We start from the raw sequence: 112754 nt of genomic DNA on the forward strand, positions 1-112754 counted from the left end.
TGGTTCATGTAGTCGCGCCACAGGACTTCGGCGATGTCCGCCATGCCCATAGGTGCGCCCGGATGGCCGGAATTTGCTTTTTGTACGGCGTCCATGCTGAGTGCGCGGATGGCGTTGGCGAGTTGCTTACGAGAGGACATTCATAACTCCAAAATAATTACAGTTCAGCGGCCAGCATGTCTTCCAGCTTCTGCTGGTCGACGGCGAACAGACGGATGCCTTCGGCCAATTTCTCGACCGCCATGGCGTCTTGATTATGCAGCCAGCGGAATTCGGCTTCGGCAAGCGGGGCGGGCTGATAGAAACCTTCGGTGGACGGCGTCAGTTTACGCTCGACCGGTTGCTCGCTGTGCTTGAGCTGTTCCAGCAGGTTCGGCGCTATGGTCAGGCGATCGCAGCCGGCCAGGGCCAGGATCTGCTCTACCTTACGGAAGCTGGCACCCATGATCACCGTCTGGTAACGGTGCTGTTTGTAGTATTCATAAATGGTGCGCACCGATTTCACGCCCGGATCCTGCTCTGCGTCGTACTCGGCGGCAGGCTGCTTGGCCTGGTACCAGTCATAGATGCGGCCGACGAAAGGTGAAATCAGGAACACGCCGGCTTCGGCACAGGCGCGGGCCTGGGCGAAGGAGAACAGCAGCGTCAGATTGGTGTTGATGCCTTCTTTTTCCAGTTCCTCGGCGGCTTTGATGCCTTCCCAGGTTGAGGCCAGTTTGATCAGGATGCGGGACTTGTCGATGCCCTGTTCCTGGTACAGGCCAATCAGTTTGCGTGCTTTGGCTACGCACATGCCGCGATCGAACGACAAACGGGCATCGACTTCGGTGGAGATGCGGCCCGGCACGCTTTTCAGGATCTCGACGCCAATGTTGACCGCCAGTTTGTCGCCGGCGTTAATCAGCTGGGTTTCCTTGCTGCCGCCCTGTTGGCGGGCATAGTTCAGCGCTTCGACGATCAGTGGCTTATATTGCGGCAGCGCCGCGGCTTTCAGGATCAGCGAAGGGTTGGTGGTGGCGTCCTGGGGTTCGAACTGGCGGATGGATTCAATATCGCCGCTGTCGGCCACAACCGTCGTCAGCTGCTTGAGTGCATCTAATTGGTTCATTTATACGCTCCTTGATCAGTGCCAAACATGTAGGGAAATGAGAACCTTTTTCATCATAGGGTGAACACACTGCATCATAAGCCTGATGAATAAAATGCGCTTTTTCTGATTGTTGCGATGGATAAGAACAATGGATCCCGTTTCGAACCAGGCGGGCTGCGGGTTGCACCTGCGGCAATGCGGTTTTGGCGTGGGGGGAGACGGCGAGAAGAAGAGGGGGCAACGGCAATAAAAAAGGGTTCAGCCCGGCTGAACCCCAGGGGACTTCCTCCGATTATTTACTCAAATTCACGTCAATCGCCTGATAGAAGGCATTGGTGGTGTCTGCTACATCCCACACGGCGAGGATCACATGCGAACCGCTGCGGTCTGCCGGTATGTTGCACTGGTGGGTGACCTGCGCGGCTGGGATCGCGCCGCCGTCGTTGTATTGGCAGAACGGCGTCAGGTCAAAGGAAGCGCGGGTCAGCGGCTGCGACGCATCCCAGTTTGGCTTGGTAATGAAATAACGCCAGCCGGTGGTGCTGTGACGGGCGGTCAGCCTCCAGGTAAAGGAGTTGGCGCCGGTGTGCAGATTGATCTTGTTCCAGCGGGTTGGCGTTTGCTGGTCCAGCTCGAAGAAGGTGCTCTTGTCGGCGCTGGCGATATGGCCGTCCACCGGACCGTTTTGCGGGAAGCCTTTCAGTCCTTCGACGCTTTGCGGCTCATACTGCACGCTGCCGCACTGGGTATTGAGTTGCAGCTTGCACTGGTAAGAACGGCTGGCCGGTGTTTCGACATAGCCGTGGGCGTTAGCCTGTTGGGATACGCCAAACAGGGCGGCGCTCAGCAAACCAAGGGACAGAAGGGTACGAGAAGTATTGTTCATAAGTCACTCCGGACAGAAGTTATATTGTAAGTTGAATGTATTTTCGCCACTTAAATGAGAGGTCATTAACGAAATTAAAAAACATCATTATTGATGGCTTGTTTTATTTTTATCATTCGTGGCATGGATGGGGATGGAATGTTTTATAGGCTATTAACTAAAATTATTATGATGAATGTCTTTTATTCGTTGATTGAATTTATTTAAAAGCTGCTGTCTAAAAACGCAGCATCATGATGAATTTTACTTAATGGATTGATGAATACTCTTTCAGATGACGCTCTCCGATATGGAGTATATTGCTTGTGGTTTTGTTTGCTCTTGTTTGACTTGAACGTTTTTTACGCGCCAGTTGCCTGGGAATTTAGTGTCAATTTTTCTTATTTTATGTCAAAGAGGAATTAGTATGACTAGATTATCCCTGGATGCGATTAAAATAATCAGCACCATAAAAAGTACCGGCTCTTTCTCTATGGCGGCGGAGGCGCTGCATAAAACGCCTTCGGCGATATCCTACCGGGTTTCCAATATTGAAAGTAAACTCTGCGTGAAACTATTTCATCGCAATGGCCCGATGATTACCCTAACGGATGAAGGGGAATTCCTGCTGCAAGAGGGCAGTTGGATTTTAAATGCGGTGCAGGATCTCGAGAGCCGTGTGAGGAATATCCCGAAACTCGATAATAATATCCGCATCGTCGTCGACAAGTTCTTTCCGTTGGAAACTATCACCCAGGATATACGTGACTATATTCAGCACAGCCCGAACGCCAACATTTCGGTGCAGCGGGAAGCGCTGAACGGCACCTGGGATGCGCTGAAGAACAACCGGGCGGATTTGATTATCGCCATCGGCCAGATCCCGGACAGCGTGCAGGCCAAGACGCTGATGCTCGGCAAGCTGAATTTCGTGCTGTGCGTTTCGCCTTCGCATCCCTTTGCGGCGCAGAAAAAACCGGTGGATAAAAATCAGCGGTTGAATGACATCGTGGTAGTGATTGCCGACAGCAGCCACGAACTGCCAAAGCGCAACCACGGCACTATGCCGTTGCAGCGCCAATTGGTGGTTTGCGACGTCGAGAGCAAGCTGGCGTTGTTGAAGCGCGGTATCGGCCACGGTTTTTTGCCGCCTTCGCTGATCGAAAAAGAGCTGGCGAGCGGCGAGCTGGTGACGGTTCCCGTCGATATGCAAAAAGGTGACGAAATGATTTGGCTGGCCTGGCACCCGGCCAGCAAGGGGACAGGTTTTACCTGGTGGCATGAACGCCTGACGCGTAAAAGCGACGTTTTCAGCCTGATGGGGCGCGAAGTGATTCGCGATGGGGGTTACCCTTGGTGCAATAACTGAGGGCAGCGATACGCTAACGGCAAAGGAATGCGATCATTAAACGGTTAACAGAGTAAGAAACCCCGCAGCATCAGGCTACGGGGTTTTTTTATGCCGTTAAGCGACGCGGCCCACTTTCAGCCAGGCGCTGTCGGAGCCTGGTACGGAAGTGATAAAGCCCCACTTGGTCTGCCAGACGTAGCCCTGATAAGACACCAGCGCGCCCTGCGGATAGGTGGTACCCGCCACGTACGCCGGCGCGCTCATGATCGGCAGATTGCCGGGGCCGACACCGGTATAGCGCAGGCCGGTGCCCATATCTAACTGGCTGTCGTCATAGTCGGCAGCGTTGAAATAGCGGTCCAGCGAGGCCAGCAGATCGCCGTTGCGGTTGTCCTGCCCCAGGTGCCAGAACATCACGCCGCCCAGTTGCTGCTGCTTGATGTACTTCGCCTTGTACTTGAAGCTTTCGACGTCGTCATAGGTAACGAACAGGCCGTTGGCCGCGTGGTACAGGTACGGCGTTTTGGTTTTGTCGTTCCACAGGCGCTGATAGCCGTAGTTGCCGAGCAGCATCTGTTCCAGTTGGCGGTAAGAGGCGATGCGCGGGTCCTTGTCGCGGATGCACTCTTCGCAACCCACCAGCCAGTAATCGGTACCCGGGAACGGATCTTCCCCCGGCGTGCTGTGGCTGCTGTATTGGCCGCCGTTGCTGCCGCTGACGCCCTTGAACGCACGGCCGTAGAAGGGCACGCCCATGACGATTTTGCTGCTTGGCACGCCTTCCAGCATCAGGTGTTGCTGTACGGCGGCGTCCACCGTCAGGCTGAACGGGCTCGGGAAGGCGCGGGTCAGCTCTTCCCAGCTCCAGCCCAGATTGGCTTCGCGCAGCGCGTTATAGAAGGTCGGCCCGGCGCTGTCGCCAAACAGCGCAGCCTGGTGGTTGGTGATTTTTTCCCACGGACCGGCCAGATCGTAAGTCATCAGGTTGATGTAATCGAGCGAGGCGACGATCTGCGGCAGCTTGCTGTAGTAGCGCGACAGGAAGAACGCACCGCCGGCGCCGGCAATGGTCAGTTGGTAAGGCAGCGCCTGGCGCCCGTCGGTCTGGGTCTGCTGATTCAGCAAAGCGCGGATCTCCTGCAGCGCGGCGACAAAACCGTCCACCTCGCTGCTCTGCGGGTATTCCCAGTCGATATCTACGCCGTCAAAGCCATAGTCTTTCATGATGCGCACGCAGGATTGCGCGAATTTGGTTCGCGCCGCCGGGGTTTTCACCGCATTCACGTAATTGGCGTGGGACACGCCCAAATCGTTGGAGTAATACCAGCCACCGATGGAGAACATGATGCGCAGGCTGGGGTTGTGCGCTTTTAGCGCGGTCAACCGACCGACCACGTCGCGTGCCTTGGCATCTATCGTTGCCGGATCCCAGGCGCACTCCAGATTGCTGTTAATGTCCAGGAACGAGAAGTTAATGTGGGTCAGCTGTTTGGCCTTGGCCGGCGTGATATTGGACACCGGGAAAGGCACGATTGAAGTATCGGTTTCGGTATAGTTATTAATTTGGTTGGTCGGAATAAAATAATAACCAATCACCGCTTTGCGTGCAGACATAGTATTTCTCCAGAGTTAAGGTTTTGTTATCGAGAGCGGTTCTCTCGCCGCTATTAAATGTTTATTTTCCTGGCAAAGAAAAGTCGAAATAAATCACAGTAAAGATGAATTTTTCATTCGGTGTCGGCCATTGTTTCAGAAGGCTGTTGTGCCAGGGGTGAGTGTGAATGAATTTGACCATAGACGCTGTTTTTATTCATTTGCTTTGTTATAGCATCCTTAACTAGATTCTGACTGTACCGATACCCTGCCGGCCGTGATTGGCATTTAATTAAAATTAAAAATAGGAGAGTAGCTATGTCCAGCATAGAGCCAGACGCTGTTGGCTTAATTATTCAGCGAGCGTGTGAATACCTTCAGCCGGCAATGAATGCCATTTTGGCCGGCATTATGGCGCTTTTGCATGGCGCCTATCGCAACGTCGGGATGCGACGTCGGTTATTAAATGCAGGCATGTGCGCGTTATTGGCCTGGACGGTGCGTGATGCATTGGCGCTGGCGGGCCTGGAATTAAAATGGGCGAATCTTGCCAGCGTGCTGATTGGCTTTCTGGGCGCTGATTATATTAGCGCATTAATTAAAAAAATCATTGGCAAGAAGACGGGGCTAAAAAATGTTAAATGAAATTCAGGAAATGCGCTTTACCGCACGCAGTGAGGACAACTTAATTGGCGTGCATCCGGATCTGGTGCGGGTGATGCGGTTGGCGTTGAATTATTCGCTGGTGCCTTTTTCCATCAGCGAAGGGGTGCGCAGCATGGCGCGGCAGCGTGACATGTTGCGCACCGGCAAAAGCCAGACGCTGAGGAGCCGGCATCTGACCGGTCACGCGGTGGACGTGGTGGCGATGCCGGCGGGCGTGGTGTCCTGGGAGTGGGATTACTACGCGCAAATTGCCGTGGCGGTGCGCCGCGCGGCGCGTGAATGCTCAGTCAGCGTCGAGTGGGGCGGAGAGTGGCGCACGCTGAAGGACGGGCCGCATTTCCAGCTCTCTTTCAAGGATTACCCGGCATGAGCGGTTGGCTGAATAAGCTGATACAGGGCGGGTTGCTGCTGCTGTTGGCGGTGGCGATTTGCCTCGGCGGTTACAGCTCGCTGCTGTCGCACCGGCTGGCGCTGGCGCGGCAGCAGGCGGCCGAACAGCAAAAGACCTTGGCGCAGCAGGCCGGGCTGATTGCTACGCTGCAAACCCAGGATGCGCAGAACCGTGCGCTGATGGCCGCTCAGCAGCAACAGGAACAGCAGTTGCGCCGGCAAAGCGACGTTTACCAGAGGAAATACCGTGAAGCGATTAAAAATGATGCCTGCGCTGGGCAGCCTATGCCTGGCGCTGTGCTTGAGCTCCTGCGCCCAACCGCCGACGGTACCGACGCCCGTGGTGCTGCTGCCCCCTGAACCCGTATTTACGCCCTGCGAACAGCCTCTGTTGCCGGGCGACACCTGGGGCGATGCCGTCAGCTATACGCTGGCATTGCAGACCGCGTTGCAAATTTGCGCGGGTCGGGTGGCAACGCTCAACGCCTGGCGAGCAAAACTGCCGTTGCCTTGACGGCGGTTTTGTTATTTCCCGTCCAGAGGGCCTGTTTTTTTGCTTTTATAAAACTATTTCGATCAAGGTTATGGCCCGCTTCAAAGTTTGTGACGTTTCTCTCACTATACTGGTCTAGCCTAAAAGCCTTACCTCAACATAAAAGCAAAAAGCAAAGGAACCCATAATGGACGAACAGCTCAAACAGAGTGCCCTTGATTTCCATCAGTTTCCGGTCCCAGGGAAGATCCAGGTCTCTCCAACCAAACCCCTGGCAACGCAACGCGATCTGGCGTTGGCCTATTCACCGGGCGTTGCTGCCCCTTGCCTGGAAATTGCCGCCGATCCGCTGGCGGCCTACAAATACACCGCCCGTGGTAACCTGGTCGCGGTGATATCCAACGGCACGGCGGTACTGGGGTTGGGCAATATCGGCGCATTGGCCGGTAAGCCGGTAATGGAAGGCAAAGGCGTTTTGTTCAAGAAGTTTTCCGGTATCGACGTGTTCGATATCGAAGTGGATGAACTTAACCCGGACAAGCTGATCGACATCATCGCTTCCCTCGAGCCGACCTTTGGCGGCATCAACCTGGAAGACATCAAGGCGCCGGAGTGTTTCTACATCGAGCAAAAACTGCGTGAGCGCATGAAGATCCCGGTGTTCCATGACGATCAGCACGGCACCGCCATTATTACCACCGCCGCAGTGCTGAACGGCCTGCGGGTAGTGAAAAAGAATATCTCCGACGTGCGCCTGGTGGTGTCCGGTGCCGGTGCGGCGTCGATAGCCTGTCTGAACCTGTTGGTGGCGCTGGGTCTACGTCAGCAAAATATCACCGTTTGCGATTCCAAAGGGGTGATCTACAAGGGCCGCGACGCCAACATGGAGCAAACCAAGGCGGCCTATGCCATCGAAGATAACGGCCAGCGCACGCTGGGGGATGCGATCCCCAATGCCGATATTTTCCTCGGCTGTTCCGGCCCAGGCGTGCTGACCCAGGACATGGTGAAAACCATGGCCAGGGATCCGTTGATCATGGCGTTGGCCAACCCGGAACCGGAAATTCTGCCGCCGCTGGCGAAAGCCGTGCGGCCGGACGCCATTATCTGTACCGGCCGTTCCGACTACCCGAACCAGGTGAACAACGTGCTGTGCTTCCCGTTCATCTTCCGCGGGGCGCTGGACGTGGGCGCCACCACCATTAACGAAGAGATGAAGCTGGCCTGCGTGCATGCGATTGCCGATCTGGCGTTGGCGGAACAGAACGACGTGGTGGCTTCCGCCTATGGCGATCAGGACCTGTCGTTTGGCCCTGAATACATCATTCCGAAACCTTTCGACCCGCGCCTGATCGTTAAAATTGCCCCGGCGGTGGCCAGAGCGGCGATGGAGTCCGGCGTGGCGACGCGTCCGATCGAAGACTTCGACGCCTACGTCGAGAAACTGTCCGAGTTCGTTTACAAAACCAACCTGTTCATGAAGCCGATCTTTGCCCTGGCGAAGAAAGAAATGAAGCGTGTGGTGCTGGCGGAAGGCGAAGAGGAAAGGGTGCTGCATGCGACTCAAGAGCTGGTGTCGCAGGGCCTGGCCTATCCGATCCTGGTCGGCCGCCCAAGCGTGATTGAAATGCGATTGCAAAAACTCGGCCTGCAACTGACGCCGGGCAAAGATTTTGAAGTGGTGAACAATGAGTCCGACCCGCGTTTCAACGAATACTGGGGCGAGTATTACCAGATCATGAAGCGTCGCGGCGTTTCGCAAGAGCAGGCGCGCCGTGCGGTAATTGGCAACCCGACGCTGATTGCCGCCATCATGCTGCATCGCGGCGAGGCGGACGCGATGATCTGCGGCACCATCGGCAGCTACCATGAGCACTATGACGTCGTGAAAAACGTGTTCGGCTTCCGCGAAGGCGCGCACGTCGCCGGGGCGATGAATGCGCTGCTGCTGCCAAGCGGCAACACCTTTATTGCCGACACCTATGTCAACGACGATCCGACGCCGGAACAGCTGGCGGAAATCACCCTGATGGCGGCGGAAACCGTGCGCCGCTTCGGTATTGAGCCGAAAGTCGCGCTGCTGTCCCACTCCAGCTTCGGTTCCTCCGACTGCCCGGCGGCGCGCAAAATGCGCAAAACGCTGGAACTGGTGAACCAGATGGCGCCAGAACTGGAGATTGACGGCGAGATGCACGGCGACGCTGCGCTGGTTGAGAGTATTCGTCACGATCTGATGCCGGACAGCCCGCTGAAAGGCGCGGCCAACGTGTTGATCATGCCGAATATGGAAGCGGCGCGCATCAGTTACAACCTGCTGCGCGTATCCTCTTCGGAAGGGGTGACCGTGGGGCCGGTGCTGATGGGGGTATCGAAACCGGTACACATTCTGACGCCAATCGCCTCGGTGCGCCGCATCGTCAACATGGTGGCGTTGGCGGTGGTGGAAGCGCAGACCGAACCGCTATAAGTCTTGAGTGACGACAAGCCCCCTGCGTCTGGCGCAGGGGGCTTTTTTTATGCCTTGCAGCGTGCGGCGATCTGGCGGATATCCTGCGGCGTAGTGCGGCAGCAGCCGCCAATCAGCCGGGCGCCGATGTTTTGCCATTCCCCAATCTGCTCGATCAGGCTGCCACTTCCGCCCCCGCAGGCATGCCAGGTTTTGCTCACCGCGTCGTAATGCTCGCCGGAGTTCGGATAGACCAGCAGCGGTTTGTCGGCCAGTGTGGCCAACTGCCGCAACGCCGGGGTGACGTTTTCCAGCGCAATGCAGTTGATGCCAATCGCCAATACCTGCGGATTGCCGCGCAGTGCTGCCAGCACCTGCGTCAGCGGCGTACCGTCGCTGAGATGTTGGCTGTCACGCAGGGTAAAGGCGAACCAGGCGCCGAGCGTCGGGAACTCCTGCAACAATGCCAGCAACGCTTGCAGCTCGCTGAACGACGGCAGCGTCTCGCAGGCCAGCAGATCGACCCCGGCCTCGGCCAGCGCGGCAATGCGCGGGCGATGGAAAGCGATCATCTCTTCTTGCGGCAACGAGTAATCGCCGCGGTATTCGGAACCGTCGGCAAGGTAGGCGCCATACGGCCCCACAGAACCTGCGATCAACAAAGGTGCGGCCTGCGGATGCTGCGCCAGATAGTCGCTGCGCGCCTGTTGCGCCAGTTGCACGCTTTTGGCGATCAGCGCCAGCGATTGCTGTTGGTTCAGACCGCGGCGCAGGAAGCCCAGCGGCGTAGCCTGGTAACTGGCGGTGATGGCGCATTGCGCCCCGGCGTTGAAATAGTCGAGGTGAACCTGATAAATCAGCTCGGGATTTTCAATCAGCACTTTTGCCGACCACAGCGGATCGCTGAGGTCGCAGCCGCGCGCCTCCAGTTCGGTGGCCAGCGCACCGTCTAAAATCAGGGTGCGGTTAGCGGCCAATAAGGCGGCGACGGTATTGTTAACGGACATGATTCTCTCCCAACGAAGATTTTTGCCCGGCGCGGCGGGTCAGATAATAGACGACGTAGCACAGTGCGACAAACGGCAACCCGCAGTAAAGCGCGATGCGCTGTGCCGGATCGAAAGCCAACCCTACGCAGGCCAGCAGGCACAGGGCAAAGCCGAGGATCGGCGTCAAGGGGTAACCCGGCGCACGGTATTTCAGGCCCTCGATCGGCTGACCGCTGCGCAGATAATGGCGGCGGAAGGCGTAATGCGCCGCGCAGATGCTCAGCCAGACCGCCACCACCGCAAAGCCGGAAATGGCCGACAGGGCGACAAACACCGTGTCCGGCGCGATAACGCTGGTCAGCAGCGCCAGCACGCCGCCGAGCATGCTGAAGGTCAAGGCATTGACCGGGATGCCGCGTTTATTTACGCGTGAAAAATAGGCCGGCAGGGTGCGCTGATTGGCCAGCGACCACAACATGCGCCCCGAGGCGTACAGACCCGAATTGGCGGCCGACAAGATGGCGGTCAGGATCACGAAGTTAAAGATATCGGCGGCATAAGGTATGCCAATGCGTTCAAACACCAGCACGAACGGACTTTTCACAATCCCGGCCTGATCCATCGGGATCAGCGCCGCCAGAATAAATACCGTGCCGATAAAGAACAGCATCAGGCGGATCACCGTGGTGCGTATCGCCCAGGGCACCACTTTTTCCGGGTTTTCGGTTTCGCCGGCGGCAATGCCGATAAGCTCGGTGCCGGAGAAAGCGAAGTTTACCGCCACCATGGTCATCAGGATCGGCAGCGTTCCGTTCGGCAGCCAGCCGGAGGCGGTCAGGTTATGCAGGAAGGGCGCAGGCGTGCCGTCTTTCATCGGCAGCAGGCCGAACATCGCAGCACCGCCCAGAATGATAAAAGCCAGAATGGTGACGACCTTGATCAGCGAGAACCAGAATTCGCTTTCGGCAAAGAAGCGGGTAGTGATCACGTTGAGCAGGAAAATCGCCGCGCAGAAGATCAAACACCACAGCCACACCGGCGACTGCGGGAACCAGTACTGCATGCAAAAACCGGCGGCGGTCAGGCTGGAGCCCAGCGCCACCGTCCAGGTCAGCCAATACAGCCAGGCGACGGTATAGCCGGTAGCCGGGCCAAGATAACGTGAAGCATAGACGTGGAAAGCGCCGGTTTCCGGCATCGCGACGGCCAGTTCACCCAGGCACAGCATCACCAGATAAACCACCAATGCGCCGATCAGATAGGCCAGCAGGGTGCCCAGTGCGCCGGTAGTAGAAATGATATAGCCGGTGTTGAAGAACAGCCCGGTACCGATCACGCCACCCAGCGACAGCATCACCAGATGCCGGGCTTTCATGGTGCGTTTGAAGTGCCCTTCGGCGGGTTCAGGTGAGTGCATGATATTTCATCCGTATAGACGTCTAAGCAGCTAAATGGCTATTGGTTATACCCGTAATATTTCATGAAATCAATGTAAGACCAGGCGTCATAAACTAAAAAATAGTTAGCGGTGTCTCGGGGTGGGGGGATATCAATATGCAAATGATAATTATTATCTATAATGTCGCTACTTTTCTTGCAGGGTAATGTCATGAGATTACTTGTTTTACTGGCCACCTTGGTGCTCGGTGCCTGTAGCCAGGCCCCGGTTTCCGTACCGAAAAACACCCTTGACGGCCTGGGGAAAATTACCGACTTACGCAGCGGCCAAACCCTGTCACCTGACCAGCTTCTTGCCCGTCTGGCCGCCCAGCCAAGAGTGATGGTCGGGGAAAAGCACGACAATCCCTATCATCATCAGATCGAACTGTGGCTGATGCAAAACCTGCCGCAACGGCGGCCGCAGGGCAGCGTGCTGATGGAAATGCTGACCCCGAATCAGCAGGCCAACGTGGATAAGGTCAAGCAGGCACTGCGGGGGGATTCTGCCATACGTGATGAGCGCGTGGTGCAGTGGATTGACTGGCAGAAAGGCTGGAAATGGTCGCTGTACGGCGAGGTGGTGATGGCGGCGATGCGAGCGCCGTATCCGCTTTGGTCGGCCAATCTGGATCGCGAGGAGATCATGGCGTTTTACCGGCAGCCGATGTTTCCGAAGGGGCAATTGTCGGTACGTCCGGCAGTGCAGAAGGCGCTGGAAGACACCATTCGCACTTCGCACGGCGGAAAAATCGAACCCCAACAGCTTCACGCGATGCTGGCAATCCAACAACAGCGCGATCGGCGCATGGCCGAACGCCTGCTGGCTGCCCCAACGCCGGCGCTGTTGATTGCCGGTGGTTATCACGCCTCAAAATGGGTGGGTGTGCCGCTGCATGTGCAGGATCTGCAACCGGGCGCGCAGCCGACGGTGTTGATGCTGGCGGAGCAGGGGGCGCAGGTTGATGGCCAGATGGCGGATTACCTGTGGGTCACGCCGCCGGTAAAATGACGGCGCCGCCAGCGGAAAGCGGCGCGGTTACTGCGCCCGCTTCGCCTGCTGCAGCCATTTGTCCAGCTCGTTGGCGAACTGCTGACGGTCGCGCTGGTTCAGGGTATTCGGGCCGCCGGTCTGGATCCCGCTGGAGCGCAGGGTATCCATAAAATCGCGCATGTTCAGGCGTTCGCGGATGGTGTCCGGCGTGTAGCGTTCGCCGCGTGGGTTGAGGGCCACTGCGCCTTTTTCTATCACTTCGGCCGCCAGCGGAATATCGGCGGTGATCACCAGATCGCCTTTTTCGCAGCGGCGGACGATTTCGTTATCCGCCACGTCAAAACCGGCCGCCACCTGCAGGGTGTGGATGTGTTTTGACGGCGGCGTTCTCAGCGGTTGGTTGGCCACCAGCGTCACCGACATGGCGGTGCGCTCGGCGGCGCGGAACAGCACTTCTTTGATCACGTTCGGACAGGCGTCCGCATCGACCCAAATCTGCATTACTCAGGCTCCTTCAGCCAGTCGCGCACCGGCAGGAAATCACGGTACAACGCCGCCTCCGGGCTGCCCTCTGCCGGTTGATAGTTGTATTCCCAGCGCACCAGCGGCGGCATAGACATCAGAATGGATTCGGTGCGGCCACCGGTTTGCAGGCCGAACAATGTGCCCCGATCCCACACCAGGTTGAATTCGACATAGCGGCCGCGGCGATAGAGCTGGAACTGGCGTTCGTTGTCGCCCCAGCTCAGCGCTTTGCGTTTTTCCACGATCGGCAGGTAGGCGTCGAGGAAACCTTCGCCCACCGCGCGGGTGAAAGCGAAACAGCTGTCAAAGTCCGGGGTATTGAGATCGTCAAAAAACAGGCCGCCGATGCCGCGCGCCTCGTTGCGGTGCTTGATAAAGAAGTAGTCGTCGCACCACTTTTTGTATTTGGGGTAGACCTCGTCACCGAAGGGCGCACACAGCCGCTCGGCGGTGCGGTGCCAGTGAACGGCGTCTTCTTCGAAACCGTAAAACGGCGTCAGATCAAAGCCGCCGCCAAACCACCATACAGGTTTTTCGCCCGGTTTTTCCGCAATGAAAAAACGCACGTTGGCGTGGCTGGTGGGGATATAAGGGCTGTGCGGGTGGATCACCAGCGACACGCCCATCGCCTGGAAGCTGCGGCCGGCCAGCTCGGGGCGGTGTGCGGTCGCGGAAGCGGGCAGGGTGGCGCCGGAGACGTGCGAGAAGTTCACGCCCGCCTGTTCAAACACTGAACCCTGGGTCAATACGCGGCTGCGGCCACCGCCACCTTCTTCGCGCGTCCAGCGGTCCTCGTTGAAAACGGCGCCGCCGTCGGCCTGGGCCAGTTGCGCGCAGATACTGTCCTGCAGCGACAGCAGGAAAGATTTTACTTCTGCGATGGTCGGTAAGCTCATACGGATAATTTACGCGTCTGACGAAACAAGGCGCAAAGTATACCCGTATTCGCTACCGCTTATCAGCCGGTTTTTCGTTGGTGCGCGTCGTAGTAGCTGAAGAAACTGATCACGCCGTCGGCGATGGCACGGGCGATTTTCTCGCGAAACGCGGTGGTGCCGAGCAGGCGTTCTTCCGCCGGGTTGGTGATGAATGAGGTTTCTACCAGCACCGAAGGAATGGACGGGGATTTGAGCACCGCAAACGCCGCCTGCTCGGTGCTGTCGCTGTGCAGGTGATGCACCGGGCGGATCTGGCCGAGCACGTGGCGGCCGAGCGTCAGGCTGTTGTTGATGGTATCGGTCTGTACCAGATCGAACAGCACCTGCTGCAGATAGTTATCCTGATTTTTATATTTGCCGCCGGCAACGTCATCGGCGGCGTTCTCGCGGTTGGAGAGATAGCGCGCCATGGCGCTGCTGGCGCCGCGGTTGGACAGGGCGAACACCGAAGCGCCGGAGGCTTCGGGGCTGGTAAAACCGTCGGCGTGAATCGAAATAAACAGGTCGGCCTGATGCTGGTGGGCAATTTCGACCCGCTGGAACAGCGGGATAAACTCGTCTTCTTCCCGCGTCAGACGGGCTTCGACGTGATCGTGTTCATGCAGCATGCGCCGCACGTGGTTGGCGATCTCCAGCACCACGTGTTTCTCCTGCGAACCTTCGCTGCCGACCGCGCCGGAATCGATGCCGCCGTGGCCGGGATCGATCATCACCAGCCGTTTGCTGCCGGTCGGTTTTGCCGCAGGTTTGGCGTGCTGGTTGCGCAGCATGCCGCCGGACTCCGCTTTGGCCGGTTGGCTTTTGCAGCCGACCAGCGCCAGCGCCAGGCCGGAGAGCAGTAACTGACGTCGCGTGGGGGAGGTGGAGAGCGGTTTAAAATTGAGGAATTGTTTAACCTGCTTTTTCATAACGCGACGCTCCATCGATAAATTCTATTTTGCGACGTTATATCGTATTGATAATCATTAATCGAACGGTTAACTATGTCCATTTATTACGCCAGTTACCGCAGTTTTCTGCCTGATTGGCGTGGGAAATCGCAGTTTGATATTGCTTAAGTGAATAATCCCGCGATAATCAGATAAACACCTTAATTAACAGCGGCGAACATCGATGGAAATTCGCGTATTTCGACAAGACGACTTTGAAGAAGTCATTACCCTGTGGGAGCGCTGCGATCTGCTGCGGCCGTGGAACGATCCCGAGATGGATATTGAGCGCAAACTGAATCACGATCCGGATCTGTTTCTGGTGGCGGAAGTGGGCGGGGAAGTGGTCGGCTCGGTGATGGGCGGCTATGACGGCCACCGTGGTTCGGCGTATTACCTGGGCGTGCACCCGGATTATCGCGGGCGCGGCATCGCCAATGCGTTGATTAGCCGTCTGGAGAAAAAGTTGGTCGCGCGCGGTTGCCCGAAGATCCAACTGATGGTGCGTGAAGACAACGACACGGTGATCGAGATGTACGAAAAACTCGGTTACGAAATCCAGAACATCACCAGCCTGGGTAAGCGGCTGATCGAAGACCAGGAGTATTGAGTCAATAAGGCGGTGAACCTTCACCGCCCGTTGCTGAGCGTTACGGCAGCTTTTTGATGTTCTTCACATCGACTTCCACGCTGCTCCAGTCTTTATCCACTTTCCCTTCCAACTGCACTTTATCTTTCGGGGTGATGGTTTGGCCGTTCCAGCGCTTTTTGTCGATCTCCACCGTCAGGGTGCCGCTGGCGTCGCGGAAGGTATAGGTATCGTCGCCGACGCGCTGCTCGATGTTGCCCTGCAGCATCACCCAGGTGTCGTCGCTCATCGATTTCACCTTATCCACCGTAGTCAGTGCGGCGCTGGGGCCGGAGAAGCCGCCCTGCGGAGCGGTTTGCGTCTGGGGTGCGGAAGGGTCCAGGAACCCGCCTTGTTGTGCCAGAACCGGTGCGCTGCACAGCGCGATCAAAGCGGCCAGGGTATATTTTTTCATTTGAAGCTTCCTTATCTCAATCGAGAATCAAAGCCCTGCCAATCAGGACTGCTGTGTTGATGAAGCAAGTAAAACATAAAGATCTTAAGAGCTTCTTAAGCGGGCGGATTGAAAACAATCATTACGGCTCCCATTTGAAGAAGTAATGATAAAACAGGCAAGGAACCGACGTTGAAGCCACACCCACACCGATTTTCCCCCGACGATTACGATCATCACGGCGTGCTGCGTCTGCCGTTGTGGTTTTGGGGCGTACTGGTTTTGCAGGCTCGCACCTGGCTCCTGTTTGTGATGGCCGGCGTTTCGCAGCAACAGGGGGAAGGGCTGCTGCAACTGTTTTACCCGGATACCCAAAGATTTTGGTACGGCATCCTGCTGGGGTTGCCGGCCGCACTGGCATTTTTGATTGCCCCGCGCAGGCATCTGTGGCCAAGGTTGTGGCGAGCCTGGCGTTGGGTGCTCGGCGCCTCGGTGCTGGCGGCGCTGGGCGGCTCCCTGTTCAGCCTGTGGCAGCAGGACGGCAATCTGCCGGCGCTGGATGGGGTTTTAGCGCTGCTGGATGCTTTGGCACTGGCCTACCTGCTGTTGAACGCGCGGCTGAAGGCCTGTTTCACCGCACAGGAAGAGGTCGCTTAAATGCCGAACGCTGCGGCACTTTTCTCATTTTCCGCACTCCAATCTCGCAACCCATGGCGTCGCGAGGGCAGTTGTGAGAGGCTGGCACGCGGCCTGACTGAGCCATGCCTTTGATGTTAAGGAGCTATAAATGAATATTCGCCCACTGCTGTTAGGGCTCCCGCTGTTACTGAGCGGCTGTTCGACGATGTCCAACTTCTCCTGGTCGAGCCTGTCACCGTTTAACTGGTTCGGCAGCAGCCTTGAGGTCAGCGCCAAGGGCGTTGGCGATCTCAACGCCGGCACCCCGATGTCGGAAAGCGCGATCAACGACGGGCTGAACGGCGATTATCGCCTGCGCGGCGGCATGGCCACCGACAAGGGCCAGATTGTTTCTTACTACCAGGCGATGGACGGCAATGACGTGAAGCTGGTGATCACCGGCGAGCCCAAGGGCAACGTACAGCGTGTGGCCGTGATGGACAGCAAAGTGGCAACCGAGTGGGGCAATAAGCTCGGCACGCCGTTCAGCGACATGTACGGCAAGGCGTTTGGCGCTTGCAAACCGGCCGACGGCGACGACGCGGGCAAGGTGGAGTGCGTGGCGGAGCAGAGCAAGTACGTCACCTACATCTTCAGCGGCAAATGGGCCGGCCCGCAGGACATCATCCCGCCGGACGATACGCTGAAAAGCTGGACGGTCAGCAAGATCATCTGGCACGCCAAACCGCAGTAAGCCTGACACAGTGTTCGGGGCGAATATATTCGCTCCGACCCTCACCGGGCGCAGTCGGCCACGCCGCAGCTTGAAAAGCGACGAGTAACCCTATTTTCTTTGCGTTCCGTTAAGGCAATCTTGCACGCATGCGTTATTATATCGCGCATTTGTAACAGGAAACCCAAGCCTGTTACCCGATCGCGATACTGAGGATAACGACATGACACAGGTTCAGAGCGGCATTTTGCTGGAGCACTGCCGTTTCGCCATTTTTATGGAAGCTACCGTACAGGGCGAATTCGCTGATTTGCGTCAGGGCTGCAAGCAGTTTTGCCAGCGGCTTATTGAGCTGCAGCAGCAGTTCCCGGATGCGCATTTGGGGGCGGTCATCGCCTTTGGCTACGACGTCTGGCACGATCTGTCCAGCGGCCAGGGGGCAAAAGAGCTGAAGCCGTTTACTCCACTGGGCAAAGGGCTGGCGCCGGCCACCCAGCGCGATTTGTTGATCCATATCCAATCCCTGCGTCATGACGTTAACTTCTCGCTGGCGCAGGCGGCGCTGGCTGCGTTCGGCAACGCCATCAAGATTGAAGAGGAAACCCACGGCTTCCGTTGGGTGGAAGAGCGCGATCTGAGCGGCTTTATCGACGGTACCGAAAACCCGCAGGGCGACCAACGCCCGGAAGTGGCGGTGATTGCCGAAGGCGAAGAAGACGCGGGCGGCAGCTACGTGCTGGTGCAGCGTTACGAACACAATCTGCGTCAGTGGCAGCGCTTCACCACCGAGCAACAAGAACAGATTATCGGCCGCACCAAGCACGACAGCGAAGAGCTGCCGTCGGATCAGCGGCCAGAGACGTCGCACGTCAGCCGGGTTGATCTGAAAGAAGACGGCAAGGGCCTGAAAATTCTGCGCCAAAGCCTGCCTTACGGCACCGCCAGCGGCAAGCATGGGCTCTATTTTATCGCCTACTGCGCGCGTCTGCATAATATCGAAAAACAACTGCTGAGCATGTTTGGCGATCTGGACGGCAAACGCGATGCGATGCTGCGCTTTAGCCGTGCGGTGACCGGCAGTTATTACTTTGCCCCTTCGTTGACGCGCCTGTTGTCACTTTGAGGCCCTCGTCGGGGTCGGCCATGTCGGCCCCGGTACGCTTTTCCCGCCCCAGCGAAACCGCTCCGCTCCTGCCTTATAGCGTTTGATGCTTGAAAATCACTAAACGGTATATAAAAGCGTTACAGCTCCGCGCCTAGTTATAAATACACTGGTCATCAATAAGGCGAAAGCCTGAAAGATTGACTCAGTGAGCTAAGGTGCAGAATGAAACAAATCCGGGTTAAAAATATCGTGCTGAAAGGATGGTTGGCAGCGGCTCTGTTAGCCAGCGGCACCGTCTCGGCAACTGAATTGCTGAACAGCTCTTATGACGTTTCCCGTGAATTGTTTTCCGCACTGAACCCTGGCTTTGAACAGCAGTGGAACCAGCAGCATCCGGGCGACAAGCTGACCATCAAGCAGTCCCACGCCGGTTCTTCCAAGCAGGCGCTGGCTATCCTGCAAGGGTTACGCGCCGACGTGGTGACTTACAACCAGGTGACCGACGTGCAAATCCTGCATGAACGCGGCCAACTGATCCCGGCCGACTGGCAGGCCCGTTTACCGAACAACAGCTCACCGTTCTATTCCACCATGGCTTTCCTGGTGCGCAAGGACAACCCAAAAGGTATCCACAGCTGGAACGATCTGGTCCGTGACGACGTGAAGCTGGTGTTCCCGAACCCGAAAACCTCCGGCAATGGCCGTTATACCTATTTGGCCGCCTGGGGCGCCGCCAGCCAGGCCGACGGCAACGATCAGGCCAAAACCCGCGCCTTCATGACCCGTTTCCTGAAAAACGTGCTGGTGTTTGACACCGGCGGCCGCGGCGCGACCACCTCCTTTGTGGAACGTGGCCTGGGCGACGTGCTGATCAGCTTTGAGTCGGAAGTAAACAACATCCGCAAGCAGTACGGTGAAGACAAATACCAGGTCATAGTTCCGCCGGTCGATATTCTGGCGGAGTTCCCGGTGGCCTGGGTGGACAAAAACGTGGAAAAGAACGGCACCGAACAGGCAGCCAAAGACTACCTCAATTATCTCTACAGCCCGGCGGCCCAACAGGTGATCACCAGCTTCTACTATCGCGTTTACGACAAAAAGGCGATGGAAGCGGCGAAGAGCCAGTTCCCGGACACCAAGTTGTTCCGGGTGGAAGATCAGTTTGGCGGCTGGCCGCAGGTGATGAAAACGCATTTCTCCACCGGCGGCGAGTTGGATCAACTGTTAGCGGCAGGGCATAAGTAATGTTGTCGTTGTCCAGTAAACGGGTTTTGCCCGGATTCGGCCTCAGTCTGGGGAGCAGCCTGTTTTACACCTGCCTGGTTTTATTGCTGCCGCTCAGCGCGCTGGTCATGCAATTGGCGCAGATGAGCCTGGCGCAATACTGGGAAGTGATTTCCAATCCGCAGGTGGTGGCGGCCTATAAGGTGACGCTGTTGTCGGCGGGCGTCGCCAGCCTGTTTAACGCGGTGTTCGGCATGCTGATGGCCTGGATCCTGACCCGCTACCGTTTTCCCGGCCGTACGCTGTTGGACGGCCTGATCGATCTGCCGTTCGCGCTGCCGACGGCGGTGGCCGGCCTGACGCTGGCGGGGCTGTTCTCCACCACCGGTTGGTATGGCCAATGGCTGGCGCATTTCGACATCAAGGTGACCTTTACCTGGCTTGGGATCGCGGTGGCGATGGCGTTTACCAGCCTGCCGTTCGTGGTGCGCACCGTTCAACCGGTGCTGGAAGAGCTAGGGCCGGAATATGAAGAAGCGGCCGAAACCCTGGGCGCTACCCGCTGGCAGAGTTTCCGCCGCGTGGTGATCCCTGAGCTTGCGCCGGCGCTGCTGGCCGGCACGGCGATTTCCTTTACCCGTAGCCTGGGGGAGTTTGGCGCGGTGATCTTTATCGCCGGCAATATCGCCTGGAAGACCGAAGTGACGTCGCTGATGATTTTTGTGCGTTTGCAGGAGTTCGACTATCCGGCGGCCAGCGCGATTGCTTCGGTGATCCTGGCGGCGTCGCTGCTGTTGCTGTTTAGCATTAACGTTCTGCAGAGCCGCTTCGGCCGACGCATCGGGGGGCACTGATGGCTGATATCTCTGAGTTCAATGGCGTCGAACGCCCACGCGTCAACTGGGGAAAATGGACGCTGATCGGCATCGGCGTGCTGTTCTCGGTGCTGCTGCTGGTGGTGCCGATAATGTCGATTTTCGCCGAGGCCTTTTCCAAAGGCGTTGGCGCGATGTGGAGTAACCTGGTCGATCGCGACATGCTGCACGCCATTTGGCTGACGGTGTTGATCGCGTTGATCACCGTGCCGTTCAACCTGATTTTCGGCACGCTGCTGGCGTGGCTGGTGACGCGTTTCACCTTCCCGGGCCGCCAGTTGCTGCTGACGTTGGTCGACATTCCGTTCGCCGTTTCACCGGTGGTGGCGGGGCTGATTTATCTGCTGTTTTACGGCAGCAATGGCCTGTTGGGCGGTTGGCTGGATGCACACAATATCCAGGTGATGTTCTCCTGGCCGGGCATGGTGCTGGTGACCATTTTCGTGACCTGTCCGTTCGTGGTGCGCGAACTGGTGCCGATGATGCTCAGCCAGGGCAGCCAGGAAGACGAGGCCGCCATTTTGCTGGGCGCGTCCGGCTGGCAGATGTTCCGCCGCGTTACCTTGCCTAACATCCGCTGGGCGCTGTTGTACGGCGTGGTGCTGACCAACGCGCGCGCCATCGGCGAGTTCGGTGCGGTGTCTGTGGTGTCCGGTTCTATTCGCGGCGAAACCTTCAGCCTGCCGCTGCAGGTGGAGTTGCTGCAACAGGATTACAACACCGTCGGCGCCTTTACCGCCGCCGGGCTGTTGACCCTGATGGCGATCATTACCCTATTTTTGAAGAGTGGCCTGCAATGGCGTCTGGAACGCCAAAATGCGCGCCTCGAGCGGGAGGAAAATCATGAGCATTGAGATTAGCGGTATCAACAAATTTTTCGGTCGTACCAAGGTATTGAACGATATCTCGCTCGATATTTCCTCCGGTGAGATGGTGGCGCTGCTGGGGCCTTCCGGCTCCGGGAAAACCACGCTGCTGCGCATTATCGCCGGGCTGGAAAGCCAGAGCGGCGGCAAGCTGGGCTTCCACGGCACCGACGTCAGCCATGTGCATGCACGCGATCGCCGCGTGGGCTTCGTGTTCCAGCATTACGCGCTGTTCCGCCATATGACGGTGTTCGACAATATCGCCTTTGGTCTGAGCGTGCTGCCGCGCCGTGAGCGCCCGAACGCTGCGGCGATTAAACAGAAAGTGACCCAACTGCTGGAAATGGTGCAGCTTGGTCATTTGGCCAACCGTTACCCGTCGCAGCTTTCCGGCGGCCAGAAGCAGCGTGTGGCGTTGGCGCGTGCGCTGGCGGTAGAGCCGCAAATCCTGCTGCTGGACGAACCCTTCGGCGCGCTGGACGCGCAGGTGCGCAAAGAACTGCGCCGCTGGTTGCGTCAGTTGCACGAAGAGCTGAAATTCACCAGCGTGTTCGTGACCCACGATCAGGAAGAGGCGATGGAAGTGGCCGATCGCATCGTGGTGATGAGCCAGGGCAATATTGAACAGGTGGGCTCACCGAACGAAATCATGCGTGAACCGGCCAGCCGCTTCGTGTTGGAGTTCATGGGCGAAGTGAACCGCCTGAGTGGCGAAATCCGCGGTTCGCAGCTGTTTGTCGGCGCGCACCAGTGGCCGCTGTCGTTCCAGCCGATGCATCAGGGCAGTGTCGATCTGTTCCTGCGGCCGTGGGAAATGGAAGTGGGAACCGAGAGCAGCGAGCGCTGCCCGTTGCCGGTGCAGGTGCTGGAAGCCAGCCCGCGCGGCCACTTCTGGCAGTTGACCGTACAGCCGATCGGCTGGCATCAGGAGCCGATCAGCGTGGTGCTGCCAGAGGGCAACCAACCCCCGGTGCGCGGCGGCCGTTACTATGTTGGCAGCCTGAATGCGCGTCTGTACGCCGGCGATCAACTGCTACAACCTGTTGCGTTAGCCAAAAGCGCCTGATAGTTTTTAGCGGCCAATATTATTTTAAAGGCAACCCCAGGGTTGCCTTTTTACATTACGCACTTCAACACACAGGCAAAGATCGTGACAACGCTCGAACAATGCATCGGCAATACCCCGCTGGTAAAGGTACAACGTCTGGCCGCAGGACTGGGCAGCGAGGTTTGGCTCAAACTGGAAGGCAACAACCCGGCGGGTTCGGTAAAGGATCGCGCCGCGCTGGCGATGATCCAACAGGCGGAACTGCGCGGCGAAATACAACCCGGCGACAAGCTGATCGAAGCCACCAGCGGCAACACCGGCATTGCGCTGGCCATGATCGCGGCGCTGAAAGGCTATTCCCTTAAGCTGCTGATGCCGGAAAACATGAGCCAGGAGCGCCAGGCGGCGATGCGCGCCTATGGCGCCGAACTGATTCTGGTCAGCCGTGAACTGGGGATGGAAGGCGCGCGCGATCTGGCGCTGGAAATGCAGCGTGAAGGGCAGGGCAAGGTGCTGGATCAATTCAATAATCTGGATAACCCTTACGCCCATTTCACCACCACCGGCCCGGAAATCTGGCAACAGACCCAGCAGCGCATTACGCACTTCGTCTCCAGCATGGGCACCACCGGCACCATTACCGGCGTAGGCGGTTACCTCAAGAGCCAAAACCCGCAGGTGCAAATCATTGGCCTGCAGCCGGCGGAAGGCAGCAGCATCCCCGGCATCCGCCGTTGGTCACCGGCTTATCTGCCGGGCATATTCCGCCCGGAGCTGGTGGATCAGGTTCTGGATATCCAGCAAACCGATGCCGAGCAGACCATGCGCCAGTTGGCTCAACGCGAAGGCATTTTCTGCGGCGTCAGTTCCGGCGGCGCGGTGGCCGGCGCATTGCGCATTGCTGCGGCGAACCCAGGCAGCGTGATTGTGGCGATTATCTGCGATCGCGGCGATCGTTATCTTTCCACCGGCGTTTTTGACTGAAGGTTATTCCCTTTCCAACGCATGTATCGGATCCATCCCGGCGGCGCGTTTCGCCGGGAAAAAGCCGAAAATCACCCCAATCAGCGTCGAACAGACAAACGCGGCGACGATCGAGGCTCCGGAATAGATCATGGTGAAGTTACTGCTGAATTGGCTGAACAGCACGCCGATCCCCAGTGACAGCAGCACCCCCAATGCGCCGCCCAGCAAGCACACCAGCACCGCCTCGATTAAAAACTGTTGCATGATATCCCCGGCGCGAGCGCCTACCGCCATGCGCACGCCGATTTCGCGCGTGCGCTCGGTGACCGACACCAGCATGATATTCATCACCCCAATGCCGCCCACCACCAGCGAGATCAGCGCGATCATCGACACCAACAGCGTCAGGGTGGCCGTGGTTTTCTCAATGGTTTGGCGGATGCTGTCGGTGTTCATGACGAAGAAATCCTTGGTGCCGTGGCGTTGGCTCAGCAAACGGGTGACGCCGTCTTCGGCGCTGCCGAGATCGACATCGTCGTTGACCCGCACGGTGATGCTCTTCAGGTAACTTTGGCCCAGCATGCGTTTCATGACGGTGGTGTAGGGGATCCAGACGTTCAGGTTTTCATCGCTGTCGAAACCGCTCTGTTTTTTGGCGGCCACGCCGATAATCCGGCACGGCAGCGAACCGAGCAGGATCACTTCGCCGATCGGGTTGGCCCCGTTGGGGAACAGCTTATTGCGGGTATTCTCGTCGATCACCGCTTCCTGCATCAGGTTGTCGACGCTGTGACGGTTAAACGCCATGCCGCTGTCGATGTTGTAGCCGCGCACCAGAAAATATTGCTCGCCTACGCCATTGACCGTACCGCTGACCGACTGATTGCCATAGCGAAAAGTGGTGCTGCTGGACAGCGTCGGCGTCACGCTGTGGACGTATCCCTGCTGTGCCAGCGCGTCGGCGTCGGTGGCGCGCAGCGTCTGGATCGCCGCAGAGCGCATATCGCCGAAATCCTTGCCCGGGTAGATTTCCAGCGTGCTGGTGCCCATGGCATTGATGTTCGCCAGCACCTGTTGCTGCGAACCTTTGCCCAGCGCCACCACCGATACCACCGAAGCGATGCCGATGATAATGCCGAGCATGGTCAGCAGAGTACGCAGGCGTTGTGACGCCATCGCCAACACCGCCATTTTGAAGGCTTCGTAAAAGCGGTCGCGCTGTGATTGCCAGCGGCTGCCGACGCTCTCCGGCGCCTTCGGCAGCAGTGCGCTGGTCTGGGCGGTTTTTTGCCGATCGGCGACAACTTCGCCGTCGCGCAGCTCAATGATGCGCTGGGCATGTTCGGCGATCTGCATGTCATGGGTGACGATCACCACCGTGTGGCCACGCGCATGCAGGTCTTTCAGAATGTTGAGCACTTCTTGTCCGCTGTGGCTGTCCAGCGCGCCGGTCGGTTCGTCCGCCAGGATCACTTCCCCGCCGTTCATCAGCGCCCGGGCGATACTGACGCGTTGCTGCTGGCCGCCGGAGAGCTGGCTGGGTCGGTAGTTCAGACGGTCCGCCAGCCCGAGCCGCTGCAACAGATCGGCGGCACGCTGGCGGCGTGCGGCGCGCTGACGCCCGGCGTAGACCGCCGGCACCTCGACGTTGTCTTGCGCGGTGAGTTCCGCCAGCAGGTGGTAGCGCTGGAAGATAAAACCGAAATGCTCGCGGCGCAGTTCGGCCAGGCTGTCGCGATCCAACCGCTCGGTACTGCGTCCGGCAACCTGGTAATCCCCTTCGCTGGGGCGATCGAGGCAGCCAAGAAGGTTCATCAGCGTCGATTTACCGGAGCCTGAAGCACCGACGATCGCCACCATTTCGCCCTGGCCGATGGTGAGATTGATATTGTTCAGCACCGTCATGCGTTGTTCGCCGGCCTGAAAATGGCGGCTGATGCCGCACAGTTGCAGCAGAGGTGTTGGGTTCATCAATCACATCCCCATCGGCGGCGGGCCCATGCGCCGCGTGCTGCTTTGCGTCGCTGCGTTGACCTGGCTGACAATCACTTTTTCGCCGGCCAGCACACCGCTGATGATTTGCGCATCGACGTTGTTATTGATGCCGACCTTCACCGGGCGGCGGGCGATATTGCCCTGTTCGTCCACCACCTGCACCCAGTCGCCCTGTAACGCGGTGGCGGGGATCACGACTGCGCCTTTCGCCTTGGCCAGCACGATATACACCTGCGCGGTCATGGAAATGCGCAGCGCGCCGTCGGGGTTCGCCACGTCGAACAGGCCGTTATAGTAAATCGCGGTGCTGGAGGTGGAAGAACTGCTGGAACTGCTGCTGGAGCTCGACGTGGTGGTCTCGTCATTGATCGAGTCGGGGGCGGGCTCTATCGCCCGCAGCGTGGCGCGGTAGTGTTTGCCCGGTTCGCCGAGAATGGTGAAATAGACCGGCATGCCGGTTTTCACCTTCACCACGTCGGCCTCGGAAATCTGCGCTTCGATGGTCATGGTGTCCAGTCGGGCGACTTTGACGAGGGTCGGGGCGCTTTGCACTGCATTCACCGTCTGGCCTTCTTCAACCGGCAGCGCGACGATGGTGCCGTCGATCGGTGAAGTGATTTTGGTATAGCCGAGGTTGACCTGCGCAGTATTCACCGCGATCTGCGCCTGCACGATCTGCGCGTCCAGTGCGTTGATGTCGGCGCGGGTGGCCTCCAGCGTGGCTTTGGCGCTGTCAAAATCCGCCTGCACGCCGACGCCGCGCGCCACTATGGCCTGTTGGCGCTGATAGGCGAGCTGATTGTTGCGCAGCGCCGCCAGTTTTGAGGCACGCTGCGCCTGTACGTTCTTCAATGCCGCTTCTGCGTCCCTCAGCGAGTTCTGCTGGGTTAAATCGTCTATCTCGGCCACCAGTTGCCCTTTATGCACCTTATCGCCCAGCGCCACGCGCAGGGCCTTTATCTGGCCGGAGACCTGCGCGCCGACGCTGACCTGTTTTTGCGCTTCAATGGTGCCATCGGCCAGCACGGTTTGTTCCAGATCGCGCGTTTGCGCTACCGCAGTGATATAACGGGGCGTTTCGGCGGTGCCTTGCGCTCTGAAGTAGAGAAATAAGGCGATAACAGCCACAATAACAGTGGGCAACAGATAGCGTTTTGAGCGTTGAAACGATGGCATGACGAAGAGGTTCCCTGGCATAAAAGCGCGGCAAAAATCTATTTGCACTAATTTAGCGCGCCGTCGGCCAGGCTGCGGTTAAGTGGCGTTCAGGAATGTGTAAGGATTGAGTAAAACCGGCTGCGAAGCAGGCAAATAGGCGTAAAAATGACGAAAATCCGCGAAGGAGCAAGGCATGAAAATTTTATTGGTCGATGACGACCTGGAGCTCGGCACCATGCTGAGCGAATACCTGACCGGCGAAGGGTTTAACGCCACGTTGGTGCTGACCGGCAAGGCCGGGGTGGAAGGCGCGTTGTCGGGCGAGTATACCGCGATGATCCTCGACATCATGCTGCCGGACATGAGTGGTATTGATGTGCTGCGCGACGTGCGTAAAAAAAGCCGTATGCCGATCATCATGTTGACGGCCAAAGGCGACAATATCGATCGGGTTATCGGCCTGGAGATGGGCGCCGATGACTACATGCCCAAGCCGTGCTATCCGCGTGAACTGGTGGCTCGCCTGCGCGCAGTGTTGCGCCGTTTCGACGAGCGTCCGGAGGAGGTGGATGACGAGATAGCCATCAGCTTCGGTGAATTGACGCTCAACCCTTCCACCCGCAGCAGCGAATGGCGCGGCAAGGCGTTTGATCTGACCGCTTCGGAGTTCAACCTGCTGGAACTGCTGTTGCGCGCGCCGGAGCGTGTGGTGTCCAAGGACGAGCTGTCGGAAAAAGGATTGGGGCGCCCGCGTGAAGCCTATGACCGCAGCGTTGACGTTCATATCAGCAACATCCGCCAGAAACTGGGCGCACTGACGGACAACATGCTCAGCATTGAAACGGTGCGCAGCATCGGCTACCGCATCAGGTAATGCCCATGCGCGGAAGACTATTCTGGAAAATTCTGCTGGGTTTCTGGCTCACGTTTATCATCATGACCCAGGCGCTGTGGGTCGCTTTTTCCCTGTACGGCGATCGCTATGAACCCCCGGAAAATGCCGTGGCCCGGCGGCTTATCAATCTGCAGTTGGCAACGGCCGGCACTTTGCTGCGCAGCGGCGGCGAGCCTGCCCTGGAAGCCATAATGCAAGACTGGTCGGACGATGACCGGCGTTTTTTGTCGGTAACCCCGATGGCGCATCCGCCTGCGACGGTGGAGGGGCCTTTCGAGGTTCGCCGCATGCCGGAAAATATCACGGCATGGGTGCAAACGGGGAACAATAGCGGCTATCTGTTGAATTATGACGTGCGCACTCTGCGCGAACAATACCGTCCTAGCAAGCGTTCGCATTTCTTCAATATTCCGGCGCCGATGCTGTGGGTGGGTGGACTGGGTGGGCTGCTGTTCAGCGCCGTGCTGGCCTGGAACCTGACCCGGCCAATGCGCAAATTGAGCGCCGGTTTTGATCGCGTGGCGCAGGGGGATTTGTCCGTGCGGCTGTTCCCGGCGATGCGCCGGCGGCATGATGAGCTTTCTGAAGTGGCGCGCGATTTCGACACTATGGCCGAAAGGCTGGAACTGCTGGTCAGCGCTCGCGAGCAGTTACTGCACGATGTTTCGCACGAACTGCGCTCACCGCTTGCCCGGCTGCAGTTGGCCATCGGGCTGGCGCGGCAGAATGACGGCAACGTTGAGAGCTCGTTGCAGCGTATAGAGCACGAAGCGGGGCGGTTGGACAAGATGATTGGCGAGTTGCTGGCGCTGTCGCGCGCCGAGAGCAACAGCCTGCCGGACGAGGAGTATTTCGATCTTTACGGGCTGGTGGATGCGGTGGTCAACGACGCACGCTACGAAGCGCAGATCCCGGGAGTCGAGATCGTGTTGCAGGCCAGTTCTGACGTGGAGTACACCGTCAAAGGCAATGCCGAACTGATGCGGCGCGCGGTGGACAACATCGTGCGTAACGCATTGCGTTTCTCCAGCCAGGGGCAGCGGGTCACAGTGGTGCTGACGCGTATCGACCAACTGTTCCAGATCGAGGTCAGCGATCAGGGGCCTGGGGTGGAAGAGGCAAAGCTTTCCAGTATTTTTGATCCGTTCGTTCGGGTGAAATCGGCGATGTCGGGCAAGGGTTATGGGCTGGGGCTGGCGATCACCCGCAAGGTGGTGCTGGCGCACGGCGGCCAGGTTGATGCGCGTAACGGCGAACAGGAAGGACTGGTGATTACTCTGCGCATTCCACGTTGGAGTTGAGTAACGGATCCCTGGGGCGCCGCATGCGGCGCCCGCTTGTACGACAGACATAAAAAAACGGCGCCAAGGGCGCCGTTTGTCTTTCACATTCGCAATTACTTCTTGATGCGGATGATCGGGGTTTCACCAACGATTACGGTACCGGACAGTTTGATCAGCTCTTTGATCTCGTCCATGTTGGAGATAACAACCGGCGTCAGGATAGACTTGGCTTTCTCTTCCAGCAGTGCCAGGTTGAACTCGATAACCACGTCGCCTTTCTTGACGCGCTGGCCTTCTTCAGCGATGCGTTTGAAGCCTTCGCCTTTCAGTTCAACGGTGTCGATACCGAAGTGGACAAACAGCTCGATGCCGCTGTCGGATTCGATAGAGAAAGCATGGTTGGTTTCGAAAATTTTACCGATAGTGCCGTCAACCGGGGCAACCATTTTGTTGCCTGTCGGTTTGATGGCAATACCGTCGCCAACGATTTTTTCAGCGAAAACTACGTCAGGTACATCTTCGATGTTAACGATTTCGCCAGAAAGTGGAGCTACGATCTCGATAGTGCCCGTGTCTTTCTTGTCATCAGAAACCAGAGATTTCAGTTTATCGAACAAACCCATGATCTTCTCCTAAGCATTAAATTGGGCGGCGTTCCAGTGTCGTGGAAGTTTAGCAGAGCGTTTTTTCTTCGATGAATTTATTCACGCAATTCATCAGGTCTTGCGCCGTTGGCTGTGCCAAGGCTTGCGCTGCCAACGCCTTCACATCTTCGAAATTCGTATTACGAATAATTTTCTTGATGCGCGGGATTGAAATCGCACTCATGCTGAACTCATCCAGCCCCATGCCCAATAACAACAGTGTAGCACGCTCATCGCCAGCCAGTTCACCGCACATGCCGGTCCACTTGCCTTCTGCGTGAGATGCATCAATGACCTGTTTGATCAGGCCAAGCACTGATGGGGACATCGGGTTATAGAGATGAGAAATCAGCTCGTTGCCGCGATCTACCGCCAGAGTATACTGGGTTAGATCGTTTGTCCCAATACTAAAGAAGTCGACTTCTTTCGCCAGATGGTGGGCAATCACCGCCGCAGCCGGTGTTTCCACCATTACGCCCACTTCAATTGTTTCGTCGAACGCCTTGCCTTCTTCACGCAGCTGCGCTTTCAGCGTCTCGAGTTCGCCTTTCAGATCGCGCACTTCTTCGACGGAAATGATCATCGGGAACATGATGCGCAGCTTGCCGAACGCGGAGGCGCGCAAAATGGCGCGCAGCTGGGCGTGCAGGATTTCTCTGCGGTCCATGGCGATACGAATGGCGCGCCAGCCGAGGAACGGGTTCTCTTCTTTCGGCAGGTTCATGTACGGCAGGTCTTTGTCGCCGCCGATGTCCATGGTGCGGACGATCACGGCTTGTGCGCCCACGGCTTCCGCAACGGCTTTATAGGCCTGGAACTGCTCGTCTTCGGTTGGCAGCGAGTCGCGGTCCATGAACAGGAATTCGGTACGATACAGGCCGACACCTTCAGCGCCATTGCGCTCTGCACCCGCGACGTCGCGCACGGTGCCGATGTTGGCGCAGACTTCAACCTGATGACCGTCCAGCGTAATCGCCGGCAGATCTTTCAGCTTGGCCAGATCGTTTTTCTCGGTAACGTACTGGGTCTGTGCGGCTTTCAGCTGATCGATAACGTCAGCGGTTGGGTTAACGTAAATTTTATTGTTAACCGCGTCCAGAATCAGGTAATCGTCGTTCTTCACCTGCTTGGTGACGTCGCTGGTGCCTACGATTGCCGGCAGTTCCAGGGAGCGCGCCATGATAGAGGTGTGCGAAGTACGGCCGCCGAGATCGGTGATGAAGCCCAGTACTTTGTCCAGGTTCAACTGTGCGGTCTCAGACGGGGTCAGATCGGTTGCAACCAGGATCACTTCGTCCTGGATGGAGCTCAAATCGACGATAGCCAGGCCCAGAATGTTCTGCAGCAGGCGTTTACCGATGTCGCGTACGTCAGCCGCACGTTCTTTCAGGTATTCATCGTCCAGCTCTTCCAGCGCTTTCGCCTGGCCTTCAATGATGGTGTAGGCTGCCGCATCGGCAGAAGCCAGATCGTCTTTGATAAGGGCTATGATTTCCTGCTCAAGCTCTTCGTCTTCCAGCAGCATGATGTGGCCTTCGAAGATTGCTTCTTTTTCTTCGCCGAAGGTTTCGCCAGCTTTGGTCTTGATCGCTTCCAGCTGTTCGGACGCTTTGGCACGGCCAGCCAGAAAACGCGAGACTTCCTGCTCTACATGGTCTGCAGAGATTTTCTTCCGGTTGATGACAATTTCATCTTCTTTCAGTAGGAGAGCCTTACCAAAAGCGATACCCGGTGATACTAAAATGCCTGAAATCATAACCCTACCTTACTCTTGACTGGTTTTAACTAAAAAGACGGGCCGATTACTCAAGCTCTGCCATCAGTTTTACCAAGTGCTCAACGGCTTTCTGGTCGTCTTCACCTTCAGCAGAGATGGTCACTACGGTCCCTTGGGTCAGCCCCAGAGTTTGCAGTTTGAACAGGCTCTTGGCGCTGGCGCTTTTACCGTTGGAAGTCACGGTGATGTCAGATGTGAAGCCTTTGGCTTCTTTAACGAACTGAGCGGCAGGGCGAGTGTGCAGACCATTCGGAGCGGTAATAGTAACTTCTTGCTGGAACATTGATGTTTCCCCAACTTATTGGTGTGTTGTGGAGCTAAAGTTTAGCCCAAGGGTATTACTTTAGCTTGTCTGGTTAGCGCCTGACTATGGTACAGGGGCGAGTATGGATGCAACAGAAAACGACGAATTTGGCCCTTCAGATCAAAAAAATTTGGCTTCTGCCGTCGTTTCAATCAGCTCTCCATTATGCCGTGTTTAACGCAGCTGCGACAAACGAGTAAATCGATTCAGCTTAAACAAGGGACGGAGGGTGATTAATTTTGCGCATCGAAATAATGCACCGTTAAATACTAAAGCTGGCGGGTAAAATCAATCTTCAACTGCTATAAACTTTGATCCAGTCCACAAAAAAGCACCCCGGAAGGTGCTTTTTTAGCTATTTGTGCACAGCTGGCACTACTGTTGCAATTCTTGCTCGGTGAACAAATCGGCAAACAGCGCAGTACTCAGGTAGCGTTCGCCGGAGGACGGCAGAATCACAACGATGGTTTTGTCGGCGAAGTCGGCTTCTTCAGCGATTTTCACCGCTGCCGCCACGGCCGCACCGGAGGAAATGCCCGCCAGAATGCCTTCTTCGTCCATCAGACGGCGCGCCATGCTGATGGCTTCGTCGTTGGTGATCTGTTCTACGCGGTCAACCAGGTCGAGATCCAGGTTACCGGGGATAAAGCCGGCGCCGATGCCTTGAATCTTGTGCGGGCCCGGTTTGATTTCTTCACCGGCCAACGCCTGAGTGATCACCGGGGAATCGGTAGGCTCTACCGCCACGGTGGTGATCGCTTTGCCTTTGGTGTTTTTGATATAGCGGCTGACGCCGGTCAGCGTACCGCCGGTGCCGACGCCGGAGATGAAAACGTCGACCTCGCCGTCGGTGTCTTCCCAGATTTCCGGGCCGGTGGTTTTCTCATGGATGGCGGGGTTAGCCGGGTTGCTGAACTGCTGCAAAATGAGGTAACGCTCCGGATCGGTAGCGACAATTTCTTCCGCCTTGGCGATGGCGCCTTTCATGCCTTTTGCGCCTTCGGTCAGCACCAGGTTGGCCCCCAGCGCTTTAAGCAGCTTGCGACGCTCGATGCTCATGGTTTCCGGCATGGTCAGCGTCAGTTTGTAGCCGCGTGCGGCGGCGACGAAGGCCAGAGCGATGCCGGTATTGCCGCTGGTCGGTTCTACCAGTTCTTTGCCGGCGACCAGGATGCCGCGTTTTTCTGCGTCCCAAATCATATTGGCACCGATGCGGCATTTAACGCTGAAGCTTGGGTTGCGTGATTCAACCTTGGCCAAAATGCGTCCGTTGCCGATACGGTTCAGACGAACCAGCGGCGTATGGCCGATCGTTAATGAGTTGTCTTCGTATATCTTGCTCATAGCCCGTCCTTTAACTCTATGAAAATGTGGGGAACATCGAAAGCATACGCTAACAGTACCGGCAGGGAAGTAAAGAATTGGTATATCGATATGTTATTAGGAAATAAGTTTTAAGCACAACGATAAGGGCGCAAATTGCGCGCCCTGTCGAAGAATTAATCGTAATGCGGGGAATGAAATGGCTCAGTAACGAACGAATTGTGTACGATAACGGTCGACCCACATGGCGGTGGCGCCGCAAACCGCGACCGGCAGGATCACCAGATTAAGGATGGGGATCATGGTGAACAGGCTGACCATAGCGCCAAACTGCAGGTTGTCGGTTTTATGCTGACGCAGCGCACGACGCATGTCGGCAAAGCTCACCTTATGGTTATCGAAAGGGTAGTCGCAATACTGGATCGCCAGCATCCAGGCGCTGAACAGAAACCACAGCACCGGCGCCACCGTTTGGCCGATCCCCGGAATGAAATAGAGTATCAGCAACAGCAAAGCACGCGGCAGGTAGTACGCCAGTTTGCGCCATTCACGCGCCATGATGCGCGGCAGGTCCTTCACAATGCCGAAGATGCCGGTGTCCGGCAGCGGCTTGCCGGTCAGGCTGCCCTCCAGATGTTCGGCCAGCAGGCCGCAGAACGGTGCGGCAATCAGGTTGGTGAGGGTACTGAACAAATAGCTGAATACCAGCAGGACGGAAATGACCGCCAGCGGCCACAGCAGATAGCTCAGCCACTGCAGCCAGTTGGGCACGTGGCTCATCATGCTGGGGATCCAATCGCCCAGTTGGCTGAACAGCCACCAGAAAGCGGAGCCCATCAGCAGCACGTTGACCAGCAACGGCAGGACGACATAGCGTTTAATCCCCGGGTGCGAAATCAGGCGCCAACCTTCGGCAAAATAATGAAAGCCGCTGGTGGAGTGAGAAGGTGACTGCGTATAGGACATATCTTAAGTTATCTCGTTGTCTGAACAGGCATCGCTATCATATCGGGATGATTTTCTACTGGCTAGGGTGTCATTGGCTGAAAAAACAGCAAAAAAAGGCAGTATAATCATCTTTATTGGCATAAAGTTCAGCACGGACTTGCACTTGTGTGCTCGGGCAAATAGAGTTAAAGAGTGAATGTTTGCCGCGGTGGCAATGTATTGGAACAACAGAGATAGCAATGATGCAGGATTTGCGTCTGATATTAATCGTTGTTGGCGCGATCGCCATAATAGCGTTGTTATTGCACGGTCTGTGGACCAGTCGCAAAGAACGCTCGTCGCTTTTCCGCGATCGCCCAGCCAAGCGTTCTAAAAAAGAACGTGAACAATCCCCGATCGACGATCTCGATGAAGGCGTGGGAGAGGTGCGTGTACGCGCCGTCAACCCGCACGATGAGCCGTCGTTTGGTCATTTTGATGCCGCACGCGAAGAACCCGTGGTTGCGCCGAAGCCTGCTCCGGCGGCCGAGCCAACGCCACGTGCCGTTCAACCGGCTGCTCATCAGTCTCCGCCACCGCTGTCTCAGCGGCCGGATTATGATGACATCCTGCTGGACAACTACGCGCAGGACGCAGACGACGAGCCGCAGCAGCCTGCGCCGCGCCGTGAACCGCGCGTTGACGATCTGCCGCCTGTGGCGACTGCAGCAGAGCCGGCGTTCCGCGCCGAACCTGCGCATCAGCCGCAGCCGGAAGTGAAACCAGCGGCGGTGGAACCTCAGCCTGCTCCGGCAGCCATTAAACCGGCAAAACTGAAAGAAACCGTACTGGTGCTGCACGTTACCGCACATCAGGGTGGCGTGATCGGCGGCGAAGTTCTGCTGCAGAGCGTGCTGCAAGCGGGCTTCCAGTTTGGCGCAATGGGGATTTTCCATCGCCATATCAGCCCGGCAGGCAGCGGCCCGGTGCTGTTCAGCCTGGCGAATATGGTCAAGCCGGGTTCTTTTGATCCCGACATGATGTCCGATTTCTCCACGCCGGGCGTGTCGATGTTCATGATGGTGCCGTCTTATGGCGACGCTAATCAGAACTTCAAGCTGATGCTGCAGTCGGCACAGCGAATCGCCGACGACGTGGGCGGTGTGGTGCTGGACGATGAGCGCCGCATGATGACCCCGCAGAAGCTGGAAACCTACAAAGCGCGCATCCGCGAAGTGTTGGAAAGCAACGCCTGACCGGTAGCGACGCGCACTGAATATCCGTAACAACAAAGCCCCCGCTTGCCGGGGGTTTTTTATCTTTGATGGTGAGCCATGGAATCGATAATCCAACAAATCAATCAACTACGAACCTCACTGCGCCATCACGAATACCAATATCATGTACTTGATGCGCCGGAAGTGCCGGATGCGGAATACGATCGTCTGATGAATGAGCTGCGTGAGTTGGAAAACGCGCACCCGGAGCTGATCACCGCCGATTCGCCGACCCAGCGCGTGGGTGCCGCTCCGCTGGCGGCGTTCGATCAGGTGCGGCATGAAGTGCCGATGCTGTCGCTGGATAACGTATTCGACGAAGAAAGCTTTCTGGCGTTCTACAAACGCGTGCAGGATCGCCTGAAGAGCAGCGAACCGCTCACTTTCTGTTGCGAGCTGAAACTGGACGGTCTGGCGGTCAGCCTGCTGTACGAAGACGGCGAACTGGTGCGTGCGGCCACGCGCGGCGACGGCACCACCGGTGAGAACATTACCTCCAACGTGCGTACCATCCGCGCCATCCCGCTGCGTCTGAGCGGCGACAATATCCCGCGTCGGCTGGAAGTGCGCGGCGAAGTGTTTATGCCGCAGGCCGGCTTTGAACAGATGAACGAAGAGGCGCGTCGCAAGGACGGCAAGATATTTGCCAACCCGCGCAACGCCGCCGCCGGTTCTATCCGCCAGCTCGATCCGCGCATTACCGCCAAACGCCCACTGACCTTTTTCTGCTATGGCGTTGGCCTGCTGGAAGGCGGCGAGCTGCCGCGCAGTCACTGGCAGCGCCTGATGCAGTTTAAAAACTGGGGCTTACCGGTCAGCGATCGCGCCAAATGCTGCACCGGCAGCGACGAAGTATTGGCTTTCTACCGCCAGGTGGAGCAGGACCGCGCGCAGCTCGGATTCGATATCGACGGCGTGGTGGTCAAAATTGATGATATCGATCTGCAGGAAACGCTTGGCTTTGTGGCGCGTGCGCCGCGCTGGGCGACGGCCTTCAAGTTCCCGGCGCAGGAACAAATTACCGTGGTGCGCGAAGTGGAATTCCAGGTCGGGCGTACCGGGGCGATAACGCCGGTCGCGCGACTGGAACCGGTGCAGGTTGCCGGCGTGATCGTCAGCAACGCCACGCTGCACAATGCCGACGAGATCGAACGTTTGGGCCTGCGCATCGGCGATACGGTGATCGTGCGCCGTGCCGGTGACGTGATCCCGAAGGTGGTCGGAGTGATTGAGGATCGCCGTCCGCAGGACGCGCGTGAAATAGTGTTCCCACTGCATTGTCCGGTCTGTGGTTCCGATGTGGAACGGGTTGAAGGCGAGGCGGTAACGCGTTGCACCGGTGGGCTGATCTGCGCCGCGCAGCGTAAAGAAGCGCTGAAGCACTTTGTTTCCCGGCGCGCGATGGACGTCGACGGCATGGGCGACAAGATCATCGAGCAACTGGTAGAAAAAGAATATGTGAAGAATCCGGCCGATTTATTCCGCCTGTCCGCAGGTATTCTGACCGGGTTGGATCGCATGGGGCCGAAGTCGGCGCAGAATCTGGTCAACGCGCTGGAGAAATCCAAGCGGACCACCTTTGCCCGTTTCCTGTACGCGCTCGGCATCCGTGAAGTGGGCGAGGCCACGGCGGCCAACCTGGCGGCGCACTTCGGTGAGCTTCCAAAGCTGTATGCCGCCGATATCGACGCGTTGAAACAAGTTCCGGACGTCGGTGAGGTGGTGGCGAAGCATGTGCGTCATTTCCTCGACGAAGAGCTTAACCAGAAGGTGATCGACGAACTGATTGGCGCCGAAATTGGCATCAACTGGCCGGAAGTGGTGGTAGTAGCGGCGGAAGAGATCGACAGCCCGTTTGCCGGTAAAACCGTGGTGTTGACCGGTTCGTTGAGCCAACTTTCACGCGATGAGGCTAAAGATCGTCTGACGGCGCTGGGCGCCAAGGTCAGCGGCAGCGTCTCGAAAAAGACCGATCTGGTGATTGCCGGCGAAGCGGCCGGCTCCAAGTTGGTGAAGGCGCAGGAGTTGGGTATTGCAGTGATCGATGAAGCGGAGATGATCCGCCTGCTGGGTGTCTGATGGAAAAAGAGAATCTGATCGAGATCGCCAATACCCTGATGCCGTTTGGCAAGTACCAAGGGCGGGCGCTGATTGACCTGCCTGAAGAGTATCTGCTGTGGTTCGCCCGCAAAGGCGAGTTCCCCAACGGCAAACTCGGCATGCTGATGGAAATGACGCTGGCGATTAAAATCGAAGGGCTTGACCACCTGGTCAAGCCGTTAAAAAAGAGTTGAACAGACAAACGGGCGAAAGCCCGTTTTGTTTACCCGCGCGACGCCTCTGCGTTCAGCGCCCCCTGTTTTTCCTGCTGTTTCTTCTGATAACGTCTCGCCAACACTGCGCAAGTCATTAATTGCACCTGATGGAACATCATCAGTGGCAAAACCATAATCCCCACGGTTGAAGCCGGGAACAGGATATTGGCCATCGGGATACCGTTCGCCAGGCTTTTCTTCGAGCCGCAGAACACGATGGTGATTTCGTCGGCTTTGCTAAAGCCCATCCAGCGCGCCATGTAAGTGTTCACCACCAGCACGATCGTCAGCAGGACGATGCTGCCCGCCACGATAAACACCAGCGAACCCATGCCCACCTGATGCCAGATACCGTGCGTGACCGCCTCGCTGAAGGCGGCATAGACCACCAGCAGAATCGAGGTCTGGTCGGTTTTACCGATAAGTTTGCGTTTGCGTTCGATCCACTTGCCGATCAGCGGCCGTGACAAATGGCCGGCGACGAAGGGCACCAACAGTTGCAGCACAATAGATCCGACCTGTTGCAGGCTGCCGGTTTCACCGTGGACGTTCATCAGCAGCCCGACCAACAGCGGAGAGACGAAGATCCCCAGCAGGCTGGAGGCCGACGCGCTGCACACCGCGGCGGCGACATTACCCCCCGCCAGCGAGGTAAAGGCGATGGCCGATTGCACGGTGGCGGGCAGAATGCACAGGTAGATAAAGCCGGAATACAGCTCGGGGCTGACGTCGATCGGCGACCACCATTTAAACAGCACGCCGAGCGCCGGAAAAATGATAAAGGTGCTGAACATCACCCACAGATGCAGCCGCCAGTTGTTGCTGCCGGCCAGAATGGCTTCGCGCGACAGCTTGGCGCCGTGCATAAAAAACAGCAAGGCGATGGCGGCGATGGTCAGCACGTTTAGCCAGCCGACAAATTCGCCCCGCGCAGGCAGGAACGACGCCAGCAATACGGTGGCGAGCAGCGTCAGGGTAAAGCGGTCGGGCAGGAATCTCATGGTGGCGTACTCGAATAAAAATGATGCGCTTATTGTGGCGCTGCGGGATATAATAATTAAATTGATTTATTTAATTTATTTATGAAAAAAATACATGAATTATTCCATCAAGCAGCTCAGAGTTTTTGTCGCCATTGCCCGGCATCGCAGCTTCAGCCGGGCCGGTGAGGCTATTGGCCTGACCCAGTCGGCGGTCAGCCACAGCGTGAAAGAACTGGAAGCGGAGATCGGTGTGCGCCTGCTGGACCGAACCACGCGTGAAGTGGTGCTGACCGACGCCGGGCAGCGGCTGGCCAACCGCGTGGAACGGCTGCTGGATGAATTGCAAACCTCGTTGCTGGATGCACGCAGCTTTGGCGTGCAACGCAGCGGCACGGTGCGCGTGGCTTCCAGCCAGACCATCTCCGCCCACCTGATGCCGCAATGCATCGCCGCCGGGGAGCAGCAGTATCCGGATATTCGCATCATGCTGCGTGACCAGGCGCAACAGCAGGTGCTGCACAGCATCCGTAACGCCGAGGTGGATTTTGGCATCGTGGTGGATCCGGTCCAGGCGGTGGATCTGGACTGCGAGCCGATTCTGCATGAACCCTTCTTGCTGCTGTGCCGCCGCGATCACCCGTTCACCGCATTGCCCGAGGTGCACTGGTCGGCACTGAACGGCAGCCGTTTGGTGTTGCAGGATTATGCTTCCGGCAGTCGGCCATTGATTGACAGCGCTTTGCGTCAGCAGGGAGTGGAGGCGCCGGTGGTGCAGGAAATCGGTCACCCGGCGACGCTGTTTCCCATGGTGGCGGCGGGTATCGGCATCAGCATTTTCCCGGCGCTGGCGTTACCGTTACCGGAAGGCGGGCAATTGAAAGTGTGTCGGCTGGTGCCGGAAATTAATCGTGCGCTGATGCTGGTGCGGCGTAAAAACCGCTCGTTGACGCCGGCTGCGGAGGTGATTTGGCAGGTAGTGGGGCAGCAGGCGGCGTTGTTGCAACAGCAACGCCGCCAACAGGTGGATTATTGAATCAGATATACACATCCACGGCATTCAGCGCGGTGGGGCGATTGACGCCATCGCCTTTGACCGGGGCGCTGCCGGAGGCGGCTTTCGCCATCTGTTCCTGCTGCTGCTTTTCCATTTCTTCTTTCTGAATACGTTCGATTTCGGCCTGCAGCATTTTGATCTGCGCCTGGATCAGCTGTTTTTGTTTTTCGATCTCTTTGGCATCGCCGCCCGAGTCTTTGAGATCAACCAGTTTTTGTTGCAGATCCTGGATCTGTTTGTTCAGCGCCTTGATGCGTGCCGAAGCGCTGCTGTCCGAGATATTGACCTGTTCCTCGCTGCCGGCGCCTTCGGTTTCTTTGGGTTTACCGCCTTCGGGCTGCTGATTGACAGGTTTGGCCATCAGCACCTGGCCCTGCTTGCCGGGGGCGCTGAAGACGTTGCTGACGCCGGGTACGGTGTTTTTTACCGGCACGATCATGGTAATGCTGGTGGACATGATGCTCTCCCTGAGTCTTGATGTTTCTGCTCAAGGTATCGGCAGCGGCGGGTAAAACTTTACCCGCGAACTTGCCGCAGCCGCGGCCAGCGCTGCAGCCAGCCTTTGTCGGCCACCCTTTGCTCGAAGATGTGGATATCGCCGTTTTTGGCATTGAAGGTAATGGTGTTGTCGAACAGTCGCTCAAGGCCGAAAGGCGCTACCAGTTGGATGCCGTCATCGGCGTTCAGACGCGCGCCAACCGCCGTTTCAAGTTCGGTCCAAAAGCTGATGGCATCCTCGCTGTTGAGGTAGGGCGCCCGCCCGCTGCGCAGGTGCATGCGAGCCTGATTTTTCACCGACCACGGCTGCGGCAACCACTGTTGCAGCCGCGCCTCCAGCATCCTGTCGCGCTCGGCTTCCGCCCGTTGCGGATCAAAATGAATCACGTCGATGTCGTTGAGCGGTGTCGGGGAGGCATAACCGTGGAGCCGGTCCCACACCAGATTGCGTACAAATCCGGCGCCCAGACACCAGTCGTTCAGGCCGAGCCGCCGTACGGTGCGCAATACGGTCATTCTTTCGTTATCTTGCTGTAACCACTGGATAATTTGCTGCTGCCGGTTCATTACCTCTCCTTTGTTGCGGCTACTGTAACCCGAAGCGCTCGCCGGCGGAATGCAATGCATGATTTTAGTGCAGGCTCAGGTTGCCCGGAGCCTGGCGGTAAACGGCATTAACCGCATGATTTCCTGTAAAAAATAAATTCATCTGTCGACTGACTACACTTGGTACAGGGTTTGCAACTTTCGGTGATCATTCCGGGCAGAACAGGGGAGCGCTATGTATCAGGCAACGCTTAGCCGGCGCAGCTACCGTTTCAATGATTTACGCCAACTGATGGCAAAGGCGTCACCGGCCCGTTCCGGCGACTATCTGGCGGAGGTGGCGGCGGAGAGCGCGGAGGAACGCATGGCGGCGCGCCTTGCGCTGGCGGAGGTACCGCTGAAAACGTTTTTGCAGCAGGTGCTGGTGCCTTATGAAGAAGATGAGGTCACGCGGCTGATTATCGACAGCCATGATGCCGTGGCTTTTGCGCCGATCTCCCACCTGACGGTGGGGGATTTCCGCGACTGGTTACTGAGCGAGCAGGCGGACAGCGCAATGCTGGCGCAGGTCGCCGCCGGGATTACGCCTGAAATGGCGGCGGCGGTGAGCAAGCTTATGCGCAATCAGGATCTGATCCTGGTGGCGAAGAAGTGCCGGGTGGTGACGCGATTTCGCAATACTCTCGGCCTGCCAGGCCGCATCAGCGTGCGCTTGCAGCCCAATCATCCGACCGACAGCCTGCAGGGCATCGCCGCCAGCATGCTTGACGGCCTGTTGTACGGCAGCGGCGACGCGGTGGTCGGCATCAACCCGGCCAGCGACAGCCTGCCGCTGCTGGAAAAGCTCAATTACATGCTGGATGACGTGATCCAGCGTTTCGCCATTCCCACACAGTCTTGCGTGCTGACGCACGTCACCAACACGCTGCGGCTGATGGAACGCGGCGCGCCGGTGGATTTGGTGTTCCAGTCGATCGCCGGCACAGAAGCCGCCAACACCGGCTTCGGCATTAATCTGGCGCTGCTGGCGGAGGCGCAGCAGGCGGCGTTGAGCCTCAATCGCGGCACGCTGGGCAATAACGTGATGTATTTCGAAACCGGGCAGGGCAGTTGCCTGTCGGCCAATGCGCATCACGGCGTCGATCAGCAAACCTGCGAAGCGCGCGCCTATGCGGTAGCGCGCCGTTTCTCTCCGTTGTTGATCAATACCGTGGTCGGATTTATCGGCCCGGAATATCTGTATGACGGTAAACAGATTATTCGCGCCGGGTTGGAGGATCACTTCTGCGGCAAGCTGCTCGGCCTGCCGCTGGGGTGCGACGTGTGCTACACCAATCATGCGGAGGCGGATCAAGATGACATGGACACGTTGCTGACGCTGTTGGCCACCGCCGGATTAACCTTTTTGATTGGCGTGCCGGGAGCGGACGACATCATGCTCAATTATCAGAGCACCTCCTTCCACGACGCGTTGTATATCCGCGAACTGCTGGGGCTCAAACACGCACCGGAGTTTGCCGACTGGTTGGTGAAAATGCATATCACCGACGAACTGGGGCGGCTGCGTGACACTGCCGCCAATCACCCGCTGTTGTTGGCGCTGCAGGGAGAGAGTTGATGAATAAACCGGTTCACGTCAACAGTTGGGATGCGCTGCGCGCCTTTACCGATGCGCGTATCGCGTTGGGTCGCACCGGCGCGAGTCTGCCCACCGGCGAGCTGCTTAAATTCGGTCTGGCGCATGCGCAGGCGCGCGATGCGGTACACCAGCCGTTCGACAGCGATATGCTGGCCGGGGCGTTGCAGGAGAGTGGCTGGCAGACGCTGACGGTGCACAGTCAGGCCGCTGACCGCACCGCCTACCTGAGCCGGCCGGATCTGGGGCGGCGGTTGGCGGCGGACAGCCGCAGTCTGCTGCTGGGCCTGCCGGACAAGGCGGCCGATCTGCTGCTGGTGGTGGCGGACGGTCTGTCTTCCAAGGCGGTGCACCGTCAGGCGTTACCCTTGTTGCAGGCGCTGCGGCCTTATCTCGATCTGTTGGGGCTCTCCGTAGCGCCCGTGGTGCTGGCGCATCAGTCGCGGGTGGCGCTGGGGGATGATATCGGCGAGTGTCTGCGGGCAAAAGCGGTGGCGATATTGATTGGCGAGCGGCCGGGCCTGTCCTCGCCGGACAGCCTGGGCATTTACCTCACCTGGGGGCCGAACACCCGGCGGCGCGAGTCGGAGCGTAACTGTATCTCCAACGTTCGCCCGGAAGGGCTGGATTACCCGCAGGCGGCGTTCAAGCTGGCGTGGCTGCTGGAACAGGCGTTCCAGCGGGGTCTGACCGGGATTGAACTGAAAGACGAAAGCGATAACCCGGCGTTGTATGGCCGGGTATCGCCGCTTCATTCCCAACTGGGGGGCTGACCGATACTTTGCTGCAGCAGGGCGGTGAACGCGCTTAAGCGGGCGGAGATCTTGGCCACCGGCCGCAGCAGGTAGATGCCCTGTTGTTCCTGGCGCGGATCCTCCAGCACTTGATGCAAGCGGCCGGCCTGGATATCCGGGCCAACCACCCAGTTGGGTAAAAAGGTGATCCCCAGTCCAAGCAGCGCCGCCTGGCGCTGGGCGGTGAAGTCGTTGCAGCGCAGTACCATACTGCAGCGGTTCAGTAGCTGGCCACTGAGGATTTGCGTCCAGCAGGCCGGCTGCTGTTTATTATAACGGGCAATCAGCCGATGTTCCGGTAGCGCGTTCAGGTCCCCTGGGCAGCCATAGCGGGCGATATAGCCGGGGCTGGCACACATGACCCAGCGCTGAGTGGCTATTCGGCTGGCGTACAGCCCGCTGTCTTTCTGTTCGCCGATGCGGATGGCGGCGTCCAGTAATTCCTGCGTCGGATCGGTCTGGCGCTCGGTCAGATCCAGATCGACAAACAATTGCGGGTAGCGTTCAGCCAGCGTCGGCAACAGCGGCAGGATGTAGGTTTTGCCAAAAGTCGGCAGGCAACTGATGCGCAACGTTCCCTGGGGGACATCACTTAGCGAGGCCAGCTCTGCGCGGATGTCGGTGATGTCCGACAGCAGCGCCGCCGCCCGCGCCTTCAGCATTTCTCCGGCATCCGTCAGCATCAGGCCGCGCGTCGAGCGGATAAACAGCGTAGCGTCAAGAGCGCTTTCCAGCGCGTCTATGTGGCGAACCAGCGAAGAGGGCACCATACCCAGTTTGCGGGCGGCAGCGGAGAAGCTGCCCAGCAGGGCCACTTCGAGAAATATCGGCAGATGTTCAACATAGCGGGCGTCATTCATCTTTGCATTATATGCAAAAGCGTTTCTTATGAATACCAGGTTCTCTGCCCACCGCATTGCGGTTACTCTTTTTCTGGGGCTTACGGACGGTAAGAGCGAACCGGGATCCCGCCGCAAAGAGAAAAATAGATAAACCCAGCGGATTTTAGACCTTAAAACAACGCCATTCTCCCAGGCACCGCCATGCGCCTGCGACAGTGATTGCTGCTTCAATACCAGAGTAAACGTTCAATTTGACGCTGTGCCCGCCAACAATGATTAGTGAATCTAAACCGTTGTTGAGGTTGAGTGTCGCCGGCCTGCCGTGCCGGTTTTTTTGTCGCCGTTGGCTGAATCGTTCCACCTGAACGCGTCGTCGGCGACATCTTTGCTTACCTTTCAGGTGGGCATTTTTGAACGCGCGGGGGCATTTCGCACCGTGCTGGTGGAGGAGTACGTAATGAACGAAAAGCAGGGTTGTTCCTGTGCGCACCATTTGGTGCAGGGTTTCGCCAGGCAGTCAGTGATTGCCGGGGAGGGCGAAATCTATCAAATCTCGCTGATGAGCGCGTTAATCAGCGGCGTCTACGAAGGGGAAGTGACCATTGCCGAATTGCTTCGGCACGGCAACTTTGGCCTGGGCACCTTCAACCACCTCGATGGCGAATTGATCGCCTTTGATGATGAAATTCATCAACTGCGCGCCGACGGCAGCGCGCGACCGGCCAGGCATGATCAGAAAACCCCTTTTGCCGTTGTCACCTTTTTCCAACCAAGCGTTACCCAAAGCTTCGATCGTCCTATCACCAAAGCGCAACTGCACCAGTGCATTGATGAGCAGGTGGCTTCGCCGAACCTGTTCTGCGCGGTGCGCGTCGACGGTGAATTCAGCCACGTGGAAACCCGCACCGTGCCGCGTCAGGAGCGGCCCTATCGCCCGATGTTGGAGGCAATCGAGGAGCAACCGACCTTTGCCTTTCTCAAGCGGCAGGGAACCCTGGTTGGCTTCCGTTCGCCGGACTATATGCAGGGGGTCGGCGTAGCCGGTTATCACGAGCATTTTGTTACCGACGATCGCAGCGGCGGCGGCCACGTGCTGGATTATCAGCTCGACCACGGTCGCCTGCAATTTGGGGTGATCACCCGTCTCAATCTTCAATTGCCGCATGATGCGGATTTTCTGCGCGCCGACCTCTGTCCGGAGGATTTGGACCGCGCGATTCGTTCTGCCGAGGGTTAATTCCGCGACAGCCGTTGGTGTATTTTTCAGGAGGTGTGTTCCATGAACAAGGCAAAAACAGACAATAACTGGGCGTGTGGCGCAGATTTGGTGGTGAAAAATCTGGAAGCGCAGGGCGTCAAATACGTGTTCGGTATTCCGGGGGCGAAAATCGACCGGGTATTCGATTCGCTGGAAGACGCGCCGTCGATAGAAACGGTGGTAGTGCGGCACGAGGCCAACGCGGCGTTTATGGCGGCGGCGGTCGGGCGGTTGACCGGTAAGGCGGGGGTGGCGCTGGTTACCTCCGGGCCTGGCAGTTCCAACCTGATCACCGGGCTGGCGACCGCCACTTCGGAAGGGGATGCGGTGGTGGCGATCGGCGGTGCGGTGAAGCGCGCCGATAACCTCAAGCAGACCCACCAGAGCATGGATACCGTCAGCATGTTCCGGCCGGTGACCAAATATTGCGCCGAAGTGCATGCCGGCGTGGCGATTTCCGAAGTGATCGCCAATGCTTTCCGTCATGCCGAGTTTGGCCGGCCTGGGGCGTCGTTCATCAGCTTGCCGATGGACATCGTGAACGAACCTGTCAGTGCGCCGGTACTGGCGGGGGGCCGCCTGCCACGCATGGGGGCCGCCGCCGCCGATGACATTCGCACGGCGGTAAAATTGATCCAGCAGGCGAAGTGTCCGGTGATGCTGTTGGGTCTGCAGGCCAGCCGCCCGGAAAACAGCGAAGCGGTACGTCATCTGTTGCATCGCACCCATATGCCGGTGGTGGGCACCTATCAGGCAGCGGGGGTGATCGACGTCAATCATTTCGCCAGGTTTGCCGGCCGCGTCGGGTTGTTCAACAACCAGCCGGCCGATCAACTGTTGCAGAAAGCCGATCTGGTGGTCAGCGTCGGCTACGGCCCGATCGAATACGATCCCTGCATGTGGAACAGCCAGGGCAAACTGAAGCTGGTGCATATCGACGTGTTGCCGGCGGATATCGATACCTGTTACCGCCCGGACGTGGAGCTGGTGGGGAATATCAGCGCGACCCTGGATATGATGACCGAAGCCTTCAGCGCCGTGGTGAGCGTGCCGGCAGAGGTTGAACTGATCCTCAGCGATCTGGGGCGGCAGCGTACCGAACTGGCGGAACGCGCCGCACGCCGTGGCGGCATGCCGATCCATCCGCTGCGCATCGTGAAAGAGCTGCAGGATATTGTCAGCGACGACGTCACGCTGTGCGTGGATATGGGCAGTTTTCACATCTGGATCGCGCGTTATCTCTATAGCTTCCGTGCAAGACAACTGCTGATCTCCAACGGCCAGCAGACTATGGGGGTGGCGTTGCCGTGGGCGATTGGCGCAGCGCTGGTGCGCCCGGGGGACAAAGTGGTGTCAATCTCCGGCGACGGCGGTTTTATGCAGTCGAGCATGGAGCTGGAAACCGCGGTGCGGCTGAAAAATAACATCGTGCACGTGATTTGGGTGGATAACGCCTACAACATGGTGGAAATGCAGGAGGTGAGTAAATACCGACGCAAATCCGGCGTGGAATTTGGCCCGATCGATTTTAAAGCCTATGCGGAATCCTGCGGTGCGGTAGGGTTTGCCGTGCAGTCGGTAGATGACCTGCGACCGATGCTGCGCAAAGCGATGGACATTCAGGGGCCGGTGGTGGTGGCGATCCCGGTCGACTATGCCGACAACTACAAACTGATGGCGCAGATGAACTTCAGCCAGATGATTTAATTTCATTATGTCGGTTAACCACGGGGAGCGGCCTTTGCGGCGCACCCCGTTTTTTATGCTCGAAATTTGTGCTTTACAACCCTAACTGCATGATTTATTGGTATCCGTCGGGTCCGTTTTCTATACCTATGAATGTCGAGTTACGGCCAGGCGACGGGTATAACCACTGGGGATGGCAGGATGAAAAATAAAGCACTCACGATGACGCTGGGATTGTTGGCTCTGGCGATGATGGGCGGTGCGCACGCCCGCACGCTGGTTTATTGTTCCGAAAGCTCGCCTGAAGGGTTCAACCCGCAGTTGTTTACCTCGGGCCCCACCGTAGACGCCAGTTCTGCGACAATCTACAACCGGCTGGTGGATTTCAAGACCGGCACCGTCGAGCTGCAACCCAGCCTGGCGGAAAGTTGGGAAGTGAGCGAGGACGGCAAGCAGTACACTTTCCATCTGCGCAAGGGCGTGAAATTCCAGAGTAACAAGTATTTTACCCCAACCCGCGACTTCAACGCCGACGACGTGATTTTCTCCTTCATGCGGCAAAAAGACGCCAATAATCCGTATCACAAGGTCTCCAACGGCGCTTACACCAACTTCGAATCCATGGAGTTCGGCACGCTGATCGACAAGATTGTCAAAGTGGACGACAGCACCGTGCGCTTTGAGCTTTCGCGCGCCGAAGCGCCGTTCGTGGCCGATCTCGGCATGTATTTCGCCACCATTTTATCGGCGGAATATGCCGATGCGATGCTGAAGGCCGGCACGCCGCAGCGGGTCGATAACGACCCGATCGGCACCGGGCCGTTCCAACTGGTGCAGTATCAGAAAGACGCGAAGATCCTCTACAAAGCGTTCGACCACTATTGGGAGGGCAAACCTAAGATTGACCGTCTGGTGTTCTCGATAACCCCGGATGCCGCGGTGCGTTATGCCAAACTGCAAAAAAATGAATGCCAGGTGATGCCATTCCCCAACCCGGCGGATTTAGCGCGGATGCGGCAGGACCCGAACATTCAGGTGATGGAGAAATCCGGCTTGAATATCGGCTTCCTGGCGTTTAATACCCAGAAAAAACCGCTGGATAACGTCAAAGTGCGCCAGGCGCTGGCGATGGCGGTGAATAAACCGGCGATTATCGAAGCGGTGTTTCACGGTGCGGGCCAGCAGGCGAAAAACCTGCTGCCGCCGACCCAGTGGGGCAGCAACGACAAGATTGAGGATTATCCGTACGCGCCGGAGAAAGCCAGGCAATTGCTGAAGGATGCCGGTTTGGGCCAGGGTTTTGCGATTGACCTGTGGGCGATGCCGGTACAGCGGCCTTACAACCCGAACGCCAAACGCATGGCGGAGATGATCCAGTCCGATTGGGCGAAGATTGGCGTGAAGGCCAACATTGTCACTTTCGAGTGGGGCGAGTACTTGCAGCGGCTCAAAAATGGCGAACATCAGACTGCCTTGGTGGGGTGGACCACGGCCAACGGCGATCCGGATAACTTCTTCGGCCCGTTGTTTACCTGTGTTTCGGCCAATGGCGGTTCAAACTCGGCCAAATGGTGCTACCCGCCGTTTGATAAGCTGATCCTGCAGGCGCGTGAAGAGAACGATCATGCCAAGCGGGTGGCGCTGTATGAGCAGGCGCAGGTGATGATGCATGAGCAGATGCCGGCGTTGATGATCGCCCACTCGACCATTTTTGAGCCGGTGCGCAAGGAAGTGAAAGGTTACGAGATCGACCCGTTCGGCAAGCACATCTTCAAACAGGTATCGCTGGAGAAATAATAAAAAGGGGGCTGCGTGGGCAGCCCCCGATCTTTCTCGACAGGCATCAGAAATGCGTGTTGATGCTCATATAATAAGTGCGGCCCGGTTCGTTGTAGGTTGCAGCACCGGCTCCGGCGATGTTGATGGCGCCGGTGTTGGGATCGCCAACGTTTTGCGCGTTGCCGGCGCGGAACTGGCGTTTGTCGAACAGGTTGTCGATGCCGGCGGTGACGCTGACGTTTTTGGTGACGTCATAGGTGGCGCTGGCGCCGACGATGGCGTAAGGGCTGACCTCGCGGGTTTCGCTGCCGGTCGCCGGTTTACCCTGATAGTTGTACTTTTTCGGCTTCTGACGGCCGTACCAGGTCAGGGTCGATTGCATTGACAGTTCCTGGGTCGCCTGCCAGCTCAGCGTCGAGTTGATGGTGAATTTAGGGATCACCGACAGATAATCGCCGGTGCTCTTGTTCTTGTTCTCGATCATGTAGGTGGCGTTGTTGCTCCAGGATACGGTCTCGCTGACCGGTACGTTCAGCGTCCCCTCCAGGCCCTGTACGACCGCTTTCGGCACGTTTTCCCACTGATAAACCGCCGTACCTGTGCTGCTGGTGGCGATTTTGCTGTTGCCCGCCTCGATCTTGTTGCGGTAATCGTTGCGGAAGTAAGTCACCCCGGCCAGCCAGCCTCCATTATGGAACTCCAGCCCGATCTCTTTGTTGACGCTGGTTTCCGCCTTCAGATCGTCGTTGCCGAGCAGATAGCAGCCATTTTTGGTGTCGCTGGCCGCACAGCCTTGCCCCTTGCTGTACAGCAAATAGTTTTGGTTGGTCTGGAACAGCGTCGGCGCTTTGTAGGCGCGGGCGATGCCCATTTTCAGCGTGAAGTTGTCGCCCAACTCTTGCGACAGGTTTAGCGCTGGGCTCCAGTTATTGCCGGCCTCGGAATGGTGATCGTAACGCAGGCCGGGCGTCAGCATGGTGCTGTCGGTCAACTCGATATTGTCTTCGGCGAACAGCGAGAAGATATTCGCCGAAGCGTAAGGGCTACGAGTGCCGGTCTCTGTGTCAGGAATGGTGCCGCCCATCAGCGTTTGGCTGGTTGACGTGCCATCCTTCATGCGCTGCTGGTTCCACTCGGTGCCCAGCGTGGCGGTTTGCGTGACGCCCAATTCAAACGGCACGCTGACTTCGCTGTGCGCCAGAAAATCGTCCAGCTTGGTGGTGCCGAAGCCTTCATTTTTGGTGTCGAAAATACCCTCGGTGCCGCCGGCCAAACCTTCGTTCAGACGCGTATTACGCGTGCGCTCGAACCGAATGTAATTGTTGGTGCCGACGCCGTTGTCCCAGGCGCCGCGATGGTTGAGGCCGAAGGTTTCGCGGTAGATGCGGTTGGTCTCTTTGCCGTAGTTGCTTTGTACCAGCGCGTTGGTGTTGGTGTTTTGCGTATCGCCTGCGTACAGGTTGCCCTGGCGGCCATAGGAATATTCAAACTCCAGCGACTGCAAGCGGGCGAAGTCCCAGTGCAGCAGGGCGTCGATGTTTTTGTCGACCACCCCTTCACGCCCGGAGGGAATGCTGCTGGCATAAGCGCCTACGCGTTCGGATTTGTGCGATTCGTTGATATCCCAGGCGTCGGCCTGCGTTTTGCTGTAGCCGCCGAACAGGCGGAAGCTCAACTGGTCGCTCAGCGGGCCGGACAGGCTGAAGTCGGTGCGCTTGGTAGATCCTTCCTGCTTATGCTGCGGCACGTTGAAATAAGTGTTCAGCGAGCCGTGCAGATCTTTGGTGCTCTTTTTGGTGATGATATTGACCACGCCGCCGGCGGCGCCGTTGCCATAGCGTGCAGCGGCCGGGCCACGCAGCACTTCGATGCGTTCGATCATCTCCGGTGGCACCCAGGCGGTATCGCCGCGGCTGTCACGTTCGCCGCGCCACCCCTGGCGCACCGAGTTGCGGCTGCTGGCCGGAATACCGTCGATCAGAATCAGGGTGTTTTCCGGGCCCATGCCGCGAATATCGATCTGGCGGTTGTTGCCGCGCTGGCCGCTGGTGGAGTTGCCGGTCAGGTTAACGCCGGGCATGGTACGGATCAGTTCGCTGATATCGCGCGCCGGAGGGCGTTTTTTGATTTCGTCGGCGGTGATGGTGGACACCCCCGGAGCCTGCAGGTTTTGTCGGGCAGCGGTGACGACAATGGTGTCCTCGGCGGCGGCTTTTTTGCCTTTGGCGGCGGTATCGGTTTCTGCGGTGGTATCAGTTTGCTGTGCGGCGTGCGCAAAGGCGGACGCGCCTAACCCTAACCCGATGAGTGTGGCTAAAGAATAACGTGAAAGTTTGCGGTTCATTTGAGTGTTCCTACCTTGCTGCCTTTCCCGGGGCCGAAGACAGGCCTCCGGCAGAGAGAAGGGCGGTTGTAGTTTTTGTGATCGCGGAAATAAAAATCCAACAGACCGAGACGCAACGGCATTGGATTCGGCGCTAAAAAGCGGTATCCGTCCCTGTTGAAAAATACCTGCTCTGTTTACGAGCCTTAACACACTATTGCAAACGCAAATAATTATCAATAGTATTCGGTTTACCGTTTTTAGGCAGCGCCTCGCGCCGCGAATGTGCCGGCGTTCTTGAAGCTGCCAGCTAAAAGTGAATAGGCGTTTTGAAAACAAAATCCGAGTCAGAAAGCAGCAGATTATTATCGAGCAAGCACGCCGGGCGTCATGGATGGTGGCTGAATATCGCCAAACGCGGTACGCCGCTGGTGGAGCTGCAAGGAGATGGGCGAGGGAAGGTCACATTTTTATGGCGTGATCCTCAAGGATGTGAGCTCACTTCAGCCTATCAACGCGTCTGGATCCACATCAACTGCCTCACCGATCATCATCAGCCCTCGCCACCGCAGAGCTTGCAACGGCTTGAAGGGACCGACGTCTGGTATTGGCAAACCGAGCTGAACGCCGACTGGCGTGGCAGTTACTGCTTTATGCCCTGCATGGACGATCGGCCGCTGACGCTCAGCGATAACGATGCGCACGCCAATATGCATTCGGTCCGTCACTGGTGGCATCAGGTGTTCGCCAGCGCCACCCACGATCTGCTTAATCCTCATCACTCCTGGTTCGGCGCCAACGGCAACGTCTTGTCCGGCCTGCATATGCCGGCGGCGCTGCCGCAACCGGCCTGGCAGGATTTCGACCGTTATGCGTCGGCCTGCGGGCGCTGTACCCCGGCACCGCCCGCCAGGCTGCAACGCCACAGCTGGCACAGTGCGCGGCTGGGCAATACCCGTAACGTTTGGGTTTACACCACCGGCGACAGCAACCCGGCGCAACGGCCGTTGGCCCTGCTGCTGGACGGCCAGTTCTGGTCGAGCAACATGCCGGTCTGGGATCCGCTGATGCAACTGACTCGTGAAGGCAAACTGCCGGAGGCGGTGTATCTGTTGATCGATGCCATCGATCAAAAACAGCGTGCGCATGAGTTAGCCTGCAATGAAGATTTTTGGCTGGCGGTGCAGGAAGAACTGCTGCCGCAATTGGCTGAATGGGCACCCCACAGCGGCAACCCTGCAAGCACGCTGGTGTGTGGACAGAGCTTCGGCGGCCTGTCTTCGCTGTATGCCGGTCTCCACTGGCCGCAGCGCTTTGGCGGCGTGATTGCTCAGTCCGGCTCTTTCTGGTGGCCGCGTCGCGACATGTACCAGCAACCTGCCGTGCCGGCCGATGCCGGTTGGTTGCTGCGCCAGGCCGAACAGGGCGTTGGCCGCAAGGGCGGATTGAAGGTGTTCATGGAGGCCGGCACCCACGAACAGGTGGCGCGCAGGGTGAATGATCGGATGGCGGATGTGCTGCGTGATGCCGGCCATCAGGTGCAATACCGGGTGGTGGAAGGCGGGCACGACTCTCTGTGCTGGCGCGGTGGGTTGATCGACGGGCTGCAGGCGCTGTGGGCGGATCAGCCTGCGGCGCCATTCGCCAAGCTAACTTTCAACGTCCAAGGAGTCCGTGATGGAAACTCTGAACCCGTTCGATGATGAACAGCAAATCTGCCTGATTCTGCAAAACGATGAGCGGCAATACAGCCTGTGGCCTGATTTCAGCGCAGTACCGGCGGGGTGGACGCCGGTTTTCGGCCCGGCGGTACGCTCGCTGTGCGTGAGTTGGCTGGAACAGCATTGGCAGGATATGCGGCCCGCATCGCTGCGTAAGGCGTGATGGCGCCATTACCGTTAACAGGAGTCAGTCCCTTGTCAGACCCTATTTTATTACCGACCGAAGAGCAGCTTGCCACTGAATTGCCGCTGGTCGCCGCGCAACCTGGCATCTGGGTGGCCGATCAAATATCGCCTTACGCCAATGCCTATGCGGTTTCCCACTATATCGAACTCAGCGGCCCACTGAACGAAGAGCGGCTATTGCAGGCAATTGCGCAGGGGTTGTCCGAAGTCGATACCCTTCAGCTCCGTTTTGAAGAGCGGGACGGGGTGCCGGTACAGTGGCATGACGCCGACCTGGCGATCCTGCCGACGGAATATCTCGATCTGCGCGGCTCTCCCGATGCCCTGGCGGCGGCGCAGGCGATGATGCAGCTGGATATGTCCGGCGATTTGCGCATCGGCAGCGGCAAGGCGCTGTACCGCCATATGGTGATCCGCCTGTCGGATCGGCGTTGGTTCTGGTATCAACGCTACCACCATATTCTGGTCGATGGCTTCAGTTTTACCGCCATTGCCCGCAGAATCGCCCATATTTACAGCCGCATACTGAACGATGAACAGCCCGATCCGACGCCGTTTACCTCCTTCAGCGAGGTGGTGGCGGAATATCAGCGTTACCAGCAGTCGGCAACCTGCCAGCGCGATGCCGCTTTTTGGTTGAACAAAGCGCAGCAGTTGCCTGCGCCGGCCACGCTTTGCCCGCAGCCGCTGGCCGGGCAGACGCCAACCACCCGCATCCACCGGTTATCGCAGCTGTGCGATCGTCAAGATTTTACCCAACTGGTGAACGCCAGCTCGCAGCAGTTCAGCGTGGCGGATATGGCGTTGGCGCTGGTGGCGCTGTGGGTGTCTCGCCTGAGCGGCCACGGCAGTTTCAGCGCCGGTTTCATCTTTATGCGCCGCACCGGTTCTGCTGCGCTGTGCGCCAACGGCCCGGTGATCAACGTATTGCCGATCGAAATGCACCTCGATCCCCAGGCCACGCTGTGCGAGATCGCCGGCGGTATCGGCCGTGAGTTGAAAACCGTTCGTCGTCATCAGCGTTACGAGGCGGAACAAATCCAGCGTGATTTGGGACGTATTGGCGATGCCCAGCCGCTGTACGGCACCGTTTTCAACTTTAAAATGTTCGATTTCCAGCTGGATTTCGGTGATATCGAAGGCATTACTCACGAGTTGGCCTCGGGGCCGGTACGGGATCTGGAGATCGCGCTGTATCTCGACGAGGCCGGCACGCTGAAGGTGGATCTGCTGGCCAATGCCGAACGTTATCAGCGCGATGAGCTGGCGGCGCATTTACAGCGTCTGCCGCTGTTGCTGCGTCAGTTTGCCGCCCGGCCGCAGATGCCGATTGGCGAAGCCGATTTGTTGACCGAACAGGACCGTCAACTGCTGGCCGGGGTTAACGACACCGCTCATCCGGTGGCGGCGCAAACCCTCAGCGGCCTGCTGGCCGAACAGGCGCAGAAAACCCCGGACGCCCCGGCGCTGAGGGACGCGCAATACCGGTTCAGCTATCGCGAAACCCGTGAACAAGTCACCGCACTGGCGCGCCAACTGACGGCACAGGGGGTACAGCCCGGCGATATCGTTGCCGTTGCGCTGCCGCGCTCGGTGTTCCTGTCGCTGGCGCTGATGGCGATTGTCGAAGCGGGGGCCGCCTACTTGCCGCTGGACACCGGCTACCCTGACGAACGCCTCGGCATGATGCTGGAAGATGCCGCACCGCGGCTGATCATCACCGAACCTACCCAGCAGGCGCGTTTTGCCGGCAAGGGAGAGATCCTGCTGTTTGATGCGCCTCTGGCCGCTGACTGCGCGGCAGAGGTGGAGCTCAACGGGCCAACGCCGCATCATCCGGCTTACATCATCTTTACTTCCGGTTCTACCGGGCGGCCGAAAGGCGTGCTGGTGGGGCATCAGGCGATCGTCAACCGTTTGCTGTGGATGCAGCATCAGTATCCACTGGCGGCGAACGATGTGGTGCTGCAGAAAACGCCATGCAGCTTTGACGTCTCGGTGTGGGAGTTTTTCTGGCCGTTGATGGTGGGCGCGCAGTTGGTGATGGCACCGCCGGAGGCGCACCGCGATCCGCAACAGTTGTTGGAGTTGATTGACCGGCATCGGGTTACCACGTTGCACTTCGTACCTTCGATGTTGGCGGCCTTTGTCGGTGCGCTGGACAACCCGCCGGCGGTGGCCTGCTGTGCGCCGTTGCGGCAGGTGTTTTGCAGCGGCGAAGCGCTGCCGTCTGAACTGTGTCGCCTGTGGCAAAGCCGTACTGGCGTGCCCTTGCATAACCTGTATGGCCCGACCGAAGCGGCGGTGGATGTTAGTTGGCATCCGGCCTGGGGCGAGTCGCTGGCGGCAATCACGGGCGCCAATGTGCCGATCGGCCTGCCGGTGTGGAATACCGGGCTGCGCATCCTGGATGCGCGTCTGCGGCCGGTGCCGCCGGGCGTGGCCGGCGATTTGTATCTTACCGGCGTGCAGCTGGCGCAGGGCTATCTTGGCCGCCCGGAACTGACCGCCAGCCGCTTTGTGGCCGATCCCGAAGGCAACGGCGGACGGATGTACCGTACCGGCGACGTTGCGCGCTGGCTGCCGGGTGGCGAAGTGGAATACCTCGGCCGCAGCGACGATCAGCTAAAAATTCGTGGTCAGCGCATTGAGCTGAGCGAAATCGACCATGCATTGCTGTCGCTGCCGGGCATTAAGCAGGCGGTGACCCATGCGCTGGTACTGGGCGATACGCCGGCAGACACCGGCGGTGGGGATGCCCGCCAACTGGTGGGTTACCTGGTGGCCCAGCCTGGCGTGCGCCTGGATCTCGACGGCCTGCGTGCCGCCTTGGCCGATCGCCTGCCGCCACACATGGTGCCGGTGGCGTTGGTTGAGATGGACTCTTTACCGCTAAGCGCTAACGGCAAGCTGGATCGCAAAGCGCTGCCGCAGCCGCAAAACGGCGTCAGGGCTGCGGGCCGTGAACCTGAACCCGGGCTGGAGACGGCGATCGCTGCGGTATTTGCGCGCTTGCTGCAACGTGAAACCGTATTTGCCGACGATGATTTCTTTGCCCTCGGCGGCCACTCGCTGCTGGCCATGCGGCTGGCGGCGGAGCTGCGGCGCGAGTTGGGCAAGGCGGTTTCGGTAGGGCAGGTGATGGTCGCTTCCCGGGTGGAACAGCTGGCGCAACTGCTAACGCAAGAATGTACCCAGGAAGAAGCCGACCAAGCCGGTTTCGACAGCGTATTGCCTCTGCGTTCCACTGATGGTCCTACGCTGTTCTGCCTGCATCCGGCTTCCGGATTCTCCTGGCAGTTCAGCGTGCTGCCGCGCTATATCGATCAACATTGGTCACTGGTGGGCATTCAGTCGCCACGTCCGGATGGTCCGCTGGCGCTAAGCGAAAATATGGATCAGGTTTGCGAGGCGCATCTGGCGACGGTATTGCAGGTTCAGCCTCATGGCCCGTACCATTTTATCGGTTATTCGCTGGGTGGTACGCTGGCGCAGGGGATCGCCGCCAGGCTGCAAGCGCGGGGTGAAGAGGTGGCCTTCCTGGGGCTGCTGGATACCTATCCGCCGGAAACGCAAAACTGGGACGTGATGCTGGATGACAATGTGCTGAAAGAAGTGCAGCGCGAACGCCAGCAGTTCCTGGCGGTATCGGAAGATACGCTGGATCCGGCACTGGGCGAAACCCGGGTGGCGATGTTCGATAATATCGAAGCCAACTATGCCGATTCGGTACGTCTGCTTTCCGCGACCCATACGGCGAATTTCAGCGGGCAGGCGACGCTGTTTGTCGCGCGTCAGACGTTGCAGGAAGGGATGGACGTGCAGCAAACCTGGGCGGAATATGTGGATGCCTTGCAGGTTCATGAACTGGATTGCGCGCACGTAGATATCGTCTCACCGGCGTCGTTTAAGGTGCTGGGGCCGTTGTTGAATCGCATTCTAAGAGCGCTGTAATACCCTCTTTCAAGCAGCACCCTTGTTACTTGTACGACAAGGCCCATTCATGGGCCTTGTCCTTTCAGGAGCGCTGCGAACCGCGTTCAAATCTGCTGGAAATCATTTCCCCAACGGCACCACCAGCGGCGTGTGCGAGACCGGATCGTCAATGATCATGCAACGCAGGCCGTACACTTCTTCGATCAACTCCGGCGTCACGATATCCTTAGGTGCACCTTCGGCCACGACTTTGCCGTTGCGCATGGCGATCAGATGGGTGGCGTAACGGCAGGCGTGGTTGAGATCGTGCAGCACTACCACCAGCGTGTGGCCGTTTTCACGGTTTAACTGACGCATCAACTCCAGCAGGTCGATCTGATGGCTAATGTCCAGCCAGGTGGTCGGTTCATCCAGCAGCAGCAGCGGCGTTTGCTGCGCCAGCACCATCGCAATCCAGACCCGCTGACGCTGCCCGCCGGAAAGCGTATCCACCGGCTGTTCGGCCAGTTCAAACACGCCGGTGGAACGCATTGCCTGCTCCACCGCTTGCTGGTCTTCTTCGCGCCAACGGCTGAACAGATGCTGATGCGGGTAGCGGCCACGGGCCACCAGATCAAAGACGGTGATGTCGCCGGGAGCGGTCGAACTTTGCGGCAGCAGGCCTAACTGGCGCGCCACCTCTTTGGTGGCGTATTCGCCGATGTGCTTGCCGTTCAGCCAGACCCTTCCGGCTTGCGGTTGCATCAGGCGGCTGAGGGTGCGCAGCAGGGTAGATTTACCGCAGGCGTTCGGCCCGATAATCACCGTCAGCTCGCCCTGGGGGATAGAGACGCAAAGATCGCTCGCTACGATTTTTTTGTCATAGCTTAGCGTCAGATGTTCAGCGCGCAGCGGCGCGGGCAGCAGGGGTTCAGCATTCATTTTTTTCGTGACTCACGGATTAACAGCCAAATCAGATAAATGCCGCCGAGGCTGACGGTCAGCACGCCTACCGGCAATTGATAAGGCATAAACAGGCGCTGGGCGGCGACATCGGCGATCAGCAGCAGCAGCGCGCCGGTCAGGGCGGTCAGCAACAGGACGCTGCGGTTGGTGCACAGGCGGCGGGCAATCTGCGGCGCCACCAGTGCAATAAAGGAGATCGGCCCGGCCACGGCGGTGGCGGCAGCGGTCAGCGTTACGCCGATCAGCAGCAGCAGCACGCGCGAACGTTCCACCGGCACGCCGAGGGCGCAGGCGGTGTCGTCACCCATTTCCAGCAGCCGCATGCGGCGTGACAGCGTCAGCAACAGCAGGCAGCACAGCGCGATCACCGCCAGCACCGGCAGGCTTTTCGCCCAACTTATGCCGTTAAGTGACCCTGCGCTCCACAGCCCGGCGGTCATGGCGGATTCCAGCGAGGCGCTGATGATAAGCCAGGTATTGCCGGCCACCAGCAGAGCGCGCACGGCGATGCCGACGATAATCAAACGGAAAGCCTCGACACCGTTGCGCCATGCCAGCAGATAAACCAGCGCGGCGGTCAGCAGGCCACCGGCCAGCGCCCCGGAGGTGATGCCGATAACGCCGCCGTTAAACAGCACTATGGCTACCAATACGCCGCTGTAGGCGCCGGTATTGAAGCCAATCACGTCCGGGCTGCCGAGCGGGTTGCGCAGCAGAGACTGGAAAATGGCGCCGCTGATCCCGAGTGCGGCGCCCAACAGCAACGCCATAGTGACGCGTGGCAGACGCCACTGGGTGACTATCACCGTCAGGTTTGCCGGGCCTTTGCCGAGGAGAGCGTCGATCACCTGCGTGGCGCTAAGCGAAAGGGAACCGGAACCCAGGGCGTAAATTGCCAGTACCCCGCAGGCAAGCGCCAGCATCGACGCGGTCAGCGCCGGCCGCGACAGGGCACGTAATTTTTGATCGGTCATCAGACGGGCTGCCAGCATCGACATTAGCGTTGCCTCCTGAACATATGACGTTGGCGCACCAGCACGATCAGCAGCGGTGCGCCAATCAGGGCGGTCACGATGGAAACGCGCAGCTCGCCGGCCACCAGAAAGCGGCCAATCAGATCGGCGCTCAGCAGCAGGATGGGGGTCAGGACCAGCGTCCACGGCAGCATCCAGTGCAGCTCGGAGCCGGCCAGCCGCCGGGCAATGTGCGGCATCATCAGGCCGACGAAGGCAATCGGGCCGACGGCGGCGGTGGCGCCGCCGCACAGCAGGGTGATCGCCAGCAGGCCCAGCAATTGGGTACGGACGATGCCGGTGCCCAGCGCAGTGGCCAATTCGTTGCCCATGCTCAGGCTGTTAAGCGATTTGCTCATCCACAGTGTGATTAGCGTGCCCAGCAGGATCGGCAGGGTGACGGTGCGCACCACCTGCATATTTTGAATATCCAGCGAGCCGGCCTGCCAAAACCGCAGCTGATCGAACACCAGCGGATTGAGCAGAGAAATCCCTGAGGTCATTCCCTCCAGCACCGCCGCCATCGCGACCCCGGCCAGCGTCAGGCGGACCGGGTTCAAGCTGCTGCCGCCCAGCGCGCCGATCAACGCGACCAGCAGTGCAGCGAACATCGCCCCGGCAAAGGCGAACCACAGGTATTGGCTAACCTCGGCGGCACCAAAGAAGGTGATGCCCAGTACCACGGCAAATCCCGCCCCGGCGTTCACGCCGAGAATGCCCGGATCGGCCAGGGGGTTGCGGGTGAGGGTTTGCATCAATACACCGGACAAGCCCAGCGCAATGCCGGCCAATACGCCCACCAGCGTGCGCGGCAACCTGGCTTCGGTAATGATGGTGCAGTCCGCTCCATGGCATTGACCGTTCAGCGCCTGGATAACCGTATCAAAAGGGATGGGTTTAGCGCCGAGCGACAGGCTGAGCAGCATAACGGCCAACAGCGCGCAAACGGCAAGCAGCAAACCAAACAGTTTGCGATGAAATGAGTGGGGAGAGCCGCTAATAAGACGATCCCTGGGGGCCGGAATGGACGGTGCGCCATTGCGTGTAATCCGTAACATAACAATCCGTTATTTAATTGAATATGAATGATATTTATTATCATTATTGATTGCTTTCATCTATGTTACCATGACTCCCTTCGCTATTGCAGCACAGACGCTGCCCCTTTTCCTACGTTGTGGTGAGAAAGCTGATGAGTAAGCCCTCTATTTTGCTGGATTTTGGCCTGCTTAAGACCAATGGCGCGTTTCGTGCCGTATTTTGCGCGCGTTTTATTTCCATTTTAGCGCTGGGATTGATGGCCATTGCGATCCCGGTTCAGATACAGGCGTTGACCGGTTCGACCCTGTTGGTCGGGCTGTCCGTGACGCTGGCGGGCAGCGGTATGTTTGCCGGTTTGCTGATGGGGGGCGTATTGGCCGATCGCTACGAGCGCCGCCGTTTGATTCTGTTTGCTCGCTCCACCTGCGGCATTGGCTTTATCGGGCTGTGCCTGAACGCTGCCTTGCCGGCCCCTTCGTTAACGGCGATTTATTTGTTGGCCGTATGGGACGGTTTCTTCGGCGCGGTCGGGGTGACGGCGCTGCTGGCCGCCACGCCGGCGTTGGTGGGGCGTGAAAACATCGTTCAGGCCGGTGCCATCAGTATGCTGACGGTGCGTTTTGGCTCGATCCTATCGCCGGCGATCGGGGGCCTGGTGATCGCTCACTCCGGCGTGATGTGGAACTACGGCCTGGCGGCGTTGGGCACTTTGCTGACGTTGATCCCCTTGCTGCGTCTGCCGCAGTTAGCACCGCCACCACAACCGCGCGAACACCCGCTGCGCGCATTGGCCGGCGGTTTCGGCTTCCTGTTCCGCAACCGGGTAATAGGTATGGTGGCGTTGATCGGCGCGCTGCTGACCATGGCTAGTGCGGTGCGGGTGCTATATCCGGCGATGTCCGGCATGTGGCACGTCAGCGCAGCGCAATTGGGCTTTATGTATTCCGCAGTCCCGCTCGGCGCGGCGATTGGCGCGTTCACCAGCGGCCGGGTCGCTCACGTAGCGCGGCCGGGCTGGATGATGTTGACGACGGCGATAGGTGCGTTCGTCGCCATCGGTCTGTTCGGTCTGATGCCGTGGTACGGTTTGGCGCTGTTTTTCCTGGTGATTTTTGGTTACCTGAGCGCGGTGAACTCGTTGCTGCAATACGGGCTGATTCAGAACCTGACGCCGGACGCCTTCCTGGGGCGCATCAATGGTCTGTGGACGGCGCAAAACGTCGTGGGCGATGCGCTGGGGGCGTTACTGCTGGGGGCAATGGGGGCGTTTATGCTGCCGGCGATGACGTCGACCAGTTTTGGTTTTGGGGTGGCGGTGCTGGGTGTGGTACTGGCTTTCGCCATGCGCGGTTTGCGCCAGGTGGGCAGCGGCGGGCAGGAAGAAAGGCTCCAGCCCGCCAGCGAGACTACCGAGAAATAAACTGTTTTTCCAACAGCGTCAGCAAGTTGCCGGCGCTGTAATAATCCAGCCGGAAGGTATCGTTGCCCAGCGCGTAAACCCGTTTGTGCTGCACCGCCGGCAGGTGAGCGAGTAAAGGATTGGCCAGCAGGCGTTGCGCGTCGGCGTCGCCGTTGGCGAACAGCATCAGCGTCTGGCCGTTCAGGCCTTCTGCCAGGTTCTCGCCGCTCAACTGAATAATGTCCTTGCGCACGCCCATGCTGCGGCTGTTGTTCAATTTGGCGGGCGGTACCGCCAGAGTGAAGCCGAGCTGTTTAAGCATCTGCCCCTGAGAGGAATCGGCGGTCCACAGATTGGCGGTTTTGCCGTCCGAACCGAACACCAGCGCGGAGACCGGCTGTTCAGGCAGCGTCATGCGCTGTTTCAGCGCTTTTTCACGCGCATCAAAATCGCCAATGACCTTATGCGCCTGGGCTTCATGCCCGGTGGCCTGGCCCAGTTCTGCGGCCAGTTCTTGCCAGCTTTTGTCGTCGTAATTGACCACCAGCACCGGGGCGATGGCAGAGAGCTGATCGTACAGGCGCAGGGCGGAATCGGCGCCGGTGGCCGAGATGATAATCAGATCCGGGGCAACACCGGCGATGGCTTCCGCATTGGGTTCGCCGATGTACAGGCGTTTGACGCCGCGCTGCGCGGCGATGTCACTCCATTGACGGAAGAATCCCTGTTTGTCCGCCAGACGGCTGCCGGGCGTGGTTGCCCCACTGGCGATGACCGGTGCGTCGATGGCCAGCAGGGTGCCGGTGACGGTAACACTGGTAGAAACGATACGGGCAGGGGGCTGATTGAGGGTGATCACGCCGCGTGAGGTTTCAATGTTACGCGGCCAGCCGGCATCGGCGGCGTGAGCGGCGCTGATTGCCGCTAGCCCGAACAGCGCCAGGCCGAAGATCAGGTTCTTCTTCATAAAGAAAGTCCTTAGGTTTTAAATAGTAATACTTATCATTTATATAATTTATGCTGCTGATTTTCTACCACGATGAAGAGGAGAAGAGCTGTTTACAATTATTGACATGGCAAATTTCCAAGGGTACTTTAACGCGGTCAAACTTAAATGATAATCATTATTATGTTTGTTATCATTCACGAAGAGAAATGGAGTACCGATGAGCGTGACTGTAAAGGGTGCCGGCCAAAAGAAACCGCAAAGCAAGGAGAGCGAACTGAATACTGCAGGCGTTTCGCCCACCGCGGGCTTCTTCTTTACCTCTCCTTTCCGTAGCCTGAGTACGCAAGGCTGCTTCGCCAAAATCACGTTGCCCGCTGCGGGCGGGGACCAGGTGAATGGGGAGTTCCAGCGAGAAGTGCGGCACGCTTTCGCCGAAGCGAAACTGGCCGGCGTGAAGAACCCGGTACTCTGTGGCGCCATTCCTTTTGATACTCATCAACCTTCCGCGTTGTTTATTCCCCAGCAAACTCAGTGGTTTGAACGCGATGCCTTTTTGGCCGGCGCAACGCAGCCGCAGGACTCCTTGCCGGAAATTACCCGGCAAACCGAAGTGCCTGCCCAGCAGCCTTTCATGCAGATGGTTGCCGATGCGGTGCAGGCTACCCGTGGCGACCGGTTGGATAAAGTGGTGCTGTCGCGCCTGCTGGAGATTGAAACCCGCGAACCTGTCGATCGCCAGGCGTTGATGGCGCGCATCATTGCCCAGAACCCTAACGGTTTCCACTTCCACGTGCCGCTGGAGCAGGGGGCGCTGGTGGGCGCCAGCCCGGAATTGCTGTTGCGCAAATCCGGCGCGCAGTTCCATTCCAATCCGCTGGCCGGCTCTGCCCGCCGCGATGCCGATCCGCAGCGGGACCGTGAAATCAGCCAACAACTATTGGTGTCGGACAAAGACCTTTATGAGCACAAGTTCGTCACCGAAGGCATGCGTCAGGTATTGGCCGACCGCTGCCGCCACTTGAACATCCCGTCATCCCCTGAATTATTGAGCACCACCACGCTGTGGCATCTGTCTACGCCTATCGATGGCGAAGCCGCCAGCCGGGCGGAAAATGCGCTTTCGCTGGCCTGCCTGTTGCACCCGACTCCGGCTTTGTGCGGCACGCCAACCCAGCTTGCGCATCAGGTGATCAAACAGCTTGAACCCTTTGATCGCGGCCTGTTCGGCGGCATTGTCGGCTGGTGCGATGCCGAAGGCAACGGCGAATGGGTCGTGACCATTCGTTGCGGCACCGTGCAGGGCAATCAGGTGCGGCTGTTTGCCGGTGCCGGCATCGTGCAAGACTCTTCGCCGGAATCCGAATGGCGTGAAACCGGCACCAAACTCAGTACCATTTCGCGGGCGTTTGGCCTGAACCAAGGATAGGCATACCCATGAGCATTGATTTTACTCCCTGGCCTGAGGCGTTGGCCCGTCGTTATCGTGAACGCGGTTATTGGACCGACCGGCCATTGACCGACATTATTGCCCGCCAGGCCAAAAATGACGCCGTGGCGCTGATCGACCCGCAGCGCAGCCTGAGCTATCGCCGGCTCAATCAACTTTCTGACCGGCTGGCCGCCGCGCTGCAACGTCGGGGCTTGCACAGTGGCGATACCGCTCTGGTGCAGTTGGGCAACGTGGTCGAGTTCTATGTGGCCTTCTTTGCGCTGCTGAAAATTGGCGTGGTGCCGGTGAACGCGCTGTTCAGCCATCAACGCAACGAACTCAAGGCTTATGCCGCACAAATCAAACCTGCGCTGCTGATTGCCGATCGCCAGCATGGCCTGTTCGGCAACGACGAATTCCTCACGGCGTTTCGCGCCGAAAATCCTTCATTGCGCGTAGTGGCGCTGCGCAGCCAGGAGGAAGGCGATCAGTCGCTGGCCGCCTGGCTCGAAGAGGATGCCGAAGATTTTATCGCGACACCGACCCCGGCTGACCAGGTGGCGTTCTTCCAGCTTTCCGGTGGCAGCACCGGCACGCCAAAGCTGATCCCGCGCACCCACAATGATTACTACTACAGCATCCGTCGCAGCGTGGAAATTTGCCATTTCGATGCGCATACCCGCTACCTGTGCGCGCTGCCGGTGGCGCATAACTACCCGATGAGTTCTCCGGGCGTGCTCGGCGTGTTTTATGGCGCCGGGCTGGTGGTGTTCGCCAGCGATCCGGATGCCGGGCAATGCTTCCGTTTGATCGAGCAGCACCAGATTAACGTGACGGCGCTGGTACCGCCGGCGGTGACGCTGTGGCTACAGGCGATTGAAGAGTGGGGCGGTCAACCATTGGCCAGCCTTAAGCTGTTGCAGGTGGGGGGCGCCAAGCTGAGTGAAACCTTGGCCGCGCGTATTCCGGCGGAAATCGGCTGCCAGTTGCAGCAGGTCTTCGGCATGGCGGAAGGTCTGGTGAATTACACCCGGTTGGACGATGACGACCGGCATATTCTCACCACTCAGGGCTGCCCGATGTCGCCGGACGACGAACTGTGGGTGGCCGATGACGAGGGCAACCCGCTGCCGGTGGGGCAAACCGGGCGCCTGATGACCCGGGGCCCTTACACCTTCCGCGGTTATTACCAAAGCCCCGAACATAACGCCGCCGCCTTTGATAAAGACGGTTTTTACTGTTCCGGGGATCTGATCAGCCTGACTGAAGACGGCTATGTGAAGGTGGAAGGGCGTCAGAAAGATCAGATCAACCGCGGTGGGGAGAAGATCGCCGCCGAGGAGATCGAAAACCTGCTGTTGCGCCACCCGGAGGTGATCAATGCGGCGCTGGTTTCCATGCCGGATGAGCTGATGGGCGAGAAGAGCTGCGCCTTTATTATCGCCGCCAGCGCGTTGAAGCCGGTGGTGCTGCGCCGCCATTTGCGTGCAGAGGGCGTGGCCGAATTTAAATTACCTGACCGCTTTATACAGGTCGATACGCTGCCGCTCACCCCGGTAGGAAAAGTGGATAAAAAACGGTTGCGTCAACGCCTGGAGACGCAATCACTGACTCAGGCCCAGGGAGAATAAGTCATGGCCATACCTAAACTTAATGATTACGCGCTGCCGACGCAGGCTGAACTGCCGACCAACAAAGTGAGCTGGACGGTAGAACCGCAGCGGGCTGCGTTACTGATCCACGATATGCAGCAGTATTTCCTGAATTTCTGGGGTGAAGACAGCCCGCTGATTAAACAGGTGGTAGAGAACATTGCCAATCTGCGCCGCTACTGCAAATCACAGGGTATTCCGGTGTTTTACACCGCGCAGCCCAATCAGCAAAGCGACGAAGACCGTGCATTGCTGAACGATATGTGGGGGCCAGGGCTGAATAAACACCCGGAGCAGCAGGCGGTGGTTCAGGCTCTGGCACCGGAAGATGACGATACGGTTCTGGTGAAGTGGCGTTACAGCGCCTTCCACCGTTCGCCGTTGCAGGAAATCCTGCAGGAGTCGGGGCGCGATCAGCTGATCATTTGCGGCGTGTATGCCCATATCGGCTGCATGACTACCGCCATCGATGCCTTTATGCGCAATATCCAGCCGTTTATGGTGGCTGACGGTCTGGCGGATTTCTCCCGTGACGAACACCTGATGGCGCTGCGTTACACCGCAGGCCGCTGTGGCCGCGTGGTGACTACCGCCGAGCTGCTGCCGGGCATCGCCAGCAAAGCTGCGCTGCGCCTGCAAATTATGCCGTTCCTCGATGAAGACAGCGAAGACATGGGCGACGATGAGAACCTGATCGACTACGGTCTGGACTCGGTGCGTATCATGGAGTTGGCCGCGCGCTGGCGTAAAATCCGCAGCGATATTGATTTTATCGCGTTGGCCAAAAACCCGACCATTGACAACTGGTGGGCTATGTTGTCGCAGGAGAAGTCTTGATGGGCAAAGAGGGCGATTTTGCCGGTAAGCGGGTTTGGGTGACCGGCGCGGGTGCAGGTATTGGCCTGGAGACGGCGTTGGCGTTTGTTAGGGCCGGTGCCGAAGTAATTGGCTTCGACCTGCGTTTCGACGAACCGGAATACCCGTTCCGCACTGAAGTGCTGGATGTCGCCGATAGCGATGCGGTAGACAGCTTGTGCGGGCGTTTGCTGGCAGCACAGCCAGCGCTGGACGTGCTGGTGAACGGTGCGGGCATTTTGCGGATGGGGTTGGCAGATGAGACCAGCACCGCAGATTGGCTGGCCTGTATGGCGGTCAATGCCGGCGGGGCGTTCAATATGTTCCGTCATGCCTTGCCGGTGTTCCGTCGCCAGCGGTGCGGTGCGATTGTCAGCGTAGCCTCTAACGCGGCGCATGTGCCGCGCGTCGGCATGGCGGCCTATTGCGCTTCCAAGGCGGCGTTGCGCAGCCTGTGCCAAACCGTAGGGTTGGAAATGGCGCCTTATGGCGTGCGTTGCAATCTGGTTTCGCCCGGTTCGACCAATACGCCGATGCAGCGCGGTATGTGGCAGGACGAAAGCGGTGAACAGAACACCATCAAGGGGTTCCCGGAGCAGTTCAAGCTGGGTATTCCGCTGGGCAAAATCGCCCAACCGCAGGAAATTGCCGATGCCATTTTGTTCCTGGCCTCCGATCGCGCCAGCCATATCACCCTGCAGGATATCGTGATTGACGGCGGAGCGACGCTGGCGGCGTGATATACCCGTCATACTTCAAGTTGCGTGTGTGTTGACGGCAACTTGAATTAGGGGATAGGGTGACTTGTTATTTATGACTATAGAGCGCTGCTTGCAGCGCCGAGTTTGATGACAAAGTTGTCTTTGAATCCGAGATACCCGGGCCTAGCGCACCGAGGGGCGCTCCGGCGGGCAAGCCGCTACAACCCCTTCGGTACGCTCTCCCTAATAACGGGCTTTGTCGGCAGTCTGAGCGCTGCTTGCAGCGCCTTTTTTATGGGCGATAAAGGGGGCAGGTAATAGAGCTTGTGGTGATTTCCAGGCTACAGATGCGAAAAAAGCGCCGTAAGGCGCTTTTTTCTGTATTGGTGGGTCGTGCGGGATTCGAACCTGCGACCAATTGATTAAAAGTCAACTGCTCTACCAACTGAGCTAACGACCCGCAGAAGTGGTGGGTGATGACGGGCTCGAACCGCCGACCCCCTCCGTGTAAAGGAGATGCTCTACCAACTGAGCTAATCACCCACTTCAGAACTTCCGGGTACTGCCAAACAAGAGAATGAGTGGTGGGTGATGACGGGCTCGAACCGCCGACCCCCTCCGTGTAAAGGAGATGCTCTACCAACTGAGCTAATCACCCTCATTCTTCTCATTTCTTACTGCTTTACTGCTCAACAAGATGGTGGGCGATGACGGGCTCGAACCGCCGACCCCCTCCGTGTAAAGGAGATGCTCTACCAACTGAGCTAATCGCCCCGTCTTGTTGGAGTCGCATTATAGGGATAGTTGAAAGTGAGTCAACGGTTTTTAAAATGATTTCAATCGTTCGCCGCAAATTTAAACAGGATGCGATATTTATCACCACCAATGATGATTCTTTGCACATTGTTATGCGAAATGCGCCGCAGCGATAACGAAAACCGGTGCGGCAATCTCGTGTCGGCGTTGAGGAATTAGCGGGGGGTGGTACAATGTTGCCCACTTTTTTCAATTCCGAGCAATCGTCGGCAACCGCCGACCCGCGTTGCGTAATAAGGCAGTGAAACCAATGAAAATCAAAACCCGTTTTGCACCGAGCCCAACCGGCTATCTTCACGTCGGTGGCGCCCGTACTGCGCTTTACTCCTGGCTGTTCAGCCGCCATTCGGGCGGTGAGTTCGTTCTGCGTATCGAAGATACCGATCTGGAACGTTCCTCGCAGGACGCTATCGACGCAATTATGGATGGCATGAACTGGTTAAACCTGGATTGGAACGAAGGTCCGTATTTCCAGACCAAGCGTTTTGACCGTTATAACGCGGTGATTGACGACATGCTGGTGCAGGATACCGCCTATAAATGCTACTGCTCGAAGGAACGTCTGGAAGCGCTGCGTGAAACGCAGATGGAAAACGGTGAAAAACCGCGTTACGACGGCCACTGCCGCGACAGCCAAGACAGCCACACCGATGACGAGCCGTGCGTGGTGCGTTTCCGTAACCCGCAGGAAGGTTCGGTTATCTTCGATGACAAAATCCGCGGCCCAATCGAATTCAGCAACCAGGAGTTGGACGATCTGATCATTCGCCGTACCGACGGTTCGCCAACCTATAACTTCTGCGTCGTGGTGGACGATTGGGATATGGAAATCAGCCACGTGATCCGCGGCGAAGACCACATCAACAACACCCCGCGCCAGATCAATATCCTGAAAGCATTGGGTGCGCCGGTGCCGGAATATGCGCACGTATCCATGATCCTGGGCGACGACGGCAAAAAACTGTCAAAACGTCATGGCGCAGTGGGCGTGATGCAGTACCGCGATGACGGCTACCTGCCGCAGGCGTTGCTGAACTATTTGGTGCGTCTGGGTTGGTCCCACGGCGACCAGGAAATCTTCTCTATTGATGAGATGAAAGAGTTCTTCACCCTGGAAGCGATCAACAAATCCGCCAGCGCTTTCAATACCGAGAAGTTGCAGTGGCTGAATCACCATTACATTAACCATATGCCGGCGGAAGAAGTTGCGGTGTATCTGGCGTGGCACGTTGAGCAGCTTGGCATTGAGACTCGCAACGGCCCTGAGCTGAAAGATATCGTCAAACTGCTGGGCGAGCGCTGCAAGACGCTGAAGGAAATGGCCGAGTCCTGCCGCTACTTCTATGAAGACTTCAGCGAATTCGACGCTGACGCCGCCAAGAAGCATCTGCGCCCGGTGGCACGCCAGCCGCTGGAAGCGGTACGCGCCAAACTGGCTGCTGTCAGTGCCTGGACGCCGGAGAACGTGCATGACGCCATTCAGGGTACCGCTGATGAGCTGGGCGTAGGTATGGGCAAGGTGGGCATGCCGCTGCGCGTAGCGGTCACCGGCGCCGGTCAGTCACCGGGTATGGACGTGACCGTGCATGCTATCGGCCAGGCGCGTTCTTTGCAGCGTATCGACCTGGCGCTGGCCTACATCGCCGGGCGTGAAGCTCAGGCCTGATAGATTGGCCGCGTGCTGCCAGGCTGTCAGCACACGGCCGGTAGCAAGATGACGCGATAACAGATAAAGCCTTGTGGAGCGATCCTCAGGGCTTTTTTTATGCCTGGCTGATTTTTATCCGTAATGGCTATTTTTTAGCGCTAAACGCGCTGATTTGGCGGCTTTTTCAGCGCTTGATCGAGTAATTCAATTTAGCCGTTGACAGTGTTTCGGGGGTTTCATATTATGCGCCCCGTTCACAGGATTTTGTGTTTGTGGATTGGGGCTATAGCTCAGCTGGGAGAGCGCTTGCATGGCATGCAAGAGGTCGACGGTTCGATCCCGTCTAGCTCCACCAACCTTTATCTCAGAAAGGTTGGGGAATACCGTAACGCCGGTTAAAGCGTACCACTTTTGTGGGGCTATAGCTCAGCTGGGAGAGCGCTTGCATGGCATGCAAGAGGTCGACGGTTCGATCCCGTCTAGCTCCACCACCATTTAAAAAGCCGACCTCAGGGTCGGCTTTTTGCTTTCTGTCTTTTCTGTTTTCTAAGCTTTCTAAACTGTGGGCAATAAAAAAGGCCGCCGAAGCGACCTTTTCGTTGTTGCCGTTTCGGCTTAGCCCAGAACCAGGCCCGCGATGGACGCAGACAGGAGGCTGACCAGCGTAGAACCGTAAACCAGCTTCAGACCAAAGCGGGAAACTACGTTGCCCTGATTCTCATTCAGCCCTTTAATCGCACCGGCCACAATGCCGATGGAAGAGAAGTTGGCGAAAGAAACCAGGAACACCGACAGAATGCCCAGGCTGCGTGGCGACAGTTCGGCAGAGACTTTCTGCAGTTCCATCATGGCCACGAACTCATTGGAGACCAGCTTGGTCGCCATGATGCTGCCCACCTGCAAGGCTTCGTGCTTAGGAATACCCATAATCCAGGCGAACGGATAGAAGAAGTAGCCCAGGATTTCCTGGAAGCTCAGACCGAAGATGGCGCTGAACAGACCGTTGAGCGCAGCGATCAGGGCGATAAAGCCGATCAGCATAGCAGCAACGATAATGGCTACTTTGAAACCTGCCAGAATGTATTCACCCAGCATTTCGAAGAAGCTCTGGCCTTCGTGCAGATTGCCCAGATGCAGTTCTTCTTCTTTACTGGTGTCATACGGGTTGACCAATGACAGCACGATAAAGGTGCTGAACATGTTCAGTACCAGCGCCGCAACCACAAACTTGGCGTCCAGCATGGTCATGTAAGCACCCACGATGGACATGGAAACCGTAGACATCGCGGTTGCCGCCATGGTGTACATGCGTTTTTCCGACATCTTGCCCAAGATATCTTTATAGGCAATGAAGTTTTCAGACTGGCCCAGGATCAGCGAGCTGACGGCGTTAAACGACTCCAGCTTGCCCATTCCGTTTACTTTTGACAGCACGGTACCAATAATCCGGATGATAAACGGCAACACTTTGATGTATTGCAGAATACCGATCAGCGCAGAGATGAAGACGATTGGGCACAGTACCTTCAGGAAGAAGAAGGCCAAACCTTTATCACCCATACCGCCGAATACAAAATCAGTCCCTTGCCCCGCAAACCCGAGCAGCTTGTCGAACAGCGCCGCGAATCCTTTTACAAAGCCTAAACCCGCTTCCGAATGCAGGAAAAAATAGGCCAGCAGTACTTCAATAACCAACAGTTGAATAACGTAGCGAATGCGGATGCTTTTACGATCGCGGCACACTAACAGTGCCAGGATCGCAACCACCACCAACGCTAACGCAAAGTGCGCAATATGGGACATGTTTGCTCCAAACTTGAGGCAGGCTGAATTTCGGATGTCATTTTATGTAACGCCACGTTTAAAAACGAGAGGTCCATTGCAAATATGGAAATTCGTAATGGGAAATGTCTTAAATTATTATCTTAAAGCATAAAAAATCAATGGGTTAGTGAATCCATATGAAATTCCTATTCTTGTGCTAATTTGATTATCAGGCGTATTTCGTTTGGAATATGCCTCGTTGGAGGGCCGAAAAGTGTCATCTGCACGTTACACCCTTCGTTAAAACCTGAGTTATCCCCGATTACAGAGATAAGTTTTACCGTTACAAATGCGCTTGATAATTATTATCATTTGCATGAGATAACCCTTAGTTTATCAGACGTAAGGGTTCAGGGTATGCCAAACAGTCGCGTGGTTGAGAACACCCGTTGCCCGTCCAGAAAAATCAAACTGTCGCTGATGGGGCCCGCATTTATCGCGGCCATCGGTTATATCGATCCCGGCAATTTCGCCACCAATATCCAGTCCGGCGCCTCTTTGGGTTACAGCCTGCTGTGGGTCGTGGTCTGGGCCAACGTCATGGCCATGCTTATCCAGCTGCTGTCCGCCAAACTCGGTATCGCTACCGGCAAAAACCTGGCGGAACACATCCGCGATCGCTTTCCACGCCCGGCCGTATGGGCTTATTGGGTGCAGGCGGAAATCATTGCGATGGCTACCGACCTGGCGGAGTTTATCGGCGCGGCGATAGGTTTCAAACTGCTGTTGGGCGTTACGCTGCTTGAGGGGGCCATCCTGACGGGTATCGCCACCTTCCTGATCCTGATGCTGCAAAAACGCGGGCAAAAACCGCTGGAGAGGGCGATCGGCGGGCTGCTGCTGTTTGTTGCCGCTGCCTATATGGTGGAGCTGGCGTTTTCCCAGCCGCAGCTTGGCCCGCTGTTAAAAGGCATGGCGATCCCGGATCTGCCGAATGGCGATGCGGTATATCTGGCCGCCGGCGTGCTGGGCGCGACCATCATGCCGCACGTGATTTATTTGCATTCATCCTTAACCCAGGCTGCCGGCGAGAATTCAAAGGCGGATCGGTATGCGTCCACCAAGGTCGATGTCGCCATTGCCATGACCATCGCCGGTTTTGTTAACCTGGCAATGATGGCAACCGCCGCCGCCACCTTCCACTTCAATGGGCACAGCGGCGTGGCCGATCTTGATTTGGCCTATCTGACACTGCAGCCGGTGCTGGGCCAGGCGGCGGCGACGCTCTTCGGGTTGAGCCTGGTGGCCGCCGGTCTGTCTTCCACCGTCGTGGGGACGCTGGCGGGGCAGGTGGTGATGCAGGGATTTGTACGCTTTTACATTCCGCTGTGGGTGCGCCGGGTGGTCACTATGCTGCCGTCGTTTATCGTCATTATGCTGGGAATGGATGCCACGCGTATTCTGGTGTTGAGTCAGGTGCTGCTGAGCTTCGGCATTGCGTTGGCGCTGGTGCCGCTGCTCGCCTTTACCGGTAACCGGGAACTGATGGGGGAAATGGTGAACAGCCGGAGCATACAGACGCTGGGCAAGCTGATTGTGTTGGTGGTGGTCGGCCTGAACGGTTATCTGCTGGTCAGCAGCGTGCTGTGATCGAAAAGGCCAGCGTTATGCTGGCCTTTTGGCATCAATCGTCGTCGTGATGGCGTCGACCACGATAGTCATCGTCATCATGGTGTTTTTTCTTCCAATGATGTTTTTCGTGGTGCTTGTAGTAATGCTTATCGAATTTGCGATAGCGGCCATCATGATAGTAATAATTTTTGCGCCAGTAATCGTTATCGCGCCAGCGATAACCATCCCAGTAATAGCCCCGGCGGCTGCGATCGCCCAGGTAGCGGCCCTGATGGCCTTGCCACCAGTCGCGGTCGCGCCAGTCGTAGCCGTCCCAATAACGGCCGCGATTATCTTCCTCGCCAATGCGCAGTGATACGCCCGGCATCAGATTGATACTGAGGCCTTCCGCATGCGCCTGTTGGATGGCGGGTACCGTAGACGCCACCAATAAGGCGGCCAATAACAGAGGTTTAAACATGGCTTCTCCTTTCCGCCGCAGCGGGTTGGCCGGTTAATGAAGCGCGTTCATCATTAGTCGGCCTTATTATTTTTTACTGCAATATCGCCATATTAGCGCCTGCGGATAGGGTTGAATCTTAGTGGGATTCTGAAAAGCGGCGATGGGATGAGGATTTAAGATTTGTCTGGCGCTGCGGAGGTTATCGCCGGCCATGCGCCCGGCGATAATTGTAAGCGATTACATTAATATCCGTTCGATATGGGCGATTTCGTCGCTGCTGAAAGTGCGGTTAGCCAGCATGCCGACGGCGTCTTCAATCTGGCTGGTCTTGCTGGCGCCAATCAGCACTGAAGTCACGCGATCGCCGCGCAATACCCAGGCCAGCGCCATCTGCGACAGCTTCTGCCCACGCTGTTGCGCCAGGGCGTTAAGCTGGCGCACTTTTTCCAGTTTTGCGTCGGTGAGCTGATCGGGTTGCAGGAACTGGCTGCCGCTGGCGACGCGTGAATCTTGCGGGATGCCGTGCAGGTAACGGTCGGTCAGCAGGCCGCCGGCCAGCGGAGAGAATGCAATGGAGCCGACGCCATGTTCTTCGAGCGTATCCAGCAGCTCCGGCTCAACCCAGCGCTCGAACAGGGAGTACTTAGGCTGATGGATCACGCAAGGCGTGCCGAGCCGGTGCAGAATCTCGAATGCCTGGCGCGCGCGCTCGGCCGGGTAGTTGGACAGCCCGACGTACAGCGCCTTGCCCTGGCGTACCAGCAGATCCAGCGCGCCCATGGTTTCCTCCAGCGGCGTATCCGGATCCGGGCGGTGATGATAGAAGATATCCACATATTCCAGCCCCATGCGTTGCAGGCTTTGATCCAGGCTGGCGACCAGATACTTCTTCGAACCCCAGTCGCCGTAAGGGCCCGGCCACATGGTGTAACCGGCCTTCGAAGCGATGATCAGTTCATCGCGCCAGGGTTTCAGATCTGCGCTTAGGATGCGGCCAAAGTTCTCCTCGGCGGAACCGGGTGGCGGGCCATAGTTATTGGCCAGATCGAAGTGGGTAATACCGCGATCGAACGCGCAATGGATCAGTTTGCGCGCATTGTCATGCAAGGTGGTGTCGCCAAAGTTGTGCCATAAGCCGAGCGAAACCGCGGGCAATTTCAGCCCGCTGCGTCCGCAGCGGCGATATTCCATATTTTGATAACGCGAAGCATCAGCCTGGTAAAGCATACAAACCCTTTTCGGCAGAGGTGAGAGTGAGCTTTAGTGTATGCGCTTTCACTCTTGCTGTCAGAGCCCGCGATCACGCTAAATAACCGTCAAGTTTTTAAATACAGCCCATCAAGCAGGTAAATGCTCGCGGCGAGTGCGGGGATGTAACGTAGGGTTTCCATCCGCTTTTTAAACATAATGCTCGACATTTTCATAACATATTTGATACTTAAAACTAACAATTGCAACCTTTTGCAGGTGATGATCATGAGTAAAAGCTACAAGGTGGCCGATTACCTACTCGATCGTTTAGCCCAGATTGGCATCCGGCACTTCTTTGGCGTACCGGGAGACTACAATCTGCAGTTTCTCGATCACGTGATTGATCATCCGCAGATCACCTGGGTGGGGTGCGCCAACGAACTCAATGCCGCCTACGCCGCAGACGGTTACGCGCGCTGCAAACCGGCCGCCGCTTTACTGACCACCTTTGGCGTGGGTGAACTGAGCGCGGTAAATGGCATTGCAGGCAGCTACGCCGAATACTTACCGGTGATCCACGTGGTTGGCACCCCAGCGCTGCGTGCACAGCGTGCCGGAGATTTGCTGCACCATTCGCTGGGGGACGGGGATTTCGGCCACTTTGCCCGCATGGCCAAAGAAGTGACCGTCGCCCAGGCGAACCTTACCGCCGTCAACGCCGAGGCGGAAATCGATCGCCTGCTGACCACTGCGCTGTTTGAACGTCGGCCGGTTTACCTGATGTTGCCGAGCGACGTGGCGGAAGCGCCGCTGGCGTCGCGGCCGGCACCGCTGATGCTGCGGCAGGCCCATCTTTCACAGGCGTCGTTGCAGGCGTTTATCGCCGCAGCGCGAGAAATGCTGTTGCCGGCGCGGCGGGTTTCTCTGTTGGCCGATTTCCTGGCTGAACGCTTTGGCGCCGAAAGGGTGCTGGAACAGTGGATGAATGAGGTCGACATGCCGCATTCGACGCTGCTGCTCGGCAAGAGCGTATTGGATGAAACCCATGCCTGCTTTACCGGTACCTACGCCGGTGCGGCCAGCGATCCGCAGGTGAAGCAGCTGATTGAGAATGCCGATGCGGTGATTACCGTCGGCGTGCGCTTTACCGATACCATTACCGCCGGCTTCAGCCATCACTTGCCGGCGGAGAAGTGTATCGATATCCAACCTTTCGAAGCGCGGGTCGGGCAGCAGGTATTCAGCCAGATCCCGATGCGTGACGCGGTAAAAGCGTTGCACCAGTTAACGTTGTCGCAGGCGTTGCAATGGCAGTTGCCGGTTATCAAACGGCCGGCATTGCCGGAACCGAACGGCAGCGGTCTGGATCAACACGGATTTTGGCAGCAGATACAAGGCTTCTTGCGGCCGGGCGACATTGTGATCGCCGAGCAAGGCACCGCCTGTTTTGGCGCTGCGGCACTGAGCCTGCCGCAGGGGTGCCGGTTTATCGTGCAGTCGCTGTGGGGGTCTATCGGTTACACCTTGCCGGCGGCGTTTGGCGCGCAGACGGCGGAGCCGGCTCGCCGGGTGGTGTTGCTGATCGGTGACGGATCGGCGCAACTCACTGCGCAGGAGATTGGCTCGATGCTGCGCGACGGGCTGAAACCGGTGATTTTCCTGCTGAATAATGAAGGGTATACCGTCGAACGGGCGATTCATGGGCCGGAGCAGCGTTACAACGACATCACCCAATGGAACTGGACGCAACTGCCGCAGGCGCTGGCCGGCGAGCATCAGGTGAAAACGCTGCGGGTCACCGAACCGGAGCAACTGCGCCAGGCATTGCGTGAAGTGGGAGACAGCCAGCAGTTGGCCTTCGTAGAAGTGGTGCTGCCGAAGATGGACATTCCCGAATTGCTGGATACCGTTTCGCGCGCCATTCAATCACGCAACGCGGCGGCCTGATCTTCCGCGCTTTCCAACAAGCGCTCCAGCAACCAGTACCCCGCCGGCCCCGGCGGGGACAACTTCGACCACACCGCATCCACGGAAATCAGCTTCGGCCAACCGCGCGGCTTCAGCTCGGCTAATTTGTCGTGGCCGTACTGTTTCACCAGCCAGTTTGGCAACGCGGCCCAGCCAAAACCTTGTTCCGCCATTTCCAGCAGCATCAGATAGCTCGGAGCAGACCATACCAACCCCTGGGGCCGTGCCGCGCTTGCGCCAGTGTAGGTATTCAAATACAGCTGGCGCGTGCTGGATAACTGCTCATGCGTTGGCGAGGGCGTTTGCGCCAGCGGATGCGAGCGGGCGACGAACAGCCCCATTTCAGTTTGCTCCGGCAGCCGCGCGAAGGCGATATCCGGTGGATAACTGGGCTGAACTTCTACCATGCCAAGGTGCGCGCGGCCGCTTTGCAGCAGATCGAGCACGTCCCCGTCCTCGGCAATCATGCATTCCAGTTCAATATCCTGATAGCGCCGCTCAAAGTGCAGCATCAACCTGTCGTGGTGGTTTGGCTGGTAGGTATCGGAAAATACGATGGTTAACCGGGGTTCTGTCTTGTCCGCCAGGCGGATGCTCAGTGCGTCAAGCCGTTCGCTGGCGGCGAGGATCTCCTGCACATGGCAGAGCACTTTACGGCCGGCGGCGGTCAAGACTGGCTGCCGCGCCTGGCGATCGAACAATTGCAAGCCGAGATCCGCCTCCAGGTTAGCGATGGCGGTGCTGATGGTCGATTGGCTTTTGCGCAGCTTGCGCGCGGCGGCAGAAAAAGAACCCAGGGCAGCGGCTTCGACAAATGCCTGCAGGGCTTCAGGTGAATAGCGCATGATGTATCTACTTTATCGATGGAACCTATTTTTAATCTACCCAAAAAATCGATGATAATCACCTGGCTTTAGTCGGGGGAGAATAAATCAGCTCCGATTAATGCGGGGCGGCTTGCCACTCCCCGACAAATTCATAGGGTAAAAAAACAGGTGATGTATGCAACTGCAAAACAAGTCTTTCGTTGAACGTATCGTCCATGCCGTCGGTTTTGAAGCCATTGCCGTGATGATTTGCGCCCCGCTGGGTGCCTGGCTGCTCAACCGTTCTATGGTACAGGTCGGTGCGTTGGCGGTGATGCTGTCGACCGTCGCCATGGTGTGGAACATGATTTATAACACGGCGTTTGACCGCCTGTGGCCAGCGGATCGCGTGGTGCGAAATCTCAGGGTGCGGGCGTTTCACGCTCTGGGTTTTGAGGCTGGGTTTGTCCTGATCGGCGTGCCGATTGCCGCCTGGATGCTGAATATTTCCTTCGCGCAGGCCTTTATGCTGGAGATTGGTTTCTTCCTGTTCTTCCTGCCGTACACCATGCTCTATAACTGGGTGTACGACACGTTGCGCCAACGCTGGTTCGAGGCGCGTCAACCGGCCAGTTCCGGCGCGAAATAAGGCATCGTCATCGCTGCGATTCTCCGGTAGTGTCGGAGAGATAACATACGGCAATGAGGCGAGGAAAAACGATGAAAGTATTGGGTTTGTTGGGCGGTATGAGCTGGGAATCAACCCTCCCTTATTACCGCATGATCAATGAACAGGTAAAGGCGCGTCTTGGCGGGTTGCATTCGGCCAAAATCGTCCTCTACAGCGTCGATTTTCACGAGATTGAACGCCTGCAGCATCAGGGGGATTGGGATGGCGCAGGGCACCTGCTGGCCGCCGCGGCCGCGTCGTTGCGGGCCGCAGGCGCGGAGGCCATCGTCATCTGCACCAACACCATGCATAAGGTGGCGGATGCGGTTGAACAGGCCAGCGGCCTGCCCCTGATTCACATCGCCGACGCCACGGCGTTGCAGGTGCGCCAACAGGGGATCCGCCGCATCGGGCTGCTCGGCACGCGTTTTACCATGGAGCAGGATTTTTATCGCGGTCGGTTGCAAGAGCGGCACGGCATCGAGGTGGTTACGCCCACGTCGGCCGATCGCGATATCGTGCATCGCATTATTTATGAAGAGCTGTGTCTGGGGACGATCCGCGACGCGTCGCGCGATGAGTATCGCCGCATTATCGCTGATCTGGAACAGCAGGGCGCGCAGGGCATTATTTTCGGCTGTACCGAGATTGGCCTGCTGGTCAGCGCGCAGGATGCTTCGGTGCCGGTGTTCGACACTACCGTTATCCATGCGCGCGCCGCCGCGGAATACGCGCTGGCCTAATCGTCGTGCGGCGGTTGGCGTTTGCCCACCAACATCAAGGGTTTGCCCGCCAGCACCAGCCAGGCGGGCAGCATCACAATGCACAGCACCGGCAGCAGGTGCAGCTCCGGCACCACCGCGACGGCCATAAACAGGCTGAGCCAGCCATCACGCGTGACCACCAGAACCAGCCCCATAATGGCGCAGGAGACGGTGATGGCCGCCGGCACCGCCGGGACGTGCTGATGCAGCATCAGGCCCAGCGCCACGCCGACAAACACCGCCGGGAAGATACGCCCGCCGCGAAAACCGCTGGCGGCGGCAATCACCAACGCCGCCAGCTTGGTCAGGGTAATCAGCAGCAGTTCCGTGACCGAGAAGTTCTCCCCTGCGGCCAGCCGCTTCATTTCGTCCAACCCTTTAAATAGCGTGATCTCCCCGCCGATTAGCGCCAGCACACCGAGCGCAAAGCCGCCCAGCCCCAGCATCAGCACCGGGTTTTTCAGCGAATGGAACAGGCGATGGAGATGGGGGAAGCTCCACAGCGCTACCATACCCAGCGCGATGGCGATCAGGGCGACGATGGAGCCACTGAAAATATCCGTCAGCCGGGTGGCGGCATAGGCGTCAATTTGCAGCGCGAAGTTCGGTGTGAAAAACAGCTGAGTGGTCACTGCGCCGGCCGCTGCCGCCATCAGCGGGGCAAACAACCGATCCCACAGCGGCACGTCGTTATTGCCGGCCAGCGTTTGCGAAAAGATCAGCGCGGCGGCAACCGGGGTGCCAAACAGTGCGCCGATGGTGCCGGCGGCGGCGAGAATAATCCAGTCCATGCGCGGCACTCTCGGCAACAGCCGCGAACCTACAGCGACCACCAACGCAATATTGATGGCGGTGATGGGGTTTTCCGGCCCCAGGCTCACGCCGCCCGCCAGACCAATGATTAACGCCAGCCCGAGGCCGGGCACGGCAGAAAGCGGCAACGGCATGCCGATCAGCGATTCGGTAGCCGGATCCGGTCCTGCGTGGCCGGGCATATAACGGATAATCAGCCCCACGGCGATACCGGCCAGCGTCAGGATGCTGAGCAGCCACCAGGGCGAGTGGGTATCGATATTCAAGGCTGCGGGTATGTTCACCCAAAGCAGCCGTTGCAGCGCGTCGGCGAATTTCATCACCAGAATAAGCACCAGGCTTGAGGCTGAACCGATAACGAGAGCGGGCAGGGCGAAAGCCAACATGGTATTGGCGCGCGGGTGCAGCATGCAAGGATCCCTTGTCAATGGCCCCCTGAGCGGCAGGGAGAATGGGTGATTGGGTTGTGCCCCGGCTTGCCAGACAAAAAGGGACGTCGGCACGTAAAGCAATGGCCGACAGGCACAGGGCGCAGGTTGATTAATAGTGCCTCTCTGTTATGACGCTTAACAGCCGCCACGGCACGTTTTTTTGCCGCAATTTGTTTCAAACTGCGGCATAACCGCCAAGCTGAAACGTTTTTTGTGATCTGGATCGCTAATGGATGGCAGCGCGAAGGATGGTGATTGTTGTTTTTGCGGCGGGATTTTACAGTGTGGGCAGCTTTCTATTATTCATTTTGCGGAGAAGATACTGATGACCTATGCCCTCGTAGGTGATGTTGGCGGGACGAATGCCCGCCTGGCGTTGTGCACTGTGGCGACGGGTGAAATTACCCAGGCAAAAACCTATTCCGGCCTGGAGTTTGACAGCCTGGAGGCGGTGATCCGCCAATATCTGAAGGAGCAGGATATTCAGGTGCAGGACGCCTGCATCGCGATTGCCTGCCCGGTCACCGAAGATTGGGTGGCGATGACCAACCACACCTGGGCGTTCTCGATCAAAGAGATGCAGGCCAACCTGGGGCTTAGCCATCTGGAAGTGATCAACGACTTTACCGCCGTCTCGATGGCGATCCCGATGTTGACGCCAGACGATGTGTTGCAGTTCGGCGGCGGCAGCGCGCAGAAAGACAAGCCGATTGCGGTGTACGGCGCCGGCACCGGCCTGGGGGTGGCGCACCTGGTGCACGTTAATCGCCGTTGGGTGAGCCTGCCGGGTGAGGGCGGCCACGTTGATTTTGCGCCGAACAGCGAAGAGGAAGATAGCATTCTGGAGGTGCTGCGGGCAGAAGTGGGGCACGTATCCGCCGAGCGCGTGCTGTCCGGCCCGGGATTGGTCAATCTCTACCGCGCTATCGTCAAGTCCGATCAACGCCTGCCGGAAAAGTTAGAGCCAAAGGACATCACTGAGCGCGCGCTGGCTGACAGCTGCATTGATTGCCGCCGTGCCTTGTCGCTGTTCTGCGTTATTTTAGGACGCTTTGGCGGCAACCTGGCGTTGAATCTCGGCACTTTCGGCGGCGTTTACATCGCCGGCGGCATAGTGCCGCGCTTTATGGAGTTCTTCAAGGCATCCGGTTTTCGCGCGGCGTTTGAAGATAAAGGGCGTTTCAAGGATTACGTGCATGATATCCCGGTCTTTATGATCACCCATGCACAGCCGGGCTTGTTGGGCGCCGGCGCCCATCTGCGCCAGACGTTGGGTATGCATTTGTAATCTGCATCGGCGATAAAAAAAGGGGCGCAACCCAATGGGTTGCGCCCCTTTTTGCTACTTAAAAATCAGGCTTTGACCAAGTCTGCCGGCTCGCGGCTCTCTTCTTCCTGCTCCACCGCTTTTGGCGCCTTGATGAACAGGGTAATCAGCAGGGAAGCGATGGACAGTACGCCGATGACCATGAAAGTGGCATGGAAACCGCCGAAGTATTTGGCGACGAACGAGCCGGCCAGCGCGCCCAGACCGAAGCCCTGATAAATGATTCCATAGTTTTTGCTGTGGTTTTTCAGGCCGAAGAAGTCGCCGACAATCGCCGGGAACACGGTGATGTTGCCACCGAAGCAGAAGGCGACGGCGCCGACGCAGATAAAGAACAGCGTATGGTTCAGGGTGAGGAAGCTCAACGAGACAATCGCCAGCACGGTAACCAGCATGGTGAAGCTGATGACGCGCATGCGGCCTACTTTATCCGACAGCGTACCCAGAATGATGCGGCCTGCGGTGTTGAAAATAGCTACGGCGGAAACGGTGTTGGCGGCGGTGGCTACATCCATCCCGGCCAGTTGTACGCCCATGTCCTTCACGATGCCAATCAGGTACAGGCCACTCATGCAGGCGGCGAAGAAAACGATGAACAACAGGTAGGCCTCTTTGGTCGCCAGCATCTGGCGCACGCTGAAGTCGTTACCCAAAGTACCGGCCTTTTGCTGCGCAGATTGGCTGGCGAGCACCGGTTCTTTCAACAGCAGCGAACCCAGCACAATCAGCGCCATCACAATCGCCCCCCAGTAGAAGAAGGCGGCGGATACGCCGACGTCGGCAATCAAAGCGGCGTTAACGTATTTGAACAGCAGGCTGCCGCTGCCGAATGCGCCCACCGAGATGCCGGAGATCAGCCCTTTATTGGCCGGGAACCACTTGATCAGGTTGGACAGGGTGGAGATGTAGGCGATACCCACCGCGAACCCAACCACGACGCCGGCCAACAGATAGATCATATCCAATGAACTGACGTGGGCGCTGGCGATCAGGCCCAGGCCGACCAGAATGCCCGAGCACAGCGTCAGGTTGCGGATGCCGAAGCGTTCCTGTAGCTTGCCGGCGAACAGCGTGGCGAAGGCCAGGAAGAAACTGGTGATGGAGAAGGTGGTGGCGACGTCGCCGAGGCCCCAATGGAATTTGTCGACCAGCGGCTGGTTGAACAGGCTCCAGGTATAGATAGTGCCGAGCCCCATCTGGCAGATGATGGTGCCCAGAACGATTAAGCTGCGATTTGCCGGTTTGGTGTTCATGGCCGGTCTCCTTCTCTTGTGTGCGTTGCCGGGCGGTCAGCCGTTGGCGGAAATTTGCGGAGAACCTCAGAGGCCCCGCGGTATGGGCATAGTATAAGGCTGGTAATACCACTCGACGGCAGATCGGGAATGAGTTGCACGGAGGAAGGAATGAAATGCATCTGGTGGCGCATGAGTTGCCGTTTTAGCGGTTAAAAGGGGATGAAATGCCGCTGGCGCCAAGTGATCTACATCAAAGATAGTCACGATTTATTGGCGGTCCGTTGTCCAGGATTGTGCTCAAATTGTGAAGGAAACGTCTGGAATGGGTAAATGGGCATTATTCCTATAGAGCGGCGATAGCGGGGGGCCTATGTTATCGGTGAACGGACAGGTTCCGCTCTGCAGGAGTCATTAGATGAAAAAAACACTGTTGTTGTTAGCCGCGCTGCTGTCGTTGCCGTTGGTCAGCCAGGCGGACGTATCCATTGGCGTGAACGTTCCGGGTATTTCATTGCACATTGGCGACCGCGACGATCGCGGCCATTACTGGGACGGCGACCGCTGGCGCGATCCGCGCTGGTGGTCCGAACACCGCGTCTATGAGCGTCCGCGCGAGTATTACTACGGGCCGCCGCCACGAGTGATCTATTACGAGGAGCCGCGACACGAATGGCGCGATCGCCCGCATTATCGTCGCATGCCGCCACCGCCGCCACCGGGGTATTACTACGGCCCCGGGCCGCGCTGGTAACGCGCGCGGTTATAAACGCATTAATTTGCGGAACTCTTTAACCTTGCTGCGGCTGACCGGCACTTCAAACTCCAGATCGCTCAGCCGCAGAATATAGGTGTTGTTGAACCAGGGCACGATCTCGCGGATTTTCGACAGATTGACGCAGTAAGACCGGTGGCAGCGGAAGAAATGTTCCTCCGGCAGGCGGCCGTAAAACTCGGTGAGGTTCATCGACATCACAAACTCTTCGCGGCGGGTATAGACCCGCGTCACTTTTTCATCGGCAGCGGCATAATAGATGTCGTTGATATCGGTGACGATAATACGTTCGTCTTTGATCAGGTTAATGCTGTGGCTGTTGCGGTTTGGCGCGCTGGCTTGTTCCGGGGCGTTAGCGGGCCGGTTATGCAGCGCCTCCAGTTTTTGCAACATGGTGACGATGCGCGCTTCGTGATAGGGCTTGAGGATGTAGTCAAAGGCTTCGATTTCGAACGCTTCCACCGCATGTTCTTTATAGGCGGTGATGAAAATAATCGAAGGCCGGTGCGTGAACTTGCTGATGTTCTGCGCCAGCAGCACGCCATCCAGCGACGGAATGTTGATATCGAGAAAAATGGCGTCGACTTGATGATTCTGCAGGTATTTCAGCACGTCCAGCCCGTCTTCGAAGGTGGCTTCGATAACGATGCTGCTGTGTTTTTTGATCAGGTAACTGAGCTCCTCCTGGGCGAGGAACTCGTCTTCAACGATAATGGCTTTCATGATGGCTCCCCGGCCGGCAGTGCGCTGTTTTCCATCTGCAGTTTGCCGCCGTTTTTGCTGATGTAAAAGGCAATTTCGGTGCCCGGCTCCAGCCGACGGATGCGCAACCCTTCGCCATACAGCAGCGACACCCGGTGATGCACGTTCAACAGGCCGATATTGTGGCCCGGCATTTCATTGCGCGCCACCCGGTCGATGACCTCCTGATTGATGCCGTTACCGGTGTCTTTTACCGAAATCTTGACCCGAGCGCCCTGATCCTTCACTGCAATCACTACCACACCTTTGCCTTTGCACGGCTGAATGCCGTGTACGATGGCGTTTTCCACCAGCGGTTGGATCAGCAGGCTGGGGATACGCACCGAGATATCGTCGTCGATGTCGTAAATTACCGTCAGTTTGGCCCCAAATCGCGCCTGTTCGATGGCGATGTAATCCTGGATTTGGTGCAGCTCCTTGCGGATATCGATCAGTTCGTCGTTCAGCTCCAGGTTATAGCGCAGGTAGCGTGACAGGTTGATAATCAGCTGGCGCGCGGTGTCCGGATTGATGCGGATCGACGAAGAAATGGCGTTCAGGGCATTGAACAGGAAGTGCGGGTTGATCTTGCTCTGCAGCGCGCGCATTTCCGCTTTGTCCGCCATTTGGCGCAGGTGCTCAATGCGCGAGACTTCCATTTGGGTGGAGATAATCTGCGACAGGCCCACCGCCATGACCTTTAGCGTATTGGTGATCTGATGGGCATGGCAGTAGTAAATTTTCAGCGCGCCGGACACTTCGCCTTTTTCCCACAGCGGGATCACCAACTGCGAGTGAATTTGCGGCGTGGCCGGGTTTTCCAGGTTGTTTTTGATGATGATCTTGCCGTGGCGGATGCTTTCGCGGGTCACGCGGCTCAACCCTTCGCGGCCAATCGGATAAGCCTCTTCCCCCACGCCGACGTAGGCCATCACCTGGTGAGTATCGGTGATCGCCACCGCGTCGGCCTTGATGTCCTGGCGGATGATGTCGCAGATGGTCGCCAGGGTTTCGCTGTTGATATTGCGAAAGTAGGGCAGGGTTTTACGGGCAATATCCAGTGCCAGCTTGGCCTGCCGGGCGGCGATCACCTCTTTTTCGTCTTCCACGCTTTGCACCAGCAGCACGATCAGGCCGATGCATACCGTACCGAGGATCATCGGCAGCGCAATCTTGGAGACGATATCCAGCCCCAACTCGGTCGGCTTGGCCCACAGGACGATCAGCAGCATGGTCAGGGATTCGCACAGCATGCCGCCGAGGATCCCGGCGCGCCAGCGTTGCTCTTTTTTCACTTTAAGATTGATATAACCGGCGCTGATGCCGGCAATGATGCTGGTGATCAGGCAGGGAACTGAGGTGATGCCATCGATATCAATCAGGTAGCGGTGCACCCCGGCGATGATGCCGGTGATGATACCCACCCAGGGGCCGAACAGGATGCCGCCGGCCATAATGGCAATGACCCGCACGTTGACCAGCGAACCTTCGACGTTGATGCCGGAATAGGTACTGAACAGCGCGAACAGCGAGAAGATCGCCGTGACCATGCCCAGCTCAAGCGGCGTGTGGTCCTCTTTTTGCAGCAGTTGGCGGAACAACCGGGTACGAGTGAGGAAGAACAGGCAGATTAACATCAGTGCGGCGCGATCAAACACCGCTAACAGCATTTCAAAAAAAGGGTGCACGACGGGCTCTCGCTGCGGCGGACAGATGCGCAGGAGTATATCACAGCAAGTGGCCCCGTGGCGGCCGGGCGGGCACACCACGGGGCTCCGGGTTATTTAATGCCGAGCTGTTCCTTGCCGAGCGGTGTCAGCAGATCGACAGTGGCGCGGCCGTTGAAATCCACTTCGAAATCGTCGGGCGCAAAATCCGGCGGCGTTTTTCCGGCGATAAAACTGGGCAGTTGGCGTTGCAGATAGGCATCGTTTTTCTCGCAGCCCGGTGCGGCGGCGATGTACATCACGTTGCTGTCGAACTCGCCGTTATGCTCGTTTTCCACCGCGTGAATCACATCACAGTGCCAGAACACCGTGTCGCCCGGTTCTAAATCGGGAATAGGGGAAATCCCACTGAGTAAAAGGGGATGCCATTTTTCCGAGATTGACAGCGCGCGTCCTGGGGCGGCATCGCACAAATCGTCTTCGGCGACGTCATCTTGCAATGCGCGCAACAGAACGTAGGCCATGGCGTTGGCTATCGGCACCAGATTCAGCGTGCCGGCATTGGTGCGTTGCGGCGTCAGCGCCGTCCAACCCTGGAAGGTGCGGAACATTGAGCAGACTGCCGGCGAAGCGATTTCGCGCACTTCGGTGCGGCCATCGGCAGCGAACGGATCGTAAGCTTGCCAGTCGCCGGAGAACACGTGGCGGTAGACATAGCGGAAATTTTCATCCAGCCAGCGTTCAATAGTGCCGCTGTCCACGTGCGGCGACAGGCCCAGAGAAGACGAGTTCGGCGGGCGACGGCGGGTGCGATCGGCATAGGTGGCGACCCGAGTCGGGTCAAAATGCTGTTTGCCGTTGCTTTCGGTTTCCCACAGGCTGTTGAGAAACACCTGCACGGCGTGCATGCGGGCGTCCTGACGGGCTTCCACCTGCGGCTTTGACCAGTAAATGCCGTAGATTTGCGGTTTGCCGGCGGCCAGTTTGCCGAAATAGTTGTCTTCGGCGGCATTTTTCAGGCGTTCGACAAAGTTGTTGCGCTCAAGATAGCTGCCGATTTCCCGGTTCCAGGCTTCGGCCTTGCTGCGGGGGAACACGCCGCGGATGGCGCAGGCGCCGCGCTGTTTGATCAAGGTTTTTTGCCGCTCGCTGACCCGGTGCTGCAAAATATCCTCCGCATCGATTTGCGGCACCGGGTTTTGGCCGGCGGCCAACTCCTGGCGGATTTGTTCGACCTGTTGGTGAATGTGGTCTTCAAGCGCCAGGAACACCTCGCGGTAGTTGGGCAGTGCCTGACGCAGTTGCTGTTTTACGGTTTTAATGGCGGTGGGGATGTCGTCAATGAGTAATGAAGCCATGGTGTTCTCCTCACGCTGCCCGTGGGCAACGATGGACGGTTGTAGAGGTCTGGGTAAGACGTTATGGTTTTGTTGTTTTGACGTTAACGATTATCTGGATTTAATAGAGGAAAATAAAGGGATGTCTTTCATTCGTAACTTCCTTGTTTTCGTTTTTCGGAGATTAGTGCAATGAAATTGGTCACTGAGCGTTTAACCCTGCAGTCGATAACTGCCGATGATTGGCCACTGTTCCTGCGTCTGTATCAGGACCCTGACGTGATTCGCTATATCGCCGACCCGCTGACTGAGGCGGAAATACGCACGCGTTTTGAGACGCGGTTGCCGGCCTGGGACAAGCATGGGGAACAATGGCTGTGCCTGGTGATGCGCGAAAAGGCGAGTGGTGAGGCGGTGGGCGTCACGGGTTTTCGGCCGATGTGGCTGCCTTGCCAACAGGCGGAGGTGGGATACGGCATTTTGCCGTCCGGACACGGCAAGGGCTACGGCAAGGAGTCGCTGCGGGCGGTACTGGATTTTGGCTTCAATGCCTGCGGCTTCCACAAGCTGACGGCTACCGTCACCGCGGGCAATACCGCCTCGCGCCGGCTGTTGGAGTCGTGCGGTTTTCAGCTGGAAGGCACATTGCGCGATAATTTCCGCCTGGCAGGGCAGTGGCACGCGGACTGGATATTCGGGCTGTTAGCGGCGGAGTTTCAGGCGGAAAAATAAAAATATCGCGGCGGGTATCGACAATCCCGTCGCCGCTGCGATATGTTCAATATCCGACCACAAGCTGGTCAGCGTCGCTCGGACGGTCCGGGCGCTAACGTCTCTTCGAGGAATCTATGGCTGATAACAGTCCACAACGCCGTTTTACGCGTATTGAACGTCTTCCCCCTTACGTATTCAACATCACCGCCGAACTGAAGATGGCTGCTCGCCGTCGCGGCGAAGATATTATCGATTTCAGCATGGGTAACCCGGACGGCCCGACGCCGCCGCACATTGTGGAAAAACTCTGTGCCGTTGCGCAGCGTGACGATACCCACGGTTACTCTACCTCGCGCGGCATCCCGCGTTTGCGCCGCGCCATTTCACGCTGGTACGCCGATCGCTACCAGGTGGAGATTGATCCCGAAAGCGAAGCCATTGTCACCATAGGTTCGAAAGAAGGGCTGGCGCACCTGATGCTGGCGACGCTCGATCACGGCGACACCGTGCTGGTGCCGAACCCAAGCTATCCCATCCATATTTACGGTGCGGTGATTGCCGGCGCGCAGGTGCGTTCAGTGCCGCTGGTGGACGGCGTGGATTTCTTTGGTGAGCTGGAGCGCGCCATCCGTGAAACCATCCCGCGGCCGAAAATGATGATCCTCGGCTTCCCTTCCAACCCGACCGCCCAATGCGTTGAGTTGGATTTCTTCGAACGGGTGGTGGCGCTGGCCAAACAGTACAACGTGCTGGTGATCCACGATCTGGCCTATGCCGACATCGTGTATGACGGCTGGAAAGCGCCGTCGATTATGCAGGTGCCGGGCGCCAAGGACATCGCGGTGGAGTTTTTCACCCTGTCGAAAAGCTACAACATGGCGGGTTGGCGCATCGGCTTTATGGTCGGTAATGCGGAGCTGGTCAGCGCGCTGGCGCGCATCAAGAGCTATCACGATTACGGCACCTTCACCCCGTTGCAGGTGGCGGCCATCGCCGCGCTGGAAGGCGACCAGCAGTGCGTGCGCGATATCGCAGAACAGTACCGCCAGCGCCGCAATGTGTTGGTGAAAGGGTTGCATGAAGCCGGCTGGATGGTCGATAACCCGAAAGCGGCGATGTACGTATGGGCCAAAATACCGGAGCCTTATGCGCATCTCGGTTCGCTGGAATTCGCCAAACGCCTGTTGGCGGAAGCCAAGGTCTGCGTATCGCCGGGCATCGGTTTTGGCGACTACGGCGACACCCACGTGCGTTTCGCGCTGATAGAGAATCAGGACCGCATCCGTCAGGCGGTGCGCGGTATTAAAGCCATGTTCCGTGCCGACGGGCTGATAACACCGGCCAAGACCACTGCCCCCGCCGCAAAATAATCGCTTCAGGCCGGCACATTCGCGCCGGCCTTTTTTCTCAACGCTAAGGTTTTCTTCATTATTTCCCCACTATGCTCGATTAATCTTTTTTTAATTAATCGGGAGAGTGTATGGGCAACCGCTACGCGAGATCGCAAATTATTTTACACTGGTTGACGCTGCTGATGGTGATCCTGACCTATGCGGCGATGCTGCTGAAGGATTCGGTGCCGGATGACATGGCGTCACTGGTGAAAAGTCTGCATTTTAACTTTGGCCTGGCGGTATTTTTGCTGATGTTTATCCGGTTGGGGCTGCGTCATCGTTATGCCACGCCGGCCACCACGCCACCGCTGGAAGAATGGCAAGAGTGGGGGGCCAAAATGTTCCACGTGCTGCTCTATGTGCTGTTTCTGGCGTTGCCGGTGCTGGGCGTACTGACGCTGGCTTATGGGGGAAAGGAGTGGGTGTTGCTGGGCTGGCAAGTGCCGCAATTTGTCACGCCGGACCCGGTGCTGCGCCGCATTATCAAGAGCACGCATGAAACGCTTGCCAATACCGGCTACTTTATTATCGGCGGTCACGCGCTGGCGGCGCTGTATCACCATTATCTGCGCAAGGATGACACCTTGCGCCGCATGATGCCGGGCAAATAGCCGCATTCAGAAACAACAAAGGGGCGCTTCTGCGCCCCTTTATCTATGTTCCCGGTCATGCAGAGGGTTATGCAACCATCAGCATAAAGGTGCCAATCCACGCTACCAGCATGAACGAAACGCCCATAACAAAATATTTCATTGAACAACTCCCATCTGGAGTTTCTCGCAAGCCAATGATCCCGATTGTTGTGCTGAGTATTTTGTGGATAACCTGCGGTTTATTGGCGGGTTCTTCAATCAGGAAGAACAACGTCCTTGACCACGGATTACCCGGTTGTCGTGCTTCAAAGTCCGTGAGGTAAAACATGAACCACGACAGGATCGGCGCTAATGTACTCCCAATGCCAGCCTGATTACAATACTGTGTTTTTGATCACACTTTTTGGCTATTTTTTACCCAGCCTTGACTGTTTTTAAACGATTTTTATTTACGTTTTTAGCGGGGTAAAAAAGAGGAATAGCCCGCTGGTGCGGGCTTTATAATTATGTTTGCTGTGATGTTATGAAAAGGGTTCAGGCGACGGCGTTTGCACCCGTCAGCAGGATAGCCCAGAAGACAAGGCACGACAGCAGAATAACGGTCCAGATATTACGGCGACTCCACTCCATTTTTAGCCTTCACTTTTTGCTCTTGGTGATTCGGTAATGAACACATCGGCAAAAAAGGGAGAATATTTAGCATCCGGCGATAATATTTTTCTTACTGTTGCCGAATCTCTGCTACCGAGACCTGCACCTCATATCCCAGCAGGTAAAGAGCCTGTTCCAGCGCTTCCACTTTTGAGGCATAGGCAACGTCCAGCAGACGATCCATTTGGCCGCCGTTAAAGCCCAGTTTGCGCGCCAGATCGGCTTTGGACGTGGCGCCGGCCAGCATGATGTTATGCAGCTCGAGCTTGAGTTTGACCAGCACCGGGACGTGGATCTCCAGGTCTTCCGGCTGGGCGCGGGATGGGGGCGGCACCGGGCGGCCTTCTTCCATTTCCGTGGCGATGGCGATCAGCAGGCTTTCCTGTGCTTCCAGTTCGATATCTTCACGTTTATAGCAGGCGGCCTGCTGTTCAGGAAAATCGCGAAAATGAATCTGCCAGGCGTCGCTTTCGTTATCAAAGGCGTAATGGGCGGGGTAGTGGCAAGACATGATATTTCCTGTGCGGTGCGTGGAGTATGCGGCATTGTGACCGCTTGGCCTGCAGATAGCCAGTGCCGGGTTTCGCTAGCCGACCTGCTCGGGCTTGCCTGCCCGGCGGGCAGAAGGCAGCACCAGTGCGCACAGGATGCCAATCAGGCTGATGACGATCAGCCAGCGTTCAACCGGGCCGGGGTGGTAGTTATTCACTACGCTGAGCGCATACAGCGCTAACGCCAGCGGCCAGCCGGGCGTGCCGACGTCATTGAGCCGGTATGCGGTGCGGGCGACAAACCACAGCGTCAGGCCGATCCAAAACAGCGACCACAGCATGATGCACAACAGGTAGACGAATACCGAAAAAAACGCGGCGATGTCGCTGTGCGCGTAGGCGCGGAACAGGTTTTTATCCAGATAGGGGGACAGGAATGACAGCAATGTCAGGCCGGTGGCGAAAATAGCCAGGGAGAAAACATAGTTTTTACGCGTAATGTGGCGTTTAAAGACGTTTCTAGCGATCTGTCCGAGGGAGTCCAAAGTAACATTCCGTTGTAGCAAGTAGCTCTGGCCGGGTCGTCAGCCAAGGGGGGCGTATTTTAGCGGCATTCGACAGTGAGTCAATATGATAATTTTTCTCATTTAGTTAAGGTTTAGGCTCCTGTCTTCTTACCCTAAGTGGTTTAGGTTTTCTGGGTGACGTATCACGATTTCTGAATTTTTAGCTACCCGCCGGCCATGAGCGGCATAATCCAGTTTGTTCGCACCGGACAATGGATTAACATAACGCTCACTTATCACTGGCCTGGCTTATATGGATATCCGATGCGTCATTTAGTTGCTCTTCTCCCTCTGCTTACCTTACTTACAGCCTGTAGCAGCGGGCCGAAGCCTACCCCAGCAGCTCCTCAGGCTAACGCCGTAGTAAAAGGCGGTTTCCTGCTGACGCCGGCGCATAGCGGCCAGCCGTTGGGCGGTGATTTTGCCAATAATCCAAACACTGCCCGCTTTATCGATAAAATGGTGCAGGAACACGGATTCGATCGTCAGCAATTGCATGACGTGCTGGCCCAGGCAAAACGGCTGGATTCGGTGCTGCGGTTGATGGATCGTCAGGCGCCGACCCCCACCACTCAGGCGCCGTCCGTGCCGAACGGATCCTGGCTGCGCTATCGCAACAAGTTCATTACGCCGGATAACGTGCAAAACGGCGTGCTGTTCTGGAACCAATATCAGGAAGCCCTGCAGCGCGCCCAGCAGGTATACGGCGTGCCGCCGGAGATCATTGTCGGCATTATCGGCGTTGAGACCCGCTGGGGCCGCGTGATGGGGAAAACCCGCATTATCGATGCCTTGTCCACGCTGGCCTTCGACTATCCGCGCCGCGCCGATTACTTTGCCGGCGAGCTGGAAACCTTCCTGTTGATGTCGCGCGCCGAAGGGGATGACCCGCTGGATCTGCGCGGCTCCTTTGCCGGCGCCATGGGCTACGGCCAGTTTATGCCTTCTTCGTTCAAGAGCTACGCGGTTGATTTCAACGGTGACGGCCACATCAACCTGTGGGATCCGGTGGATGCGATCGGCAGCGTCGCCAACTACTTTAAAGAACATGGCTGGATCAGTGGCGAGGCCGTGGCGGTACCGGCCAGCGGCCAGGCGCCGGGACTGGATAACGGCTTTAAAACTCGCTACTCGCTTGACACCCTCGCGGCGGCCGGGTTGACCCCACAAGGCTCGCTCGGCACTGAGCAGGAAGCCAGCCTGCTGCGGCTGGATATGGGGACCAGCTACCAATACTGGTACGGGTTGCCGAACTTCTACGCCATTACCCGTTACAACCACAGCACCCATTACGCCATGGCGGTGTGGCAGTTGGGCGAAGCGGTGGGGCGCTCGGCGCGCGGCGGGTTCTGATGCGTTGATAACAATGAAAAAGGCCGTGAAAACGGCCTTTTTTACGTCTATACCGATCAGAAATCGTAGCGCAAGCGCACCAACGTCATATCACCGAGGTTATCGGTACTTGAAGTCAGCACGTGTTCCACATCGACGCGGAAACCGTAATCAAACTGCACCGTAACGCCCAGGCCGTTATCGATACGCTGATAGTTGCGACCGCTCACATACTCCAGACGATCGCCCATAAAGTAAGGCATTACGGATTTCACCGCATATTGGCCCACCGGCACGGTGTAACCGGCCAGATACTCGATACCCCAGGCGTCGCCGGCGAAGTAGTTGTCAACGTCGGCTTTTTTGGTGGTCAGGAAGTTGTTGTACCAGCCGCCGCCAAAGGTCAGGGTCCAGCTGTCCGGCTTCCAGCTCAGCGCGGTGCCCACAATGTTCTGATCATAGTCTTTCGAGCCGCTGGTGGAAGGGTTACGCATTTCGGCGCGAGTATAGTTCCACGCGGTGCCCCAGGTCAGATCCGGCGTCAGGTGGTAATCCACGCCCAGCGAACCGCCGCCTTTGCGCTTGTAGCGCAGGCCATTGCCCGGCAGATAGTCGTTATCGCTGAACAGGTAAGAGGCGTAAACGTCCGCATCGCCAAAGGTGTTTTTGTACTTCAGCATTTTGCGCGAACGGTAAGATCCGTCGTAGTCGCCGTTGATGCCGTTGCCCGGTGCCTGGGCCAGCATGTCGTAATCCCAGATATCGGTTTTGGCGCCCACCACGTCGTAATACACGCTGTTTTGCTGGCCAAAGGTCAGTTGCCCCCAGGTTTTGCTTTTCAGACCGGTGTACAACATGCGGCGGCTGGTGTTATTGGCGCCGTCGGCATAGTGGTGATCCCAGTCGAACAGGGCAGGGATATTCACCCCCAGCTCGTAGTAGCTGATCCAACTGATGTCGTCGAACAGATAGTAGTCCGCGGCAAAGCGGAAACGGGTACCGCCGTCGAAGCCGTTGCGTTTATAGGAGCCTTTATCGCCATCGCCGGTCATGTTGTTGAACTGTGGGCGGATGCTGCCGCCGACGGTAAAGTTTAGGCGGCTCAGCGGATCGCCCGCCTGAGGATCCTGCTTGAGAAGGGTGATTTCAGCCTGGGCAGCGAAAGAGGCGGTGCCCATCACCAGCCCCAAAGCGACTGCCCGAGTCAATGCGCGCAATGTGAAAGTCATGTGTTGTTATCCCTGTTATTGATTGCCAACATCACCGACGCACCGGCATCGGTGATTTGCCCAGGTTTTTTCTGAGCGTTTTCATTGTTTTTTGGCGTGGTTGAAGCGAAGCGCATATGTAACACGATGTGCATCACAAAAAGTTACTTTTCTTGCTAATTATTTGATTGAATATTAATCGTTGACGGTAAAGAGGGCGGCGGGGCCTGACGCGGGGTCATGCTCAGCGTAGTGGCTAAGCCATGACGACAATACTCGGATGAACTCAGCTAACGCATAGCCTTATATTTTTCACTTGTCAGTGAATGGCCGATGCCGTGTAATTTAATCGACATGATGGCATTAAATAAGCCGACGGGTAGCGGAATTAATTTTTCCTATATCGGTAATATGGATTGGATTAATAAGGGGTCTGGAGATGACTGTGAAAGCTTTTTTGGCGTTATTTATTGGTTTGTTTTCATTGCCGCTGATGGCGGCGGAGTCGCACGTATGCCAGTCTCAAGCTTATGATTATGCTAGCATTGGCAAGCTCAGGTTGAGTGACGATACGGTATTTACCTGCCGTGATGTCGGCCGTGTCACTATTCCTGATTTGGCGAAGCGGGGTTGGAAGGTTATTCATGTGGCGCAACAAACCGAATATACCGGCGATACCGATAGCGATAGTGAAGTGATTAAGATGTACCAAGAAATAGTGGTTTATAAAGAGTAGCCTTTAAATATTCCTGCGGTTTTATTCTCCATCATCGCTCTTATTCGCGGCGAGGGATAATTGTATTTTGAGCAGAGCGGTTTGCAGGAGGTATGATGATTTCCAGAAACAACATAGACAGCAAAGCGGCTACCGCCATGACGCTGATATGCGCCATATGGGGGCTGCAACAGGTCGCGATCAAGGCGGCCGAGCCGGACATCTCCGCCGTACTGCAAATCGCCGTCAGGTCAGGCGTAGCCGCTTTGGCGGTCTACCTTTTGGCGCGTTACAAAAGGGAAAGGTTCGTATTCGATCGCCCCACGTTGTTAGCCGGTTTGGGCGTTGGCTTATTGTTCGCGTTAGAGTTCTTTTTCGTCTCTGAAGGTTTACGTTATACCAGCGCGTCGCATATGGCGGTCTTTTTATACACTGCTCCCTTATTCTCCGCCATCGGGCTGCATTTTTTTATCCGGCACGAGCGCTTGTCGGCCGTGCAGTGGGCCGGTATTACTCTGGCCTTTGGCGGCGTGGTGCTCGCCATCTCGGGGATGGGCGACAGCTCGGGCGGTGAGGCGCAGCTCCGTGGCGACATTTATGGCCTGTTGGCGGGCATGTCCTGGGGCGGCTCGACGATAGTCATTCGCACCACGCGCCTGGCGAACTGTTCGTCCAAACAGACGCTGTTGTTCCAACTGACTGGGGCCTGCCTGTTGTTATCTCTGCTGGCGATGACGATGGAGAACCTTCATTTCAATCTGAGCTCTATGGCCTGGACCAGCCTGATATTCCAAACGGTTGTCGTCTCTTTTCTCAGCTATCTGATTTGGTTTTCTCTGCTGCGTGATTATCAGGCCTCTTCGTTGGGCATTCTGACCTTTATGACCCCCATTTTTGGCATTTTGGCCGGTGTGGTGATTTTGGGTGAACCGCTGCAAATTGAATTTGTACTGGGTTCTGTACTGATCGTCTTCGGGCTTATTGTCGTAAGCTGTTCTTATTTATTTTATGTCAATAGAGGAGTTGCACCAAAAATATAATCCATGGATGTTAATATTCATAACTACCAAATAAGCTGTGAAAGCCAATTCACCCTCACCGTACAAATATCCAGGTATGCCTGGGGGTATCCTTTAATAACGCTCTACGATAATGGTGATTTTTCTGTGGTGAAAAGCACCAGACGGATGCGGTTATCCAATCAGATACCGGTTGAAGTCATCACCTTTGCTAATAACTATGCTGTGGCCTGGGATAATAGCCGCAAGCATATTTATTATTCAAAGGCCGGAAGGTTATATAACTGCGCGCTGGATTTCTCTTATACCCCAAAGAAATGGCGCTGATTTTAAGAAAACCAGCCAATGCCTCCGGCCATCAGGCCAGAGGCGCTATCTTCATCAACCACTCTTTGAACGCGAGGATCTTCGGCCACTGGCGTTCGGAGATGGTCGACATAAAATAGCAGTGTTCGCAAGGCAAGGTCATGTTGCTGAACGGGATAATCAGTTCGCCGCTTTTGATCCAGTCTTGCACCAGATTAAGCCGCCCCATGGCGACGCCGAGGTGTTTGGTCGCCGCCAGCACGGCCAGATCCGAGCGATCGAACTCCATGCTTTTGCTTTCAGTATCCAACGCCAAATCAAAATGTTGCGACCAGGTCAACCATTCGTCTTCGCCGGAGTTGTACCTGTCATGCAGCAGCGTGCAGCGTGCCAGGTTTTCCGGTGCGTCGTAGAGGTTATGTGCCTTGGCGTACTGCGGAGTACAGATCGGGACTATAGATTCCTGCATAAAAGCTTCGTCTATTTGTTTCCCGGACGGCAACTTGCCAAAGTACATGGCTAAATCAACGCCCCGATTGGCCAGGCTGATGATCTCCTGCCCGGTGACTATGCTTAAATGAATGGTGGGATGCTGGGCAATAAAATCGCCGATCCGCGGTATCAACAAGCACTGCACGATGGAAGGGTGCGAATAAATAGTCAGGTTGCCCGTCAACTCACGATTTTTAATATCAAGAATTTCCTGATTCAACGTATCGAAGGAGCGGCTTAATGCCCATTGCATGCGCTCGCCTTCCGGTGTTAGCGTAATTCTGCGATGGAAGCGTTGAAATAAAAGAAAACCCAACTCTTTTTCTAACAGATTAATTCTGTGGCTCACTGCGCTGGGTGTAATAGACAGTTCTTCCGCCGCCAGTGAAAAGGATAAGTTGCGGGCGACGCATTCAAAAGTATGCAGGCGTGAAAATTGATAGCTGGTCAGCGGGCTTGCGCGTTGAAAATATTTTTTGTCGGGGAACATGTCATGCCTCCATGCTTATAATTAAACAATTTTAGCATTTAATTTAACGGGGCTGAAACGCGATTTCTATTATTTACAAATAACGGCTGAGATTAATGACGTTATCTGGCTGACCGAGCGGGTCATTAGGCTGAGGTTCAGGATTCGCTATTAAATATGGGCCAGGCATCTTGTTGAGTACCGAGAGAAGGGGGCGATGTCGTAAAGGTGTTTTTTGTGTGGCGATGGTGTCCCCGACTGGAATCGAACCAGTAACTAGCCCTTAGGAGGGGCTTGTTATATCCGTTTAACTACGGGGACCCTGCGGGCCGGCAACCTGAGCTGCCGGGGCAGTATACCTTTTTTTACCCGCAGAATAAGCGCTTAGCGGTGCGTTTGCTCATTCCCTCGCCAATATGCGGTGAATTTTGTATGTAGCCCCGGCTGCGATCACGGTTTTTTCGCCTTGGCGGCCCCTTTTTCCGCCTCCAGCTTCGCCGCCTTGTTTTTAACGCTCATATCGTTACGGATCTGCGCGTGGCTGATGAGCGCGAATATAAAGGTGCCGCCGATAATGTTGCCCGCCAGCGTCGGAATGGCGAACGGATAGAAAAATTCCTGCCAGGGGAGAGCGCCGCTAAACACCAGATACAGGATCTCGACCGAGCCGACCACGATGTGGGTCAGGTCGCAGATCGCCACCAGATAGGTCATCAGCACAATTATCCAAATCTTGGCCGCCCCGGCGGAGGGGAACATCCACACCATGGTGGCGATGATCCAGCCCGCCAGAATACCGTTGGCGAACATTTCTGACGGCGAGTTTTTCATCACCTCTTCCGACAGGCTGACGAAGGCGCTGCGGGTATTGTCGTCGAAAATCGGCATATGGATAAACGCCAGCGACGCCAGCCCGGTGCCAATCAGGTTACCGAGCAGCACCACGCCCCACAGGCGGAACAGGATCAGGAAGTTTCTCGGCGTCGGTTTGTGCATGATCGGCAGCACGGCGGTGACGGTGTTTTCGGTAAACAGTTGTTGGCGGGCCATAATCACAATGATAAAGCCGAAGGTGTAGCCAATATTCTCGATAAAGAAACGGCTGGGCTCGTCCGGCAGGCGGGCGTGAAAAATGCCTTTCGCCACCAGTGACGCGCCCATCGACAGCCCGGCGGCCACGGCGGACCACAGCAGCGCTACCCAGTCGCGTTCCAGCTCTTTTTCGCCTTCCATACGGATAAGCTCATGCACCGCCGCCGCGCGTGAGGGCAGGTTCTCTTCCTTTACCTCGATTTCCGACTTGCCCTGTTCGTGTTCTTTGCTTTCTACTTTTAGAGGATCATCGGCATTCGCTGTTGTGCGGGATTGTTCGTCGCTCATTATTTGCTCTCTCCATCAGATGTCGCCAGGGCCACTCATCAAGCGTAGTTGGCTCACGGGCGGCGCGACAGAAATGCGTAAAATGACGGAAAAAAGTAACAAGAGTTTAACGCCGTCGGTTTTTCCTACGCATTATTGATCTGGGCCGTCATATTACCCCTATTGGAGTAGCCGAGCGGCCGGTGGCGGGCTGCGTGCCGCAGGCGCCTTATGCTATGATTCGCTATCCCAAAGAAAAATATGAGTTCTCCCGATGCTGGAAGCTAAAAGTCTGAGCTGCGTCCGTGATGAACGCATCCTGTTTAGCGAGTTAAGCTTTACGGTGAAGCCGGGCGAGATTATTCAGGTGGAAGGGCCGAACGGCGCGGGCAAGACCAGCCTGTTGCGCATTCTGGCCGGGTTGGCGCAGCCGGAAAGCGGCGAAGTGTGCTGGCGTGGGCAAAATACGCTGCGCCACCGTGAGAATTATCATCAGGATCTGTTGTTCCTCGGCCATCAGCCGGGGATTAAAACCATGCTGACGCCCTTCGAGAACCTGCAATTTTACCAGGCGGTACGCGCCGCGCCCGATCGTCAGGCCATCTGGCGGGCACTGGATCTGGTGGGGTTGGTCGGTTACGAGGATTTGCCGGTGGCGCAGCTTTCCGCCGGCCAGCAGCGCCGGGTGGCGCTGGCGCGTTTATGGCTAAGTGAGAGCCCACTGTGGATCCTGGATGAACCGCTGACGGCAATAGATAAACAAGGCGTGGCTGAATTGATTAGCCTTTTTGAGCAACATGCGCAGCAAGGCGGCATGGTATTGTTGACCACGCACCAGGATCTGGCCGGCACGACGCAGGCGGTAGGTAAAATCAGCCTGGCGGAGACTCTCTGATGTTTTTGACGGTATTGCGCCGCGAGCTGAAAATTGCCTTTCGCAAAGGGTCGGAAATCGTTAACCCGCTGTGGTTCTTCCTGATCGTTATCACGTTGTTTCCGTTGGGCATTGGGCCAGAACCGCAGTTGCTGGCGCGCATTGCGCCGGGGATTATCTGGGTGGCGGCGTTGCTGGCTTCGCTGTTGTCGCTGGAGCGTTTGTTTCGCGACGATTTTCTCGATGGCTCGCTGGAGCAACTGTTGCTGTTGCCGACGCCGCTGCCGATGACGGTGTTAGGCAAAGTGTGTGCTCACTGGGTCGTGACGGGATTACCGTTGTTAATCCTGTCTCCGTTGGTGGCGCTGCTGCTGTCGCTGGATATGCAGACCTGGCTGGCGGTGGCGTTTACGCTGCTGCTGGGCACCCCGACGCTGAGCCTGGTCGGTGCCATCGGTGTGGCGCTGACCGTCGGGTTGCGCAAAGGAGGCGTGCTGCTCAGCCTGCTGGTGCTGCCGCTGTACATTCCGGTGCTGATATTTTCCACCGCCGCTATCGACGCCGCTTCCATGGGCATGCCGATAGCGGGGTATCTGGCGATTCTGGGCGCAATGCTGGCGGGCAGCATAACGCTGGCCCCCTTTGCCACCGCCGCCGCTCTGCGAGTGAGCGTGCACTAGCATCACTGATTAACATGCGGGTTAACGCCGTTAAGAGCGTGTTCCACCGCGAAAGCTATTTTCGTCGCCCCTCGATAGGGGGGCCACCTGAAAACATTTACCGTGAGCAATGACGACAATGTGGAAATGGTTACATCAATTCGCCCAGCCTGAGCGGCTGTATCGTGTCTGCGGCCGTTTTGTCCCCTGGCTGGGGCTGGCCGGCGCCCTTTGCCTGGCGATCGGCTGGGTATGGGGCTTTGGTTTTGCGCCGAAGGATTATCAACAGGGCGACAGCTTCCGCATCATGTATATCCACGTGCCGGCCGCCATGTGGTCAATGGGCATCTACGCTTCGATGGCGGTGGCGGCGTTTATCGGCCTGGTGTGGCAGATGAAAATGTCCGATTCCGTGGTGGCGGCGATGGCGCCGGTCGGCGCGGTGTTTACCTTTATCGCGCTGGTCACGGGGGCCGCCTGGGGTAAACCTATGTGGGGCACCTGGTGGGTGTGGGACGCGCGTCTGACCTCTGAACTGGTGCTGCTGTTCCTTTATATGGGCATTATTGCGCTGTATAACGCCTTTGAAGACCGCCGCCTGGCCGGCCGCGCCGCCGGTATTCTGGTGTTGGTGGGGGTGGTGAATATCCCGATTATTCATTTCTCTGTCGAATGGTGGAACACGCTGCATCAGGGTTCCACCAATATGCAACAGAGCATCGCGCCCAGCATGCGCACCCCGTTGCGTTGGGCGATCCTCGGCTATCTGCTGTTCTTCATCACGCTGACCCTGATGCGGTTGCGCAATCTGATCCTGGCCCAGGAGCGTCAGCGCCCGTGGGTTGCCGGGCTGGTCAACAAGGAGCGCCAACCATGAATGCCGCATTTACCTCCTGGTCGGCGTTTTTCGCCATGGGCGGCTACGCCTTTTACGTTTGGCTGGCGGTGGCCGTCACGCTGTTGTCGTTGCTGGGCCTGGTGGCTCACACCTGCTGGCAGCGCAGGCAACTGCTGGATGAAGTCAGCCGTCGTCAGGCGCGCGAACGACGCATTCGTCAGTCGCAGCAATCGAAACAAAAATCCGCCGATCCGCGGGAGAAATCATTGTGAATCCACGTCGTAAAAGCCGCCTGTATCTGGCGATTGTCGTGCTGATCGGCGTGGCGCTGACCGCTACCCTGACGCTGTACGCGCTGCGCTCCAACATCGATCTGTTTTATACCCCGAGTGAAATTCTGCAGGGCAAGGGTGAGGATCACGAAAAACCGGAGGTGGGCCAACGCCTGCGCATTGGCGGCATGGTGATGCCCGGTTCGGTGAAGCGCGATCAGAAAACGCTGCAGGTCAACTTCAAGATTTATGATGCGCGCGGCGTGATTGACGTCACCTATACCGGCATTCTGCCGGATCTGTTCCGTGAAGGGCAGGGCGTGGTGGCGCAAGGCGTGCTGGGCGAAGGTAACGTGGTCAACGCGCGTGAAGTGCTGGCGAAACACGATGAAAAATACACCCCGCCGGAAGTGGCAGATGCAATGAAAGAAAACCATAAGGGGCCGGCTTCGGCCTACACCGCCCCACAAAATGAGGGCGGCAAGTCATGATGCCGGAAACGGGAAGTTTTCTGCTGTGCCTGGCATTGGCGATTTCGCTGCTGCTGAGCATTTATCCACAGTGGGGCGCTGCGCGTCAGGATCGCCGCATGATGGCGGTGGCGCGCCCGCTGACCTACGGCATGTTCGCCGCCATTGCACTGGCGTTCATCTGCCTGGTGCACGCCTTTGTCGTGAATGATTTTACCGTGGCCTATGTGGCCGCCAACTCTAACAGCCAACTGCCGGTGTATTACCGCATCGCCGCCACCTGGGGCGCGCATGAGGGATCGCTGCTGCTGTGGGTGCTGTTGCTCAGTTGCTGGTCATTGGCGGTGGCGCTGTGCAGCCGTTCGATGCCGCAGGATGCGGTGGCGCGCGTGCTGTCGGTGATGGGCATGATCACCGCAGGCTTCCTGCTGTTTATCATCATGACCTCCAACCCGTTCACCCGCACGCTGCCGAACTTCCCGATCGACGGCAGTGACCTCAATCCGCTGCTGCAGGATATCGGCCTGATCTTCCATCCGCCGCTGTTGTACATGGGTTATGTCGGCTTCTCGGTGGCGTTTGCCTTCGCCATCGCCTCACTGATGGCCGGCCGGCTGGATACCGCCTGGGCGCGCTGGTCGCGGCCCTGGACCACGGCGGCCTGGGTGTTTCTCACCCTGGGGATCGTGCTGGGGTCCGCCTGGGCCTATTACGAACTGGGTTGGGGCGGGTGGTGGTTCTGGGATCCGGTGGAAAACGCGTCCTTTATGCCTTGGCTGGCCGGTACGGCGCTGATGCACTCGCTGGCGGTGACCGAAAAACGCGGCACCTTCAAGGCCTGGACGGTGCTGCTGGCCATTACCGCCTTCTCGCTGTGCCTGCTGGGCACCTTCCTGGTACGCTCCGGCGTGCTGGTTTCGGTGCACTCTTTTGCTTCCGACCCGGCGCGCGGCATGTTTATCCTCGCCTATCTGGTGATCGTGATCGGCGGTTCTCTGCTGCTTTACGCGGTCAAGGGCGGGCAGGTACGCAGCCGGGTGCAGCATGAAACCTTCTCGCGCGAAACCTTCCTGCTGGGCAATAACGTGCTGTTGATTGCCGCCATGCTGGTTGTGCTGCTGGGCACGTTGCTGCCGCTGGTGCACAAACAGCTGGGCCTGGGCAGTATTTCTATCGGCGAACCCTTCTTCAATACCATGTTCACCTGGCTGATGGCGCCGATGGCGCTGCTGATGGGCATCGGCCCGCTGGTACGCTGGCGTCGCGATGAACCGACCAAGCTGTGGCGCCGCTTGAGCGTGGCGCTGGCGATCACGCTGGTGCTGTCGATCCTGCTGCCGTGGCTGTTGCAAGACAGCATCGCCGGCATGACGGTGGTCGGGCTGATCATGGCGGTGTGGGTGATTATTCTGACGCTGATGGAGTTGCATGAGCGCGCTACCCATCGCCACGGTTTCTGGCGCGGCCTGAGCCACCTTTCCCGCAGCCACTGGGGCATGGTGTTGGGCCACCTCGGGGTTGCGGTGACGGTGATCGGCATTGCGTTCAGCCAGAACTACAGCGTGGAGCGCGATGTGCGCATGAAGGCCGGCGACAGCGTGGACATTCACAGCTACCACTTTGTGTTCCGCGACGTGCACGATATTCGCGGCCCGAACTACAGCGGCGGCGTCGGTATTATCGACGTCACGCGCAACGGCAAGCCGGAAGCCACGCTGCACGCGGAGAAACGTTACTACAGCGTGGCGCGCAGCATGATGACCGAAGCGGCTATCGACGGCGGTTTCAGCCGCGACCTGTATGCGGCGCTGGGGGAAGAGCTGGACGACGGCTCCTGGGCGGTGCGCCTGTATTACAAACCCTTCGTGCGCTGGATCTGGTTCGGCGGGGTATTTATGGCGATTGGTGGCATCTTGTGCATTCTCGATCCGCGCTATCGGATGAACAAAAAACTCAAGCGTGAAGGCAAGCTGGAGGAGCAGGCATGAACCGTAAGTTGCTGTTTATCCCGTTAATCCTGTTCCTGTTGCTGGTGGCGGCCTTTATGGTGCAGTTGACGCGCAATGCCGGTGGCGAGGATCCGACCCTGCTGGAGTCTGCGCTGATCGGCAAACCGGTGCCCACTTTTAAGCTGGAGTCGCTCGACCAACCCGGAAAAACGTTCGATCAGGCGGTGCTGCGTACCGGCAAGCCGATGTTGTTGAATGTTTGGGCGACCTGGTGCCCAACCTGCCGTGCCGAGCATCAATACCTCAACACCCTGGCGACGCGCGGTATCCGCGTGGTGGGGCTGAACTATAAGGACGACCGCAGCAAAGCGGTCACCTGGCTGAATTCATTGGGTAATCCCTATGCGCTCAGCCTGTATGACGGTGATGGCATGCTGGGATTGGATCTTGGCGTGTATGGCGCGCCGGAAACTTTCCTGATCGACGGGCAGGGCATTATTCGTTATCGCCATGCCGGGGATATGAATGAGCGCGTCTGGCTGCAGGAAGTGTTGCCGCTGTACAAAAAGTACGGGGGTGAAGCATGAGGCTGATTGCCCTGATGTTTGCCGCATTGCTGAGCTGGAGCGCTGCGGCGGCTATCGATACCTATAAATTCAACTCGGTTGAGCAGGAACAGCAATACCGTGAGCTGACGGAACAGCTGCGCTGCCCGAAATGCCAGAACAACAGCATCGCAGATTCCAACGCCATCATCGCCGCAGACATGCGCACCAAGGTGTACGAGCTGATGATGCAGGGGCAGAACAAACAGCAGATCATTGATTATATGGTGGCGCGCTACGGCAATTTCGTCACCTATGAACCGCCGGTGACCCCGGCGACGTTGATCCTGTGGATTGGCCCGTTGCTGTTTGTGCTGATTGGCGGTGCGGTGGTGATACTGCGCACTCGCCGCCGCCGTGCCGGCGCTGCTAACGATGAATTCTCCGAACAGGAGCAACAGCGCTTGGCGGCGCTGCTGAAAGAGACTGACAGGAAGAAACCCTAATGGCTTTTTGGCTGATTATTATTGTGCTGTTGGCCGGCGCTGCGGCGCTGCTGGTGGTGCCTGCGATGCGCCAGAGCAAGCGGGGCGCGGCCACCAGCCGCGACGCATTGAATAAGGCGCTTTATCAGGATCGCCTGCACGAGCTGGAGCAGGATGAAGCGCAGGGCGTGGTTGCCGAGCGCCCGGAGCTGATAAAAGAACTGCAACAGAACCTGCTGAACGACATTCCCGGCCAACAGGACGTGCAGACGAAACCGATCACCCGTTGGGCGCTGGTGCCTGGCGTGTTGCTGCTGGTGGTGGTTACCCTGGGGTTCTATCTGAAAACCGGAGGGTTGGCGCAGGTGATGGACTGGCAGCAGGTGCAAGCCCAAATGCCGGAGTTGCGTGCGCGCGTCGCCAATGAGCGCGCTCAGCCGCTGAGCATGGAAGAGATTGCTCGCCTTGGGCTGGGGCTGCGCACCGCGCTGCAACAAGACGATCGCAACATTAACGACTGGATGATGCTGGGCCGCGTCGGCATGGCGCTGAATAATGCCACAACGGCGACGCAGGCATTTGCTCATGCTTATCAATTGGATCCGAATAATCTGGAAGTGCGCCTCGGCTATGCGGAAGTGTTGACGCGATCCAACGATCCGGAGGATAACAAGCAAGCCACGCAGATGCTGCGCAAGATGATCGCCGACGATCATACCAATCTGCGCGTATTGAGCTTGCTGGCGTTCAATGCCTTCGAACAGGGTGATTTCAAACAGGCGATCGGCGCCTGGCAGGTGATGTTGAAACTGCTGCCGGCCAACGATCAGCGCACCGAGGTGTTAAAGCGCAGTATTGCACAAGCAAAATCACAGGCGGGCGAAGAAACTGTTAAACTGAATGTAAACGTGACGTTATCGCCCGAGGCGACTAACGCTTTACCGCAGCAGGGGACGCTGGTCATTTCGGTGACCGATGGTGCCAACCCGGTGCCGGTTGCGGTAAAACAACTGCCCTTAAGCCGTTTCCCACTGTCATTCTCTCTGGATGACAGCAACGCCATGATGCCTGAACGCCTGCTTTCGGCGCTGCATCAGGTGAAGGTGCGGGTACGGATTTCTCACGACGGTCTGGCCACGCCGCAGGCGGGCGACTGGTTTGGTGAGAGTGAGCTGCAAAATTTCAGCGGCAAAGAGCAGGTTAGCGTTCAGATTAACAAGCAGGTTCCCTGAATAAAAAGACCGAACGTGTTTTCATGGAGAAAAATATGAACTTTCGCCTGACTGGGCTGGCTTTCGCAACTGTGCTATTGGTGGGCTGTGCCAGCGCGCCGCAAGATGAACCACAAGGGCGATCCGATCCTCTGGAAGGATTTAACCGGACGATGTTCGACTTTAACTATAACGTCCTGGATCCGTACGTATTGCGCCCGGTGGCCGTGGCTTGGCGCGACTATGTGCCCATGCCGGCGCGTAACGGTTTAAGTAACTTCACGTCGAACCTGGAAGAGCCGGCCAGCATGGTCAACGCCTTCCTGAAGGGCGACCCGTATCGCGGGATGATTCACTTCAACCGCTTCTTCCTCAACACGCTGCTGGGGATGGGCGGTCTGATCGACGTGGCGGGGATGGCGAACCCGAAACTGGCGCGCGAAGAACCGAACCGTTTCGGCAGCACGCTGGGGCATTACAATGTCGGCTACGGCCCTTATGTGATGTTACCTGCCTATGGCAGCTTCACTCTGCGTGAAGATGGCGGCGATTGGGCGGATACGGTCTATCCGGTGCTGAGCTACCTGACCTTCTGGATGTCGGCGGGTAAATGGGTGGTTGAGGGGATTGAAACCCGCGCCCAACTGCTGGATTCCGACGGCCTGCTGCATAACTCTTCCGATCCTTACGTGATGGTGCGTGAAGCCTACTTCCAGCGTCACGATTTCCTGGCGAGCGGCGGTTCACTGAAGGCGGAAGAAAACCCGAACGCCAAGGCGATCCAGGGCGATCTGGACGAAATCGACTCAGCGAAATAATTCCTCGCCAAGAGAATATGAAAACCCGCCGCCAGGCGGGTTTTTTGTTATAAAACGGCAACAAAAAAGCGCCCCGCAGGGCGCTTAAGCGTTTTGAACGACCGCTTAGAAGCGGTAGTTGAAGTTGGCGCCGTACAACCAGGCCTTGCCCACCGAATTGAAGGTGTATGGACCTTCTTTGATGGTGACTTTTTGGCCGTGCATGTAGGAAACACCGACGTCGACCGACGCGTCTTTGTTGAACGCGTAGCTGGTACCGGCGCTGATCCACATACGGTCTTGATCCGGGATCGAGATAGAGCGGTTCTGGGCAGGCACCGGGCTGTCATCGAACGCGACACCGGTACGGAAGGTCCAGTTGTCGTCGTAGAAGTAGGTGGTACCCAGCGCGATGCGGTAGGCGTCTCTGAAGCCTTCATGCTTCTCGAACAGCGTCTGGCCGTTGTTGCCGGTGGCTTTCAGCTGCTGGAACTGGCTCCAGCTGGTATAAGCCAGGCTGTAGTGGACCGCCCACTGCGGCGCCACCTTGTTGTAACCGGACAGTTCCCACATTTCCGGCAGGTTCAGGTCCAAAGAGCCGGGGATGGTGGTGCCGTTGGTGCCCATAGGCAGGCCGAGAGCGCCCAGGAGCGGGTTATAGGCGGATGGCAGGCTACTTTTGTAGTCACCGTCAAATTTGATTTTAACTTCGGACCGGTAGGTGAAACCGTAGCGGTTGTTTTCATCCACTTCATACAGGATGCCGGCGTTCCAGCCGTAGCCCCATTTATCACCCTTCAGGTGAGAGATCTGGGTATCAGCCGGAATTTGTGACACCGGGCCGGCTAACTGAGGTGGCAATTGGCCTGAGCCAGCAATCAGTTTCGGCAATTCGCCTGCATAACGCTCAAGTTTGGCTTTAGCGTAAACCGCGTCAAAGCCCAGGCCGAAGCTGAAGTGCTGGTTCAGGCGATAAGCGCCGCTCAGGTTCAGGTTCAGGGTTTCGAGGTCGGTTTTGCCGCCGTAAGCGCCTGCGGTGTAACCGTCGTTGAATTCGGTGGCCAGACCATAGTTGCTGGTGACCGAGCCGCCCACGGCGAATTGATCGTTAATCGGGTGAACATAGTGCAGGTTCGGCACCCAGGCAGTTGGCGCGATGTTTTTTGAGTCCAGGCTGGCGCCTGAAGGGGACTTGCCGGTGATGTCTACATCCGGATCGATAAATACGGCACCGATCGAGAATTCTGGTCGGGTGTACATCATAAGAAGGGCCGGGTTACGGCTGGCGGATGCTGCAGTATCCGCGATGGCACCTTCGCCAGAATACGAACGTCCTAAACCCGCTGATGAAAACTCATTCAGCTGGAATCCTGCGGCAGACACGTTTGAAGAAATAATTGCCACTGCAGCTGCGAGAGCTGATTTAGTAAATAGGTTTTTCTGGCTCATGACCAAAACCTCATTATGTGTTTATTATTTAAACTATGTTACACGAGGTAACAAGGAGCGCGGGATTGTAGGGTCCGTTATCATTCAGACAAATCAGACCAGTGGCTGAATTATAGGTCCGACCTGTTAGTATGTTGCAACTTTGTTTTTGAGATATTTCAATATTGGTATCAAAAAAGAGATCTGCTTAACAAAAAACCAGCAATGAATAACAAATCTCTTACCATTCCTTAGCAGACGACGATTTTTATTTGTGATTTCCATCACTTAAAACACCTATAAAAAGTAAGTGCTAGCGATGGGTTTCGCTGCGGAGTAAAATAAACGCAGAATCTTGCGTCTTTGCGCCAGAAAATTAATGGCAGTTTGGACTCGCGTAATGGCGGTCCCTGAGGAGAATTAATCATGTCCGATGCAATTAATAAATGCAGCGCCCAGGAAACCGCAGCTTGTTGCTGTGTCGATGTCGGTACCGTGATGGACAACACCGATTGCACCGCATCCTACAGCCAGGTGTTTGCCAATCAACCAGATGCCGAGAAAACGCTGGCTGCGCTGACGGAAAAAGCCCGTGGCGTGGAGTCTGATCCTTGTGACATCAGCAGTAGCATTAAACCGGTTGACGGTGGTGTGCAACTCACTGCGGACTTCACCTTTGCCTGCCAGGCGGAAACCCTGATTTTCCAGCTCGGCCTGCGTTAATTCCCGACCAAAACGGCGCGGGGTAAACCTGCGCCGCTGACTCGCCGTTTTCCCCCCCCAATAGAAAGTTGCTCCTGCTCTCAGTTTTCACTTCTGACGGTTTGCCAAATGTAAACATTTGGTTAACAATGACCTCATCAGGTCAGACCTCTTTTTGCCCGTTGCGCTGACGTTATTTTTTTCAGGAGCGTTTATGAGTAAGGCACTGCCGTTGGTGACCCGTCACGGTGACCGTATCGCGATTGTAAATGGACTGCGTACCCCCTTTGCCAAACAGGCAAGCGCCTATCACGGCATTCCGGCGGTGGATCTGGGGAAAATGGCGGTGAGCGAACTCTTGGCCCGCAGCGGTATTGATCCGGCGCTTATCGAACAACTGGTGTTCGGCCAGGTAGTGCAAATGCCCGAAGCGCCGAATATCGCGCGTGAAATTGTCCTCGGCACCGGCATGAATGTACATACCGATGCGTACAGCGTGTCGCGCGCCTGCGCCACCAGTTTTCAGGCGATTGCCAACGTGGCGGAAAGCATCATGGCGGGCAGCATCAGTATCGGCATTGCCGGCGGCGCAGACTCCTCCTCGGTGTTGCCGATCGGCGTCAGCAAAGCGCTGGCGCGCACGTTGGTGGACGTCAACAAGGCGCGTACCCTGTCGCAACGCCTCAAACTGTTTAGCCGGTTAAAGTTCCGCGATCTGCTGCCGGTGCCGCCGGCGGTGGCGGAATATTCGACCGGCCTGCGCATGGGCGATACCGCCGAACAGATGGCGAAAAGCCACGGCATTACCCGCGAAGAGCAGGATGCGCTGGCGCACCGCTCTCACCAACTGGCGGCCAAGGCCTGGGAACAGGGATTGCTGCGCGATGAAGTCATGACCGCCTACGTACCGCCGTACCGCGCGCAAATCAGCGAAGACAACAACGTTCGCAAAGACTCCAGCCTGGCGTCATACGCTAAACTGAAACCGGCATTTGACCGCAAACATGGCAGCGTCACTGCGGCCAACAGTACGCCGCTGACCGACGGTGCGGCAGCGGTGCTGATGATGAGCGAATCGCGTGCGAAAGAGCTGGGGCTGCAACCGCTGGGCTACCTGCGCAGTTTTGCTTTTTCCGCCATCGACGTTTGGGAAGACATGCTGCTGGGGCCATCCTACGCCACGCCGTTGGCGCTGGATCGCGCCGGCATTGGCCTGGCCGACCTGACGCTGATTGACATGCACGAAGCTTTCGCCGCGCAGACGTTGGCGAACCTGAAGATGTTCGCCAGCGATGAGTTCGCCCAACAAAAACTGGGGCGCAGCAGAGCGATCGGCACAGTGGATATGGATAAATTTAACGTCTTGGGTGGCTCTATCGCCTATGGCCACCCGTTTGCCGCTACCGGCGCGCGCATGATCACCCAAACGTTGCACGAGCTGAAACGCCGCGGCGGCGGATTGGGGCTGACCACCGCCTGCGCGGCCGGAGGGTTAGGGGCCGCAATGATTGTAGAGGTGGAATGATGAGCTTTGAAAACGCATTGCATGAACAGCGGGCCAAACCCTCGGCTTTTCAACTGACGCTGCGCCCGGACAACATCGGCGTGATTACCATCGACGTCCCGGGTGACAAGGTCAATACGCTGAAAGCCGAGTTCGTCGAGCAGGTTAACGACGTACTGATCCGCGCGCAACAGCATACTGCGCTGGAAGGGCTGGTGATTATTTCCGGCAAGCCGGATTCGTTTATCGCCGGGGCGGACATCACCATGATCGCCGCCTGCACCAGCGCCAAAGAGGCCGAAACGCTGGCGAAGAAAGGGCAAAGCACGCTGGCGCAGATCGCCGCTTTCCCCGTGCCGGTGGTGGCGGCTATTCACGGCGCTTGCCTCGGTGGCGGGCTGGAACTGGCTCTGGCCTGCCATGGCCGCGTTTGTTCGCTGGATGACAAAACCGCTCTCGGCTTGCCGGAAGTTCAGCTTGGCCTGCTGCCAGGCTCCGGCGGCACCCAGCGCTTGCCACGGTTGATCGGCGCCAGCAAGGCGCTGGACATGATGCTGACCGGCAAGCATATCCGTGCGCGTCAGGCGCTGCGGATGGGACTGGTTGACGATGCGGTGCCGCAGGCGATTTTGTTGCAGACCGCCATTGAACGGGTCAAGCAGGGTTGGCAGAGCCGGCGTGAACTGCCGTGGCAGGAGCGCTTGCTCAACGGTCCTCTGGGGAAAAGCCTGTTGTTCAGCATTGTGCGCAAAAAAACGCTGGAGAAAACCCACGGCAACTATCCGGCGGCGGGAAAAATCATTCAGGTGGTGCGTACCGGCCTGGACAGCGGCAGCACCAGCGGTTATGAAGCCGAAGCGCGGGCCTTCGGCGAACTGGCCATGACGCCGCAGTCGGCGGCGTTGCGCAGCCTGTTCTTTGCCTCTACCGCCTTGAAGAAAGAGCGCGGCGGCAATGCCCAACCCCATGCGTTGCATCGCGTCGGCATTCTGGGCGGTGGCCTGATGGGCGGCGGGATTGCCTGCGTAACCGCCACGCGCGGCGGCCTGCCGGTACGAATTAAAGACGTGAATGAAACCGGCATCACCCACGCGCTGAAATACAGCTGGGATGTGCTTGGCAAGCGGGTGCGCAGCAAACGCATGCGCCCGGCGGAACGGCAAAAACAGATGATGCTGATCTCCGGCTCGACCGATTACACCGGCTTTGAACGGGTGGATATCGTGGTGGAGGCGGTGTTTGAGGATCTGGCTCTGAAGCAGAACATGGTGGCCGAGATTGAACAGCACGCCGCGCCGCATACCATTTTCGCCTCCAATACCTCGTCGTTGCCGATTGGCCAGATTGCCGCCAAAGCGCAGCGGCCGCAGCAGGTGATCGGCCTGCATTATTTCAGCCCGGTCGATAAAATGCCGCTGGTGGAGGTGATCCCCCATGCCACCACCAGCGAGGAAACCATTGCCACCACCGTGGCGCTGGCGCACAAACAGGGCAAGACGGCCATCGTGGTCGCCGATCGCGCCGGTTTTTACGTCAACCGCATTCTGGCTCCTTATATAAATGAAGCGGCGCGTTGTCTGCTGGAAGGCGAACCGATCGAATCGCTGGACAAGGCGCTGGTGGATTTCGGTTTCCCGGTGGGGCCGATTACCCTGCTTGATGAAGTGGGCATTGATGTAGGCACCAAGATTATCCCGGTGTTGGTGGAACAGCTAGGGCCGCGTTTCGCCGCGCCGGCCGCCTTCGATGCGGTACTGAAAGACGGGCGCAAAGGGCGTAAAAACGGCCGGGGTTTCTACCTGTATCCGAGCGAAGGTCAGCAACGTCAGCGGGGCAAGCGCGCCGATACTTCGGTATATCTTCTGCTGGGCATCACGCCGAAGTCGCATTTGCAGCCGTCGGTCATCGCCCAGCGCTGCGTAATGATGATGTTGAATGAAGCGGCGCGTTGCCTGGAAGAAGGCGTGATCCGCAGCGCACGCGATGGGGATATCGGCGCGGTATTCGGTATCGGTTTTCCGCCGTTCCTCGGGGGGCCGTTCCGTTATATGGATGAGCTCGGCGCAGAGAAGGTGGTTAAAACGCTGCAATACCTGCAGCAGCAATACGGCGAAAACTTTGCCCCCTGCGAACGCTTGCAGCGCATGGCGCAGCAGGGCGAACGCTTTTATCCGCAAGGGGAGTGAGCGGCGAGGTGCCCTGATTTGTACTAGAGTTGGATCAGGGCCGCTGTGTGATCGTTATCACTCCTTGAAATACCTGCAATCCTGGGCGCTATACAGGGAGATAGCGACGGGGTAACGTAACCGGAGAGCGCCGAAAGACTGATCGCCATCAATAAGTTTCATGATGGAAAGGTTAAAATTTAACCCGTTGAATTGGTTGTTATGTGAGCGCCATATTCATGTCAGGACGATGTTGATGTAAAAAACAGCGTTTTCTTTACGTGAACTTTCAGGCAAAATGCCCGGCCGCCATAAAAGAGACGGCGCGTTATCGTTTCAAAGCTTTTGCTTTGGGGTTGTAAAACTCGGCGATACAGCACGCTCGGCGTTTCTGTATAGCGTTATTTTGTCAACAACAGCGGTGCAATATGCAAGTTTTGATTATGCGTCACGGAGAGGCGGCACTTGATGCGGCCAGCGATTCGGTAAGACCTCTTACCCTTTGTGGCCGTGATGAGTCACGTCAGATGGCGGCCTGGTTAAACACCAAGTCTGTGGATATTGAACGAGTACTGGTCAGCCCCTACCTGCGGGCCGAGCAGACGCTGGAAACGGTGCGCGAAGCCTTGGCGCTGCCGGAAAGCGAAGAAGTGCTGCCTGAGCTGACGCCGGGCGGTGATGCCGGTCTGGTGGGGAGTTATCTGCAGGCGCTGGCGCAGCAGGGGGTCAGCTCCGTGTTGATCGTCTCCCACTTGCCGCTGGTGGGTTATCTGGTCGCCGAACTGTGTCCGGGCGAATGCCCGCCGATGTTTGCGACCTCCGCGATCGCCAATGTCGATCTGGCGGCCGACGGCAGCTACGGCAAGTTTGAATGGCAGGTCAGCCCGTCGCAGGTGATGGCTAAAGTGTAGGACGCCGTGTCTTGGGTCCCACCAGAAAAGGGCGATGTTTAACATCGCCCTTTGTCATTTTTGCCGTTTACTCGGCCAGTTCGACCAGCAACAAAATCGCCGCGTTGCCGCCCCATTCCTTGGGAGCCTGGTGGAACGCCAGTACGTCAGGGTGCTGCGCCAGCCACAGCGGCGTCTGCTGTTTGAGAATGTGCTTGCCGTGGCCGTGCATGACGCAGGCGCAGTGCACATGTTCACGCTTGCAGGCGGCAATCAGTGCGCCCAGCTCCTGCTTGGCTTGCATTTGGGTCAGGCCGTGCAGATCGAGAAACAGGTCCGGTGAAT

The 112754-nt window shown here is 57.5% G+C and carries 105 protein-coding genes and 7 tRNA genes (1 of these 112 running past the window's edge); 64 read left to right on the forward strand and 48 right to left on the reverse strand.

What is annotated here, in order from left to right; genetic code table 11:
- From ACTJJ1_RS15780 to ACTJJ1_RS15790, 3 genes are all read right to left on the reverse strand, one after another.
- Window positions 1-140 (reverse strand): hypothetical protein (locus tag ACTJJ1_RS15780; RefSeq protein ID WP_440834634.1); only part of this gene is annotated, 140 nt, incomplete at its 3' end.
- Between the two features lie 17 nt (window positions 141-157).
- Window positions 158-1108, reverse strand: coding sequence for a transaldolase (tal, locus tag ACTJJ1_RS15785; protein ID WP_004947767.1), 951 nt, complete (start codon window positions 1106-1108; stop codon window positions 158-160).
- Between the two features lie 274 nt (window positions 1109-1382).
- On the reverse strand, window positions 1383-1976 hold the full coding sequence (locus tag ACTJJ1_RS15790) for a lytic polysaccharide monooxygenase (RefSeq protein ID WP_004947764.1): 594 nt from the start codon (window positions 1974-1976) through the stop codon (window positions 1383-1385).
- A 406-nt stretch (window positions 1977-2382) separates the two neighbouring features.
- Between ACTJJ1_RS15790 and ACTJJ1_RS15795 the strand changes: the two genes are divergently transcribed.
- On the forward strand, window positions 2383-3324 hold the full coding sequence (locus ACTJJ1_RS15795; protein ID WP_004947759.1) for a LysR family transcriptional regulator: 942 nt from the start codon (window positions 2383-2385) through the stop codon (window positions 3322-3324).
- A gap of 96 nt (window positions 3325-3420) precedes the next feature.
- Here the strand turns inward: ACTJJ1_RS15795 and ACTJJ1_RS15800 are convergent, their stop codons facing one another.
- The gene (locus ACTJJ1_RS15800) at window positions 3421-4920 is read right to left on the reverse strand and encodes a glycosyl hydrolase family 18 protein (protein WP_073440244.1); all 1500 of its coding nucleotides are present in this window, start codon (window positions 4918-4920) and stop codon (window positions 3421-3423) included.
- 297 nt (window positions 4921-5217) lie between these two features.
- On the opposite strand from ACTJJ1_RS15800, the gene ACTJJ1_RS15805 reads away from it, so the two are divergent.
- From ACTJJ1_RS15805 to maeB, 5 genes are all read left to right on the forward strand, one after another.
- Window positions 5218-5544, forward strand: coding sequence for a phage holin, lambda family (locus ACTJJ1_RS15805; protein WP_062790035.1), 327 nt, complete (start codon window positions 5218-5220; stop codon window positions 5542-5544).
- Window positions 5534-5935, forward strand: a complete 402-nt coding sequence (locus tag ACTJJ1_RS15810; protein ID WP_440834413.1) for a M15 family metallopeptidase — start codon at window positions 5534-5536, stop codon at window positions 5933-5935. Before ACTJJ1_RS15805 ends, ACTJJ1_RS15810 begins: the two co-directional genes overlap by 11 nt.
- Complete coding sequence (locus ACTJJ1_RS15815) at window positions 5932-6315, forward strand: DUF2570 family protein (protein ID WP_004947747.1); 384 nt, start codon at window positions 5932-5934, stop codon at window positions 6313-6315. The genes ACTJJ1_RS15810 and ACTJJ1_RS15815 overlap by 4 nt, the downstream gene beginning before the upstream one ends.
- Entirely contained in the window at window positions 6296-6469 is a 174-nt protein-coding gene (gene lysC / locus ACTJJ1_RS15820) for an Rz1-like lysis system protein LysC (protein WP_041417078.1), read from the forward strand. The genes ACTJJ1_RS15815 and lysC overlap by 20 nt, the downstream gene beginning before the upstream one ends.
- A gap of 166 nt (window positions 6470-6635) precedes the next feature.
- Window positions 6636-8915: an NADP-dependent oxaloacetate-decarboxylating malate dehydrogenase gene (gene maeB, locus ACTJJ1_RS15825; protein WP_006327110.1), complete on the forward strand. Its 2280-nt coding sequence runs from the start codon at window positions 6636-6638 to the stop codon at window positions 8913-8915.
- A gap of 47 nt (window positions 8916-8962) precedes the next feature.
- On the opposite strand, the gene mmuM is transcribed toward maeB, so the two are convergent.
- Together mmuM and mmuP are read right to left on the reverse strand one after the other, a co-directional pair.
- Window positions 8963-9901 carry a homocysteine S-methyltransferase gene (gene mmuM / locus ACTJJ1_RS15830; protein WP_440834416.1) on the reverse strand — a complete coding sequence of 313 codons (939 nt, stop codon included), beginning with the start codon at window positions 9899-9901 and terminating at the stop codon, window positions 8963-8965.
- Window positions 9891-11300, reverse strand: coding sequence for an S-methylmethionine permease (gene mmuP, locus ACTJJ1_RS15835; RefSeq protein ID WP_004947736.1), 1410 nt, complete (start codon window positions 11298-11300; stop codon window positions 9891-9893). The genes mmuM and mmuP overlap by 11 nt, the downstream gene beginning before the upstream one ends.
- Window positions 11301-11492: 192 nt before the next feature.
- Between mmuP and ACTJJ1_RS15840 the strand changes: the two genes are divergently transcribed.
- Window positions 11493-12332, forward strand: a complete 840-nt coding sequence (locus tag ACTJJ1_RS15840) for a ChaN family lipoprotein (protein ID WP_440834419.1) — start codon at window positions 11493-11495, stop codon at window positions 12330-12332.
- Window positions 12333-12359: 27 nt separating this feature from the next.
- Here ACTJJ1_RS15840 and ACTJJ1_RS15845 read toward each other — a convergent pair whose 3' ends face one another.
- From ACTJJ1_RS15845 to amiA, 3 genes are all read right to left on the reverse strand, one after another.
- Window positions 12360-12815: a YaiI/YqxD family protein gene (locus tag ACTJJ1_RS15845; RefSeq protein ID WP_004947732.1), complete on the reverse strand. Its 456-nt coding sequence runs from the start codon at window positions 12813-12815 to the stop codon at window positions 12360-12362.
- Window positions 12815-13735 (reverse strand): oxygen-dependent coproporphyrinogen oxidase, encoded by a 921-nt coding sequence (hemF, locus tag ACTJJ1_RS15850; protein WP_440834421.1) that lies wholly within the window; start codon window positions 13733-13735, stop codon window positions 12815-12817. Before hemF ends, ACTJJ1_RS15845 begins: the two co-directional genes overlap by 1 nt.
- Before the next feature lie 62 nt (window positions 13736-13797).
- On the reverse strand, window positions 13798-14685 hold the full coding sequence (gene amiA, locus ACTJJ1_RS15855; protein ID WP_004947727.1) for an N-acetylmuramoyl-L-alanine amidase AmiA: 888 nt from the start codon (window positions 14683-14685) through the stop codon (window positions 13798-13800).
- Between the two features lie 205 nt (window positions 14686-14890).
- On the opposite strand from amiA, the gene ACTJJ1_RS15860 reads away from it, so the two are divergent.
- On the forward strand, window positions 14891-15316 hold the full coding sequence (locus ACTJJ1_RS15860; protein ID WP_004947724.1) for a GNAT family acetyltransferase: 426 nt from the start codon (window positions 14891-14893) through the stop codon (window positions 15314-15316).
- 40 nt (window positions 15317-15356) lie between these two features.
- Here ACTJJ1_RS15860 and ACTJJ1_RS15865 read toward each other — a convergent pair whose 3' ends face one another.
- Window positions 15357-15749, reverse strand: a complete 393-nt coding sequence (locus ACTJJ1_RS15865; protein WP_004947721.1) for a YgiW/YdeI family stress tolerance OB fold protein — start codon at window positions 15747-15749, stop codon at window positions 15357-15359.
- A gap of 171 nt (window positions 15750-15920) precedes the next feature.
- Between ACTJJ1_RS15865 and ACTJJ1_RS15870 the strand changes: the two genes are divergently transcribed.
- The 8 genes from ACTJJ1_RS15870 (at window position 15921) to cysM (ending at window position 23181) form a co-directional block, all read left to right on the forward strand.
- A complete protein-coding gene (locus tag ACTJJ1_RS15870) occupies window positions 15921-16385 on the forward strand; it encodes a DUF2919 domain-containing protein (protein ID WP_004947720.1) in 465 nt (154 codons plus the stop codon).
- A gap of 130 nt (window positions 16386-16515) precedes the next feature.
- Window positions 16516-17100 (forward strand): RpoE-regulated lipoprotein, encoded by a 585-nt coding sequence (locus ACTJJ1_RS15875; RefSeq protein WP_004947719.1) that lies wholly within the window; start codon window positions 16516-16518, stop codon window positions 17098-17100.
- Between the two features lie 202 nt (window positions 17101-17302).
- Window positions 17303-18202 (forward strand): Dyp-type peroxidase, encoded by a 900-nt coding sequence (locus tag ACTJJ1_RS15880; RefSeq protein WP_004947716.1) that lies wholly within the window; start codon window positions 17303-17305, stop codon window positions 18200-18202.
- A gap of 204 nt (window positions 18203-18406) precedes the next feature.
- Window positions 18407-19429, forward strand: a complete 1023-nt coding sequence (locus ACTJJ1_RS15885; RefSeq protein WP_004947713.1) for a sulfate ABC transporter substrate-binding protein — start codon at window positions 18407-18409, stop codon at window positions 19427-19429.
- Window positions 19429-20262, forward strand: a complete 834-nt coding sequence (gene cysT, locus ACTJJ1_RS15890; RefSeq protein WP_004947708.1) for a sulfate/thiosulfate ABC transporter permease CysT — start codon at window positions 19429-19431, stop codon at window positions 20260-20262. Before ACTJJ1_RS15885 ends, cysT begins: the two co-directional genes overlap by 1 nt.
- Window positions 20262-21137 carry a sulfate/thiosulfate ABC transporter permease CysW gene (gene cysW / locus ACTJJ1_RS15895; RefSeq protein ID WP_004947706.1) on the forward strand — a complete coding sequence of 292 codons (876 nt, stop codon included), beginning with the start codon at window positions 20262-20264 and terminating at the stop codon, window positions 21135-21137. Before cysT ends, cysW begins: the two co-directional genes overlap by 1 nt.
- Window positions 21127-22215 (forward strand): sulfate/thiosulfate ABC transporter ATP-binding protein CysA, encoded by a 1089-nt coding sequence (gene cysA, locus ACTJJ1_RS15900; protein ID WP_006327088.1) that lies wholly within the window; start codon window positions 21127-21129, stop codon window positions 22213-22215. Before cysW ends, cysA begins: the two co-directional genes overlap by 11 nt.
- A gap of 84 nt (window positions 22216-22299) precedes the next feature.
- Window positions 22300-23181 (forward strand): cysteine synthase CysM, encoded by an 882-nt coding sequence (cysM, locus tag ACTJJ1_RS15905; protein ID WP_004947698.1) that lies wholly within the window; start codon window positions 22300-22302, stop codon window positions 23179-23181.
- Between the two features lie 3 nt (window positions 23182-23184).
- Here cysM and ACTJJ1_RS15910 read toward each other — a convergent pair whose 3' ends face one another.
- Entirely contained in the window at window positions 23185-25134 is a 1950-nt protein-coding gene (locus ACTJJ1_RS15910) for a MacB family efflux pump subunit (RefSeq protein ID WP_440834427.1), read from the reverse strand.
- Between the two features lie 3 nt (window positions 25135-25137).
- Window positions 25138-26334, reverse strand: coding sequence for an efflux RND transporter periplasmic adaptor subunit (locus tag ACTJJ1_RS15915; protein ID WP_440834429.1), 1197 nt, complete (start codon window positions 26332-26334; stop codon window positions 25138-25140).
- A gap of 175 nt (window positions 26335-26509) precedes the next feature.
- Here ACTJJ1_RS15915 and ACTJJ1_RS15920 point away from each other — a divergent pair, with 175 nt between their 5' ends.
- Window positions 26510-27190: a response regulator transcription factor gene (locus ACTJJ1_RS15920; RefSeq protein WP_004947692.1), complete on the forward strand. Its 681-nt coding sequence runs from the start codon at window positions 26510-26512 to the stop codon at window positions 27188-27190.
- A gap of 5 nt (window positions 27191-27195) precedes the next feature.
- A complete protein-coding gene (locus ACTJJ1_RS15925; protein ID WP_004947689.1) occupies window positions 27196-28512 on the forward strand; it encodes an ATP-binding protein in 1317 nt (438 codons plus the stop codon).
- 95 nt (window positions 28513-28607) lie between these two features.
- Here the strand turns inward: ACTJJ1_RS15925 and crr are convergent, their stop codons facing one another.
- From crr to cysZ, 5 genes are all read right to left on the reverse strand, one after another.
- Window positions 28608-29117 carry a PTS glucose transporter subunit IIA gene (gene crr / locus ACTJJ1_RS15930; RefSeq protein ID WP_004947686.1) on the reverse strand — a complete coding sequence of 170 codons (510 nt, stop codon included), beginning with the start codon at window positions 29115-29117 and terminating at the stop codon, window positions 28608-28610.
- Between the two features lie 49 nt (window positions 29118-29166).
- Window positions 29167-30894 carry a phosphoenolpyruvate-protein phosphotransferase PtsI gene (gene ptsI / locus ACTJJ1_RS15935; protein WP_004947683.1) on the reverse strand — a complete coding sequence of 576 codons (1728 nt, stop codon included), beginning with the start codon at window positions 30892-30894 and terminating at the stop codon, window positions 29167-29169.
- A gap of 46 nt (window positions 30895-30940) precedes the next feature.
- Window positions 30941-31198, reverse strand: a complete 258-nt coding sequence (ptsH, locus tag ACTJJ1_RS15940) for a phosphocarrier protein Hpr (RefSeq protein ID WP_004947679.1) — start codon at window positions 31196-31198, stop codon at window positions 30941-30943.
- 396 nt (window positions 31199-31594) lie between these two features.
- On the reverse strand, window positions 31595-32563 hold the full coding sequence (gene cysK / locus ACTJJ1_RS15945) for a cysteine synthase A (protein WP_004947678.1): 969 nt from the start codon (window positions 32561-32563) through the stop codon (window positions 31595-31597).
- A 183-nt stretch (window positions 32564-32746) separates the two neighbouring features.
- On the reverse strand, window positions 32747-33508 hold the full coding sequence (gene cysZ, locus ACTJJ1_RS15950; protein WP_440834433.1) for a sulfate transporter CysZ: 762 nt from the start codon (window positions 33506-33508) through the stop codon (window positions 32747-32749).
- Window positions 33509-33729: 221 nt separating this feature from the next.
- On the opposite strand from cysZ, the gene zipA reads away from it, so the two are divergent.
- The 3 genes from zipA to ACTJJ1_RS15965 all read left to right on the forward strand — a co-directional run bounded on the left by zipA (window position 33730) and on the right by ACTJJ1_RS15965 (window position 37040).
- Window positions 33730-34725 carry a cell division protein ZipA gene (gene zipA / locus ACTJJ1_RS15955; protein ID WP_004947676.1) on the forward strand — a complete coding sequence of 332 codons (996 nt, stop codon included), beginning with the start codon at window positions 33730-33732 and terminating at the stop codon, window positions 34723-34725.
- A gap of 78 nt (window positions 34726-34803) precedes the next feature.
- Window positions 34804-36825: an NAD-dependent DNA ligase LigA gene (gene ligA, locus ACTJJ1_RS15960; RefSeq protein ID WP_004947674.1), complete on the forward strand. Its 2022-nt coding sequence runs from the start codon at window positions 34804-34806 to the stop codon at window positions 36823-36825.
- The gene (locus tag ACTJJ1_RS15965; RefSeq protein WP_004947672.1) at window positions 36825-37040 is read left to right on the forward strand and encodes a DUF3820 family protein; all 216 of its coding nucleotides are present in this window, start codon (window positions 36825-36827) and stop codon (window positions 37038-37040) included. The genes ligA and ACTJJ1_RS15965 overlap by 1 nt, the downstream gene beginning before the upstream one ends.
- Before the next feature lie 29 nt (window positions 37041-37069).
- Here the strand turns inward: ACTJJ1_RS15965 and ACTJJ1_RS15970 are convergent, their stop codons facing one another.
- Entirely contained in the window at window positions 37070-38062 is a 993-nt protein-coding gene (locus ACTJJ1_RS15970; RefSeq protein ID WP_440834436.1) for a bile acid:sodium symporter family protein, read from the reverse strand.
- 94 nt (window positions 38063-38156) lie between these two features.
- On the opposite strand from ACTJJ1_RS15970, the gene ACTJJ1_RS15975 reads away from it, so the two are divergent.
- The gene (locus ACTJJ1_RS15975) at window positions 38157-39077 is read left to right on the forward strand and encodes a LysR family transcriptional regulator (protein WP_440834438.1); all 921 of its coding nucleotides are present in this window, start codon (window positions 38157-38159) and stop codon (window positions 39075-39077) included.
- 1 nt (window position 39078) lies between these two features.
- Here the strand turns inward: ACTJJ1_RS15975 and ACTJJ1_RS15980 are convergent, their stop codons facing one another.
- Window positions 39079-39555: a FlxA-like family protein gene (locus tag ACTJJ1_RS15980; RefSeq protein ID WP_006327071.1), complete on the reverse strand. Its 477-nt coding sequence runs from the start codon at window positions 39553-39555 to the stop codon at window positions 39079-39081.
- A gap of 59 nt (window positions 39556-39614) precedes the next feature.
- Window positions 39615-40163, reverse strand: a complete 549-nt coding sequence (locus tag ACTJJ1_RS15985) for a nucleotidyltransferase family protein (RefSeq protein ID WP_440834441.1) — start codon at window positions 40161-40163, stop codon at window positions 39615-39617.
- Between the two features lie 214 nt (window positions 40164-40377).
- Between ACTJJ1_RS15985 and ACTJJ1_RS15990 the strand changes: the two genes are divergently transcribed.
- Both ACTJJ1_RS15990 and eutC read left to right on the forward strand, forming a co-directional pair.
- Window positions 40378-41760, forward strand: a complete 1383-nt coding sequence (locus tag ACTJJ1_RS15990; RefSeq protein WP_062790000.1) for an ethanolamine ammonia-lyase subunit EutB — start codon at window positions 40378-40380, stop codon at window positions 41758-41760.
- A complete protein-coding gene (gene eutC, locus ACTJJ1_RS15995; RefSeq protein ID WP_440834443.1) occupies window positions 41760-42551 on the forward strand; it encodes an ethanolamine ammonia-lyase subunit EutC in 792 nt (263 codons plus the stop codon). Before ACTJJ1_RS15990 ends, eutC begins: the two co-directional genes overlap by 1 nt.
- On the opposite strand, the gene ACTJJ1_RS16000 is transcribed toward eutC, so the two are convergent.
- Window positions 42530-43489 carry a LysR family transcriptional regulator gene (locus tag ACTJJ1_RS16000; RefSeq protein WP_122289571.1) on the reverse strand — a complete coding sequence of 320 codons (960 nt, stop codon included), beginning with the start codon at window positions 43487-43489 and terminating at the stop codon, window positions 42530-42532. The genes eutC and ACTJJ1_RS16000 overlap by 22 nt on opposite strands.
- 382 nt (window positions 43490-43871) lie before the next feature.
- Between ACTJJ1_RS16000 and budA the strand changes: the two genes are divergently transcribed.
- From budA to ACTJJ1_RS16015, 3 genes are all read left to right on the forward strand, one after another.
- Window positions 43872-44651 (forward strand): acetolactate decarboxylase, encoded by a 780-nt coding sequence (gene budA, locus ACTJJ1_RS16005; protein ID WP_004947651.1) that lies wholly within the window; start codon window positions 43872-43874, stop codon window positions 44649-44651.
- A 42-nt stretch (window positions 44652-44693) separates the two neighbouring features.
- Complete coding sequence (alsS, locus tag ACTJJ1_RS16010) at window positions 44694-46379, forward strand: acetolactate synthase AlsS (protein ID WP_063177426.1); 1686 nt, start codon at window positions 44694-44696, stop codon at window positions 46377-46379.
- A 180-nt stretch (window positions 46380-46559) separates the two neighbouring features.
- Entirely contained in the window at window positions 46560-48155 is a 1596-nt protein-coding gene (locus ACTJJ1_RS16015) for an ABC transporter substrate-binding protein (protein ID WP_004947644.1), read from the forward strand.
- 46 nt (window positions 48156-48201) lie between these two features.
- Here the strand turns inward: ACTJJ1_RS16015 and ACTJJ1_RS16020 are convergent, their stop codons facing one another.
- Window positions 48202-50481, reverse strand: a complete 2280-nt coding sequence (locus ACTJJ1_RS16020) for a TonB-dependent siderophore receptor (RefSeq protein ID WP_440834447.1) — start codon at window positions 50479-50481, stop codon at window positions 48202-48204.
- Window positions 50482-50789: 308 nt separating this feature from the next.
- On the opposite strand from ACTJJ1_RS16020, the gene fes reads away from it, so the two are divergent.
- Genes fes through ACTJJ1_RS16035 form a run of 3 tightly spaced genes read left to right on the forward strand, consistent with a single transcriptional unit; the run spans window position 50790 to window position 56321 of the window.
- Window positions 50790-52163, forward strand: a complete 1374-nt coding sequence (gene fes, locus ACTJJ1_RS16025) for an enterochelin esterase (RefSeq protein ID WP_440834449.1) — start codon at window positions 50790-50792, stop codon at window positions 52161-52163.
- Window positions 52138-52344, forward strand: a complete 207-nt coding sequence (locus tag ACTJJ1_RS16030) for an MbtH family protein (protein ID WP_004947636.1) — start codon at window positions 52138-52140, stop codon at window positions 52342-52344. Before fes ends, ACTJJ1_RS16030 begins: the two co-directional genes overlap by 26 nt.
- 32 nt (window positions 52345-52376) lie before the next feature.
- Window positions 52377-56321, forward strand: coding sequence for an enterobactin synthase subunit F (locus ACTJJ1_RS16035; protein WP_440834451.1), 3945 nt, complete (start codon window positions 52377-52379; stop codon window positions 56319-56321).
- A 102-nt stretch (window positions 56322-56423) separates the two neighbouring features.
- On the opposite strand, the gene ACTJJ1_RS16040 is transcribed toward ACTJJ1_RS16035, so the two are convergent.
- Genes ACTJJ1_RS16040 through fepD form a run of 3 tightly spaced genes read right to left on the reverse strand, consistent with a single transcriptional unit; the run spans window position 56424 to window position 59319 of the window.
- Window positions 56424-57224 carry an ATP-binding cassette domain-containing protein gene (locus ACTJJ1_RS16040; RefSeq protein ID WP_325986856.1) on the reverse strand — a complete coding sequence of 267 codons (801 nt, stop codon included), beginning with the start codon at window positions 57222-57224 and terminating at the stop codon, window positions 56424-56426.
- The gene (gene fepG / locus ACTJJ1_RS16045; protein WP_440834454.1) at window positions 57221-58246 is read right to left on the reverse strand and encodes an iron-enterobactin ABC transporter permease; all 1026 of its coding nucleotides are present in this window, start codon (window positions 58244-58246) and stop codon (window positions 57221-57223) included. The genes ACTJJ1_RS16040 and fepG overlap by 4 nt, the downstream gene beginning before the upstream one ends.
- The gene (fepD, locus tag ACTJJ1_RS16050; RefSeq protein ID WP_440834456.1) at window positions 58246-59319 is read right to left on the reverse strand and encodes a Fe(3+)-siderophore ABC transporter permease; all 1074 of its coding nucleotides are present in this window, start codon (window positions 59317-59319) and stop codon (window positions 58246-58248) included. The genes fepG and fepD overlap by 1 nt, the downstream gene beginning before the upstream one ends.
- 134 nt (window positions 59320-59453) lie before the next feature.
- On the opposite strand from fepD, the gene entS reads away from it, so the two are divergent.
- Window positions 59454-60722 (forward strand): enterobactin transporter EntS, encoded by a 1269-nt coding sequence (gene entS, locus ACTJJ1_RS16055; RefSeq protein ID WP_004947625.1) that lies wholly within the window; start codon window positions 59454-59456, stop codon window positions 60720-60722.
- On the opposite strand, the gene fepB is transcribed toward entS, so the two are convergent.
- Entirely contained in the window at window positions 60709-61668 is a 960-nt protein-coding gene (gene fepB, locus ACTJJ1_RS16060; protein ID WP_004947623.1) for a Fe2+-enterobactin ABC transporter substrate-binding protein, read from the reverse strand. The two genes, entS and fepB, sit on opposite strands and share 14 nt — an antisense overlap.
- Window positions 61669-61867: 199 nt before the next feature.
- Between fepB and ACTJJ1_RS16065 the strand changes: the two genes are divergently transcribed.
- The 4 genes from ACTJJ1_RS16065 to dhbA are packed head-to-tail and all read left to right on the forward strand — an operon-like array spanning window position 61868 to window position 66326.
- Complete coding sequence (locus ACTJJ1_RS16065; protein WP_004947620.1) at window positions 61868-63076, forward strand: isochorismate synthase; 1209 nt, start codon at window positions 61868-61870, stop codon at window positions 63074-63076.
- 8 nt (window positions 63077-63084) lie between these two features.
- Entirely contained in the window at window positions 63085-64710 is a 1626-nt protein-coding gene (locus ACTJJ1_RS16070) for a (2,3-dihydroxybenzoyl)adenylate synthase (RefSeq protein WP_122289590.1), read from the forward strand.
- Between the two features lie 3 nt (window positions 64711-64713).
- Window positions 64714-65568 (forward strand): isochorismatase, encoded by an 855-nt coding sequence (locus tag ACTJJ1_RS16075; protein ID WP_004947612.1) that lies wholly within the window; start codon window positions 64714-64716, stop codon window positions 65566-65568.
- Entirely contained in the window at window positions 65568-66326 is a 759-nt protein-coding gene (gene dhbA / locus ACTJJ1_RS16080; RefSeq protein WP_004947610.1) for a 2,3-dihydro-2,3-dihydroxybenzoate dehydrogenase, read from the forward strand. Before ACTJJ1_RS16075 ends, dhbA begins: the two co-directional genes overlap by 1 nt.
- Before the next feature lie 345 nt (window positions 66327-66671).
- Here dhbA and ACTJJ1_RS16085 read toward each other — a convergent pair.
- The 4 genes from ACTJJ1_RS16085 to ACTJJ1_RS16100 all read right to left on the reverse strand — a co-directional run bounded on the left by ACTJJ1_RS16085 (window position 66672) and on the right by ACTJJ1_RS16100 (window position 67061).
- A tRNA-Lys gene (locus ACTJJ1_RS16085) sits at window positions 66672-66747 on the reverse strand.
- 7 nt (window positions 66748-66754) lie between these two features.
- Window positions 66755-66830 (reverse strand) — tRNA-Val (locus ACTJJ1_RS16090).
- A gap of 39 nt (window positions 66831-66869) precedes the next feature.
- Window positions 66870-66945: transfer RNA gene (locus ACTJJ1_RS16095), tRNA-Val, on the reverse strand.
- 40 nt (window positions 66946-66985) lie between these two features.
- A tRNA-Val gene (locus tag ACTJJ1_RS16100) sits at window positions 66986-67061 on the reverse strand.
- 292 nt (window positions 67062-67353) lie between these two features.
- Here ACTJJ1_RS16100 and gltX point away from each other — a divergent pair.
- The 3 genes from gltX to ACTJJ1_RS16115 all read left to right on the forward strand — a co-directional run bounded on the left by gltX (window position 67354) and on the right by ACTJJ1_RS16115 (window position 69242).
- Window positions 67354-68769 (forward strand): glutamate--tRNA ligase, encoded by a 1416-nt coding sequence (gene gltX, locus ACTJJ1_RS16105; RefSeq protein ID WP_004947608.1) that lies wholly within the window; start codon window positions 67354-67356, stop codon window positions 68767-68769.
- 261 nt (window positions 68770-69030) lie between these two features.
- A tRNA-Ala gene (locus ACTJJ1_RS16110) sits at window positions 69031-69106 on the forward strand.
- A 60-nt stretch (window positions 69107-69166) separates the two neighbouring features.
- A tRNA-Ala gene (locus ACTJJ1_RS16115) sits at window positions 69167-69242 on the forward strand.
- Between the two features lie 124 nt (window positions 69243-69366).
- On the opposite strand, the gene ACTJJ1_RS16120 is transcribed toward ACTJJ1_RS16115, so the two are convergent.
- Entirely contained in the window at window positions 69367-70554 is a 1188-nt protein-coding gene (locus ACTJJ1_RS16120) for a NupC/NupG family nucleoside CNT transporter (protein WP_004947602.1), read from the reverse strand.
- A gap of 378 nt (window positions 70555-70932) precedes the next feature.
- On the opposite strand from ACTJJ1_RS16120, the gene ACTJJ1_RS16125 reads away from it, so the two are divergent.
- Window positions 70933-72165 (forward strand): Nramp family divalent metal transporter, encoded by a 1233-nt coding sequence (locus ACTJJ1_RS16125; RefSeq protein ID WP_440834461.1) that lies wholly within the window; start codon window positions 70933-70935, stop codon window positions 72163-72165.
- 34 nt (window positions 72166-72199) lie between these two features.
- Here the strand turns inward: ACTJJ1_RS16125 and ACTJJ1_RS16130 are convergent, their stop codons facing one another.
- Window positions 72200-72607, reverse strand: a complete 408-nt coding sequence (locus ACTJJ1_RS16130) for a DUF2502 domain-containing protein (protein WP_004947596.1) — start codon at window positions 72605-72607, stop codon at window positions 72200-72202.
- A gap of 219 nt (window positions 72608-72826) precedes the next feature.
- Entirely contained in the window at window positions 72827-73816 is a 990-nt protein-coding gene (mgrA, locus tag ACTJJ1_RS16135; RefSeq protein ID WP_004947593.1) for an L-glyceraldehyde 3-phosphate reductase, read from the reverse strand.
- A 249-nt stretch (window positions 73817-74065) separates the two neighbouring features.
- Here mgrA and ACTJJ1_RS16140 point away from each other — a divergent pair, with 249 nt between their 5' ends.
- Entirely contained in the window at window positions 74066-75727 is a 1662-nt protein-coding gene (locus ACTJJ1_RS16140) for an alpha-keto acid decarboxylase family protein (protein ID WP_006327025.1), read from the forward strand.
- Here the strand turns inward: ACTJJ1_RS16140 and ACTJJ1_RS16145 are convergent.
- Entirely contained in the window at window positions 75703-76593 is an 891-nt protein-coding gene (locus ACTJJ1_RS16145; RefSeq protein ID WP_440834464.1) for a LysR family transcriptional regulator, read from the reverse strand. The genes ACTJJ1_RS16140 and ACTJJ1_RS16145 overlap by 25 nt on opposite strands.
- A gap of 157 nt (window positions 76594-76750) precedes the next feature.
- Here ACTJJ1_RS16145 and ACTJJ1_RS16150 point away from each other — a divergent pair, with 157 nt between their 5' ends.
- Together ACTJJ1_RS16150 and ACTJJ1_RS16155 are read left to right on the forward strand one after the other, a co-directional pair.
- The gene (locus tag ACTJJ1_RS16150) at window positions 76751-77203 is read left to right on the forward strand and encodes a multidrug/biocide efflux PACE transporter (RefSeq protein ID WP_004947584.1); all 453 of its coding nucleotides are present in this window, start codon (window positions 76751-76753) and stop codon (window positions 77201-77203) included.
- A 71-nt stretch (window positions 77204-77274) separates the two neighbouring features.
- Window positions 77275-77967, forward strand: coding sequence for an aspartate/glutamate racemase family protein (locus ACTJJ1_RS16155; protein ID WP_004947581.1), 693 nt, complete (start codon window positions 77275-77277; stop codon window positions 77965-77967).
- Here the strand turns inward: ACTJJ1_RS16155 and ACTJJ1_RS16160 are convergent.
- Window positions 77964-79211 (reverse strand): ion channel protein, encoded by a 1248-nt coding sequence (locus ACTJJ1_RS16160; RefSeq protein WP_013813973.1) that lies wholly within the window; start codon window positions 79209-79211, stop codon window positions 77964-77966. The two genes, ACTJJ1_RS16155 and ACTJJ1_RS16160, sit on opposite strands and share 4 nt — an antisense overlap.
- A gap of 343 nt (window positions 79212-79554) precedes the next feature.
- Here ACTJJ1_RS16160 and glk point away from each other — a divergent pair, with 343 nt between their 5' ends.
- Window positions 79555-80520: a glucokinase gene (glk, locus tag ACTJJ1_RS16165; RefSeq protein ID WP_086016597.1), complete on the forward strand. Its 966-nt coding sequence runs from the start codon at window positions 79555-79557 to the stop codon at window positions 80518-80520.
- Between the two features lie 65 nt (window positions 80521-80585).
- On the opposite strand, the gene ACTJJ1_RS16170 is transcribed toward glk, so the two are convergent.
- Window positions 80586-81812 carry an L-lactate MFS transporter gene (locus tag ACTJJ1_RS16170; protein ID WP_122289591.1) on the reverse strand — a complete coding sequence of 409 codons (1227 nt, stop codon included), beginning with the start codon at window positions 81810-81812 and terminating at the stop codon, window positions 80586-80588.
- A 397-nt stretch (window positions 81813-82209) separates the two neighbouring features.
- On the opposite strand from ACTJJ1_RS16170, the gene ACTJJ1_RS16175 reads away from it, so the two are divergent.
- Window positions 82210-82545 (forward strand): DUF2502 domain-containing protein, encoded by a 336-nt coding sequence (locus ACTJJ1_RS16175; protein WP_004947571.1) that lies wholly within the window; start codon window positions 82210-82212, stop codon window positions 82543-82545.
- Window positions 82546-82554: 9 nt separating this feature from the next.
- On the opposite strand, the gene ACTJJ1_RS16180 is transcribed toward ACTJJ1_RS16175, so the two are convergent.
- The 3 genes from ACTJJ1_RS16180 to ACTJJ1_RS16190 form a co-directional block, all read right to left on the reverse strand.
- The gene (locus ACTJJ1_RS16180) at window positions 82555-83289 is read right to left on the reverse strand and encodes a LytR/AlgR family response regulator transcription factor (protein ID WP_440834468.1); all 735 of its coding nucleotides are present in this window, start codon (window positions 83287-83289) and stop codon (window positions 82555-82557) included.
- Window positions 83286-84977 carry a sensor histidine kinase gene (locus ACTJJ1_RS16185; RefSeq protein WP_122289616.1) on the reverse strand — a complete coding sequence of 564 codons (1692 nt, stop codon included), beginning with the start codon at window positions 84975-84977 and terminating at the stop codon, window positions 83286-83288. Before ACTJJ1_RS16185 ends, ACTJJ1_RS16180 begins: the two co-directional genes overlap by 4 nt.
- 110 nt (window positions 84978-85087) lie before the next feature.
- Window positions 85088-86332 carry a DUF1479 domain-containing protein gene (locus tag ACTJJ1_RS16190; protein WP_440834470.1) on the reverse strand — a complete coding sequence of 415 codons (1245 nt, stop codon included), beginning with the start codon at window positions 86330-86332 and terminating at the stop codon, window positions 85088-85090.
- 171 nt (window positions 86333-86503) lie between these two features.
- Between ACTJJ1_RS16190 and ACTJJ1_RS16195 the strand changes: the two genes are divergently transcribed.
- The 3 genes from ACTJJ1_RS16195 to ACTJJ1_RS16205 all read left to right on the forward strand — a co-directional run bounded on the left by ACTJJ1_RS16195 (window position 86504) and on the right by ACTJJ1_RS16205 (window position 89030).
- Window positions 86504-87043, forward strand: a complete 540-nt coding sequence (locus ACTJJ1_RS16195) for a GNAT family N-acetyltransferase (protein WP_440834472.1) — start codon at window positions 86504-86506, stop codon at window positions 87041-87043.
- Window positions 87044-87159: 116 nt separating this feature from the next.
- The gene (gene alaC, locus ACTJJ1_RS16200; RefSeq protein WP_004947556.1) at window positions 87160-88395 is read left to right on the forward strand and encodes an alanine transaminase; all 1236 of its coding nucleotides are present in this window, start codon (window positions 87160-87162) and stop codon (window positions 88393-88395) included.
- A 110-nt stretch (window positions 88396-88505) separates the two neighbouring features.
- Window positions 88506-89030: a cytochrome b gene (locus ACTJJ1_RS16205; protein WP_440834475.1), complete on the forward strand. Its 525-nt coding sequence runs from the start codon at window positions 88506-88508 to the stop codon at window positions 89028-89030.
- Window positions 89031-89097: 67 nt separating this feature from the next.
- Here ACTJJ1_RS16205 and ypdK read toward each other — a convergent pair whose 3' ends face one another.
- From ypdK to ACTJJ1_RS16220, 3 genes are all read right to left on the reverse strand, one after another.
- A complete protein-coding gene (gene ypdK / locus ACTJJ1_RS16210; RefSeq protein WP_086012885.1) occupies window positions 89098-89172 on the reverse strand; it encodes a membrane protein YpdK in 75 nt (24 codons plus the stop codon).
- 561 nt (window positions 89173-89733) lie between these two features.
- Complete coding sequence (locus ACTJJ1_RS16215) at window positions 89734-90174, reverse strand: antitoxin HicB (protein ID WP_062792045.1); 441 nt, start codon at window positions 90172-90174, stop codon at window positions 89734-89736.
- 75 nt (window positions 90175-90249) lie between these two features.
- Window positions 90250-90699 (reverse strand): DUF805 domain-containing protein, encoded by a 450-nt coding sequence (locus ACTJJ1_RS16220; protein WP_440834477.1) that lies wholly within the window; start codon window positions 90697-90699, stop codon window positions 90250-90252.
- 285 nt (window positions 90700-90984) lie between these two features.
- On the opposite strand from ACTJJ1_RS16220, the gene mltB reads away from it, so the two are divergent.
- Window positions 90985-92073 carry a lytic murein transglycosylase B gene (gene mltB, locus ACTJJ1_RS16225; protein WP_041417071.1) on the forward strand — a complete coding sequence of 363 codons (1089 nt, stop codon included), beginning with the start codon at window positions 90985-90987 and terminating at the stop codon, window positions 92071-92073.
- Window positions 92074-92129: 56 nt separating this feature from the next.
- Here mltB and ACTJJ1_RS16230 read toward each other — a convergent pair whose 3' ends face one another.
- Entirely contained in the window at window positions 92130-93281 is a 1152-nt protein-coding gene (locus tag ACTJJ1_RS16230; RefSeq protein ID WP_004947541.1) for a porin, read from the reverse strand.
- 424 nt (window positions 93282-93705) lie between these two features.
- Here ACTJJ1_RS16230 and ACTJJ1_RS16235 point away from each other — a divergent pair, with 424 nt between their 5' ends.
- Together ACTJJ1_RS16235 and ACTJJ1_RS16240 are read left to right on the forward strand one after the other, a co-directional pair.
- Window positions 93706-93996 (forward strand): hypothetical protein, encoded by a 291-nt coding sequence (locus tag ACTJJ1_RS16235; protein ID WP_208905156.1) that lies wholly within the window; start codon window positions 93706-93708, stop codon window positions 93994-93996.
- A 95-nt stretch (window positions 93997-94091) separates the two neighbouring features.
- The gene (locus ACTJJ1_RS16240) at window positions 94092-95015 is read left to right on the forward strand and encodes a DMT family transporter (protein ID WP_440834637.1); all 924 of its coding nucleotides are present in this window, start codon (window positions 94092-94094) and stop codon (window positions 95013-95015) included.
- 337 nt (window positions 95016-95352) lie between these two features.
- Here ACTJJ1_RS16240 and dsdC read toward each other — a convergent pair whose 3' ends face one another.
- From dsdC to ACTJJ1_RS16255, 3 genes are all read right to left on the reverse strand, one after another.
- Window positions 95353-96282, reverse strand: a complete 930-nt coding sequence (gene dsdC / locus ACTJJ1_RS16245) for a DNA-binding transcriptional regulator DsdC (protein ID WP_004947531.1) — start codon at window positions 96280-96282, stop codon at window positions 95353-95355.
- Between the two features lie 225 nt (window positions 96283-96507).
- Window positions 96508-96582 (reverse strand) — tRNA-Arg (locus tag ACTJJ1_RS16250).
- A 129-nt stretch (window positions 96583-96711) separates the two neighbouring features.
- Complete coding sequence (locus ACTJJ1_RS16255; protein WP_110605858.1) at window positions 96712-97641, reverse strand: formate/nitrite transporter family protein; 930 nt, start codon at window positions 97639-97641, stop codon at window positions 96712-96714.
- A 253-nt stretch (window positions 97642-97894) separates the two neighbouring features.
- Here ACTJJ1_RS16255 and ccmA point away from each other — a divergent pair, with 253 nt between their 5' ends.
- From ccmA to mlaA, 10 genes are all read left to right on the forward strand, one after another.
- The gene (gene ccmA, locus ACTJJ1_RS16260; RefSeq protein WP_004947526.1) at window positions 97895-98515 is read left to right on the forward strand and encodes a cytochrome c biogenesis heme-transporting ATPase CcmA; all 621 of its coding nucleotides are present in this window, start codon (window positions 97895-97897) and stop codon (window positions 98513-98515) included.
- The gene (gene ccmB / locus ACTJJ1_RS16265; RefSeq protein ID WP_004947525.1) at window positions 98515-99174 is read left to right on the forward strand and encodes a heme exporter protein CcmB; all 660 of its coding nucleotides are present in this window, start codon (window positions 98515-98517) and stop codon (window positions 99172-99174) included. Before ccmA ends, ccmB begins: the two co-directional genes overlap by 1 nt.
- Window positions 99175-99292: 118 nt before the next feature.
- The gene (locus ACTJJ1_RS16270; protein ID WP_013813954.1) at window positions 99293-100030 is read left to right on the forward strand and encodes a heme ABC transporter permease; all 738 of its coding nucleotides are present in this window, start codon (window positions 99293-99295) and stop codon (window positions 100028-100030) included.
- Window positions 100027-100263 (forward strand): heme exporter protein CcmD, encoded by a 237-nt coding sequence (gene ccmD / locus ACTJJ1_RS16275; protein ID WP_004947521.1) that lies wholly within the window; start codon window positions 100027-100029, stop codon window positions 100261-100263. Before ACTJJ1_RS16270 ends, ccmD begins: the two co-directional genes overlap by 4 nt.
- The gene (gene ccmE, locus ACTJJ1_RS16280) at window positions 100260-100754 is read left to right on the forward strand and encodes a cytochrome c maturation protein CcmE (RefSeq protein WP_004947520.1); all 495 of its coding nucleotides are present in this window, start codon (window positions 100260-100262) and stop codon (window positions 100752-100754) included. The genes ccmD and ccmE overlap by 4 nt, the downstream gene beginning before the upstream one ends.
- Entirely contained in the window at window positions 100751-102721 is a 1971-nt protein-coding gene (locus ACTJJ1_RS16285) for a heme lyase CcmF/NrfE family subunit (protein WP_004947518.1), read from the forward strand. Before ccmE ends, ACTJJ1_RS16285 begins: the two co-directional genes overlap by 4 nt.
- Entirely contained in the window at window positions 102718-103269 is a 552-nt protein-coding gene (locus tag ACTJJ1_RS16290; protein WP_440834483.1) for a DsbE family thiol:disulfide interchange protein, read from the forward strand. Before ACTJJ1_RS16285 ends, ACTJJ1_RS16290 begins: the two co-directional genes overlap by 4 nt.
- A complete protein-coding gene (locus ACTJJ1_RS16295) occupies window positions 103266-103733 on the forward strand; it encodes a cytochrome c-type biogenesis protein (RefSeq protein ID WP_004947513.1) in 468 nt (155 codons plus the stop codon). The genes ACTJJ1_RS16290 and ACTJJ1_RS16295 overlap by 4 nt, the downstream gene beginning before the upstream one ends.
- Window positions 103733-104944, forward strand: coding sequence for a c-type cytochrome biogenesis protein CcmI (ccmI, locus tag ACTJJ1_RS16300; RefSeq protein ID WP_122289598.1), 1212 nt, complete (start codon window positions 103733-103735; stop codon window positions 104942-104944). Before ACTJJ1_RS16295 ends, ccmI begins: the two co-directional genes overlap by 1 nt.
- Before the next feature lie 35 nt (window positions 104945-104979).
- Window positions 104980-105741: a phospholipid-binding lipoprotein MlaA gene (gene mlaA, locus ACTJJ1_RS16305; protein ID WP_004947508.1), complete on the forward strand. Its 762-nt coding sequence runs from the start codon at window positions 104980-104982 to the stop codon at window positions 105739-105741.
- Between the two features lie 105 nt (window positions 105742-105846).
- Here the strand turns inward: mlaA and fadL are convergent, their stop codons facing one another.
- Window positions 105847-107169 carry a long-chain fatty acid transporter FadL gene (gene fadL / locus ACTJJ1_RS16310; RefSeq protein ID WP_062868139.1) on the reverse strand — a complete coding sequence of 441 codons (1323 nt, stop codon included), beginning with the start codon at window positions 107167-107169 and terminating at the stop codon, window positions 105847-105849.
- A 405-nt stretch (window positions 107170-107574) separates the two neighbouring features.
- Between fadL and ACTJJ1_RS16315 the strand changes: the two genes are divergently transcribed.
- The 4 genes from ACTJJ1_RS16315 to sixA all read left to right on the forward strand — a co-directional run bounded on the left by ACTJJ1_RS16315 (window position 107575) and on the right by sixA (window position 112430).
- Entirely contained in the window at window positions 107575-107871 is a 297-nt protein-coding gene (locus ACTJJ1_RS16315) for a YfcZ/YiiS family protein (protein ID WP_004947502.1), read from the forward strand.
- Window positions 107872-108064: 193 nt separating this feature from the next.
- Window positions 108065-109375 carry an acetyl-CoA C-acyltransferase FadI gene (gene fadI / locus ACTJJ1_RS16320; protein WP_004947501.1) on the forward strand — a complete coding sequence of 437 codons (1311 nt, stop codon included), beginning with the start codon at window positions 108065-108067 and terminating at the stop codon, window positions 109373-109375.
- Window positions 109375-111540, forward strand: coding sequence for a fatty acid oxidation complex subunit alpha FadJ (fadJ, locus tag ACTJJ1_RS16325; protein ID WP_440834639.1), 2166 nt, complete (start codon window positions 109375-109377; stop codon window positions 111538-111540). The genes fadI and fadJ overlap by 1 nt, the downstream gene beginning before the upstream one ends.
- A gap of 407 nt (window positions 111541-111947) precedes the next feature.
- The gene (gene sixA / locus ACTJJ1_RS16330) at window positions 111948-112430 is read left to right on the forward strand and encodes a phosphohistidine phosphatase SixA (RefSeq protein WP_004947495.1); all 483 of its coding nucleotides are present in this window, start codon (window positions 111948-111950) and stop codon (window positions 112428-112430) included.
- Window positions 112431-112497: 67 nt separating this feature from the next.
- Here the strand turns inward: sixA and smrB are convergent, their stop codons facing one another.
- On the reverse strand, window positions 112498-112754 hold the final stretch of the coding sequence (gene smrB, locus ACTJJ1_RS16335; RefSeq protein WP_006326965.1) for an endonuclease SmrB. It continues 274 nt past the right edge of the window; the window shows 257 of its 531 coding nt (coding positions 275-531); its start codon lies off the right edge, out of view — the gene reads right to left on this strand; its stop codon occupies window positions 112498-112500.

The organism is Serratia sp. 22264 (assembly GCF_052045345.1).
GTDB lineage: Bacteria > Pseudomonadota > Gammaproteobacteria > Enterobacterales > Enterobacteriaceae > Serratia > Serratia plymuthica.

Coding starts and splice junctions, on each gene's coding strand:
- tal (WP_004947767.1), bottom strand. CDS start 1,108: ATGAACCAATTAGATGCACTCAAGCAGCTGACGACGGTTGTGGCCGAC.
- ACTJJ1_RS15790 (WP_004947764.1), bottom strand. CDS start 1,976: ATGAACAATACTTCTCGTACCCTTCTGTCCCTTGGTTTGCTGAGCGCC.
- ACTJJ1_RS15795 (WP_004947759.1), top strand. CDS start 2,383: ATGACTAGATTATCCCTGGATGCGATTAAAATAATCAGCACCATAAAA.
- ACTJJ1_RS15800 (WP_073440244.1), bottom strand. CDS start 4,920: ATGTCTGCACGCAAAGCGGTGATTGGTTATTATTTTATTCCGACCAAC.
- ACTJJ1_RS15805 (WP_062790035.1), top strand. CDS start 5,218: ATGTCCAGCATAGAGCCAGACGCTGTTGGCTTAATTATTCAGCGAGCG.
- ACTJJ1_RS15810 (WP_440834413.1), top strand. CDS start 5,534: ATGTTAAATGAAATTCAGGAAATGCGCTTTACCGCACGCAGTGAGGAC.
- ACTJJ1_RS15815 (WP_004947747.1), top strand. CDS start 5,932: ATGAGCGGTTGGCTGAATAAGCTGATACAGGGCGGGTTGCTGCTGCTG.
- maeB (WP_006327110.1), top strand. CDS start 6,636: ATGGACGAACAGCTCAAACAGAGTGCCCTTGATTTCCATCAGTTTCCG.
- mmuM (WP_440834416.1), bottom strand. CDS start 9,901: ATGTCCGTTAACAATACCGTCGCCGCCTTATTGGCCGCTAACCGCACC.
- mmuP (WP_004947736.1), bottom strand. CDS start 11,300: ATGCACTCACCTGAACCCGCCGAAGGGCACTTCAAACGCACCATGAAA.
- ACTJJ1_RS15840 (WP_440834419.1), top strand. CDS start 11,493: ATGAGATTACTTGTTTTACTGGCCACCTTGGTGCTCGGTGCCTGTAGC.
- ACTJJ1_RS15845 (WP_004947732.1), bottom strand. CDS start 12,815: ATGCAGATTTGGGTCGATGCGGACGCCTGTCCGAACGTGATCAAAGAA.
- hemF (WP_440834421.1), bottom strand. CDS start 13,735: ATGAGCTTACCGACCATCGCAGAAGTAAAATCTTTCCTGCTGTCGCTG.
- amiA (WP_004947727.1), bottom strand. CDS start 14,685: ATGAAAAAGCAGGTTAAACAATTCCTCAATTTTAAACCGCTCTCCACC.
- ACTJJ1_RS15860 (WP_004947724.1), top strand. CDS start 14,891: ATGGAAATTCGCGTATTTCGACAAGACGACTTTGAAGAAGTCATTACC.
- ACTJJ1_RS15865 (WP_004947721.1), bottom strand. CDS start 15,749: ATGAAAAAATATACCCTGGCCGCTTTGATCGCGCTGTGCAGCGCACCG.
- ACTJJ1_RS15875 (WP_004947719.1), top strand. CDS start 16,516: ATGAATATTCGCCCACTGCTGTTAGGGCTCCCGCTGTTACTGAGCGGC.
- ACTJJ1_RS15880 (WP_004947716.1), top strand. CDS start 17,303: ATGACACAGGTTCAGAGCGGCATTTTGCTGGAGCACTGCCGTTTCGCC.
- ACTJJ1_RS15885 (WP_004947713.1), top strand. CDS start 18,407: ATGAAACAAATCCGGGTTAAAAATATCGTGCTGAAAGGATGGTTGGCA.
- cysT (WP_004947708.1), top strand. CDS start 19,429: ATGTTGTCGTTGTCCAGTAAACGGGTTTTGCCCGGATTCGGCCTCAGT.
- cysW (WP_004947706.1), top strand. CDS start 20,262: ATGGCTGATATCTCTGAGTTCAATGGCGTCGAACGCCCACGCGTCAAC.
- cysA (WP_006327088.1), top strand. CDS start 21,127: ATGAGCATTGAGATTAGCGGTATCAACAAATTTTTCGGTCGTACCAAG.
- ACTJJ1_RS15910 (WP_440834427.1), bottom strand. CDS start 25,134: ATGAACCCAACACCTCTGCTGCAACTGTGCGGCATCAGCCGCCATTTT.
- ACTJJ1_RS15915 (WP_440834429.1), bottom strand. CDS start 26,334: ATGCCATCGTTTCAACGCTCAAAACGCTATCTGTTGCCCACTGTTATT.
- ACTJJ1_RS15920 (WP_004947692.1), top strand. CDS start 26,510: ATGAAAATTTTATTGGTCGATGACGACCTGGAGCTCGGCACCATGCTG.
- ACTJJ1_RS15925 (WP_004947689.1), top strand. CDS start 27,196: ATGCGCGGAAGACTATTCTGGAAAATTCTGCTGGGTTTCTGGCTCACG.
- crr (WP_004947686.1), bottom strand. CDS start 29,117: ATGGGTTTGTTCGATAAACTGAAATCTCTGGTTTCTGATGACAAGAAA.
- ptsI (WP_004947683.1), bottom strand. CDS start 30,894: ATGATTTCAGGCATTTTAGTATCACCGGGTATCGCTTTTGGTAAGGCT.
- ptsH (WP_004947679.1), bottom strand. CDS start 31,198: ATGTTCCAGCAAGAAGTTACTATTACCGCTCCGAATGGTCTGCACACT.
- cysK (WP_004947678.1), bottom strand. CDS start 32,563: ATGAGCAAGATATACGAAGACAACTCATTAACGATCGGCCATACGCCG.
- cysZ (WP_440834433.1), bottom strand. CDS start 33,508: ATGTCCTATACGCAGTCACCTTCTCACTCCACCAGCGGCTTTCATTAT.
- zipA (WP_004947676.1), top strand. CDS start 33,730: ATGATGCAGGATTTGCGTCTGATATTAATCGTTGTTGGCGCGATCGCC.
- ligA (WP_004947674.1), top strand. CDS start 34,804: ATGGAATCGATAATCCAACAAATCAATCAACTACGAACCTCACTGCGC.
- ACTJJ1_RS15965 (WP_004947672.1), top strand. CDS start 36,825: ATGGAAAAAGAGAATCTGATCGAGATCGCCAATACCCTGATGCCGTTT.
- ACTJJ1_RS15970 (WP_440834436.1), bottom strand. CDS start 38,062: ATGAGATTCCTGCCCGACCGCTTTACCCTGACGCTGCTCGCCACCGTA.
- ACTJJ1_RS15975 (WP_440834438.1), top strand. CDS start 38,157: ATGAATTATTCCATCAAGCAGCTCAGAGTTTTTGTCGCCATTGCCCGG.
- ACTJJ1_RS15980 (WP_006327071.1), bottom strand. CDS start 39,555: ATGTCCACCAGCATTACCATGATCGTGCCGGTAAAAAACACCGTACCC.
- ACTJJ1_RS15985 (WP_440834441.1), bottom strand. CDS start 40,163: ATGAACCGGCAGCAGCAAATTATCCAGTGGTTACAGCAAGATAACGAA.
- ACTJJ1_RS15990 (WP_062790000.1), top strand. CDS start 40,378: ATGTATCAGGCAACGCTTAGCCGGCGCAGCTACCGTTTCAATGATTTA.
- eutC (WP_440834443.1), top strand. CDS start 41,760: ATGAATAAACCGGTTCACGTCAACAGTTGGGATGCGCTGCGCGCCTTT.
- ACTJJ1_RS16000 (WP_122289571.1), bottom strand. CDS start 43,489: ATGCGGTGGGCAGAGAACCTGGTATTCATAAGAAACGCTTTTGCATAT.
- budA (WP_004947651.1), top strand. CDS start 43,872: ATGAACGAAAAGCAGGGTTGTTCCTGTGCGCACCATTTGGTGCAGGGT.
- alsS (WP_063177426.1), top strand. CDS start 44,694: ATGAACAAGGCAAAAACAGACAATAACTGGGCGTGTGGCGCAGATTTG.
- ACTJJ1_RS16015 (WP_004947644.1), top strand. CDS start 46,560: ATGAAAAATAAAGCACTCACGATGACGCTGGGATTGTTGGCTCTGGCG.
- ACTJJ1_RS16020 (WP_440834447.1), bottom strand. CDS start 50,481: ATGAACCGCAAACTTTCACGTTATTCTTTAGCCACACTCATCGGGTTA.
- ACTJJ1_RS16030 (WP_004947636.1), top strand. CDS start 52,138: ATGGAAACTCTGAACCCGTTCGATGATGAACAGCAAATCTGCCTGATT.
- ACTJJ1_RS16040 (WP_325986856.1), bottom strand. CDS start 57,224: ATGAATGCTGAACCCCTGCTGCCCGCGCCGCTGCGCGCTGAACATCTG.
- fepG (WP_440834454.1), bottom strand. CDS start 58,246: ATGTCGATGCTGGCAGCCCGTCTGATGACCGATCAAAAATTACGTGCC.
- fepD (WP_440834456.1), bottom strand. CDS start 59,319: ATGTTACGGATTACACGCAATGGCGCACCGTCCATTCCGGCCCCCAGG.
- entS (WP_004947625.1), top strand. CDS start 59,454: ATGAGTAAGCCCTCTATTTTGCTGGATTTTGGCCTGCTTAAGACCAAT.
- fepB (WP_004947623.1), bottom strand. CDS start 61,668: ATGAAGAAGAACCTGATCTTCGGCCTGGCGCTGTTCGGGCTAGCGGCA.
- ACTJJ1_RS16065 (WP_004947620.1), top strand. CDS start 61,868: ATGAGCGTGACTGTAAAGGGTGCCGGCCAAAAGAAACCGCAAAGCAAG.
- ACTJJ1_RS16070 (WP_122289590.1), top strand. CDS start 63,085: ATGAGCATTGATTTTACTCCCTGGCCTGAGGCGTTGGCCCGTCGTTAT.
- ACTJJ1_RS16075 (WP_004947612.1), top strand. CDS start 64,714: ATGGCCATACCTAAACTTAATGATTACGCGCTGCCGACGCAGGCTGAA.
- dhbA (WP_004947610.1), top strand. CDS start 65,568: ATGGGCAAAGAGGGCGATTTTGCCGGTAAGCGGGTTTGGGTGACCGGC.
- gltX (WP_004947608.1), top strand. CDS start 67,354: ATGAAAATCAAAACCCGTTTTGCACCGAGCCCAACCGGCTATCTTCAC.
- ACTJJ1_RS16120 (WP_004947602.1), bottom strand. CDS start 70,554: ATGTCCCATATTGCGCACTTTGCGTTAGCGTTGGTGGTGGTTGCGATC.
- ACTJJ1_RS16125 (WP_440834461.1), top strand. CDS start 70,933: ATGCCAAACAGTCGCGTGGTTGAGAACACCCGTTGCCCGTCCAGAAAA.
- ACTJJ1_RS16130 (WP_004947596.1), bottom strand. CDS start 72,607: ATGTTTAAACCTCTGTTATTGGCCGCCTTATTGGTGGCGTCTACGGTA.
- mgrA (WP_004947593.1), bottom strand. CDS start 73,816: ATGCTTTACCAGGCTGATGCTTCGCGTTATCAAAATATGGAATATCGC.
- ACTJJ1_RS16140 (WP_006327025.1), top strand. CDS start 74,066: ATGAGTAAAAGCTACAAGGTGGCCGATTACCTACTCGATCGTTTAGCC.
- ACTJJ1_RS16145 (WP_440834464.1), bottom strand. CDS start 76,593: ATGCGCTATTCACCTGAAGCCCTGCAGGCATTTGTCGAAGCCGCTGCC.
- ACTJJ1_RS16150 (WP_004947584.1), top strand. CDS start 76,751: ATGCAACTGCAAAACAAGTCTTTCGTTGAACGTATCGTCCATGCCGTC.
- ACTJJ1_RS16155 (WP_004947581.1), top strand. CDS start 77,275: ATGAAAGTATTGGGTTTGTTGGGCGGTATGAGCTGGGAATCAACCCTC.
- ACTJJ1_RS16160 (WP_013813973.1), bottom strand. CDS start 79,211: ATGCTGCACCCGCGCGCCAATACCATGTTGGCTTTCGCCCTGCCCGCT.
- ACTJJ1_RS16170 (WP_122289591.1), bottom strand. CDS start 81,812: ATGAACACCAAACCGGCAAATCGCAGCTTAATCGTTCTGGGCACCATC.
- ACTJJ1_RS16175 (WP_004947571.1), top strand. CDS start 82,210: ATGAAAAAAACACTGTTGTTGTTAGCCGCGCTGCTGTCGTTGCCGTTG.
- ACTJJ1_RS16180 (WP_440834468.1), bottom strand. CDS start 83,289: ATGAAAGCCATTATCGTTGAAGACGAGTTCCTCGCCCAGGAGGAGCTC.
- ACTJJ1_RS16185 (WP_122289616.1), bottom strand. CDS start 84,977: ATGCTGTTAGCGGTGTTTGATCGCGCCGCACTGATGTTAATCTGCCTG.
- ACTJJ1_RS16190 (WP_440834470.1), bottom strand. CDS start 86,332: ATGGCTTCATTACTCATTGACGACATCCCCACCGCCATTAAAACCGTA.
- ACTJJ1_RS16195 (WP_440834472.1), top strand. CDS start 86,504: ATGAAATTGGTCACTGAGCGTTTAACCCTGCAGTCGATAACTGCCGAT.
- alaC (WP_004947556.1), top strand. CDS start 87,160: ATGGCTGATAACAGTCCACAACGCCGTTTTACGCGTATTGAACGTCTT.
- ACTJJ1_RS16205 (WP_440834475.1), top strand. CDS start 88,506: ATGGGCAACCGCTACGCGAGATCGCAAATTATTTTACACTGGTTGACG.
- ACTJJ1_RS16215 (WP_062792045.1), bottom strand. CDS start 90,174: ATGTCTTGCCACTACCCCGCCCATTACGCCTTTGATAACGAAAGCGAC.
- mltB (WP_041417071.1), top strand. CDS start 90,985: ATGCGTCATTTAGTTGCTCTTCTCCCTCTGCTTACCTTACTTACAGCC.
- ACTJJ1_RS16230 (WP_004947541.1), bottom strand. CDS start 93,281: ATGACTTTCACATTGCGCGCATTGACTCGGGCAGTCGCTTTGGGGCTG.
- ACTJJ1_RS16240 (WP_440834637.1), top strand. CDS start 94,092: ATGATTTCCAGAAACAACATAGACAGCAAAGCGGCTACCGCCATGACG.
- dsdC (WP_004947531.1), bottom strand. CDS start 96,282: ATGTTCCCCGACAAAAAATATTTTCAACGCGCAAGCCCGCTGACCAGC.
- ACTJJ1_RS16255 (WP_110605858.1), bottom strand. CDS start 97,641: ATGAGCGACGAACAATCCCGCACAACAGCGAATGCCGATGATCCTCTA.
- ccmA (WP_004947526.1), top strand. CDS start 97,895: ATGCTGGAAGCTAAAAGTCTGAGCTGCGTCCGTGATGAACGCATCCTG.
- ccmB (WP_004947525.1), top strand. CDS start 98,515: ATGTTTTTGACGGTATTGCGCCGCGAGCTGAAAATTGCCTTTCGCAAA.
- ACTJJ1_RS16270 (WP_013813954.1), top strand. CDS start 99,293: ATGTGGAAATGGTTACATCAATTCGCCCAGCCTGAGCGGCTGTATCGT.
- ccmD (WP_004947521.1), top strand. CDS start 100,027: ATGAATGCCGCATTTACCTCCTGGTCGGCGTTTTTCGCCATGGGCGGC.
- ACTJJ1_RS16285 (WP_004947518.1), top strand. CDS start 100,751: ATGATGCCGGAAACGGGAAGTTTTCTGCTGTGCCTGGCATTGGCGATT.
- ACTJJ1_RS16290 (WP_440834483.1), top strand. CDS start 102,718: ATGAACCGTAAGTTGCTGTTTATCCCGTTAATCCTGTTCCTGTTGCTG.
- ACTJJ1_RS16295 (WP_004947513.1), top strand. CDS start 103,266: ATGAGGCTGATTGCCCTGATGTTTGCCGCATTGCTGAGCTGGAGCGCT.
- ccmI (WP_122289598.1), top strand. CDS start 103,733: ATGGCTTTTTGGCTGATTATTATTGTGCTGTTGGCCGGCGCTGCGGCG.
- mlaA (WP_004947508.1), top strand. CDS start 104,980: ATGAACTTTCGCCTGACTGGGCTGGCTTTCGCAACTGTGCTATTGGTG.
- fadL (WP_062868139.1), bottom strand. CDS start 107,169: ATGAGCCAGAAAAACCTATTTACTAAATCAGCTCTCGCAGCTGCAGTG.
- ACTJJ1_RS16315 (WP_004947502.1), top strand. CDS start 107,575: ATGTCCGATGCAATTAATAAATGCAGCGCCCAGGAAACCGCAGCTTGT.
- fadI (WP_004947501.1), top strand. CDS start 108,065: ATGAGTAAGGCACTGCCGTTGGTGACCCGTCACGGTGACCGTATCGCG.
- fadJ (WP_440834639.1), top strand. CDS start 109,375: ATGAGCTTTGAAAACGCATTGCATGAACAGCGGGCCAAACCCTCGGCT.
- sixA (WP_004947495.1), top strand. CDS start 111,948: ATGCAAGTTTTGATTATGCGTCACGGAGAGGCGGCACTTGATGCGGCC.